At 58.3% G+C, this 113,360-nt stretch carries 108 protein-coding genes and 2 tRNA genes (1 of these 110 running past the window's edge); 53 read left to right on the top strand and 57 right to left on the bottom strand.

The window, feature by feature from the left end:
• From ACWXTG_RS00550 to ACWXTG_RS00500, 11 genes are all read right to left on the bottom strand, one after another.
• On the bottom strand, window positions 1–797 hold the 5' portion of the coding sequence (locus ACWXTG_RS00550) for a CgeB family protein (protein ID WP_480220355.1). 265 nt of this gene lie to the left of the window's left edge; the window shows 797 of its 1,062 coding nt (coding positions 1–797); its start codon is at window positions 795–797; its stop codon lies off the left edge, out of view.
• A 95-nt stretch (window positions 798–892) separates the two neighbouring features.
• Window positions 893–1,999, bottom strand: a complete 1,107-nt coding sequence (locus ACWXTG_RS00545; RefSeq protein WP_480220354.1) for a glycosyltransferase — start codon at window positions 1,997–1,999, stop codon at window positions 893–895.
• A 3-nt stretch (window positions 2,000–2,002) separates the two neighbouring features.
• Entirely contained in the window at window positions 2,003–2,692 is a 690-nt protein-coding gene (locus tag ACWXTG_RS00540; RefSeq protein ID WP_480220353.1) for a BUD32 family EKC/KEOPS complex subunit, read from the bottom strand.
• Entirely contained in the window at window positions 2,686–3,354 is a 669-nt protein-coding gene (locus ACWXTG_RS00535; RefSeq protein ID WP_407995836.1) for an HAD family hydrolase, read from the bottom strand. Before ACWXTG_RS00535 ends, ACWXTG_RS00540 begins: the two co-directional genes overlap by 7 nt.
• 89 nt (window positions 3,355–3,443) lie before the next feature.
• Window positions 3,444–4,073 carry a bifunctional 4-hydroxy-2-oxoglutarate aldolase/2-dehydro-3-deoxy-phosphogluconate aldolase gene (eda, locus tag ACWXTG_RS00530; RefSeq protein WP_309564706.1) on the bottom strand — a complete coding sequence of 210 codons (630 nt, stop codon included), beginning with the start codon at window positions 4,071–4,073 and terminating at the stop codon, window positions 3,444–3,446.
• A 157-nt stretch (window positions 4,074–4,230) separates the two neighbouring features.
• On the bottom strand, window positions 4,231–6,045 hold the full coding sequence (edd, locus tag ACWXTG_RS00525) for a phosphogluconate dehydratase (RefSeq protein ID WP_309564705.1): 1,815 nt from the start codon (window positions 6,043–6,045) through the stop codon (window positions 4,231–4,233).
• Window positions 6,046–6,188: 143 nt separating this feature from the next.
• On the bottom strand, window positions 6,189–7,907 hold the full coding sequence (locus ACWXTG_RS00520; protein ID WP_480220352.1) for a carbamoyltransferase family protein: 1,719 nt from the start codon (window positions 7,905–7,907) through the stop codon (window positions 6,189–6,191).
• Between the two features lie 14 nt (window positions 7,908–7,921).
• Window positions 7,922–9,406, bottom strand: a complete 1,485-nt coding sequence (locus tag ACWXTG_RS00515) for a lipopolysaccharide kinase InaA family protein (RefSeq protein WP_480220351.1) — start codon at window positions 9,404–9,406, stop codon at window positions 7,922–7,924.
• Entirely contained in the window at window positions 9,399–11,102 is a 1,704-nt protein-coding gene (gene cptA, locus ACWXTG_RS00510) for a phosphoethanolamine transferase CptA (protein ID WP_480220350.1), read from the bottom strand. Before cptA ends, ACWXTG_RS00515 begins: the two co-directional genes overlap by 8 nt.
• A gap of 34 nt (window positions 11,103–11,136) precedes the next feature.
• Window positions 11,137–11,973 (bottom strand): lipopolysaccharide core heptose(I) kinase RfaP, encoded by an 837-nt coding sequence (rfaP, locus tag ACWXTG_RS00505; protein ID WP_480220349.1) that lies wholly within the window; start codon window positions 11,971–11,973, stop codon window positions 11,137–11,139.
• Entirely contained in the window at window positions 11,970–13,145 is a 1,176-nt protein-coding gene (locus tag ACWXTG_RS00500; RefSeq protein WP_480220348.1) for a glycosyltransferase family 4 protein, read from the bottom strand. The genes rfaP and ACWXTG_RS00500 overlap by 4 nt, the downstream gene beginning before the upstream one ends.
• A gap of 70 nt (window positions 13,146–13,215) precedes the next feature.
• Between ACWXTG_RS00500 and waaC the strand changes: the two genes are divergently transcribed.
• The 4 genes from waaC to dnaJ all read left to right on the top strand — a co-directional run bounded on the left by waaC (window position 13,216) and on the right by dnaJ (window position 18,061).
• The gene (gene waaC, locus ACWXTG_RS00495; protein ID WP_480220347.1) at window positions 13,216–14,169 is read left to right on the top strand and encodes a lipopolysaccharide heptosyltransferase I; all 954 of its coding nucleotides are present in this window, start codon (window positions 13,216–13,218) and stop codon (window positions 14,167–14,169) included.
• Between the two features lie 113 nt (window positions 14,170–14,282).
• On the top strand, window positions 14,283–14,810 hold the full coding sequence (gene grpE, locus ACWXTG_RS00490; RefSeq protein WP_480220346.1) for a nucleotide exchange factor GrpE: 528 nt from the start codon (window positions 14,283–14,285) through the stop codon (window positions 14,808–14,810).
• Window positions 14,811–14,942: 132 nt separating this feature from the next.
• A complete protein-coding gene (gene dnaK / locus ACWXTG_RS00485; RefSeq protein ID WP_480220345.1) occupies window positions 14,943–16,862 on the top strand; it encodes a molecular chaperone DnaK in 1,920 nt (639 codons plus the stop codon).
• A 74-nt stretch (window positions 16,863–16,936) separates the two neighbouring features.
• A complete protein-coding gene (gene dnaJ / locus ACWXTG_RS00480; protein ID WP_480220344.1) occupies window positions 16,937–18,061 on the top strand; it encodes a molecular chaperone DnaJ in 1,125 nt (374 codons plus the stop codon).
• Window positions 18,062–18,164: 103 nt separating this feature from the next.
• Here dnaJ and ACWXTG_RS00475 read toward each other — a convergent pair whose 3' ends face one another.
• A complete protein-coding gene (locus ACWXTG_RS00475) occupies window positions 18,165–18,557 on the bottom strand; it encodes a RipA family octameric membrane protein (RefSeq protein ID WP_480220343.1) in 393 nt (130 codons plus the stop codon).
• A gap of 100 nt (window positions 18,558–18,657) precedes the next feature.
• Between ACWXTG_RS00475 and ACWXTG_RS00470 the strand changes: the two genes are divergently transcribed.
• Window positions 18,658–19,875 (top strand): Bcr/CflA family multidrug efflux MFS transporter, encoded by a 1,218-nt coding sequence (locus ACWXTG_RS00470; protein ID WP_480220342.1) that lies wholly within the window; start codon window positions 18,658–18,660, stop codon window positions 19,873–19,875.
• 62 nt (window positions 19,876–19,937) lie between these two features.
• Here ACWXTG_RS00470 and leuA read toward each other — a convergent pair whose 3' ends face one another.
• The 10 genes from leuA to gloA form a co-directional block, all read right to left on the bottom strand.
• Window positions 19,938–21,623 (bottom strand): 2-isopropylmalate synthase, encoded by a 1,686-nt coding sequence (gene leuA / locus ACWXTG_RS00465; protein ID WP_480221250.1) that lies wholly within the window; start codon window positions 21,621–21,623, stop codon window positions 19,938–19,940.
• Window positions 21,624–22,043: 420 nt separating this feature from the next.
• Entirely contained in the window at window positions 22,044–23,039 is a 996-nt protein-coding gene (locus ACWXTG_RS00460; RefSeq protein WP_480220341.1) for an alpha/beta hydrolase, read from the bottom strand.
• 96 nt (window positions 23,040–23,135) lie between these two features.
• Window positions 23,136–23,762 (bottom strand): uracil-DNA glycosylase family protein, encoded by a 627-nt coding sequence (locus tag ACWXTG_RS00455; protein ID WP_480220340.1) that lies wholly within the window; start codon window positions 23,760–23,762, stop codon window positions 23,136–23,138.
• Window positions 23,763–23,857: 95 nt separating this feature from the next.
• On the bottom strand, window positions 23,858–25,288 hold the full coding sequence (locus ACWXTG_RS00450) for an efflux transporter outer membrane subunit (protein ID WP_480220339.1): 1,431 nt from the start codon (window positions 25,286–25,288) through the stop codon (window positions 23,858–23,860).
• Entirely contained in the window at window positions 25,285–28,440 is a 3,156-nt protein-coding gene (locus tag ACWXTG_RS00445; protein WP_480220338.1) for a multidrug efflux RND transporter permease subunit, read from the bottom strand. Before ACWXTG_RS00445 ends, ACWXTG_RS00450 begins: the two co-directional genes overlap by 4 nt.
• Before the next feature lie 19 nt (window positions 28,441–28,459).
• A complete protein-coding gene (locus ACWXTG_RS00440; protein WP_480220337.1) occupies window positions 28,460–31,591 on the bottom strand; it encodes an MdtB/MuxB family multidrug efflux RND transporter permease subunit in 3,132 nt (1,043 codons plus the stop codon).
• The gene (locus ACWXTG_RS00435; protein WP_480220336.1) at window positions 31,588–32,910 is read right to left on the bottom strand and encodes an MdtA/MuxA family multidrug efflux RND transporter periplasmic adaptor subunit; all 1,323 of its coding nucleotides are present in this window, start codon (window positions 32,908–32,910) and stop codon (window positions 31,588–31,590) included. The genes ACWXTG_RS00440 and ACWXTG_RS00435 overlap by 4 nt, the downstream gene beginning before the upstream one ends.
• Before the next feature lie 211 nt (window positions 32,911–33,121).
• Window positions 33,122–34,309: an acetate/propionate family kinase gene (locus ACWXTG_RS00430; RefSeq protein WP_480220335.1), complete on the bottom strand. Its 1,188-nt coding sequence runs from the start codon at window positions 34,307–34,309 to the stop codon at window positions 33,122–33,124.
• The gene (locus ACWXTG_RS00425) at window positions 34,306–35,262 is read right to left on the bottom strand and encodes a bifunctional enoyl-CoA hydratase/phosphate acetyltransferase (RefSeq protein ID WP_480220334.1); all 957 of its coding nucleotides are present in this window, start codon (window positions 35,260–35,262) and stop codon (window positions 34,306–34,308) included. Before ACWXTG_RS00425 ends, ACWXTG_RS00430 begins: the two co-directional genes overlap by 4 nt.
• Window positions 35,263–35,403: 141 nt before the next feature.
• Window positions 35,404–35,802, bottom strand: a complete 399-nt coding sequence (gene gloA, locus ACWXTG_RS00420) for a lactoylglutathione lyase (RefSeq protein ID WP_309564679.1) — start codon at window positions 35,800–35,802, stop codon at window positions 35,404–35,406.
• Window positions 35,803–36,145: 343 nt separating this feature from the next.
• Here gloA and ACWXTG_RS00415 point away from each other — a divergent pair, with 343 nt between their 5' ends.
• Window positions 36,146–36,706, top strand: coding sequence for an N-acetyltransferase family protein (locus ACWXTG_RS00415; protein ID WP_480220333.1), 561 nt, complete (start codon window positions 36,146–36,148; stop codon window positions 36,704–36,706).
• A 101-nt stretch (window positions 36,707–36,807) separates the two neighbouring features.
• The gene (locus tag ACWXTG_RS00410; protein WP_480220332.1) at window positions 36,808–37,518 is read left to right on the top strand and encodes a class I SAM-dependent methyltransferase; all 711 of its coding nucleotides are present in this window, start codon (window positions 36,808–36,810) and stop codon (window positions 37,516–37,518) included.
• On the opposite strand, the gene ACWXTG_RS00405 is transcribed toward ACWXTG_RS00410, so the two are convergent.
• Window positions 37,476–39,281: a methyl-accepting chemotaxis protein gene (locus ACWXTG_RS00405; RefSeq protein ID WP_480220331.1), complete on the bottom strand. Its 1,806-nt coding sequence runs from the start codon at window positions 39,279–39,281 to the stop codon at window positions 37,476–37,478. The two genes, ACWXTG_RS00410 and ACWXTG_RS00405, sit on opposite strands and share 43 nt — an antisense overlap.
• On the opposite strand from ACWXTG_RS00405, the gene ACWXTG_RS00400 reads away from it, so the two are divergent.
• Window positions 39,280–39,429 carry a hypothetical protein gene (locus tag ACWXTG_RS00400; protein ID WP_480220330.1) on the top strand — a complete coding sequence of 50 codons (150 nt, stop codon included), beginning with the start codon at window positions 39,280–39,282 and terminating at the stop codon, window positions 39,427–39,429. The genes ACWXTG_RS00405 and ACWXTG_RS00400 overlap by 2 nt on opposite strands.
• On the opposite strand, the gene ACWXTG_RS00395 is transcribed toward ACWXTG_RS00400, so the two are convergent.
• Genes ACWXTG_RS00395 through ACWXTG_RS00375 form a run of 5 tightly spaced genes read right to left on the bottom strand, consistent with a single transcriptional unit; the run spans window position 39,407 to window position 43,402 of the window.
• Window positions 39,407–39,664, bottom strand: coding sequence for a YfhL family 4Fe-4S dicluster ferredoxin (locus tag ACWXTG_RS00395; RefSeq protein ID WP_309564675.1), 258 nt, complete (start codon window positions 39,662–39,664; stop codon window positions 39,407–39,409). The two genes, ACWXTG_RS00400 and ACWXTG_RS00395, sit on opposite strands and share 23 nt — an antisense overlap.
• A 19-nt stretch (window positions 39,665–39,683) precedes the next feature.
• Window positions 39,684–40,166, bottom strand: coding sequence for a pantetheine-phosphate adenylyltransferase (gene coaD, locus ACWXTG_RS00390; RefSeq protein WP_407995814.1), 483 nt, complete (start codon window positions 40,164–40,166; stop codon window positions 39,684–39,686).
• 39 nt (window positions 40,167–40,205) lie between these two features.
• Window positions 40,206–40,763 carry a 16S rRNA (guanine(966)-N(2))-methyltransferase RsmD gene (gene rsmD, locus ACWXTG_RS00385; RefSeq protein ID WP_480220329.1) on the bottom strand — a complete coding sequence of 186 codons (558 nt, stop codon included), beginning with the start codon at window positions 40,761–40,763 and terminating at the stop codon, window positions 40,206–40,208.
• Window positions 40,750–42,090 carry a M16 family metallopeptidase gene (locus tag ACWXTG_RS00380; RefSeq protein WP_480220328.1) on the bottom strand — a complete coding sequence of 447 codons (1,341 nt, stop codon included), beginning with the start codon at window positions 42,088–42,090 and terminating at the stop codon, window positions 40,750–40,752. Before ACWXTG_RS00380 ends, rsmD begins: the two co-directional genes overlap by 14 nt.
• On the bottom strand, window positions 42,080–43,402 hold the full coding sequence (locus ACWXTG_RS00375) for a M16 family metallopeptidase (protein ID WP_480221249.1): 1,323 nt from the start codon (window positions 43,400–43,402) through the stop codon (window positions 42,080–42,082). Before ACWXTG_RS00375 ends, ACWXTG_RS00380 begins: the two co-directional genes overlap by 11 nt.
• A 347-nt stretch (window positions 43,403–43,749) precedes the next feature.
• Between ACWXTG_RS00375 and ftsY the strand changes: the two genes are divergently transcribed.
• The 4 genes from ftsY to ACWXTG_RS00355 are packed head-to-tail and all read left to right on the top strand — an operon-like array spanning window position 43,750 to window position 47,451.
• The gene (gene ftsY, locus ACWXTG_RS00370) at window positions 43,750–44,760 is read left to right on the top strand and encodes a signal recognition particle-docking protein FtsY (RefSeq protein ID WP_407994370.1); all 1,011 of its coding nucleotides are present in this window, start codon (window positions 43,750–43,752) and stop codon (window positions 44,758–44,760) included.
• A gap of 49 nt (window positions 44,761–44,809) precedes the next feature.
• A complete protein-coding gene (ftsE, locus tag ACWXTG_RS00365; protein WP_407994371.1) occupies window positions 44,810–45,466 on the top strand; it encodes a cell division ATP-binding protein FtsE in 657 nt (218 codons plus the stop codon).
• Window positions 45,463–46,362 carry a permease-like cell division protein FtsX gene (ftsX, locus tag ACWXTG_RS00360; protein WP_480220327.1) on the top strand — a complete coding sequence of 300 codons (900 nt, stop codon included), beginning with the start codon at window positions 45,463–45,465 and terminating at the stop codon, window positions 46,360–46,362. Before ftsE ends, ftsX begins: the two co-directional genes overlap by 4 nt.
• A 30-nt stretch (window positions 46,363–46,392) precedes the next feature.
• Window positions 46,393–47,451: a hypothetical protein gene (locus ACWXTG_RS00355; RefSeq protein WP_457136360.1), complete on the top strand. Its 1,059-nt coding sequence runs from the start codon at window positions 46,393–46,395 to the stop codon at window positions 47,449–47,451.
• On the opposite strand, the gene ACWXTG_RS00350 is transcribed toward ACWXTG_RS00355, so the two are convergent.
• The 4 genes from ACWXTG_RS00350 to ACWXTG_RS00335 form a co-directional block, all read right to left on the bottom strand.
• Window positions 47,448–48,038, bottom strand: a complete 591-nt coding sequence (locus tag ACWXTG_RS00350; RefSeq protein ID WP_480220326.1) for a PEP-CTERM sorting domain-containing protein — start codon at window positions 48,036–48,038, stop codon at window positions 47,448–47,450. The two genes, ACWXTG_RS00355 and ACWXTG_RS00350, sit on opposite strands and share 4 nt — an antisense overlap.
• A 242-nt stretch (window positions 48,039–48,280) precedes the next feature.
• A complete protein-coding gene (locus ACWXTG_RS00345) occupies window positions 48,281–49,057 on the bottom strand; it encodes a ferredoxin--NADP reductase (RefSeq protein WP_309564666.1) in 777 nt (258 codons plus the stop codon).
• Between the two features lie 29 nt (window positions 49,058–49,086).
• On the bottom strand, window positions 49,087–50,016 hold the full coding sequence (locus ACWXTG_RS00340; protein ID WP_480220325.1) for an electron transfer flavoprotein subunit alpha/FixB family protein: 930 nt from the start codon (window positions 50,014–50,016) through the stop codon (window positions 49,087–49,089).
• On the bottom strand, window positions 50,016–50,762 hold the full coding sequence (locus ACWXTG_RS00335) for an electron transfer flavoprotein subunit beta/FixA family protein (protein ID WP_480220324.1): 747 nt from the start codon (window positions 50,760–50,762) through the stop codon (window positions 50,016–50,018). Before ACWXTG_RS00335 ends, ACWXTG_RS00340 begins: the two co-directional genes overlap by 1 nt.
• 113 nt (window positions 50,763–50,875) lie before the next feature.
• On the opposite strand from ACWXTG_RS00335, the gene ACWXTG_RS00330 reads away from it, so the two are divergent.
• Together ACWXTG_RS00330 and ACWXTG_RS00325 are read left to right on the top strand one after the other, a co-directional pair.
• Complete coding sequence (locus ACWXTG_RS00330; protein WP_309564663.1) at window positions 50,876–51,802, top strand: LysR family transcriptional regulator; 927 nt, start codon at window positions 50,876–50,878, stop codon at window positions 51,800–51,802.
• Between the two features lie 10 nt (window positions 51,803–51,812).
• Window positions 51,813–53,462, top strand: a complete 1,650-nt coding sequence (locus tag ACWXTG_RS00325; RefSeq protein WP_480220323.1) for an electron transfer flavoprotein-ubiquinone oxidoreductase — start codon at window positions 51,813–51,815, stop codon at window positions 53,460–53,462.
• A 752-nt stretch (window positions 53,463–54,214) separates the two neighbouring features.
• On the opposite strand, the gene serA is transcribed toward ACWXTG_RS00325, so the two are convergent.
• Window positions 54,215–55,447, bottom strand: a complete 1,233-nt coding sequence (gene serA, locus ACWXTG_RS00320) for a phosphoglycerate dehydrogenase (protein WP_309564661.1) — start codon at window positions 55,445–55,447, stop codon at window positions 54,215–54,217.
• A gap of 234 nt (window positions 55,448–55,681) precedes the next feature.
• On the opposite strand from serA, the gene ACWXTG_RS00315 reads away from it, so the two are divergent.
• On the top strand, window positions 55,682–57,091 hold the full coding sequence (locus ACWXTG_RS00315; protein WP_480220322.1) for an FAD-binding oxidoreductase: 1,410 nt from the start codon (window positions 55,682–55,684) through the stop codon (window positions 57,089–57,091).
• Here ACWXTG_RS00315 and ACWXTG_RS00310 read toward each other — a convergent pair.
• Window positions 57,060–58,343, bottom strand: a complete 1,284-nt coding sequence (locus ACWXTG_RS00310) for an MFS transporter (RefSeq protein WP_480220321.1) — start codon at window positions 58,341–58,343, stop codon at window positions 57,060–57,062. The genes ACWXTG_RS00315 and ACWXTG_RS00310 overlap by 32 nt on opposite strands.
• 97 nt (window positions 58,344–58,440) lie before the next feature.
• Between ACWXTG_RS00310 and ACWXTG_RS00305 the strand changes: the two genes are divergently transcribed.
• The 6 genes from ACWXTG_RS00305 to ACWXTG_RS00280 all read left to right on the top strand — a co-directional run bounded on the left by ACWXTG_RS00305 (window position 58,441) and on the right by ACWXTG_RS00280 (window position 65,445).
• Window positions 58,441–58,884: a winged helix-turn-helix transcriptional regulator gene (locus ACWXTG_RS00305; RefSeq protein WP_480220320.1), complete on the top strand. Its 444-nt coding sequence runs from the start codon at window positions 58,441–58,443 to the stop codon at window positions 58,882–58,884.
• A 555-nt stretch (window positions 58,885–59,439) separates the two neighbouring features.
• Complete coding sequence (locus ACWXTG_RS00300; protein ID WP_480220319.1) at window positions 59,440–59,910, top strand: formate dehydrogenase subunit gamma; 471 nt, start codon at window positions 59,440–59,442, stop codon at window positions 59,908–59,910.
• Window positions 59,907–61,457, top strand: a complete 1,551-nt coding sequence (locus ACWXTG_RS00295) for a formate dehydrogenase beta subunit (RefSeq protein WP_480220318.1) — start codon at window positions 59,907–59,909, stop codon at window positions 61,455–61,457. Before ACWXTG_RS00300 ends, ACWXTG_RS00295 begins: the two co-directional genes overlap by 4 nt.
• Window positions 61,458–61,538: 81 nt before the next feature.
• Window positions 61,539–64,388, top strand: a complete 2,850-nt coding sequence (fdhF, locus tag ACWXTG_RS00290; RefSeq protein WP_480220317.1) for a formate dehydrogenase subunit alpha — start codon at window positions 61,539–61,541, stop codon at window positions 64,386–64,388.
• A 2-nt stretch (window positions 64,389–64,390) separates the two neighbouring features.
• On the top strand, window positions 64,391–65,227 hold the full coding sequence (gene fdhD / locus ACWXTG_RS00285) for a formate dehydrogenase accessory sulfurtransferase FdhD (protein ID WP_480220316.1): 837 nt from the start codon (window positions 64,391–64,393) through the stop codon (window positions 65,225–65,227).
• Window positions 65,224–65,445, top strand: a complete 222-nt coding sequence (locus tag ACWXTG_RS00280; protein WP_405029480.1) for a formate dehydrogenase subunit delta — start codon at window positions 65,224–65,226, stop codon at window positions 65,443–65,445. Before fdhD ends, ACWXTG_RS00280 begins: the two co-directional genes overlap by 4 nt.
• Window positions 65,446–65,653: 208 nt before the next feature.
• On the opposite strand, the gene ACWXTG_RS00275 is transcribed toward ACWXTG_RS00280, so the two are convergent.
• Window positions 65,654–66,151 (bottom strand): Spy/CpxP family protein refolding chaperone, encoded by a 498-nt coding sequence (locus ACWXTG_RS00275; protein ID WP_287112032.1) that lies wholly within the window; start codon window positions 66,149–66,151, stop codon window positions 65,654–65,656.
• Window positions 66,152–66,346: 195 nt separating this feature from the next.
• On the opposite strand from ACWXTG_RS00275, the gene ACWXTG_RS00270 reads away from it, so the two are divergent.
• Window positions 66,347–67,045, top strand: coding sequence for a response regulator (locus tag ACWXTG_RS00270; RefSeq protein ID WP_480221248.1), 699 nt, complete (start codon window positions 66,347–66,349; stop codon window positions 67,043–67,045).
• An 18-nt stretch (window positions 67,046–67,063) separates the two neighbouring features.
• The gene (locus ACWXTG_RS00265; RefSeq protein ID WP_309564654.1) at window positions 67,064–68,404 is read left to right on the top strand and encodes a sensor histidine kinase; all 1,341 of its coding nucleotides are present in this window, start codon (window positions 67,064–67,066) and stop codon (window positions 68,402–68,404) included.
• Between the two features lies 1 nt (window position 68,405).
• Here the strand turns inward: ACWXTG_RS00265 and ACWXTG_RS00260 are convergent, their stop codons facing one another.
• Complete coding sequence (locus ACWXTG_RS00260) at window positions 68,406–68,717, bottom strand: hypothetical protein (RefSeq protein WP_309564653.1); 312 nt, start codon at window positions 68,715–68,717, stop codon at window positions 68,406–68,408.
• A 184-nt stretch (window positions 68,718–68,901) separates the two neighbouring features.
• Between ACWXTG_RS00260 and ACWXTG_RS00255 the strand changes: the two genes are divergently transcribed.
• Window positions 68,902–69,408 (top strand): MarR family winged helix-turn-helix transcriptional regulator, encoded by a 507-nt coding sequence (locus ACWXTG_RS00255; protein ID WP_309564652.1) that lies wholly within the window; start codon window positions 68,902–68,904, stop codon window positions 69,406–69,408.
• On the top strand, window positions 69,405–70,589 hold the full coding sequence (locus ACWXTG_RS00250; protein ID WP_309564651.1) for an MFS transporter: 1,185 nt from the start codon (window positions 69,405–69,407) through the stop codon (window positions 70,587–70,589). The genes ACWXTG_RS00255 and ACWXTG_RS00250 overlap by 4 nt, the downstream gene beginning before the upstream one ends.
• Before the next feature lie 36 nt (window positions 70,590–70,625).
• Here ACWXTG_RS00250 and ACWXTG_RS00245 read toward each other — a convergent pair whose 3' ends face one another.
• Window positions 70,626–70,955: a cupin domain-containing protein gene (locus ACWXTG_RS00245; RefSeq protein WP_407995192.1), complete on the bottom strand. Its 330-nt coding sequence runs from the start codon at window positions 70,953–70,955 to the stop codon at window positions 70,626–70,628.
• 119 nt (window positions 70,956–71,074) lie between these two features.
• On the opposite strand from ACWXTG_RS00245, the gene ACWXTG_RS00240 reads away from it, so the two are divergent.
• Together ACWXTG_RS00240 and ACWXTG_RS00235 are read left to right on the top strand one after the other, a co-directional pair.
• Window positions 71,075–71,461, top strand: coding sequence for a DUF4144 family protein (locus ACWXTG_RS00240; RefSeq protein WP_480220315.1), 387 nt, complete (start codon window positions 71,075–71,077; stop codon window positions 71,459–71,461).
• Between the two features lie 3 nt (window positions 71,462–71,464).
• On the top strand, window positions 71,465–71,677 hold the full coding sequence (locus tag ACWXTG_RS00235; protein WP_309564648.1) for a DUF3820 family protein: 213 nt from the start codon (window positions 71,465–71,467) through the stop codon (window positions 71,675–71,677).
• A 427-nt stretch (window positions 71,678–72,104) separates the two neighbouring features.
• Here the strand turns inward: ACWXTG_RS00235 and ACWXTG_RS00230 are convergent, their stop codons facing one another.
• From ACWXTG_RS00230 to ACWXTG_RS00220, 3 genes are all read right to left on the bottom strand, one after another.
• Entirely contained in the window at window positions 72,105–72,377 is a 273-nt protein-coding gene (locus tag ACWXTG_RS00230) for a hypothetical protein (RefSeq protein ID WP_407995792.1), read from the bottom strand.
• A 384-nt stretch (window positions 72,378–72,761) separates the two neighbouring features.
• Window positions 72,762–73,583 carry a PEP-CTERM sorting domain-containing protein gene (locus ACWXTG_RS00225; protein ID WP_480220314.1) on the bottom strand — a complete coding sequence of 274 codons (822 nt, stop codon included), beginning with the start codon at window positions 73,581–73,583 and terminating at the stop codon, window positions 72,762–72,764.
• Window positions 73,584–73,644: 61 nt separating this feature from the next.
• The gene (locus tag ACWXTG_RS00220) at window positions 73,645–74,406 is read right to left on the bottom strand and encodes a PEP-CTERM sorting domain-containing protein (RefSeq protein ID WP_407995790.1); all 762 of its coding nucleotides are present in this window, start codon (window positions 74,404–74,406) and stop codon (window positions 73,645–73,647) included.
• A gap of 156 nt (window positions 74,407–74,562) precedes the next feature.
• Between ACWXTG_RS00220 and ACWXTG_RS00215 the strand changes: the two genes are divergently transcribed.
• The 7 genes from ACWXTG_RS00215 to rpoH all read left to right on the top strand — a co-directional run bounded on the left by ACWXTG_RS00215 (window position 74,563) and on the right by rpoH (window position 81,793).
• Window positions 74,563–76,758, top strand: coding sequence for a TonB-dependent receptor (locus ACWXTG_RS00215; protein ID WP_480220313.1), 2,196 nt, complete (start codon window positions 74,563–74,565; stop codon window positions 76,756–76,758).
• Window positions 76,759–76,839: 81 nt separating this feature from the next.
• A complete protein-coding gene (locus tag ACWXTG_RS00210) occupies window positions 76,840–77,586 on the top strand; it encodes a ZIP family metal transporter (RefSeq protein ID WP_480220312.1) in 747 nt (248 codons plus the stop codon).
• A gap of 38 nt (window positions 77,587–77,624) precedes the next feature.
• Window positions 77,625–78,155, top strand: coding sequence for a DUF2796 domain-containing protein (locus ACWXTG_RS00205; protein WP_309564642.1), 531 nt, complete (start codon window positions 77,625–77,627; stop codon window positions 78,153–78,155).
• 2 nt (window positions 78,156–78,157) lie between these two features.
• Window positions 78,158–78,856, top strand: a complete 699-nt coding sequence (locus ACWXTG_RS00200; protein ID WP_309564641.1) for an ATP-binding cassette domain-containing protein — start codon at window positions 78,158–78,160, stop codon at window positions 78,854–78,856.
• Complete coding sequence (locus tag ACWXTG_RS00195) at window positions 78,853–80,127, top strand: ABC transporter permease (protein ID WP_480220311.1); 1,275 nt, start codon at window positions 78,853–78,855, stop codon at window positions 80,125–80,127. The genes ACWXTG_RS00200 and ACWXTG_RS00195 overlap by 4 nt, the downstream gene beginning before the upstream one ends.
• A 34-nt stretch (window positions 80,128–80,161) precedes the next feature.
• Window positions 80,162–80,776, top strand: a complete 615-nt coding sequence (locus tag ACWXTG_RS00190; protein ID WP_480220310.1) for a DUF3299 domain-containing protein — start codon at window positions 80,162–80,164, stop codon at window positions 80,774–80,776.
• A gap of 159 nt (window positions 80,777–80,935) precedes the next feature.
• Window positions 80,936–81,793, top strand: coding sequence for an RNA polymerase sigma factor RpoH (gene rpoH / locus ACWXTG_RS00185; protein WP_309565117.1), 858 nt, complete (start codon window positions 80,936–80,938; stop codon window positions 81,791–81,793).
• Window positions 81,794–81,854: 61 nt separating this feature from the next.
• Here the strand turns inward: rpoH and ACWXTG_RS00180 are convergent, their stop codons facing one another.
• From ACWXTG_RS00180 to ACWXTG_RS00170, 3 genes are read right to left on the bottom strand one after another with little or no spacing between them, the layout of a single operon-like run.
• On the bottom strand, window positions 81,855–81,989 hold the full coding sequence (locus ACWXTG_RS00180; protein ID WP_309564638.1) for a hypothetical protein: 135 nt from the start codon (window positions 81,987–81,989) through the stop codon (window positions 81,855–81,857).
• Between the two features lie 17 nt (window positions 81,990–82,006).
• The gene (ccoS, locus tag ACWXTG_RS00175; protein ID WP_309564637.1) at window positions 82,007–82,213 is read right to left on the bottom strand and encodes a cbb3-type cytochrome oxidase assembly protein CcoS; all 207 of its coding nucleotides are present in this window, start codon (window positions 82,211–82,213) and stop codon (window positions 82,007–82,009) included.
• On the bottom strand, window positions 82,210–84,171 hold the full coding sequence (locus tag ACWXTG_RS00170; RefSeq protein ID WP_309564636.1) for a dynamin family protein: 1,962 nt from the start codon (window positions 84,169–84,171) through the stop codon (window positions 82,210–82,212). The genes ccoS and ACWXTG_RS00170 overlap by 4 nt, the downstream gene beginning before the upstream one ends.
• A gap of 192 nt (window positions 84,172–84,363) precedes the next feature.
• Here ACWXTG_RS00170 and ACWXTG_RS00165 point away from each other — a divergent pair, with 192 nt between their 5' ends.
• From ACWXTG_RS00165 to ACWXTG_RS00145, 5 genes are all read left to right on the top strand, one after another.
• Window positions 84,364–84,738, top strand: a complete 375-nt coding sequence (locus ACWXTG_RS00165; RefSeq protein WP_480220309.1) for a gamma-butyrobetaine hydroxylase family protein — start codon at window positions 84,364–84,366, stop codon at window positions 84,736–84,738.
• A 15-nt stretch (window positions 84,739–84,753) separates the two neighbouring features.
• Window positions 84,754–85,494: a bifunctional demethylmenaquinone methyltransferase/2-methoxy-6-polyprenyl-1,4-benzoquinol methylase UbiE gene (ubiE, locus tag ACWXTG_RS00160; protein ID WP_480220308.1), complete on the top strand. Its 741-nt coding sequence runs from the start codon at window positions 84,754–84,756 to the stop codon at window positions 85,492–85,494.
• A 34-nt stretch (window positions 85,495–85,528) separates the two neighbouring features.
• Window positions 85,529–86,116 (top strand): ubiquinone biosynthesis accessory factor UbiJ, encoded by a 588-nt coding sequence (locus ACWXTG_RS00155; protein ID WP_480220307.1) that lies wholly within the window; start codon window positions 85,529–85,531, stop codon window positions 86,114–86,116.
• Between the two features lie 11 nt (window positions 86,117–86,127).
• A complete protein-coding gene (gene ubiB / locus ACWXTG_RS00150) occupies window positions 86,128–87,672 on the top strand; it encodes a ubiquinone biosynthesis regulatory protein kinase UbiB (protein ID WP_480220306.1) in 1,545 nt (514 codons plus the stop codon).
• 141 nt (window positions 87,673–87,813) lie between these two features.
• On the top strand, window positions 87,814–89,295 hold the full coding sequence (locus tag ACWXTG_RS00145) for a high affinity choline transporter 1 (protein WP_480220305.1): 1,482 nt from the start codon (window positions 87,814–87,816) through the stop codon (window positions 89,293–89,295).
• 71 nt (window positions 89,296–89,366) lie between these two features.
• On the opposite strand, the gene ACWXTG_RS00140 is transcribed toward ACWXTG_RS00145, so the two are convergent.
• The 12 genes from ACWXTG_RS00140 to ACWXTG_RS00085 form a co-directional block, all read right to left on the bottom strand.
• Window positions 89,367–90,347 (bottom strand): vWA domain-containing protein, encoded by a 981-nt coding sequence (locus ACWXTG_RS00140; protein ID WP_309564630.1) that lies wholly within the window; start codon window positions 90,345–90,347, stop codon window positions 89,367–89,369.
• Complete coding sequence (locus ACWXTG_RS00135; RefSeq protein ID WP_407995778.1) at window positions 90,344–90,880, bottom strand: hypothetical protein; 537 nt, start codon at window positions 90,878–90,880, stop codon at window positions 90,344–90,346. Before ACWXTG_RS00135 ends, ACWXTG_RS00140 begins: the two co-directional genes overlap by 4 nt.
• The gene (locus tag ACWXTG_RS00130) at window positions 90,865–91,845 is read right to left on the bottom strand and encodes a vWA domain-containing protein (RefSeq protein ID WP_407995777.1); all 981 of its coding nucleotides are present in this window, start codon (window positions 91,843–91,845) and stop codon (window positions 90,865–90,867) included. The genes ACWXTG_RS00135 and ACWXTG_RS00130 overlap by 16 nt, the downstream gene beginning before the upstream one ends.
• On the bottom strand, window positions 91,842–92,747 hold the full coding sequence (locus tag ACWXTG_RS00125) for a nonribosomal peptide synthetase MxaA (RefSeq protein ID WP_480220304.1): 906 nt from the start codon (window positions 92,745–92,747) through the stop codon (window positions 91,842–91,844). The genes ACWXTG_RS00130 and ACWXTG_RS00125 overlap by 4 nt, the downstream gene beginning before the upstream one ends.
• Window positions 92,744–93,607, bottom strand: a complete 864-nt coding sequence (locus ACWXTG_RS00120; protein WP_480220303.1) for a DUF58 domain-containing protein — start codon at window positions 93,605–93,607, stop codon at window positions 92,744–92,746. The genes ACWXTG_RS00125 and ACWXTG_RS00120 overlap by 4 nt, the downstream gene beginning before the upstream one ends.
• 16 nt (window positions 93,608–93,623) lie before the next feature.
• The gene (locus ACWXTG_RS00115; RefSeq protein WP_480220302.1) at window positions 93,624–94,655 is read right to left on the bottom strand and encodes an AAA family ATPase; all 1,032 of its coding nucleotides are present in this window, start codon (window positions 94,653–94,655) and stop codon (window positions 93,624–93,626) included.
• Between the two features lie 263 nt (window positions 94,656–94,918).
• Window positions 94,919–95,509, bottom strand: a complete 591-nt coding sequence (locus ACWXTG_RS00110) for a PEP-CTERM sorting domain-containing protein (protein ID WP_407995773.1) — start codon at window positions 95,507–95,509, stop codon at window positions 94,919–94,921.
• A 108-nt stretch (window positions 95,510–95,617) separates the two neighbouring features.
• Window positions 95,618–96,430, bottom strand: coding sequence for a bifunctional DNA-formamidopyrimidine glycosylase/DNA-(apurinic or apyrimidinic site) lyase (gene mutM, locus ACWXTG_RS00105; protein WP_480220301.1), 813 nt, complete (start codon window positions 96,428–96,430; stop codon window positions 95,618–95,620).
• 11 nt (window positions 96,431–96,441) lie between these two features.
• Window positions 96,442–97,323 carry a DUF4340 domain-containing protein gene (locus ACWXTG_RS00100; RefSeq protein WP_480220300.1) on the bottom strand — a complete coding sequence of 294 codons (882 nt, stop codon included), beginning with the start codon at window positions 97,321–97,323 and terminating at the stop codon, window positions 96,442–96,444.
• Window positions 97,320–98,693 (bottom strand): GldG family protein, encoded by a 1,374-nt coding sequence (locus ACWXTG_RS00095; RefSeq protein ID WP_480220299.1) that lies wholly within the window; start codon window positions 98,691–98,693, stop codon window positions 97,320–97,322. Before ACWXTG_RS00095 ends, ACWXTG_RS00100 begins: the two co-directional genes overlap by 4 nt.
• A gap of 12 nt (window positions 98,694–98,705) precedes the next feature.
• Window positions 98,706–99,452 carry an ABC transporter permease subunit gene (locus ACWXTG_RS00090; RefSeq protein ID WP_480220298.1) on the bottom strand — a complete coding sequence of 249 codons (747 nt, stop codon included), beginning with the start codon at window positions 99,450–99,452 and terminating at the stop codon, window positions 98,706–98,708.
• A gap of 31 nt (window positions 99,453–99,483) precedes the next feature.
• Window positions 99,484–100,419, bottom strand: coding sequence for an ABC transporter ATP-binding protein (locus tag ACWXTG_RS00085; protein ID WP_480220297.1), 936 nt, complete (start codon window positions 100,417–100,419; stop codon window positions 99,484–99,486).
• A 355-nt stretch (window positions 100,420–100,774) separates the two neighbouring features.
• Between ACWXTG_RS00085 and ACWXTG_RS00080 the strand changes: the two genes are divergently transcribed.
• From ACWXTG_RS00080 to ychF, 8 genes are all read left to right on the top strand, one after another.
• Entirely contained in the window at window positions 100,775–102,463 is a 1,689-nt protein-coding gene (locus tag ACWXTG_RS00080) for a tetratricopeptide repeat protein (RefSeq protein WP_480220296.1), read from the top strand.
• 1 nt (window position 102,464) lies between these two features.
• Complete coding sequence (gene lolB, locus ACWXTG_RS00075; protein ID WP_407995768.1) at window positions 102,465–103,073, top strand: lipoprotein insertase outer membrane protein LolB; 609 nt, start codon at window positions 102,465–102,467, stop codon at window positions 103,071–103,073.
• 20 nt (window positions 103,074–103,093) lie between these two features.
• Window positions 103,094–103,963 (top strand): 4-(cytidine 5'-diphospho)-2-C-methyl-D-erythritol kinase, encoded by an 870-nt coding sequence (gene ispE, locus ACWXTG_RS00070; RefSeq protein WP_407996028.1) that lies wholly within the window; start codon window positions 103,094–103,096, stop codon window positions 103,961–103,963.
• Window positions 103,964–103,980: 17 nt separating this feature from the next.
• Window positions 103,981–104,057, top strand: a tRNA-Gln gene (locus tag ACWXTG_RS00065).
• Between the two features lie 141 nt (window positions 104,058–104,198).
• Window positions 104,199–105,134 (top strand): ribose-phosphate pyrophosphokinase, encoded by a 936-nt coding sequence (locus ACWXTG_RS00060; RefSeq protein WP_309565115.1) that lies wholly within the window; start codon window positions 104,199–104,201, stop codon window positions 105,132–105,134.
• A gap of 108 nt (window positions 105,135–105,242) precedes the next feature.
• On the top strand, window positions 105,243–105,866 hold the full coding sequence (locus ACWXTG_RS00055) for a 50S ribosomal protein L25/general stress protein Ctc (RefSeq protein WP_407995222.1): 624 nt from the start codon (window positions 105,243–105,245) through the stop codon (window positions 105,864–105,866).
• A 77-nt stretch (window positions 105,867–105,943) separates the two neighbouring features.
• Entirely contained in the window at window positions 105,944–106,528 is a 585-nt protein-coding gene (pth, locus tag ACWXTG_RS00050) for an aminoacyl-tRNA hydrolase (RefSeq protein WP_480220295.1), read from the top strand.
• 27 nt (window positions 106,529–106,555) lie between these two features.
• Entirely contained in the window at window positions 106,556–107,641 is a 1,086-nt protein-coding gene (gene ychF, locus ACWXTG_RS00045) for a redox-regulated ATPase YchF (RefSeq protein WP_287111988.1), read from the top strand.
• A 68-nt stretch (window positions 107,642–107,709) separates the two neighbouring features.
• Here the strand turns inward: ychF and ACWXTG_RS00040 are convergent, their stop codons facing one another.
• Window positions 107,710–108,183 (bottom strand): DUF421 domain-containing protein, encoded by a 474-nt coding sequence (locus tag ACWXTG_RS00040; protein WP_309564614.1) that lies wholly within the window; start codon window positions 108,181–108,183, stop codon window positions 107,710–107,712.
• A 223-nt stretch (window positions 108,184–108,406) separates the two neighbouring features.
• Between ACWXTG_RS00040 and ACWXTG_RS00035 the strand changes: the two genes are divergently transcribed.
• The gene (locus tag ACWXTG_RS00035; RefSeq protein ID WP_480220294.1) at window positions 108,407–108,964 is read left to right on the top strand and encodes a DUF4142 domain-containing protein; all 558 of its coding nucleotides are present in this window, start codon (window positions 108,407–108,409) and stop codon (window positions 108,962–108,964) included.
• Window positions 108,965–109,124: 160 nt separating this feature from the next.
• Window positions 109,125–109,367, top strand: coding sequence for a KGG domain-containing protein (locus ACWXTG_RS00030; protein WP_309564612.1), 243 nt, complete (start codon window positions 109,125–109,127; stop codon window positions 109,365–109,367).
• Window positions 109,368–109,458: 91 nt separating this feature from the next.
• Here ACWXTG_RS00030 and ACWXTG_RS00025 read toward each other — a convergent pair whose 3' ends face one another.
• Complete coding sequence (locus ACWXTG_RS00025; RefSeq protein ID WP_480220293.1) at window positions 109,459–110,949, bottom strand: iron-containing redox enzyme family protein; 1,491 nt, start codon at window positions 110,947–110,949, stop codon at window positions 109,459–109,461.
• 304 nt (window positions 110,950–111,253) lie between these two features.
• Here ACWXTG_RS00025 and ACWXTG_RS00020 point away from each other — a divergent pair.
• From ACWXTG_RS00020 to ACWXTG_RS00005, 4 genes are all read left to right on the top strand, one after another.
• Window positions 111,254–111,330, top strand: a tRNA-Met gene (locus ACWXTG_RS00020).
• A gap of 304 nt (window positions 111,331–111,634) precedes the next feature.
• Entirely contained in the window at window positions 111,635–112,702 is a 1,068-nt protein-coding gene (locus ACWXTG_RS00015; protein ID WP_480220292.1) for a tyrosine-type recombinase/integrase, read from the top strand.
• A 67-nt stretch (window positions 112,703–112,769) separates the two neighbouring features.
• On the top strand, window positions 112,770–113,024 hold the full coding sequence (locus ACWXTG_RS00010) for a type II toxin-antitoxin system Phd/YefM family antitoxin (RefSeq protein ID WP_480220291.1): 255 nt from the start codon (window positions 112,770–112,772) through the stop codon (window positions 113,022–113,024).
• Window positions 113,024–113,293, top strand: coding sequence for a Txe/YoeB family addiction module toxin (locus ACWXTG_RS00005; RefSeq protein ID WP_480220290.1), 270 nt, complete (start codon window positions 113,024–113,026; stop codon window positions 113,291–113,293). Before ACWXTG_RS00010 ends, ACWXTG_RS00005 begins: the two co-directional genes overlap by 1 nt.
• Window positions 113,294–113,360: the final 67 nt, after the last annotated feature.

The following is a 113,360-nucleotide window of genomic DNA, read 5'->3' as shown; positions in this document are numbered from 1 at the left end:
ACGCCAGTACCCGCCGCATAATAGGGGCCCCGTGTGACATTCAGGACAATTTTTGCGCCAGCTAGTAGTTGATGCAGATCAGCCCCCCAAACCGCATGGTCATCCACGCGCTTGATCAACTCTGGCGACATCAAGGGAAAATTGCGCTTCCATCGATTACCAAAAATGGAAAGATGGTCACGTAGGCTTTCCAGGACAAGAATCCTGCGCAAATCGCCACTTCCGACGAATAGCACCTCGTGTTTTTTTTCATGATCGGATGCACTGGGCGCCGCAATAAAGTTCGCCCCAAAGGGCACAAAACTGGCATCCAGTTGCCTGGTATCCTTGAAGAAATCGGCCGTCACCTTGGAGCATGAAAATATTTTCTTGTAGATGGGCAGCTCCTGCTCCAGAAAGAAAATAAATTCACGACGCTTGGTATAAAGGTTACAGCTATCCGTATCATACAAATAGATATCAAGCTGATATTGCTGAGCCAGCGCCTTTAGCGCAGCTGGGGTAATAAATTTATAGATAAACCCCACCACCAGGATGGCATCAGGCCGTGTTTGCTGGATCAATGCCGAGATAGCCGCAAGTTTACCTTTTGGTAGGTGAAAAAACGCATCGCCGCTGCTGTCCTTGGCTCGATTCACTAACTTAGTTACCGCCGATTTCAAGCCATACAATGGGATCTTCGGTATAGTCAACAGATTGTAATATGTGGTTTCAATGTCCAGATGGCGAAAAGCCTGCGCCAACTCCTCACCAAGTGGCACCCCTGCAATACCATCTAATATCAATAATTTTTTCATGATGAAGCTTTTCCACTCTTGAGTAGTGCCTTAGATGGGCTGGTAATGATGATATGTAATAAATCTGCATCGCCCAAGGAGTTAAAAGACTAGCGCTATACGCGCGATGGTAGTGTCCTGTTGTGTATCCCTGCGCGATCAATGAGCTCAAAGAATCTTATTCTCGCAGCTTCGTCTGAGAAGCTACGTCTCAAAATATCAGAGGCCAATGGTATTTCAGAGTCGACAGCGTTGATTAATTCCCGGGATAACTCTTCTGCGTTCCCAAGAGTAAATAAAGGTGCAAAAGCCCTGACCACCTCAACACCCCCTCCGCTATCACTACAAATAATCGGCAATTCTGCTGCCATGGCCTCGAGCAACACCATACCAAATGGTTCATGATCCGAGCTCAGAACAAAGAGATCAAACGCACGGAAATAGCGCCGTGCATCTGGGACCTGCCCAGCGAATCTAACTTGGTTAGCCAGTCCCAGCGTATTCGCCAAGGCCTTGAGATTCTGCTCCAGTGGGCCTTTGCCTAAGATCAGCAACAAGGTGTTGGCTGGCAACTGCGGCAAGGCCTGGGCAAAGCCGCGCAACAGGGTAGCCTGATCTTTATCGCGGTGCAGGCGACCAACATTGGCGATGACATAGGTATCGTCATCAAGGCCGAGAAAGCGGCGGGCATCGGGCCTAGGCAACAGGGATTGCTTGACGGCGTCGACATCAATACGGTTGTAAAGTGTTTGTATCTGCTCGGTAGGCCAGTGCTTGAGGTGCTGGCGCATTTCGTCCCGTACGGAATTCGACACGCATAGCATCAATATGCGCTTGCGGTAAAAGTTGACGAGGATGCGGCGCGTGAACCGCCCGTAGTCGTTGTAGTTATGGTGCACGCTCACCACTGGCAGATCAGTAGCGAGCAATGCCACATAGGTCGGCTTGGCACGGTGGGCAATACAAAATGCGAAGTTCCGGCTTTTCACCAATTGTCGGATTTTGGCAATCGCCCCCAGTTTGAGCCCTTTTACTTGCTTGCTGCTATAACCAAGGAAAATCACTTCATCGGAAGCGCTACCTCGCTCCACTTCGGGATCGGGTTTCCCGGTCAGATAGACCGTCACCACCTTGTAGGGACTATCCTTGAACAAGGCAGCATATTGGCGTGCGCAGTCGAGGAAGGGAGGATAATAGCTATGACAGATATGCAGTACGTACATGGTTCAAGCACCAGATAAAAACTTCAACTTCTGCCTAAGCACAGACACGGCTTTGGGTGACAATTGCGCCGTTGTGAAATAGCCATCCGCAAAAGCCTTGCGTTCAGCCATAGACAGCGACATCCAATCATCCCGATAACGCTGCAGATGGCGGAAGTTGCGTGCGCGATGCCAGTTGGTCAGGCTATGGTGATATACCTTGAGGTCGGCGATATCGATCAAGCCAAGCCTTCCTTCCGGCGTCTTGACAACATTGCCGAAATGCAGCGAGCGGAAATAAATGCCATCCTCATGCAATTGCGCGACAAAGCGCCCCAAATTTTCCATGATGGCATGATCCGCCAAGCCCGAGATATGCAATTGTCGCAATGTATGACCTAACAATGGCTGGTAAAGTACGGCGGTATCGGTGCTTTCCTCGAAATGGAACAATTGCACAATCTCGACCGTAGGAACACCAAGCCGCTTTAGCCTATCTGCATTGCGGCAAAACTTGCGCGCGTAGGAGTAAATGCGGGCCAGGGTAAAGGTGTGGCGCACGCGAAATACCTTGAGGATATTGCCATTCACCATCTGCAGCACTTTGATGCCACGCTCATCTTGCTCGAGCACCTTGGCGTTCCGGCTTAATTGCGCGAAGTGTTCCGGGGTAAGCAGGTGGCTGTTGCGAATATTCAGGCGGGGAATCAGCATGTATGCGTTAACAAGGCGTTTATATCGGGCAATGTAGCAATATCCTGACTGGCGCAATAAGCCTGCCAACCGGGGAAATCGGTCCATTTGTGCAGAAAGACGAAATCCAGGCCGGCTCGGCTCGACGACTCATGATCGTAGCGGCTATCGCCGATAAAAATCGCGGGCCGGCGGATATTATCGCGGCCGGTTTCGCGCGCCATGATCTCGTCCTTGTTATCCGGGCTGCCGAAAATGCCGCCATCAAACAATGAGGATAGCTTACGCTCGGCAAAAATGGCACGCAACTCTTCCTGGTCCCCACCTGAAATCACTAGCCAATTGCTGGCTGCGGTTTTTTCACGCAGTGCCTGCAGCCCAGGCGCAATTTCACAATTTGCCAGGCGCTCGCGCACCTCTCGGCCGAAATCCTGCAACAGGAATTCCACATCATCCTGAGCAAACGGCTTTTTCAGGATTTGCTTGAGGAAATACTCGAATTTGACGAAGCGGGAAATACCGCCCAGCTTGATATGGTAATCCACCAGTGCCTGCGCCTGCTGGTCGTCCGCGCCGAAGTTCTTGGCAGTGGCGTAATACGCCTCGATCTTGAGATGGTTGGAGTTGAGGATGACGCCATCGCAATCAAACACCCATGTGTGGTATTGCTCGAGATTCAGCATAGCGCGACCTGAAGGTTGATGCCACTGGCAAGGCAAAACATACCGGAAGTATGAAGAACACAGGCCCCGAGGGGCCTGTGATGAGCTAGTTAGGCTGCAGCCTTGATTGCACTGGCTTCGCGCGCCAGCTTGGTGATATGCGCCCAATCCTTGCGCGCCACGGCATCGCCAGGCGTAAGCCAAGTGCCGCCGCAAACCACGACGTTAGGCAGTGCAAGGAACTGCGGTGCGGATTCCACCGTCACGCCGCCAGTGGGGCAGAACTTGACATCGCCGAACGGGCCGGCAAAGCCCTTGAGCAGGTTGATGCCGCCCACGGCAACGGCGGGGAACAGCTTGAGGAAATAGTAGTCATCGGCATTCGCCTGCATGATCTCGCTGCCGGTGGAAACGCCCGGCAGCAACGGCAGACCGATTTCACGCGCCGCACGGCCGATCTCGCTGGTATAGCCGGGGCTGACGGCGAACTTGCAGCCGACATCCTTCACAGCCTGCGCATCCTTGATGCTACGCACCGTGCCAGCGCCGACAATCGCATCAGGCACGGCCTTGGCGATGGCTTCCATCGCTTGCAACGCCACTGGCGTACGCAAGGTCACTTCCAGCACCTTGATGCCGCCTTCGAGCAATGCTTCCGCCATAGGCACGGCATCTTCCACCTTGTTGATGACAATGACCGGGATTACCGGGCCATGGTTGGCTAAATCGAGTGTGCTCATGTTCTATATACCTATGGTTGATTATTAAAAATCTACAAGTGGGAAGGCAAACTATATTGCCATTTCAAAATCGCGGCGGACAAGGCGTTTGAGCGCAGACAGTACGCTAGTACGGCAAGCGAAAAACAACGCAGTCCCCCGCGCATTTTCAAATGAGCTAGAGCCAGGTGACGGCGCCTTCTTCGGCGCTGTGCACATTCTTGCGCATCCCGCCGAACAATTCGCGGCCAATGCCATGGCCATTGTTGTTACGCTGGGCTTCGGTCATCACCGCCACGGTACGTGCCTGCCACTCCTCATCGTCTACCAGCGCGTTCAGCGTGCCGACAATCGCATTGAGGCGGATCATGTCGCCCGTGCGGATCTTGCCGATCGCGCCGCCGGCAACGGCTTCCGGGCTCAAGTGGATCGCAGCCGGCACTTTGCCGGAGGCGCCGCTCATTCGGCCGTCGGTCACGATCGCGACGCGGAAACCCTTGCCCTGCAATACGGACAACGGCGGGGTTAGCTTATGCAGCTCAGGCATGCCGTTGGCGCGCGGTCCCTGGAAGCGCACGACGGCGATGAAATCCTTTTCCAGCTCGCCGCGCTCAAACGCGGCCAGCAATTCCTCCTGGCCGTTGAACACAATGGCAGGGGCTTCAATGATCTGGCGGTCTTCCGGCACGGCAGAACTCTTGATCACGGAACGGCCCAAATTGCCAGTCAACAGGCGCAGGCCGCCAGAGGAACTAAACGGCTTGGAAGCGTTACGCACGATCGTTTCATCAGGGCTTTCCTTCGGCAAGTCGACCCAGATCAGGCTGTCGTCGGACTTGACCGGCTTCTTGCCGAAATCACGCAAACCGCCAATCACGACGGAACTCACGTCGCCATGCATATAGCCGGCATCCACCAGCTCGCGGATCACGAAACTTGGGCCGCCAGCCGCCTGGAACTGGTTCACGTCGGCTGTGCCGTTAGGATAAACACGTGCCAGCAACGGGGTGTTCTGCGACAGCTTGGAGAAATCGGACCAGTCGATGATGATGCCAGCCGCCCGGGCCACGGCCACCCAGTGAATCAGGTGGTTGGTACTGCCGCCGGTGGCCAGCAACGCCACGATCGCATTGACGATGACGCGCTCATCCACCAGTTTGCCGATTGGCGTGAAGCGCTGCCCTTTGGTGATGGACAGCACGGTCTTGACCGCCTCACGGGTCAACAGCTCGCGCATATCGTCGTGCGGATGCACGAAGGCGGCGCCCGGCACATGCAGCCCCATCGCCTCGATCAGCATCTGGTTGCTGTTGGCGGTGCCGAAGAAGGTACAGGTACCAGCGCCATGGTAGGCGGCGGACTCGGAAGCCAGCAGCTCGTCACGGCCAACCAGGCCCTGTGCGTATTTCTCGCGCACCTTGGACTTGGTGGTATTGTCTATGCCGGTCGCCATCGGGCCCGCAGGCACGAAAACGGTCGGCAAGTGGCCGAAATGCAAGGCGCCGATCAGCAGCCCCGGCACGATCTTGTCGCACACGCCAAGCATCAAGGCCGCATCGAACACATCGTGGGACAGGGAGACCGCCGTACTCATCGCGATGGTATCGCGCGAGAACAAGCTCAGCTCCATGCCGGGTTCGCCCTGGGTAATGCCGTCGCACATCGCGGGCACGCCGCCCGCCACCTGCACGGTTGCGCCATGCTTGCGCGCTTCGTCCCGGATGATATTGGGATAGGTCTCGTATGGCTGATGTGCCGACAGCATATCGTTGTAAGCCGTCACGATACCGATATGCGGCGCCTTTTCCGCCACGACGCGGAACTTGTCGTTGTTAGGCAGGGCGGCAAAGGCATGCGCCACGTTCGCACAGCCCAGGCGGTCAGCGCCGCGCGTGCGGTTGATGATCTGGTCGATGCGTTGCAGGTATGCCTTGCGGGTCGGCGCACTACGTTCCCGAATGCGCTCGGTGACTTCTATCAGGGTTTGTGTCATTAATGGTGTGCTGCTGAAAAGTTGAATTTAGCCGGGAATTATCGCTGAAAGCGCCGGGCATCGTCAAATTAACCACGACTGGGATAAGGTAAAAAAACCATGGGCTTGCAACATCTGTTCTCTCGCTGCAAGCCCTGCCCGGCCTAGTTTTTGGTCACGAGGACATCTTCCATCAGAAGATATTCGAGATCGCACCCGTAGAACATATTGAGTGCATCCGTCGGGCTGCAAATCATCGGTTCGCCCCGCCGGTTCAATGAAGTATTGAGCACCACAGGCACATTGCGCAGGCGTTCGAGTTCCTCGATCAAGGCGTAATACCGCGGATTGGTTTCCCTGGTCACGATCTGCGCGCGTGCAGTGCCGTCCTCATGGACGACCTCGGGAATGCGCGGCTTCCAGTGCTCGGCCACATCGAAAGTAAACGTCATGTAAGGCGCAGGATGGTCGGTCTGCAGGATGTCCGCCGCAACGCGGTCCAGCATGCTGGGACAGAACGGCCGCCAGCGCTCGCGGTACTTGATCTGCGCATTGATGCGGTCGGCCACGCCGGGATGGCTGGGATCGCCGAGGATGCTGCGGCAGCCCAGCGCGCGCGGGCCGAACTCCATGCGGCCCTGGAACCAGGCCAGCGGGTTGCCGGCTGCCAGGATTTCAGCGCCTTTCTGCGGCGCGTTTTCAATGCGCTGGAACTTGGGCTTGGCAGGATGCGCCTCGCAGGCCGCCAGGCACTCCTCTGTGGTGAAAGATGGGCCGAGGTAGGCATGACGCATCGGCTCCAGCGGCTCGCCCATCTCCGCAGCCACATAGCTGGCGGCACCCAGCGAGGTGCCGTTGTCGCCGGATGCAGGCTGCACGAACAACTGTTTCACGTGCGGCAAGGCAATGATGCGCTGGTTGAGCTTGACGTTGAGCGCCACGCCGCCTGCCATCGCAATGCGGCCGGTCTCGCGAATGATGTCGCCGAGATAGTACTCGATCATTTCCAGCGCAATGTCTTCCAGCAACTGCTGCACGGAGGCGGCGTAATGGATATAGGGGTCGTCGATCTCGTCGCCCTGGCGCTTGGGGCCCAGCCACTCGATCAGCTTGGGCGTGAAGTAGAAGCCCTTGCCTTTTTCCTTGTAGCGGCGCAGTCCGACCACGTTGACGTAATCGGTATTGATCTTGAGTTCGCCATTCTCGAACTTGGCCAGGCGCGACAAATCGTAGCGCTTGGGATCGCCATAGGGCGCCATGCCCATGACCTTGAATTCGCCGTCCAGCATCTCGAAGCCGAGGTACTCGGTGATCGCGCCGTACATGCCGCCCAGGGAGTCCGGGTCGTAGAATTCCTTGATCTTGTGGATCTTGCCGTTCTCGCCGTAGCCGAAGAAGGTCGTGGCGTATTCGCCCTTGCCGTCGATGCCGACAATCGCGGTCTTTTCCTTGAATCCGCTCAGGTGATAGGCGCTGCTGGCATGCGCCAGGTGGTGCTCGACCGGCACGAAGCGCGCCTTGGTCAGGCCAAGCTCGCGCATCAGGTCCAGGGATTTGTCGCGGTTGCGACGGAAACGGCGGTTGCCGTTGAAAATGGCATCGAGTGCACGGTCAGGCGCATACCAGTAGCGCTTGGCGTAATGCCAGCGCGCACTGCTGCTCAATGGAATCTCGCCATAGGGAAATGCGACGATATCGACCTGCTCGGGCCGCACCCCGGCCTCGCGCAGACAGTATTTTGCCGCTTCCAGCGGAAACTTGTTCTTGGCATGCTTGTCGCGGATGAAACGCTCTTCTTCCGCGGCCGCTACAATTTTTCCATCCACAATAATGGCAGCCGAGGCGTCATGCCCCAACGCACCTGATAAACCTAGAATGATCATTCGTCTTTTTCGCTTTATTTAACTACGATGCCCGCCTGGTCCAGCACGCGGCCATCCGTATAAACCGCCCTGAAGGCCGTCATCAGCAACCGGCAAGTCGCAACATCGGCCCGCCAGTTCTTGAAGAACCGCTGCAGGTCGCGCACGTGCCTGCGCTCAAACCGCTTTCTGCACCTATGTTGCCGCATGCTGTCCAAATCGATCAGCAACGGATGCTGGTCATGTATCAAGACATTGGTCGCCTTGAAATCGCCGTGCTCCAGCTGCAGGCAAAATAACTGGAAAAACAGCCTGGCGATGCGCCGCGCTACCTGCTCGCGCGCTTCCTGATCGATTGACGCGTCGGCATAGAACTCCGCCGCATCACAGGCATGCACGAACTCGGTCAGCAAATAAGCCTCGCGCCGCAAACCCAGCCACCGGCGCTCCAGCACGGCCACGGCCGTCGGAGTGGCAATGCCCTTCACCTGCAAGCGGAAGGCGTTTGCCCATGATACAAGCGCCCTGGAAGGCCGCCACGCACGGCCCAGGCCATGCCAGAAATTCTTGATATTGTACCTTTTGATCACCATCTTGCGCTGATCAATTTCAATCGCAGCCACGGTGCAGGTGTTCCCGCTCTTGAGCCGCAATGCGCCTGCTGCATCGAGTAAACCGTCGGGCGCGGCCAATGCCTGCCGCAATATCTGGCTGTCCTTGGCGCGATTGACCGCCAGGTAATGCCGGGATGTTTGCTCCACATGTACATCGGTACACGGGCGCTGCACTTTCCTCGCGTACTGGCGCATCTCGTATTGCCAGTGCCGCGCGATAAGCCGCTGCATACTGGCGATATCGGGCAGTTGCTCGCCTGCCGTGGCCGCATATTGTTGCAACAGGCCGGGCAACCAGACAGGCACTGCATCGACATCGAACTTCGAGATCAGCCGAGCCAGATTGTCCCATTGCTGCCGCTGCCTGCCAAAGGCGCGCAGCTGCCGTATGCCGTCACCATCCAGGGTATAGATAGCCTGCGCATCCACTAGGAAGTTTTTCAGGTACAAATCCGTCTGCAGCAAGCCTGCACGGTGATGCCTGGCAATCTCCGCGACCAGGCGCCGGGCCAACGCAAGCCGCTCCCCGGCATCCATATCTTGCCAAACCTGCTCGGCATTGCGGGCTGGAACGGCTGCATAGAGCAGGACTTCGCACACCTGATCCGCCACACGGGACTCAAGCAGCAAGGCCGGTGTTGCAAGCCCCTTCTGCGCCAGCCAGAGGGCGCCGCGCTTGTCGCGCGCCGCATACTTGGCCGCCTGGCCGCCGATGAAAAACTTGGCGTAAATGGCCTGCCCCTTCAGCAAACCACAGCAAACCAGGCGCTTGCCCGGGACACGACGCACGACCTCCAGCGACTGCAATTCGCTGCCATCATCCAGCACCAGGCCGAATGTTGCAGCAGCAGCCCCTTTTGCATATTGCTGCAAATCAGGGATGGAGGGCGCAGCGGGCTCAGTCATGGGCATGAATGTCCAGCGGACGGATGGTGTCAGGCTGGTAAGGGTCGCCAATCAGCAATGGGTGCTCCTTGAATTGCGCATTCACAATGCTGAGCGACGGCTCGAAGCCGTCGAAGCTCAAGCCAGCCAGATCCGCCCAGGTATGGATGAAATGCGCGTTGCTATAGGGACGTTCCAACATGCCGTCGAAGCGCATGTCATGTCCCTCCCTCCACTCCTCGGACGCCCATATGATGAAAGGCACCGTATACATAGGCAGGGTGGGCTTGGCCTCGTTGCGCCCCAGCATGCCATGGCCTGGTGCATCGTAGACATCTTCGCCGTGGTCGGAGAAATAGACCAGCAGGCTGTTCGGGGCGCGCTTGCGCAGGCTTTCAATCAGGGTGGACATCACGTAATCATTGTAGAGCACGGCATTATCATACTGGTTATAGACCTTGGCCTGCCCCTCGTTCAGTATCGCGGGCACGCCCTCGCGTCCCTTGAAGACGTCAAATTCCGCAGGGTAACGGTACTCATATTTCATATGCGTACCAAGCAAGTGCACGATGATGAATTTCCTGGGCGCAGGATCACGCAGCACTTCCTCGAACGGGGCAAACACATTGGCATCATACTCGCGGGAGTTCTGTGCGCGGCTGTTATTCATGTAGAACTGCTCGTCCGTCTGCTTGGAGAAGTTGGCCAGCATGGTATTGCGTTTGGTAATCGTCTGGTGGTTGGTGATCCAGTACGACTTGTAACCCGCCTGGCGCATCATGTTCATGAGCGAAGGCTTGGTGAGATATAGCTCGGGATGCTCCTGGTCCGCAAAAGTCAGCGCCTGGGTCAATGCCTCTATCGTGTAGGGCCGTGGCGTCACCACATTGCCGAACACGCTCAACTCTTGCCGTAGGGCGTCCAGCTTGGGCGTCGTCTTGCGATGGTAGCCGTACAGGCTCATGCGCTGGCGGTTGGTCGATTCGCCCAGCACCAGCACCAAAGTCGCAGGCTGGCCTGCGTTGGCGTCCAGCAGGTTCGATAGCGGCGGAATCCTGCTGTTCTGCTCGAGCAAGGTTTCCATATTGGCAAGCTGTTTGCGGTAGTGGATGTAGCCTATCACCATCTGCCAGGGCACGGCAGGCTCCATGCGTATTTGCAATTTCTCCACGGCATCGTCGAGGCTTGCCTTGTTGAGTACCAACTGCTTGAACATCGGCTGCACGAACAGCAAGACCAGGATGCCCGTGGTCACTGCCCAAGCCGCGCGTGCGCTGATCTGGAGCGGCCCCAGCCTGCGCCAGAGCCAGTACGCCACCCCACTATGCAATAGCAATACCGGGATCATCCACCAGACGAAGTAGTGGGCAATGAACTCGCTGGACTCGGCCGCGTTAGACTCGAAAATCGTGAACATCACGCTTTGCGAGAACTCCTGCCCATAAATACAGAAATACCCCAGGCTGACCAGCGAGAACACCCATAGCACCAGCCCGATCACGGCGGCTATCTTGCGTGCTTGGCGCGGCACCAGCATGACTGGTATCAGCCACAGCAGGCTCATCACAACCGCTTGACGCATGCCGACAAAGATGGTCGCCCCGCTGATTTGCAGCAGGATGTGCGTGATGCCGGAGAAATAGAAGAAAAACAGGTAGTAGTTGAACCAAGCGCTCCAGTCGGAACGCTTCCAGGCGAACTTGAATGACATTTGCATAGATTTTCCGGCTATACGCCAGAGCTGCCATGCATTAGCCGATCATACCGCCAATCTGGTGCAGCCCAGGCTCAACCTTGTGTAATTTGATATAAAGTTTGATGGCGCGGGCCTGCACCTGCTGCCAAAAATCACGCTCCTCGCGCATGACCTGCCTAATAGGCTTGCCACGGTAACGGCGCAGGAAACGCAGATAATCCCTAGGAGCCAGTCCCGCATTCATCGCAGAGAAATATAATGCTGCTATATCCTTCATGCGATCCTGTGGGCGGATTGTCTCACGAATTCCGACCCGGTGCAGGTCTATGAGATACAAATGGATATCTCCGTGCCTGAGCCGCGGCAGGTCAAGGCAGATATGGCAGATATAGAAATCGCGGTGATTGAGGCCGCTGTCATGCAGACGGGCTGCCAAGGCGGCGACTTCCAGCAGCAAGCGGCGCTTGAAGCGTGGCTCGGGCGGCGCCTGCATCCACTGGTCCGCCAGGGTCTCCAGCGACAGTATCTCGCCTAGGTCGCGGGTGATAAGGAACGATTGCCGGCTTGCCGGGCTGCATCCGCGGCTGCCGAAACCTGCCAGCGGCGTGGTGGCGATGCCGATCTCGCCCAGCTTTTCTATCGCTTGCTTCTCAGTATTTGCACTGACCACTGGCACCTTGAGCGCCAGCAGGTTCTTGAAAATCTCCCTCCAGCCCACGCCGAAGTGCTGCTTGATGAAATAGGGCTGGCCGGCAATCTCCACGCGTATGGTCTTGCGTCCCGGCACATCGCGGAACACCTCCCCCTCCAGCGCCATCACGCGCGCGAATACGTCCCCCTCCCCCAGCGCCTGCGTCAGTTCCGGCGACAACTGCAACGCTTCGCAAGTCATATCGCAGCCTCCTGCTTTTGCCCGGCAATACGCAGCATGATCGCAGCCTCGGCGCTGCCGTCGTTTTCCGCCATCAATCTGCGCGCATATTGCAAACCGTTGTCGCGCCACCTCTCCAACCGGGTGTCCCTTGCATGCACAAGCGACACCATCTCCAACAGCATCCGATTTAATGTCGCCTGCTCGAACGGCACCGACACCACTTGCCCGGCATCGGCCTCCTGGACATGCACCGCATAGCCGCAGCTGGCTGTCGCCAGCACCGGTAAGCCGCTCGCCAGCGCTTCCAGGATAACCAACCCGGTATTTTCCCGGTAGGCCGGATGCAGGTAGAAATCCGCGCCTTGCATCAATTGCGGAATGTCGGGCCTGCCGCGTGAAATGATCAGGTTGTCCGCCACCTTGAGCTTGTTTGCCATCCTGATGAACGACGCAGGCTTGTCCTGCCCGATCGCGATCAGCTTGAAATCCTTGCGCATGTCGGGAGGCAAGCTCGCCAAGGCCTGCACGGCGCGATCCAGCCCTTTCATGTAGAACCCTGAGCCCACCAGCAGGGCAATCTTCGTCTCCGGCGGCAGGTTGAATGCATTGCGCAGATAGGCGCGCATTTCCGCACGGTCATGCAATTGCAGGCGTTCGCCGGAAAGATAGGGCGGAATGTAGTGGAAACGGTCGTCCTGGGTCTGGTACCAGCGCTGGAATACGGCTTTTTCCGCCATGTCCACCATCAGCATCTGCGTCTTCGCCTGCGGCGAGAAAATGGCCTGCTCTATCTTCTGGAACCAGCGGTAGCGCGGCGTCAGCCGATACAGCCAGTTGCGCTGCCTATGGGCGCGCTCGATAAAACAGGGATCGGCGGCAAAATACACGTCCAGGCCGCCCATGCGGTTGTACCCCACCATAAGGTCGAAACTGGGTTCACACGCAATGCGGGCTTGCGCCTGGCGGATGAAATCCTGATATTTCTGGAAATTGAACCAGCCATTGCCCGGCATGATGTGCGCACGGATATTACGTTCCGGCAGGCTCTCCCCTGGCATCTGGCCGTCCCAAGACATGGTGAAAATGTCCACGGAATGCCCGGCCTTGGCAAGCCGGGTGGCAGTGCGCAACATGTCGCGCTGCATGCCGCCATAAGGGAAATATTTGAAGATCAGGAAAGCAAACTTCAATGGCTCTAGCCTTCAATTGGGAAAAGAAGCTGAATTGTATGCGAAAATGCCGCCCATGCCTCGTTTGCTCATGATCAAAACCACTTCCTTGGGTGATGTCATCCACAATCTGCCCGCCATTACGGACATCAAGGCCATGTTTCCCGGCATGGAGATAGACTGGGTGGTGGAAGAAAGTTTTGCCGATATTCCGAGGCTGCATCCGAGCGTAAGCGAAGTCATTACTGTCGCAGTCCGGCGCTGGCGCAAGCACTTGTTCCAGGCCAACACTTGGCAGGAAATCCGCCACATGCGGCGCCAGTTACGCGCGCACGATTACGACTATGTCATCGACACCCAAGGCCTGCTGAAAAGCGCCTTGATCGGCTGGCAAGCCCGCGGCGCCTATCATGGACAGGACAGCGCATCCGCGCGGGAATCCTGGGCGGCCCTGCTCTACCAGCAACGCCATCCCGTGGCACGCGGCCAGCACGCAGTCGCACGCAACCGAGAACTGGCGGCACGCGCGCTGGGCTATGCCATTCCATCCAGCCCGCCGGACTACAGGATTCATGCCGTAGCTCCCGACGCCGCGCTGGGATTGCCCAGCCGTTATATTGCCGGGCTGCACGCCACCAGCCGGGACTCCAAGCTCTGGCCGGAAAACCACTGGGCCCAGCTGGGCAACGCTTTGCTCGGTCAAGGCCTGGCACTGGTGCTGCCCTGGGGGAACGCAATCGAGGAGGCCCGCGCGCAGCGCATTGCCAGCGCCGTCCCCGGCTGCGTGGTGTTGCCGCGGCTGTCCCTCACCCGGCTCGCTGCCGTGATCGGCAGCAGCCATGCCGCGATCGGCGTCGATACCGGCCTGGTGCATCTCGCCGCTGCGCTCAACCGACCCACCGTGGCGATCTATACCGACACCGACCCGCGGCTGACGGGGGTGCTTGCGCAAGACAAGCACAAGATCAGCAACCTGGGCGGACAAGGCCAGGTTCCGACAGTCGATGCCGTGCTGGAGGCCTTGGCGCAGATCACGGCACAATAGCACGCTAGCCGGTTAACCCAATCCCGCTCGAATAAAATTACTCCGCCCCTCTTGTAATCCGGGCATATACCCCCATTTGCTTCGTTGTTACATCATCACCAACAGGGACTATCATGCAACACGAAGACAAGACGCCAGAAACCGACCTGCAGGAAAATGCCGCCACTCCAGCACAAGAAGCTGGCGCAGCAGGTTCGATTGATGACAGGATTGCCGAACTGGAAGCCCAGCTGGCCGAGCAGCAAGCCGCCGTGCTGTATGCCAAGGCGGAAGGCGAAAACATCCGCCGCCGTGCAGCGGATGATATCGACAAGGCGCGCAAGTTCGCGCTGGAAAAGTTCTCGAACGAGCTGCTCGCCGTCAAGGACAGCCTGGATGCCGCACTGAACGTGGGTTCCGCCACACTGGAAAGCTATCGCGACGGCGTTGAGCTCACTGCCAAGCAACTGACTTCCGTATTCGAGAAATTCAGCATTGTCGAGATCAACCCGGTCGGCGAGAAATTCGACCCCAACAAGCATCAGGCGATCGGCGCGGTTGAAAGCGATGAGGAAGCCAACACCGTGGTCAACGTGCTGCAGAAGGGCTACACCCTCAACGAACGCGTGCTGCGTCCGGCGCTGGTCATGGTTGCAAAATAAAACCATCCAGCTTTGCCATCGGGATTTTGCAGATGATTTTTGCAAACCAGGCTTGAAATCGCATCGCCTATCCCCACTTTGGCAACATAGTTATCCACTTTTAGAGTCAAAAGAACACAAGGAATCAAGACAATGGGAAAAATTATTGGTATTGACTTAGGCACCACCAACTCCTGCGTAGCCGTGATGGAAGGTGGCAAGCCACGCGTGATCGAGAACGCCGAAGGCGCCCGCACCACGCCATCCATCATTGCATATCAGGAAGACGGTGAAATCCTGGTTGGTGCGCCAGCCAAGCGCCAAGCGGTGACCAACCCCAAGAACACCCTGTTCGCCGTCAAGCGCCTGATCGGCCGCCGCTTCGATGAGAAGGAAGTGCAAAAGGACATCGGCCTGATGCCCTACACCATCACCAAGGCAGACAATGGCGACGCCTGGGTGGAAGTGCGCGATAGCAAGCTGGCGCCTCCGCAAATCTCCGCGGAAGTGCTGCGCAAGATGAAGAAGACTGCGGAAGACTACCTGGGCGAGGAAGTCACCGAGGCCGTCATCACCGTGCCAGCCTACTTTAACGACGCACAGCGCCAGGCCACCAAGGACGCCGGCCGTATCGCCGGCCTGGAAGTCAAACGCATCATCAATGAGCCGACTGCGGCTGCGCTGGCCTTCGGCCTCGACAAGCAGGAAGGCGACCGCAAGATTGCAGTCTACGACTTGGGCGGCGGTACTTTCGACATCTCCATCATCGAAATCTCCGAGATCGACGGCGAGCACCAGTTTGAAGTATTGTCCACCAATGGCGACACCTTCCTCGGCGGCGAAGACTTCGACAACCGCCTGATCGACTTCCTGGCCGACGAGTTCAAGAAGGAAAACGGCCTCGACCTTCGCAACGACCTGCTGGCAAAACAACGCCTGAAGGAAGCTGCCGAAAAGGCCAAGATCGAGCTTTCCTCCAGCACACAGACCGAAGTCAACCTGCCTTACATCACGGCTGACGCTTCGGGGCCCAAGCACTTGGTGGTGAAGATCACCCGCGCCAAGTTCGAGAGCCTGGTGGAAGACCTGATCGAGCGCTCCATCAAGCCTTGCGAAGTGGCATTGAAGGATGCTGGCGTTAAGGTTTCCGACATCCAGGACGTGATCCTGGTCGGCGGCCAGACCCGCATGCCAAAAGTACAGGAAAAAGTGAAGGAATTCTTCGGCAAGGAGCCACGCAAGGACGTGAACCCTGACGAGGCCGTAGCGGTCGGCGCCTCCATCCAGGGCGGCGTGCTGCAAGGCGACGTGAAGGACGTGTTGCTGCTCGACGTCACTCCGCTCTCCCTGGGCATCGAAACCCTGGGCGGCGTGATGACCAAGCTGATCCAGAAGAACACCACGATCCCGACCAAGGCATCGCAAGTGTTCTCCACTGCCGACGACAACCAGTCTGCCGTGACCATCCACGTGTTGCAGGGCGAGCGCGAAGTCGCTTCCGGCAACAAGAGCCTGGGCCAGTTCAACCTCAGCGACATTCCGCCTGCACCGCGCGGCATGCCGCAGATCGAAGTCACTTTCGACATCGACGCCAACGGCATCCTGCACGTATCGGCCAAGGACAAGGCGACCGGCAAGGAAAACAAAATCACCATCAAGGCCAACTCCGGTTTGTCTGATGAAGAGATCAAGCGCATGGAAGAAGACGCCGCCAAGTACGCAGATGAAGACAAGAAGCTGCGTGAACTGGTCGACGCGCGCAACAGCGCCGACGGCGCGATCCACAGCGTGAAGAAGTCCCTGGCCGAACACGGCGACAAGCTCGACGCCGCCGAGAAGGAAGCCATCGAGAAGGCCGTGCAGGAGCTCGAAGATGTCGTCAAGGGCGACGACAAGGACGCCATCGAGAGCAAGACCACCGCCTTGATCGAGGCTTCGCAGAAGCTAGGCGAGAAGGTCTACGCCGCGAGCCAGGCCGAAGCCGGTACCGAGCAAGCCGAGCCGCAGGAAAAGACCGTGGACGCCGACGTGGTGGATGCCGAGTTCGAGGAAGTCAAGGATGACAAGAAGTAAATCCTTTACCATGTAACCTCATGAGGCACACAGGGTTTTCCCTGCTGTGCCTCATTTATTGTTAGTAGAGAAATATGGCAAAAAGAGATTATTACGAGGTACTGGGCGTCAACCGCGATGCCTCGGACGATGACATCAAGAAGGCTTACCGCAAGCTGGCGATGAAATTCCATCCGGACCGCAACCCGGACAACCCCAAGGCCGAAGAAAGCTTCAAGGAAGCCAAGGAAGCCTACGAAATCCTGTCCGACGACCAGAAGCGCGCGGCATACGACCAATACGGCCATGCCGGCGTGGATCCGAGCGCGGGAGCTGGAGCAGGTGCCGGCGGCTTCGGCAATTTTGCCGATGCGTTCGGCGACATCTTTGGCGATATTTTCGGCGGCGGAGGCGGCGGCAACCGACGCTCCAACGTCTACCGTGGCGCAGACCTGCGCTACAACATGGAAATCTCGCTCGAAGACGCCGCGCGCGGCACCGAGACCAAGATCCGCATCCCCGTCATGGCGGAATGCGAGACCTGTCACGGCTCGGGTGCACGCCCCGGCACGCAGCCCGTCACCTGCACCACCTGCGGCGGCCACGGCCAGGTGCGCATGCAGCAGGGCTTCTTTTCCGTGCAGCAGACCTGCCCCAAGTGCCACGGCTCAGGCAAGATGGTCAAGGAACCCTGCCCGACCTGCCATGGCGGCGGCCGCGTCAAGCAACACAAGACGCTGTCGGTCAAGATTCCGGCAGGCGTGGACGAAGGCGACCGCATCCGCCTTTCCGGCGAGGGCGAAGCTGGCGTCAACGGCGGCCCTCCGGGCGACCTGTATGTCGTGGTGCATTTGAAGAAACACGAAATCTTCGAGCGCGACGGCGCCAACCTGCATTGCGAAATGCCGATCAGCTTCACCACTGCGGCGCTAGGCGGCGAGATCGAAATCCCGACCTTGGACGGCCACGCCAAGATGAAAGTGCCGCCGGAAACCCAGACCGGCGCCGTATTCCGCCTGCGCGGCAAAGGCATCAAGCCATTGCGCAGCAGCGACATAGGCGACCTCATGTGCCATGTCGTGGTGGAAACGCCTGTCAAATTGACCGAGCGTCAGAAGGAGCTGTTGCGCGAACTGGAAGACATCAACCAGCAGGATTCCGGGAAACACAGCCCACGGGCCAAATCCTGGATGACGAAGGTGAAGGATTTCTTTCAGTAGGCCTTGATTGCCAGGGCATTGTAAGCAAAGGCACGGTTTTGACCGTGCCTTTCTTTTTGCTTATGCAAATTCCTTGTTTGCATCTCAAAAAACCTAGCCTCTACTACGCTACATAAAAGAAAATTATTATGAGCCAACATACCAGCATGACCACTGGAAAAACAAACGCAACGATGAAGGAAACGCTACCCTTGGATAATAGGAAATTGCTCTCTCTGGCTTTTAGCAATTCCACCATACGCGGATCGATATCTAATAACTTATTCATCGCCCCGACCTCAATCACTTGAGTAAGCCAGTTCAAATACAGCCATATAATAGAAAGTACCAAACCGAGCCCCATAGGGACCCATATCGAAAAAAACACTGATTGCTGTGCTATTAAGGCAGTTGCTGCAAACAACATTGACTGAAACACCAGTAGAAAATTATTCCTTTGATAGATAGCCTGTACTTCAAACTTGGCAATGTCATAAAAAAACTCTTTGTCATTCATAACCCCTCCCGAATTATGTCCTCTAGTAATTATGGCCCTTAGTGAAACTGACTGCTTGGATAATACTCACATAATAAGCCTAAACAAATATCCCGCCCTCATGCAAAAAAACAATACTTCTTCACTTTCCTTACTAAGCGGCTGGCTGCTCCTACTAGGCGTCCTCACCGGCCTCGCACCGCTATCCATCGACATGTACCTGCCAGGCTTTCCCGCGATCGAGAAAAGCCTGCTCGCCCAGGCAGGCAGCGCACAGCTGACGCTGGCGAGTTATTTTGTCGGGCTGGCAATCGGCCAGTTGTTCTACGGCCCGCTCAGCGACCGCTTCGGGCGGCGTCCTCCCCTGCTCGTCGGGCTGGTGATTTATATCCTGGCTTCGTTCGGTTGCGCCTTCACAAGCAGTATCCCCGAACTGATTTTCTGGCGCTTTCTGCAGGCGCTGGGCGGCTGTGCGGGGATGGTGGTGGCGATGGCGGTCATCCGCGACCGCTGTAGCGCGAATGATGCGGCGCGCGCATTTTCCATGCTGATATTGGTGATGGGGCTGGCGCCCATTCTCGCGCCGCTCGTCGGCGGCTGGATTGTGACAGTGTTCGATTGGCGTGCCCTGTTCATCACATTGGGCGTAGCTGGCATCCTGGGCTTGATTGCGGTGTATTTCCAGCTCGAGGAAACCCATGACACGCGTCACGAACCGCCGCTGGCGCTGGGCCGCATCATACGGAACTACGGCAAACTGCTGGTAGACCGCAGATTCATCGGCTATACGCTGAGCGGCGGCCTGGCGCGTGCCGGGATGTTTGCCTATATTGCCGGCTCGCCTTTTGTCTTCATCGAGTATTACCACATCCCAGCACAGCATTACGGCTGGATATTCGGACTGAACGCCGCGGGGCTGATCCTGGTCAGCCAGATCAACGCCTGGCGCCTGAAAAAGCATAGGGCCACCGTGCTGCTCTCACGCGCCCTGTGGCTGCCTGGCGGCATTGGCGTGTTGCTGCTGGGCCTGTCGCTCACCGGGCACATCACCCTGCCTCTGCTGCTGATCGGCATTTTCCTCTTTGTCGCCAGCATCGGCTATATCGGACCCGATGCGGGCGCAGCCACGCTGGCTACCCACGGCCAGCAGGCAGGCACGGCGTCCGCCTTGATGGGATCGCTGCAGTTCGGCCTGGCTACAATTGCAGGCGGCCTCGTCAATCTATTGCACGACGGTACGACCTTCCCGATGGTGACGGTCATGGCGGGATGCGGCATAGGAGCATGGCTGGCGCACCGCCTGATCATCGTGCGCTATATCCGGCGACATAGCAGATAACAAAAAGCCCGCGACTATTCGCGGGCTTTTTGTTTCGATCGTCAGCGTTAACTACTAACTACTCATTGCGGCAGGAATGCCTGCTGCGCAGCCGCATCAAGGCGCTGGTACAAACGGTTGATGCCGCTGATGACGGCAAGGATGGAGGCCGTGACCAGGTTGTCGTGTATCCCCGCACCATACACGGTGCCGGGCTGGCCGTCCTTCTCCAGCTCGGCAAACGCAACCGCCTTGGCGGCAGCGCCCGCGCCGAGGGCGCGCTCCTCGTAGTCATGGATGCGGAACTTGCTGCCGAAAGCCTGCGCCAGGGCGTCGATCGGGCCGTTGCCCCGGCCTTCGAGCACGGTTTCCACGCCGTGGATACGTGCGGTGAGCTTGATATGCTGGATATCGTCCTGCTCGTCGAGCACATGGTCGATATAGCGCACCGGCTCATCCGCCGCGATATATTCCTCGTTGAACAATTGCCAGATGCCCTCGGCGTTCACTTCCTGCCCGCTGCTGTCGGTGAGGCGCTGCACGGCGCCGCTGAACTCGACCTGCATGCGGCGCGGCATGGCGAGGCCATAGCCTGACTCCAGCAAATAGGCGATGCCGCCCTTGCCCGACTGGCTGTTGACGCGGATGATGGAATCGTAGGTGCGGCCCACGTCATGCGGGTCTATCGGCAAATAAGGCACTTGCCAAAGATCGTTTGGCTGCTGCACGGCAAAGCCTTTCTTGATCGCGTCCTGATGCGAGCCGGAGAATGCCGTGAACACGAGGTCGCCTGCATAGGGATGTCGGGCATGCACCGGCAACTGGGTACAGTCCTCTACGGTGCGGGCAATGCTGTTGATCTGGGAGAAGTCCAGACCGGGATCGACGCCTTGCGTATAGAGATTGAGCGCCAGGGTCACCAAATCGACATTACCGGTGCGCTCGCCGTGACCGAAGAGACAGCCCTCGATACGGTCCGCGCCCGCCATCACGGCCAATTCCGCCGCCGCCACCGCGGTACCGCGGTCATTGTGCGGGTGCACGCTGATGATGACGCTGTCGCGGCGCGCCAGGTTGGTGTGCATCCATTCGATCTGGTCGGCGTAATAATTAGGCGTGCCTATCTCCACCGTCGCGGGCAGGTTGAGGATGACCTTGCGCTCGGGGGTCGCCTGCCAGATGTCGGTGACGGCATCGCAGACTTCCTTGGCGAAATCCAGCTCGGTCGCGGTGAAGGTTTCCGGGCTGTACTGGAACACCCATTCGGTTTCCGGGCGCTCGTCCGCAAGCTGCTTGATGAGGCGGGCAGCATCGGTGGCAATCTTCTTGGCCCCGGCCTTGTCGGTGCGGAACACCGTCTCGCGGAACACAGGGGAAGTCGCGTTATAGACATGGACGATCGCCCGCCTTGCGCCGCGCAAGGATTCGAACGTGCGGCGGATCAAGTCCTCGCGAGCCTGGGTCAATACCTCGATGGTCACGTCATCGGGAATATGGCCGTTCTCGATCAAGGTACGCACGAAATCGAAATCGGTCTGCGAGGCGGAAGGGAATGCCACCTCGATTTCCTTGAAGCCGATTTCGACCAGCATCTTGAACATGCGCATCTTGCGCTCAGCATTCATGGGCTCGAACAAGGCCTGGTTGCCGTCGCGCAGATCGGTACTCATCCAGATCGGCGCCTGGGTGATGGTGCGGGCCGGCCATTGCCGGTTGGGCAAGTCAATCGGGGTAAACGGGCGGTATTTGCTGCTTGGATTCTTTAACATCATTATTCTCTCAAGGTCTCAGTTCGATATATCACTTTGGTCAGCGGCATGACAATACCACGGCTGGCAGGCTACCGCTCACGCAAGGCCTGACAACCGCGGGGCAGTCGGAACTGCCGGAAATGATATGGCGTGTGACGCATGATGCAAATACTTTCTGGAATAAACCGGAATTCAAACAATATCGCTCCGCCCTCCAACGACGAGGACAAAACAAACTAACTGGCAGGAAGAGGTAGGATTAGATGCGCGCGAAGCGCAGCAGCAGGCCCAGGCTAAGGAAAGCCAGGGAAGAAAACACAAATGATGTGGACTGCTGGATTTGCATAATGCACTCAATCATAAACAGAAGGCACCGTCCCTGTCAAACCTGTGGCTAAAACCAGCCGACAGCCGATGCCCTCCGTCCACGATGATACGCTAGATATGTTTCCTGATTTCACCCGCAGCCTGCATGATGGAGGCGTATGCCTGCGGAGTCTTGGCAAGCGGGTTGAGCAGGCCGAAATCGTGAATCGCCCCCAGGTAGCGGGTACAGGTCACGCTCACGCCGGCATCCATCAACAAGTGGGCATAAGCTTCGCCCTCGTCACGCAAGACATCGAATTCTGCAGTCTGGATCAAGGCAGGCGGCAGGTCTGCCAGGTGTTCCAGGCTGGCATTGAGCGGCGACGCATAAACCTCCTCGCGTGCGTCCTTGTTCTCGAGATAATTGTCCCAGAACCATCTCATCATGTTGCGGGTAAGGAAATAGCCATCGTCGAATTGCTGGTAGGAATCTGTATTGAACCTGGCGTCGGTCACGGGCCAGAACAGGGTCTGGTGCTTGATGAATGGCTCGCGTTTTTCCTTGGCCATCATGCAGACGACAGTCGCCATGTTGGCTCCGGCACTATTGCCGGCAACCGCGAGGCGGGCTGGGTCAACACCGATTTCCGCGCCGTTTTGCGCAACCCATTTGGTGGCAAGGTAGCATTCGATAATCGCAGTAGGGTACTTCACCTCCGGCGAACGGGAATAGTCGACGAAGACCACCGCACAGTTTGAGGCTACGCACAGGTCATGCACCAAGCGCTGATGGGTAGGAAAGTCGCCCAGCACCCAGCCGCCGCCGTGGAAGAACATGACCACGGGCGGGTCAATCGCGATATCCGCCGGCTTGACGATGAACAGGTGGATGGAGTGGCCCTCGATCGCGATTTCCCGTTCCTCGACGGTCACGCCGCCCAGCTCGACATCCACGCCGGCCTGCAGGTCGCTAAGCACCTTCCTCGCCTCTTCCGGGTTCAACTCTTCCACCGGCTTGCTATCGGATGCCGCCAGCTCCTCGAGAAATGCCCGGGTTTTCGGCTCCACGCCACTGTATTGGTCCGTTTCGGGCATCAGGGTATGCATAATCGGGTCAAGGATATTCACGATATATCTCCGGCTCAGATTGTAGTGAATCCCGACTCTAGCAACCCTGTCGGCTCCAGTCTGTCAGCCAATCGCTGACAACTCTGTCAGAAGCGTCTAACCCTGTTGCAGAATGGCGCCGACGCGCTGCTGCAGCTGCGGAATCAACTCCGTTTCAAACCACGGATTGCGCTGCAGCCATAGATTGTTGCGCGGGCTGGGATGCGGCAAGCTCACGGTGTCGAGCCAATATTGCCGCCAGTTGCCTACGATGTCGGTGACGGTTCTCCCGGCATGGGGCAAGTGGTACGCCATGGCATATTGCCCAATGACCAGCGTCAGTTGCAGATGCGGCAGATATTGCAGCAGCCTTGCCCGCCATGCTGCCGCGCACTCCGGCCTGGGCGGGAGGTCACCGGCCCGGCCGGTGCCGGGATAACAGAATGCCATGGGGACAATCGCCACTTGGCTGCGGTCATAAAATACATCGCGCGGCATGCCCAGCCATGCCCGTAGCCTTTCGCCGCTCGCATCGGTGAAAGGACGCCCGGATGCATGCGCCTTGCGGCCAGGCGCTTGTGAGGCGATCAGGATGCGTGCCGTAGCGCCGACCTGCAGCACGGGGCGCGGCCCAAGCGGGAGATAGGGCGAGCATAGCCTGCACTGGCGTATCTCAGCCGCCAGCTCATCCAGGATCGGCCCATCCGTGAATGAATGGCCGGGGTTCATATCTATTGTGACCATCTGCCTCCTTTTCAGAGTCAGACAGGCAAGCCGGCATATGATTCAGCTCGCAAGATCAGCATGGCTGGGGCAAGTCCAAAGCCAGGAAACGCCGATCAGTCCTGTACCGGCAAGCCTTCCCAGCTCCCGCCCAGCGCGGCAATCAACTGCACGCTGCTGATCAGGCGGCTTTGCTGCAAGGTCAGCAAGGTGCGCTCACTGTTGAGCGCGGTGGTTTGCGCAGTCACCACGTCCAGGAAGCCGATCAGGCCCACGCGGTATTGGTTGGTATATTGCTTGAGCGCCTTGCGCGCCGCCGTTACCGATTCCTCGCGCAATGCGGATTCTTCGCCCAGAGTATGCAAAGCCACCAGGTAATCTTCCACCTCCTTGAATGCGGTCAATACCGTCTGGCGGTAAGTTGCCACCGCAGCATCGTAGCTGGCTTCGGATTGCACGACGTTGTACTTGTTCTGCAAGCCGTTGAACAAGGTCATGGCAAGCTGTGGCCCGACCGACCAATAGCGGTTCGGCATGCTCATCCAGTCGTTGAACGTGCTGCTGCGGTAGCCGCCCGTCGCGGACAAGGTCAGGCTAGGATAATAGGCGGACTTGGCAACGCCGATATTGGCATTGGCGGCCATGACCGAGCGCTCCGCTGCCGCCACATCCGGCCTGCGCTCGAGCAGCTGGCTGGGCACCGATGCCGGCACGATAGGCAATTGCGGCATCTGGTCGCTTTCAGCCACGCTGAAATTCGCAGGAGCCTCCCCGATCAGCACGGCAATGGCGTTTTCCAGCTGCGCGCGCTGCCAGACCAGGTCGACCAGGTCGGCTTCGGCGTTCTTGAGCTGGGTGGTGGCCGCGGCCACGTCGGCGCTCGCCACCACGCCGCGCTTGTACTGGCTCTCGGTCAGCTGCACCACGCGGCGATAGGTATCCACAGTTTCCGTCAACAGGCGCTTTTGCTGGTCCATCACCCTGATCTGCAGGTAATTCTGCACCAGTTCGGACTGCATGCTGAGCCGCATCGCCGCCAGGGTGGCGATGCTGGCATCGGCGCTTGCCTTGTTTGCCTCCAGAGTACGCCGCAGGCGGCCCCAGATATCGATTTCCCAGCTAGCATTGAGGGCTGCGTTATAGGTCGTGCGTATGCCGCTGGTCTGCACCGCCTGGCTGGAGGTCGAACTGCCTGTGCCCTGCCCCGCCCTGGTCTTGCCCACGGTTGCATCCAGTTGCGGCCACAAGGCGCCGCGGGCGCTTTGCGCAAGGGCGAAAGCCTGGCGGTACTGCGCCTCGTATTGGGCCACGGTCTGGTTGCTGCCGTTGAGCCGCGCCACAAGCTGGTTGAGTTCGCTATCGCCGTACCGCTCCCACCACTCGCCCTTCGGCGCCTCGTCCGCTGGAGCGGCGATGCTCCAGCCTTCCTGGTGCTTGAATGCCGCAGGCACCACAGTCTGCGGCCTATGGTAATCCGGGCCGACCATGCAGGCGGACAACAGTACGGACAAGCTGATGATGCCGAGCTTGGCAGAAGAGGGACTCATTCCATTTTCTCCAACATTGCAGCCTGGGGCTTGCGACGCAACACCCACAAGCGTAGACGATCCAAATAAAGGTAGACCACGGGCGTGGTGTATAGCGTGAGCAGTTGGCTCAAGAGCAGGCCGCCGACGATCGCGATACCGAGCGGCCGGCGCAATGGCGCATCGCCATCAGTGCCCATGATGAGCGGCAAGGCACCCAGCAATGCCGCCATGGTAGTCATGAGGATGGGGCGCAGGCGCTGCTGACAGGCCTCCATGATGGCGTCCTTGGACGACAGGCCGCGCTCGCGCTCCGCCACCAGCGCGAAATCGATCATGAGGATGGCGTTTTTCTTCACGATGCCGATGAGCAGAATAATGCCGATCAAGGCGATCAGGGTCAGCGGCGTATCGAACAGGATCAGGGCCAGCAAGGCGCCCACGCCGGCAGAAGGCAAGGTCGAGAGGATGGTGAGCGGGTGCACGTAACTCTCGTACAGCATGCCAAGGACGATGTAGACCGAGACCAACGCAGCCAAAATCAGCCACGGCATCTGTTTGAGCACCTTGCCCTGGGCGCTGGCCGTGCCGGAAAAGGTCGCCTGCACGTTGAGCGGCATCTTGAGGTCGGCCAGTGCGTTCCTGATCTGCTGCTTGGCATTTTCCAGATTGCCGCCTTCAGGCAGGTTGAAGGAATAGGTAATGGAGGCAAACTGGCCTTCGTGCTGCACCGATGCAGGAGAAGTGTTGTATCCCAGCGTCACGAAATTGGAGAGCGGCACGCGCGCTCCGCTGGTGGTCAGCACATAGAGGCTGGACAGGATATCGGGGCTCTGCATGTATTTGTCGTCCACGCCCATGACGACGCGGTACTGGTTCTGGTCCTCGTAGATGGTGGAAATCTGGCGCTGTGCATAAGAGTTGTTCAACAGCGCGATCACCATTTCCACGTCGATGCCCAGGCGCTTGGCCGCCTCGCGGTCTATATTGAGGTACACCTGCACCGCACGGCTGCGGCCACCTCCGCCGACATCGGTGATCTCGGGCACGGACTGCAGGGTTTCCAGCACCTTGTTTTCCCACTTGCGCAGGTCCTTGATGTCGTCGCTCTTGAGCGTCATCTGGTAACTGGAGTCGGTAGAGCGGCCGCCAATGCGCAGATCCTGCATGTTGACCAAGAACATGGAGGCCCCGGGCACTTGCGCCAGCTTGGGCCTCAAGCGTGCAATGATGGTTTCCGCAGGCTCGCGCTCATGGATGTCCTTGAGGATGATGATGAAGTTGCCGGAATTACTGGAGGCGCCCGGGCCGCGCCCGCTGCCCGACATCCCCATCACCTGGTCCACCGCGGGATCGGTCAGCAGGATGCTGCGGAACGCTTCCAGCTTTCTCTGCAATTCATTGAACGATACGCCCTGGTCAGCGCGGGCATTGCCGAACAGGCGGCCGGTATCCTGGTCCGGGAACATCCCCTTGGGGATTGCGATATACAGATAGACGTTGACCGCAATGGTGAATAACAGAATCACCATCATCCACAATGAATGATCCAGCGCCCAGGCCAAACTCCGGCGATAGCGACGCTGTACGCGCTGGAACAAGCCCGCCCTGGGCTGGCCTGCAGCGTTCTCGCCTTCCATCGCCATGGCGTCCTTGCGCCGCAGCAGGTAGGCGCACAGCATCGGCGTCAGCGTCAGCGAGACGAACAGCGAAAGCAGGATTGCGACCGAGAGCGTCACCGCGAACTCGCGGAACAGGCGGCCGGTGATATCGCCCATGAACAATAGCGGGATGAACACCGCCACCAGCGACAGGCTCATGGAAATCACGGTGAAGCCGACCTCGCGCGCGCCGCGCAGCGACGCCCTGAACGGGGCTTCGCCCTGCTCGATGCGCTTGCTGATATGCTCGACCACCACGATGGCGTCATCCACGACAAAGCCGGTGGAGATGATCAAGGCCATCAAGGTGAGGTTGTTGAGCGAATACCCGCAAAGATACATGGCCGCAAACGTCGAAATCAACGATACCGGCACGGCCAGCGCAGGGATCAATGTCGCTCGGCCGTTCCGTAGAAAGAGAAACACCACCAGGATCACCAGCGCCACAGCGATCACCAACGTCAATTCAGCCTCATGCAGGGAGGCGCGGATATTCGGGCTGCGGTCCTCGACCACGGTGAGCTTGATGTCCTCGCCCAGGCTGCTCTGGATGCTCGGCAGCTCCGTACGGATACGGTCTATCATTTCGATGATGTTGGCGCCCGGCTCGCGGCTCACCATCAGCAGGATGGCGCGCTGGTTGTTGTGGAAACCCACGTTGCGGATGTCCTCCACCGAGTCGTACACCTTGGCGACGTCGCTCAGGCGCGTGATCGCGCCATTGTTGGTGGCAATGATGAGCGAGCGGTAATCCTTGGCCCGCAGCAAACGGTCGTCCGCATCCAGCTGCCAACTATATTCGTCGTTCTGCAGATAGCCCTTGGGGCCGTTGCCGTTGGCGGCGCTGATGACGTTGCGCACCGAATCCAGTGAAAGCCCTTGCTGCACCAGGGCGTCGGGGTTGATATCCACGCGCACCGCAGGCAGCGAGCTCCCGGCGACATTGACCTGGCTCACGCCCTGCACCTGTGAAATCTTGCGTGACACCATATTGGACGCCAGGTCGTACAGCTCGCCCATGCTCTTGGTCTTCGAGGTCATGGTGAGCACCATGCTCGGCATATCCGCTGGGTTCATCTTGCGGTAGCTGGGCCGGTTCGGCATGCCGCTGGGCAGCATGCTCGCAGCGGCATTGATCGCGGCCTGTATTTCACGCGCGGCCACGTCGATATCCTTGTCGAGGTCGAACTGCAGGGTAATCGACGTGCTGCCCTGCGAGCTGGACGAGGTCATTTCGCTGATGCCGGAGATCCGTCCCAGGCTGCGCTCCAACGGCGTCGCCACCGAGGAAGCCATGGTTTCCGGGCTGGCGCCTGCGAGCGACGCTGTGACGTTGATGGTGGGGAAATCCACCTGCGGCAGCGGCGCGATCGGCAGCAGGCCGAAAGCCAGCCAGCCTGCGAGCATCATGCCCAGCGACACCAATAAGGTCATCACCGGCCGCAGAATGAACAGGGTGGCAGGCCCGCGCTCGTCGCTCCTGAGCTTGGACCAGGAAATGATGCGCTTCATATGCGACCTTCCGCCAGCATCACGCCAGTTCCTCGTCCGCATCGCTGATGCGGGTTTCCACCCTGGTACGGCGGCGCACCAGGCGGTCGAACAACAGGTAGATCACCGGCGTGGTGAAGATGGTCAGCAACTGCGACAGCAGCAGGCCGCCCACCATGGTGATACCAAGGGGCTGGCGCAATTCCGCCCCGGCGCCCGTCGCGAACATCAATGGCAAGGCGCCGAACAATGCAGCCATCGTCGTCATCAGGATCGGGCGGAAACGCAGCAGGCTGGCCTGGTAGATCGCGTCCACCGGCTTGAGCCCCTGCTCGCGCTCCGCAGCGAGGGCAAAGTCGATCATCATGATGGCGTTTTTCTTGACGATGCCGATCAGCAGGATGATGCCGATGATCGCCACCATGCCGATCTCCTGCCCGTGCACCCACAAGGCCAGCAAGGCCCCGACCGTTGCGGAAGGCAAGGTGGACAGGATGGTGACAGGGTGGATGAAGCTCTCGTAGAGTATCCCCAGCACGATATACATGCACACCAGCGCTGCCAGGATCAGGAACAGGGTATTGGACAGAGATGCCTCGAACGCCAATGCGGCGCCCTGGAAACGGGTCTGTACGCTGCCCGGCAATTGCAGCTCGGCAACCGCCTCGCGGATGGCACTCACCGCATCCCCGAGCGCGACGCGGTCCGCCAGGTTGAAAGACACGGTAGCTGCCGGGAACTGGCTGATATGGTTGATGGTAAGCAGGGTATTGCGTTCCTCCACCCGCACCAGCGCATTGAGCGGCACCTGGGTGGTCACGGTATTGCCCGCACTATCCGTGCTGCTGCCCGGCACATAGAGATTGGCCAATGCTTCCGGGCCGCTGCGGAAGTTAGGCGGCACTTCCATCACCACGCGGTATTGGCTGGCCTGGGTATAGATGGTGGAAATCAGGCGCTGGCCGAAGGCGTTGTACAGCACCGCATTGATATTGGAGACGGTCACGCCGAGCCGGGCGGCATTGTCGCGGTCTATCACCAGGTAGGCCTGCAGGCCCTTGTCCTGGAGGTCGCTCGCAACGTCGGTGATCTGCGGCAATTGGCGCAGCTTCTCCATCACGCGCGGCATCGCCGACTGCAATACGGCAATGTCAGGATCGGTAAGCAGGAAGCGGTACTGCGTGCGGCTGGTCTTGTCCTCTATGGTCAAGTCCTGCACCGGCTGCAGGTAGAGCTTGAAATCGGGGATGTCCGCCGTGGCCTGTTTGAGGCGGGCGATCACTTCGCTGGCATTGACGTCCCGATCCGCATGCGGCTTGAGGTTGATCAGCACACGCCCGGTATTGAGCGCCTCATTGGTGCCGTCCACCCCGATATAGGATGACACGCTTTCCACCGCAGGGTCGCGCTTGATCACGCGCGCAAGGTGCTCCTGCTTCTTCGCCATGGCGGCGAAGGACACCGACTGCGGCGCCTCGCTGATGCCCTGGATCAGCCCGGTATCCTGGGTTGGGAAGAACCCCTTGGGCAGATAGAGGTAGAGCAAGACGGTGATGAGCAGCGTCACCAATGCCGCCAGCAACGTTAGCAGCTGGTGCGCCAGCACCCATTTCAATGCGCGGCCATAGCGGTCGATCACGCCCTGCATCATGCGCGCGCCGGCCAGGGAGAACCGGCCTTTCTCTGTATCAGGCACATGCTTGAGCCACAATGAGCACAGCATGGGGGTCAACGTCAGGGAGATCAGCATCGACACCAGGATGGCGATCGCCAGGGTCAATGCAAACTCGCGGAACAAGCGCCCCGCGATGTCGCTCATGAACAGGAGCGGAATCAACACCGCGACCAGCGAAATCGTCAACGAAATAATGGTGAAGCTGATCTGCTTGGAACCCTTCAATGCCGCCTGCAGTGGATTGTCGCCCTGCTCGATGTAGCGCTCGATGTTCTCCAGCATCACGATGGCGTCATCGATGACGAAGCCGGTGGCGATCGTCAAGGCCATCAAGGTGAGGTTGTTGAGTGAGAAGCCGGAGAGGTACATGACGCCGAAGGTGCCGATCAGCGACAAGGGCACGGCGATGGACGGGATCAGGGTCGCGCGGCCATCCTGCAGGAACAGGAAAGTCACCAGCACCACCAGCGCGATCGCGAGCAGCAGCTCGAACTGCGTATCCTTGACCGAGGCCTGGATGGTATGGCTGCGGTCGCTCAGGATGGAAACCTTCACATTCTCGGGCAGGCTTTCCTCCAGCTCCGGCAACAGCTCGCGCACGCGCTCGACCACGTCAATCACATTGGCGCCCGGCTGGCGCTGGATATTGACGATCACGGCCGGCTTGTCGTCCGCCCAGGCGGCAAGGTATTCGTTCTCGGCGCCGTCGTAAGCCTGCGCTACGTCTTTGAGGCGTATCGGCGCACCGTTCTGGTAGCTCAGTATCAGGTTGCGGTACTCCTCCACGCTGCGCATCTGGTCATTGGCATCGATGGTGGTGGAACGGGTCGCCCCGTTGAAGCTGCCCTTGGAGCCATTGAGGTTGTTACTGGCAATCGCGGTACGGATGGATTCAAGACTGAGGCCGTACGAGGCCAATGCCGTGGAATTGGCGCTCACGCGCACGGCGGGGCGCTGCCCGCCGCTGATGCTCACCATGCCGACGCCGGAAATCTGCGCGATTTTCTGCGCCAGACGCGTATCGACCAGGTCCTGCACCTTGGGCATGGACAAGGCGTCCGACGTCACCGCCAGGGTCAGCACGGGAACATCCGCGGGGTTGACCTTGCTGTAGACCGGCTGGCTCGGCAAGTCGCTAGGCAACAGGTTGGAAGCGGTATTGATCGCCGCCTGCACGCCCTGCTCGGCAATGCCAAGGCTGGTGTTGAGATTGAAGCGCAGCGTGATCACCGAAGCGCCGCCCGCGCTGCTGGACGACATCTCGTCCAGGCCGGCTATCTTGCCGAGCTGGCTTTCCAACGGGGCCGTGATCATGGAGTTGATCACCTCCGGGCTCGCGCCCGGATACAGCGTCTTGACCTGTATCGTCGGATACTCCACCTCCGGCAGCGAGGCGACAGGCAGCAGCCGGTAGGCCAGGATGCCGGAGATCAGCAAGGCCAGCATCAGCAGCGTAGTCGCGACCGGCCTTTCGATGAAAATCCGGGAGGGATTCATGAACGCGGGCCCTGGGCACCTGCCCTGTTCTGGTTGTCTCCGCCGGCTTGCCCAGGCTGGCCACCCTGCCATTGGCCTCGCCTGCGCTCGCCAGGGGCGCCTGCCGCAGGCTGGGCGTCATCCTCGCCGGCAACGCGCACCACCATGCCGTCCGACAGCCGGTCCACGCCGTCGATGACGATCCGCTGCCCGGCATTCAGCCCTTGGCGTATTTCCACCTGCTCGGCCTGGCTGATGCCGACGGTGACACGCTGCTTGGCTACCTTTTTCTCGGCATCGATCGTATAAACGTAGGTCCCTTGGTCGTCGCGCTGCAAGGCACCGCTTGGGATCAGCAGCGCATTGGTCACTTCCGCGGCATGCAGGCGCACATTGACGAACTGGTTGGGGTACAGGCTGTCGTCGCCGTTATCGAACCGCGCACGCAACTTGAACGTACCTGTGGTGACGTCGATCTGGTTATCGATGCTCGCCACCTTGCCCTTGGCGATGCGCACCTGGCGCTGGCGATCCAGCGCCTCGACCACCAGCTTGTCGGGGTTCTGCTTCAACTGTCGCCTCACCGTGGAAAGCTGCTGTTCGGGCAGGCTGAACACCACGCTGATCGGGCGCGTCTGCGCCAGCACTGTGATCGGGGTGGTGGCGTTAACGGTGACTTGGTTGCCGACATCGACTTGGCGCAGGCCGATGCGTCCGCTGATGGGCGCCCGTACCTTGGTGAAGTCGAGGTTCAGCTTGGCTGCCTCTAACTGTCCCAGCGCATTGTCCAGGTTGCCTTGATACTGGCGCACGAGCGCCGCCTGCGTATCCAACGTCTGGATCGCGATCGAGTCCTCGTCCTTCAACTCCTGGTAACGAGCCAGGTCTATCTCGGCATTCTTGAGCTGGGCGCGATACTGACTGACGATGCCCTCGGCCTGCTTGAGCGCGGCCTCATACGGACGGGCGTCTATCTCGGCCAGCACGTCGCCCTGCTTGACCTCCTGGCCCTCGGTGAACAATATCCGGCTCAACTGCCCTTCCACGCGCGCAGTAACATTCACGGTATTGAGCGAAGTCACCGTGCCCACCGCATCCAGCTGCACGGAAAGCGGCGCTTGCGCCACCTCGCCGACGCTCACTAGCATGCTCTCCCCGAACATGCCGCGCCGACCACCGCCGGGAAAACCGCCACCTGGCCGCGGGCCGCCTGCCCCGGGGCCGCCAGGGCCGCCCGGCGGCATACCTTGCCCCATCCCTGGAGGTCCCTGGTTGCTGGAAGAGGACAAGGGCACATATTTCCACAGTGCATACGCAACAGTAGCCAATACGATAGACAAGATTAACCAGGGGCGCAGGGTTTTCAATAATGGGCTGGACATAGGAATTTAAGACATAAATTGAAAAATGGAAGCAGTCTGGCGATACTTTAACCGCCACGATCAAGCTGTATTCTTGCGCATAATATTATTTGCCCGTTTCGCTTGCCGCAAACTAATTTACACAACCCTACATACCGGTCGCTTTACTTTTGCGGCAGCTTACAAAGCCTTACAATCCCGATTGCAGGACTGCCTGTGCGTGGCGTGCCGCCAGCCACTCCTCATTGGTCAGGGCGACCAGCACCGGGATGGCGCTTGCGGCAGAGGAAATCACCGTGGCGTGCGACTGGTTGGCGGCGTCATCGAGCCGCATGCCCAGGAACGCCAGGTTCTGCGTCACGCGCTGACGGATTTCCGCATTGTGCTCGCCTATCCCGGCAGTGAACACCAGCATGTCCAGCCCGCCCAGCGCCGCCGTCATGGCGCCGATCTCGCGCACAATGCGCCACACGTACAACTCCAGCGCCAGCCGCGCGCGCGGCTCCGCTGCCTCGCATTGGAGGAGGATGCGAGGATCGGAAGCGATGCCGGACACGCCCAGCAACCCTGACTCGTGATACAGCATCTCCCCTACCCTCGCAGGCGTGAGATGTTCCACCTCCATCATATGCAGCAGCACGCCGGGGTCGAGCGCGCCGCAGCGCGTGCCCATCATCAGGCCGTCCAGCGCGGAAAAACTCATGGTGGTCGCCACGCTCTGCAGGTTCTGCATGCCGCACAGGCTGGCGCCGCTGCCCAGGTGCGCGACGATCACCCGCCCGCTGGCCCGGTCTCCAGCCAATTCGGGCAGGTGCACAGCCATGTATTCGTAGGACAGGCCATGGAAACCATAGCGCCTGATGCCGCGCTCGAACGCCGCATAGGGCAATGGCAGCACCTGTTCGACCTCGGGCAGCGTATGGTGGAAGGCGGTATCGAAACAGGCGACCTGCGGCAAGCCGGGGTCGATTTCCAGCAACCGCTCTATCGCCTCCAACGCAAAAGGCTGGTGCAGCGGGGCGAGGGGAATGTAGCTGCGCAGGTCGCGCAAGACTTCCTCATCCACACGCACCGGCTTGAAATAGCGGCTGCCGCCATGCACGACGCGGTGCGCTATCGCCGCCAGCTTGTCGCCGTGCAGTTGCGCCTGCATGCGGTCGATGATGTAGCGCAACGCCTCGGAATAGGGATGCTCGCTGCCGAGCTCAACCTGGTGGGGCTTGGTCAGGCTGTCCCCATAGCTGGGATTGGGGCCAAGAATACCGTCCACCTTACCGTTCCAGCGCGGCTTGCGCGGAATCTCGGCGTGGCCGATGTCGAACAGGCCGAACTTGATGCTGGAGGAACCACAGTTCAACACCAACACCAGCTTGCTCATGGTGGATTCCCCCGGTAATGCTGTGCGAGGATGGCGGCGACCGCGCAGGATGCCAGCCGGCTCAGCTTGGGGTCGGCCCGGCTGGTGAGGACGATCGGCACTTTCGCGCCGACGACGATGCCGGCGCTATGCGCATTGCCAAGATACTCGAGCTGCTTGGCAAGCATGTTGCCGCTTTCCAGGTCCGGCGCCACCAGGATGTCGGCCGCGCCTGCCACCTCGGAATGGATGCCCTTGATCTGCGCAGCTTCGGAAGAAATGGCGTTATCAAACGCCAGCGGCCCGTCGAGTACGCCGCCGCTGATCTGCCCGCGATCCGCCATCTTGCAGAGGATGGCCGCATCCATCGTCGCCTGCATGTGTGGGGAAACCGTCTCCACCGCCGCCAGCAAGGCGACCTTGGGAGACTCGACGCCGAGCACCCTGGCAAGGTCGATGGCATTCTGTACGATATCCGCCTTGGCCAAGAGATCGGGCGCAATATTGATCGCCGCATCCGTGATGATGAACGCGCGCGGATAGGTCGGCACCTGCATGAGGAAACAATGCGACACCCGGCGCTTGGTGCGCAACCCCGCGCTGGAAGGCAGGATGGCGGACATCAGTTCGTCGGTATGCAGGCTGCCCTTCATGAGCGCCTGCACCTCTCCCGCAGCCGCCAGCTCCGCCCCTTTTGCCGCAGCCGCATGGCTATGCGGCACATCCTCGATCTCGACATCGCCCAGCACCAGCCCCTCCTGCCGGGCCACCGACTCCAGCTTGCTGCGCGGAGCGATCAGCACAGGCGCTATCAGCCCCAGCGCTTTTGCTTCCAGTGCCGCTGCCAGGCTGACGGCATCGCAAGGATGCACCACGCCCGTACGCACAGCGGGCAAGCCTTGTGCGTAGCGGATGAGGTCCTGCAACAAATCCTGGGATTGGCCTGGACGGGCCAGGGGTAAGGCTGGTGACATCGGCTGCTCCTTTATTATCGATGCATGTGTCTGACTGCCTCCGGCAGTATCCCGCTGTTGCAGACAATCATTGGGCGTGCTGCCAACCTATCGAAGGAATCTCATTCCGTCAGTCACGGGATTCGTCCGCAAAGGCTTGGTTCAAGCCGGAGTCCAGGTGCCCTTCTGGATGAATTCCACCTTGTATCCATCCGGGTCCTCGATAAAGGCGATCACCGTCGTGCCGTGCATCATGGGGCCGGCCTCGCGCACCACCTTGCCGCCCGCCTGCTTGACCGCCTCGCAGGCGGCATAGGCGTCGTCAACCTCGATGGCGATATGGCCGTAGGCATTGCCCTTGTCATAACTGCTGGTATCCCAGTTATAGGTCAGCTCGATCACCGCCTGGTCGCTTTCACTGCCATAACCGACGAAGGCCAGCGTGAACTTGCCATCGGGATACTCGTGACGGCGCAATAATTTCATGCCGAGCACATTGGTATAGAACGCCAGCGACTTCTCCAGGTCGCCAACCCGTAACATGGTATGCAATATGCGCACGGCACTTTCTCCAATGATTGTTGTTGAAAGGTTCATTATAACCGCAATGAATTTTCACCTATTGCGGGTTAAAGAATTTGACTTGTCCCGCCATGCTCTCATACGATGCTGCGATCTCGATATAGTACGGTCTTGGAGACGGCATCATGATCGGTGACGTTCTTTTTTCAGCCGCAGGGGCCATTCCCTAGGAGTTATCCAGCGCCATTGCCTTTCAGGTAGCCGAGTCCTTACATCTGCGAAGCGCACATGGCCTTCATGTGCTGATTCATTGTCTGGTCTTTGCAATATTCCTGATCCCGCTATTCTTTCTCACGGCTTTGCTGGTCACCTGTGGTTTGTCATGGTTGATGCCCTAAGGGAGCTCAACCTTTCAAATTTCGTGGAGTTCGTGACCTGTACCGAAGAAATACACGCCTCAGCCATCCTTTCGATACTCAACGAGGCCATTGCAAACTCCACCGCGCTATACGATTATAAGCCGCGCAGCCTTGAAAATATGTCGGAGTGGTTCAAGGCCAAGCAAGCGTCCAGCTTCCCCGTTATTGGCGCAATTTCACCGGATGGCGAGCTTCTTGGGTTTGCAAGCTACGGTACCTTTCGCGCTTGGCCTGCATACAAATACTCTATTGAGCATTCGGTTTATATCCGCCGAGATCATCGCGGCAAGGGCCTGGGACGAATCCTCATGGAGCGACTCATCGCAAAAGCCATGGAGCAGCAAAACCACGTCATGATCGGAGGCATTGATGAAAGCAATGGCGCTAGCGTCATGCTCCATCGAAGGCTCGGGTTCAGCCACGCCGGCACCATTAAGCAAGCCGGCTTCAAATTCGGCCGCTGGCTTGATTTGGCGTTCTACCAGCTTGTGCTGCAAACTCCGCATGCGCCAGTTGACGGGTAGCGATTCATTCAATATCCAATGCGCTTGAGGTTGGCGGAACAGAAAAGAAATGGTCAGCCAGTTGAACCTGGATATTAGGCGGCAATGACATGGAGAGCGGGATGCGCAAAGACGAGATCAAGGCAATATTCGACCAGCAGGCTGCAGGCTATGACGCACAGTGGGCGAAGACCTTGCCTATCCGCAACTGCTTGCACTTGCTGCTGGACTCGATATTTGCCGGACTACCTGTGGATGCCCGCATTCTCTGTGTCGGCGTCGGGACGGGAGCGGAACTGGTTCATCTTGCCCAGAAGAACCCTCAGTGGCGGTTCACTGCGGTGGAGCCTTCCGGCCCCATGCTGGACGTGTGCAGGCAACGGGCGGAACAGGAGGGTGTCGCGTCCCGTTGCCATTTCCACGAAGGCTATCTGGATTCGCTTGCGGACACCGGGCTATATGACGCAGCCACTTGTTTCTTGGTCTCGCAATTCATTCTCGATCAAACCGCGCGCTCCGGGTTCTTTCGAGAGATATCACGCAAACTCAAGCCGGGAGGGATGCTGGCAAGCTCCGACCTGGCTTCGGACGTGGAGTCGCCCGAATATGAGGTCTTGCTGCGTGCGTGGATGAACATGATGGCGGCGGCAGACATTTCGCCTGAGGGAATGGAGCGCATGCGCCAAGCCTATGCCAATGATGTCGGAGTGCTTGCGCCGGGCAGGATTGCGTCAATGATCGAGTCAGGAGGCTTCGAGACTCCAGTGCAATTCTTCCAGGCAGGATTGATTCATGCATGGGCCTCGACGCGCGCCCCCGGCGATGCCGCCTGAGGGTTCATGCGTGCATGGTATAGTTCCTCCTCCCCTCTCAGCTTCCCCGGTTCGTCCCGGTAGCCCGCATGGCCTTCGACCACATGAAACTGCCAGCGTTTTTCGAGCGCTTGGCGTTCAGGGGTATTGCGGAATTCCCGGATGAACCGGTTGATCTCGCGCAACAAGGTATAGCTGGATGGGTCATCTGCCACCGCCGCCACGTAGTACCAGGGACTGGCCGCAAGATTGCCTTGCAACAGCTCGATACGGCCATGCCAAGGACTGTCTTGCCCGTTGCAGGCCCAGGCGAATATGGGTTGATCGACGGCAAAGGCATCGACCTTGCCGCTGGCCAGCGCATCGTGAATGATTGATTGGTCGGTATAGCCGATGAGGTTGGCCAGCCTGACGGCGCCACGCTCGGCCTTGCCGTGCTTGCTCCAGCGCAAGCCTGCCGCCTCCAGGGTGGCAAATGCCGCCGGGTCGTTGATGCAGCCCAGCACCTTTCCTTCCAGGCTGGACAACCCGCCGATGCGCTGGTCGCCCTTGCGCCTGGCGAGCATGTAATGCAGGTAGGTATAGGCCTCGGAATATGCCACCTGGTGGTAGCTGGCACTCGGCGGCAGCGCGCTCCAGACGACATCGGCCTCCGGTTCGCCACGCTCGCGCCCGATATGCAGCAACTCCACGCACTGGTCCCAGGGGTGCTCGATAAATTCGACCTCGACGCCTATCGCGCGGGCAAAGGCCGTGGCATATTCCACATCCAGCCCGCGCAAGGGTTCCCCAGGCCGCAGGCGGAACGACAATCCCTTGAAGGCAGGCTCTATCGCCACCCGCAACACGCCTCGCGACTGGATATCCGCCAGGCGGTCGTAGCCTGGCGGCTTGTAGCCGCCATCAGCGCGCAACAACGAGGACAGCGCATCGCCCAATTGCAGGTCAGGGCAGGTTTCCAGCCCTGCAAGGTCAGTGGCGAGCTGCTGCGCCCAGCCGACTTTCCGGCGTTGTGCCGCATAGCTGCCGCGATCCAGTTGATGCATGGTCTCGATGACATTGCCGTGCTCCAGCAAGGTCTGCATGGAAGCGCTGATCTCGCGGAAGGCTTGTTGCACGGTGCCAAAAGCCTGCGCCGTATCCCTGTCTACCCGCTCCACGTTGTCTCGGCTGGAATGGCCGAAGCCGATCAATTGCTGTTGGAAATCGCTGAAATCCAGCATCAGCGAAACTTCATTGGAATTGCTGACAGTATGCCGCGCCAGTTCACGCACATGTTCCGCCACCACGCTGAAACTGCGCCCGGCCTCGCCTGCATGCGCAGCCTGGATCGCGGCATTGATCGCGATCAGCTCCAGCTCGCGCCCGATACGCTCCAGCCCCTGCACCACCTCGTTGACGCGCGACAACTTGCTGGCCAGGGCCTGCTCCAGCCCCAGCAAGCCCTGGGAAATTTCGCTGCTGGCCAGGGAAAAATCCTCCTGCGACTTGCTGCGTAAGGCTTCGGCCTCTTCCAGGCTATGCCGCATGCGGGCAGTGGTTTGCCCGACTTCCGCCGTCATTGCACCAAGTCGGCTCTCCACCTCGGTAAAACGCGCCGACTGGGTGCTTTCGGTATTCAGCAATTGCCGCATCAAATGCCCGAGGCGCAAGGCCAATGCAGCCAAATGCCGGCTCGCCTGGCCCACCCCCACTGCTGGCGGCTGCGGTTGCAAACCCTCGCCCTGTGCGGGTTCTGACAAGGCCGGGCATATCCAGGCCAGCAAGGAGGTAATCAGCTTCATGGTAGAAGAACAGCCTGGCGAAGAGGCTGCATGGAAAACGATAGACATCCGAGACAGGCAAAAAATATGCCTGGAAGGAAACTATCTTTACCAGGATGAAAAGTACGGCTTGGTTACAGGCAAGCTCAAGCCTGCTTCACCAGCATGATCCGCAGGTATTTCTGGTGTAGTTGCTCTTGTGTCTCCACACGGTCGGGATCATGCGGGATGCAAGCCACCGGACAAACGTCCTGGCACTGCGGGTTGTTGAAATGGCCTACGCACTCGGTGCAGAGGCTGGGATTGATCTCGTAGATTTCCTCGCCTTGGTAGATCGCGCCGTTCGGGCATTCCGGCTCGCAAACGTCGCAATTGATGCATTCATCGGTGATCATCAGCGCCATGGCGGACTCCCTGCCTCGCTCACGCCAGCTTGAGCGCAATGCGCTCCTGCACCAGCGGCGAGACGAACTGGCTGACATCGCCCTTGAGCTGGGCAATCTCGCGCACCAGGCTGGCGGAGACGAACATGTACTGTTCGGCCGGGGTGAGGAAGATGGTTTCCATCTCGGGGAAGAGCTGGCGGTTCATGCCGGCGAGCTGGAACTCGTACTCGAAATCCGATACCGCCCTCAGCCCGCGCACCACGGCGCGCGCGCCCTGCTCGCGCACGAACTGCATCAACAGGCCGGAGAACCCCAGCACCTCCACATTGGGGCAATCGGACAAGACGCTGGAAGCCAGCTCCACGCGCTCGTCCAGCGTAAACATGGGATGCTTGCCCGGGCTCCTGGCGACCGCCACAATCACATGGTCAAACAACCCGGCGGCGCGGCGCACGATGTCCTCGTGGCCGCGGGTAATCGGGTCGAAGGTGCCTGGGTAGACGACTTTCAGTTGGCTCAAATGCACAATCCTTGCAAGGCGAAGCAGGCAAGCTGCCTGTCAATCGGTTGATCTGTCTGCCAATTTTAACAGGTGATAGAAAACATTGCCCGCCTTGCCATGCTTGACGACCTGCCACGGCGGCTCGTCATCGAGGGCGAACTCGGCCTCCACATAGACCAATCCGCCCTCAGCCAGGTGGCTTGGGAGATGGGGCAGAAGCTTGGGCAGCCAACCCTGCTGGTAGGGCGGGTCAAGGAAGATCACGTCGAAGCGTTCGCGGTTCTGCGCCAGGAACTGCACGGCATCCTGCTGCAATATGCGTGCGGCGCCTGCCTTGAGCAGGGACTGGTTCTGCTGCAAAGACTTCGCGGCAGGCGCGGATTTCTCCACCAGCACCACCGCGCTGGCGCCGCGCGACAATGCCTCGAACCCCATCGCGCCGGTGCCGGCAAACAGGTCGAGGCAGCGCCGCCCATGCATATCCTGGCCCAGCCAATTGAACACGGTCTGGCGCACGCGATCTGGCGTAGGCCGCAAGCCCGGCGCATCCGGGAAGCTCAATAGGCGGCTGCGCCATTCGCCGCCGCTGATGCGTACGCGGTTACTTGCCGCCACTCTCGGTACCGCCTACCACCACCGTCACCAGTTTGCCGGGGTCGATACGGCGGCTGAACGCATCCTTGACCTGGGCCGCCGTCACCGCTTCTACCTTGGCGTTGAATTCATCCAGGTAATTCAATGGCAGTTTGTAGAAACCGATCACGGCCAGGTAGTCGAGGATTTTGCTGTTGCTGTCGATACGCAACGGGAACCCGCCGATGATGTTCTGCTTGGCGGCCTTGAGCTCCGCCTCGGTCACGCCCTTGCTGATGAAGTTCGCCAGGGTTTCGCGCACCAGCTTGAGCGCATCCTCGGCCTGGTCGCGCTTGGTCTGCAGGCCGATCTGGAACTGCCCGAGCTGCTGCATCGGCATGAAATAGCTGTAGACGCTGTACACCAGCCCGCGCTTCTCGCGCACTTCCTCGGTCAAGCGCGAAACGAAACCGCCGCCGCCCAGAATGTAATTGCCGACATAGAGGGCGAAATAATCAGGGTCGCCGCGCTTGTTGCCAGGATAGCCCAGCATGATGTGGGATTGGCTTGCCGGGTGCGCGATACGGCGCTCCACCGCCGCCTGCGGATAAGCCACCTCGGGCAGGGCTGCAGCGGCAGGACTGTCCGGCAAGCCCGCGGAAATGCGCTCGGCGATCGCACGCGCCTGCTCCGGCGTCATGTCGCCCATCAAGGCGATCACGGCGTTTTTAGCGCCGTAATACTGGCGGTGGAACTGTTGCAGGTCCGCCTGAGTGAGCGCATTCACCGACTCGGGCTCGCCCTCTTCTTCCACGGCATAGGGATGGTTGCCGTACAAGGCCTTGAGGAAGGTGCGGTTGGCAATGCTCGCAGGCTGGGTCGCAGCTTCCTTGAGGCCGGCAATGATCCGGGCTTTTTCACGCTTGAGCGTTGCCTCGGGGAAATCCGGCTGATGCAGGATTTTCGTATAGATATCCAGCGCCGTCTTTTGCTCGCGCTCGCTGCTCAGGGTGCGCAGCTTGAGCGCCGCCCTGTCCGCATCGAGCTCTCCGCCGAGTATCGCGCCGACATCGGCCATGCCGTTGGAAATCTGCTGGTCGGTCAGGCCGCCAGCCCCCAAGGTCATGAGATAGCGGGTAATACCCGCCAGGCCCGGCTTGCCGCCGTCGCGGGCGCTGCCTGCGGCAAAATTGGTGCTGATGTCGATGATAGGCAGGTCATGGTTCTCGACGAAATAGACCGCGCTGCCGTTGCCGGTCTGCCAGTGCTGGATGTTGAGGGCGGCCTGTGCATGGAGGGCGGACAGCAGCCCGGCTGCAATGACGAGCGCCTGCTGCGCGCGCCGGACACAAGAAAGATTAATGCGCATGTGGCTTGCCTTTTGGTTTTGCATTGGGGTCAATCGGTTGTGGGTCCAGGGTCGCAACCGTCATGCTGTCCCTGACCAGGTACTTGCGGGCGACATCCTGCACCTGCTGCGGCGTCACCGCCTTCAGTTTGGCAGGGTAGCTTTTCAGCGTGCGCCATGAGAAACCGGTGGTTTCCAGGCGGCCGATCTGCATGGCCTGGTAGAACACGGAATCGCGCTGGTACACGTCCGCCGCAATCACCTGCGCCTTGACGCGTTGCAGCTCCTCATCGGTCACCCCTTCCTGCTTGATACGCTCCACTTCGTTCAGCAGGGCGGCCTCCAGTTCGGCCACGGTCTTGCCTTCGCTGGGCGTGCCTTCCAGTTCGAACAGCCCGACCTGCCCGCGCTGGATCAGGTCATAACCGGCGCCCACGTCCACTGCCAGCTGCTGTTGGCGCACCAGGTTCTGGTTGAGCCGTGCCGAGGCGTTGCCGTCCAGCACGCCGGCGAGGATTTCAAGCGCGTACGGCTCCCAGTCCTTGTCCGCATCCTGCAATACCGGCACATGGAAGCCCAGGCGCACGTAAGGCAGTTCGGCAGGCACCTTCACCACGGTACGGCGCTCGCCGATCTGCTGAGGCTCGAGCTGCGGCTTGCGCGCGGGCAATGCATGCGGCTTGATGGCGCCAAAATGCTGCTTGGCCAGCTTGAGCACGCCCTGCGGATCGACATCGCCCACCACGACCAGGATGGCATTGCTCGGCGTGTACCAAGTCTGGTACCACTCGCGGGCATCCTCCACGGTCATGTTCTCGAGGTCGTTCATCCAGCCGACGATGGGGCGGCCGTAAGGATGGGCCTGGTAGGCGACCGCATTGAACTGTTCGTTGAGCATGCCTTGCGGCTTGTCATCGGTACGCCAGCGGCGCTCCTCCATCACCACCTTGATTTCCTTGGAGAATTCCTCCTTGGTCAGCTGTAGGTTGGCCATGCGGTCGGCTTCCAGCTTGATCGCCAACGGCAATTGCGATTTTTCCAGCTGCTGGTAATAGGCTGTATAGTCGGTGCCGGTGAAGGCGTTCTCGCGCCCGCCTGCAGCGGCGATCAATCGCGAGAACTGTCCTGGCGGCACGGCCTTGGTGCCCTTGAACATCATGTGCTCCAGCACGTGCGCGACGCCGGTCTTGCCGTTGACTTCGTCCACGCTGCCGGCGCGGTACCAAACTTGCGACACCACCACCGGCGCCCGGTGGTCCTCCTGCACGATCACCCGCATGCCGTTGTCGAGCTTGAACTCGTGCGTATCTGCTGCCTGGGCTGCGATCGGCATCAACGCCAGCGCGAGCCACACTCCTCGAATAAACACCTTGCGATTCTCCTTTAGCCGCATTATTCATGCATTATAGCGGTAGTGCCCGATTGCCTGCACCAATGCGCTTGCCTGGCCGCACCTGTGGCGACATGCCATGCAACGATGCTCTGACACAGCCATTTCAACATTAGTTCTTAGAGCCTGTTCACGATCTTTTCATAGGGCAGGTATATGCATGCGATATATGGCAGTAATGTTGCCGATAGGTAAAAATACCTGAAGATATGGTCAGAATAACCAGTTTGAGCCGCTGCAAGCGCCTTGTTTTGCTTTAAAATATCCGCTTACCGCTAAAAACACATTTCATGTTCGATTTCTTCAAAAAAGACAAAAATCCGCCTGCCGCAACTCCCGAACCGGAGAACATAGCGCCGGCAACGCCCCAGGTCCCCACCCAGGAAAAGCCGACCCTGAGCTGGACGGAGCGTTTGAAGCGCGGCCTAGCCAAGACCCGCAGCCAATTGGGCCTGCAACTGGCCAGCCTGTTCGGCGGCGGCAAGATTGACGAGGACGTCTACGAGGAACTGGAAACCATCCTCCTGACCTCGGACGTCGGCATCGCCGCCACCCAGACCTTGCTTGAGCAGATACGCACCCGCGTCAAGCGCCAGAACCTCAACGACACCACCCAGCTGAAGGAAGCGCTCAAGCAATCCTTGCTGGAACTGCTCGCACCTTTGGAAAAGCCGCTGGATACCGCCACCGCGCAACCTTTCGTCATCATGCTGGCCGGCGTCAATGGCGCAGGCAAGACCACCACTATCGGCAAGCTTGCTAACCTATTCCAGGCGCAAGGCAAATCGGTGCTGATCGCGGCGGGCGATACCTTCCGCGCCGCGGCACGCGAGCAATTGCAGGCCTGGGGCGAGCGCAACAACGTGCATGTCATCGCGCAGGAAAGCGGCGATCCCGCTGCCGTGATCTTCGACGCCGTCAACTCGGCCAAGGCGCGCGGCATCGATATCGTGCTGGCAGACACCGCGGGGCGCCTGCCGACCCAGCTCAACCTCATGGAGGAGATCCGCAAAGTGCAGCGCGTCATCGACAAAGCGTTGCCCGGCGCGCCGCATGAAATCCTGCTAGTACTCGACTCCAACACCGGGCAGAACGCCGTCACCCAGGTCAAGGCGTTCGATGATGCTCTGGGCGTCACCGGCCTTGTGCTGAGCAAGCTGGACGGCACCGCCAAGGGCGGCGTGATCGCGGCGATCGCCCAATCGCGCCCCGTGCCCATCCGCTACATCGGCGTGGGCGAATCCATTGACGACCTGCGCCCGTTCAAGGCCAGCGAGTTCATAGAGGCATTATTCGAATAATGCGCTACTTGAATCACATGCATTGCTCGAATAAGGAAACCACTCGCGCATGATACGTTTCGACCAGGTCAACAAGCGTTACCGCGGCAGCGACGAGATCTTGCGCCATGTGACTTTCGAGATCGCGGCAGGCGAGCTGGTGTTCGTTACCGGGCATTCAGGCGCAGGCAAGAGCACCCTGCTCAAACTGATGGCCGGGATCGAGCGCCCGACCAGCGGCACCGTGCTCATCGGCAACCAGAACATCAGCAAGCTGCGCCCGCGCATGCTCCCCTACCTGCGCCGCAAGTTCGGCCTGGTGTTCCAGGACCACAAACTGCTCTACGACCGCAATTGCTTCGAGAACGTCGCCCTGCCGCTCTACATCAACGGCATTACCGGCCAGGAGGCCGCCAAGCGCATCCGCGCGGCGCTCGACAAGGTTGGCCTGCTTTCCAAGGAGAAGGCCATCCCCGTGACGCTGTCAGGCGGGGAACAACAGCGCCTCGCCATCGCCCGCGCCGTAGTCAGCCGCCCGGCCATCCTCATTGCCGACGAGCCCACAGGCAATCTCGACGAGGAATATGCCACCGATATCATGAAGCTGTTTAGCGCCTTTCAGCAGGTAGGCGCCACTGTCATCATCGCTACTCATGATGCGCACAGCATCCAGAACATCCCGGCGAAAGTCCTGCACCTCGACCACGGAAAGCTCTCGGTATCATGAAACACTGGATCAACCAGCACACCCAGGTCTGGCGCCTCGTCCTGTCGCGCATCATGCGCAACAAGCTTTCCACCCTCATGATCTGGAGCGTCATCGGCATCGCGCTGAGCCTGCCCGCCATCCTGTATGTCGTGATCGACAACCTCAACCAACTGGCAGGCGGGGTCAGGAACGAGCCGCAGATCAGCGTCTTCATGAGACTGGATGCCGAGGCGGCCGCGGTTCAGGAACTCAAGCAAAAACTGCAACAGCACCCGGGCGTTGCAAAACAGCAATTCGTCAGCAAGGAAGCGGCCTGGCAGGAAATGCAGCAAGAACAGGACGTCGCGAGCCAGCTGGCAAAGAACCCCTTGCCCGATGCCTTCTTTATCGAACCCAAGGACCACTCGCCCGACGGCATCGCCCGCTTGCAGCATGAAATCGAGGGCCTGCCTGGCGTAGAGCACGTGCTGGCGGACGCCGACTGGGCTAAACGCCTCTATGCGCTGCTGCAATTGGGCAAGAAAGCGGTATGGGTGCTCTCCGGCCTGCTCGGGTTTGCACTGGTGGCGATTATCGGCAATACCATACGCCTGCAGATTGCCACCCAGCGCGAAGAAATCGAAGTCAGCAAACTGATAGGCGCCACCGACGGCTTCATCCGCCGCCCCTTCCTCTACGCTGGCACGCTGTACGGCCTCGGCGGCAGCCTGCTTGCGCTGGGGTTCGTCAACGGCATTCTTACAATCTTTAACCTCTCGGTGGCAGATTTGGCAGAACTTTATGGCAGCAGCTTCATCTTAGTGTTACCTGGCTGGGAAATCAGCCTGGGAGTAATCGCATGCGCTGTGGTGCTGGGTTGGCTGGGTTCCTATATTGCCGTCAACCGCTCACTGGCGCGCCTCAACCCCAACTAACCAACCTAAGAACCCCGGACTGAATTTACCGTGGCTGCACCGCGCCTGTTTCGCCATCTCAATGCATTGATCGCGAGCCGTTTCGGCAAGGCGCCCACTCAGCCGGACCCTTCCGACCTCCCCTGGCAATCGCCGGCCGACCGGGAGCAATACATCGAATTCCGCATCAGCCGCCGCACGCTGTATGCGTTGATATTTTCCCTGATATTGCACTTGATCCTGTTCTTCGGCTTTATCATGCCGACGATGGACCAAGGGGAAGAGTCCGAGCAGGATGGCGGGCAAAAAGAGCTGGTCGTGAGCCTGGCACAGCCGGAGAAAAAACCGCAACCCGAAATGGCGCCGCCGCCAGCTGCTGCGCCCCCGCCTCCGCCGCCTGCCGCCAGCAAACCCACGCCCAGGCAGCCCAAGCAAAGCAAACCCACGCCTCCCGTCGTGACCGGCAAGAGCAAGCCCCTGCCCCAGCCCGAGCAAAAACCGGCTCCCCGACCTGAGCCGCAGCCTGCCCCGACGCCAGCGCCTCCGCGCCCGCAGGAGCCCGACCCCTCGCAATATTCTGACATGTCTTCCTATATGGCCGCCATGCGCGAATACCGCCGCGCCACGGACAACAACTATGCCGCGATGATGGAAAACCAGCGCGCCCAGCGCGAATCCGGCAGCCGCTCGCTGTCTGATGAAGAAAAGCGCGATGAAACTATCAAGAAAAACCTGTCCTCGGGTGCCAGCGGCGTCTTCCGCATCCTCAGCATGAGCAACTACACTTCAACCTTTGAATTCCGTGGCTGGATCAACGATTTCAGCACCGCCAAGCGCGAGGTATTCCAGATCGAGGCCAAGGCGGGCGAAGACATCCAGCGCGCCACCGTGCGCAAGATGATAGAACTGATCCGCCGCCACTACTCAGGGGACTTCAACTGGGAATCAAGGCAGATGGGCCGCGTGGTGGTATTGTCCGCGCGCATGGAAGACAGCGCCGGCCTGGAGGACTTCCTGATCAAGGAATTCTTCGGCGATGGCGACATGCGCTACCTGGACATGCAGCGCCGCAGGCCACCGCCTGGACCGCCTAGGTATCCGGTGCCTTAACGCTGCCAAGCAGCTTGGCGGCGGCGTGCGAAAAGCAATATCAAACCAAGAGATAGCAACGCGACACTAGACGGTTCAGGGACTGGTAAAGTGGCTGGTCCAAATCCAGCCAGCATTGCTTCCGGCGATAACGGAATCCATAATTCATCTTGAAATTGCTTGTCGTATGTCGTCAAGATAGTGAGACCAGCAAGCGCAGGTGCATATTGCGATACATAGCTTAGTAAAATTGCTCCGGTATCAGCCTTTTCATTTGTTCTGTTCCAATAGGCTACAGGCAACAACGCTTCGTCGTCGTAACCGATCGCCACAGACCAATTTTCTGGCATCACCGCCTGCTCAAGCGACCAATCACCAAAATAAGGCAGCTTCAAACTAGCGACAGCCTGTGTAGAAAGCGCGAACGCATAATTCCACCCGTCCTCATTTTTGAATGGGATAAGTTGGAATAGGCTGGGCCTGATATGTACAGGAAACTCAGCAATGGGACCTATCTCTATCACCTCTACAGGATAGATACCCTCTGTATTGCAGCCCCCATCAGCACATAAAGTCACACCTGCATGGGAAAAAGTAGAAGCCAACATAGCGCCGATCCAGATCAGAACGGCAATCAATGCTTTCTAGTGTTTCATTGAGAACTATTTTTCTAGTTTATGAGTTGCTCATTCAATCACCATCAAATGAAAGAATAATGACTCTGCTCATAGTCCAATCACTCAATCCCTCCGCTTCTTTTGCATATGTGGGCGCCAGATTGCGCTCAATAAAAAAGCTGGCATATTGCTATGCCAGCTTTTCATAAAACGACAACTGCTTACCTTGAGAATTACTTCTCGGCAAACGCCCGCTCGATCACGTAATCCCCGACATCACCAATGCGCTCCGACACCTTGAGCCCTGCAGCGTCGAGAATCTTGCAGGTATCGACCAGCATTTGCGGGCTGCCGCACAGCATGGCGCGGTCGGTCTCGGGGTTGAGCGGCGGCAAGCCGATGTCCTGGAACAGCTTGCCGTTTTCCATGAGATCGGTCAGGCGGCCCTGGTTGCGGAACTCTTCGCGGGTCACGGTGGGATAGTAGATCAGCTGGTTCTTGACCTGTTCGCCAAAGAATTCGTTTTCCGGCAATTCCTTGGTGATGAACTCTTCGTAAGCTAGGTCGTTGATGCGGCGTACGCCGTGCACCAGGATCACTTTCTCGAAACGTTCGTAGATTTCAGGGTCCTGGATCAGGCACATGAACGGTGCCAGGCCAGTGCCGGTGGAGAGCAGGTAAAGGTGCTTGCCGGGCTTCAGGTCGGACAGCAGCAACGTGCCGGTCGGCTTGCGGCTGACCAGCAATTCATCGCCCACCTTCAGGTGCTGCAGGCGGGAAGTCAGGGGGCCGTTCGGCACCTTGATACTGAAGAACTCGAGGTTTTCCGCGTAGTTGGGGCTGGCGATACTGTAAGCGCGCATCAGCGGCTTGCCGTCTACCTGCAGGCCGATCATCACGAACTGGCCGTTCTCGAAACGCAGGGATTCGTTGCGGGTGGTGGTAAAGCTGAACAGGCTGTCGTTCCAGTGCTTAACGCTCAATACTTTCTCGGAATTAAATGCGCTCATTGATATTCGATTCTCTTTAAAATTTTTGGTTACTTGCTCAAGGCGGCGGTCAGCTCGGGCACGGCGTCAAACAGGTTGGCGACCAGGCCGTAATCCGCATGCTGGAAGATAGGCGCATCGGGATCGTGGTTGATCGCGACAATGATCTTGCTGTCCTTCATGCCGGCTAAGTGCTGCATCGCGCCGGAAATGCCGATTGCGAAATACAGTTCGGGCGCCACGATGGTGCCGGTCTGCCCGACTTGGATGTCGTTGGGGGCGAAACCGGCATCGACTGCGGCACGGGTTGCGCCCAATGCGCCGCCGAAGCGGTGCGCCAGCGGCTCGAGCAGTTCGTTGAAGCGCTCGGCCAGGCTGCGGCCGCCGGAAACCACGACGCGCGCGGAAGACAGTTCAGGACGGTCGGACACGGTCTTGTCCTCCTTGATCCAGCGGCTGAGGCCGGCACTCGCTGGCACGTTCACTGCCGTCACTTCCGCATTGGCGCCGTTTGCAGCAGCGGCAAAGGAAGTTGCGCGGATGGTCACCACCTGGATGGCGTCGCTGCTTTCGACGGTGGAAAGCACGTTGCCTGCGTAGATCGGGCGCACATAAGTCGCCGGCGCGGTAATGCTCACCGCATCGGAAATCATCGCTACGTCGAGCAAAGCGGCAACGCGCGGCAATACGCTCTTGCTGAATGCGGTATGCGCGGAAAGGATGACCTTATAGTCAGCACCCAGTTGCACCAGCAAGGCGGCTACGTCTTCAGCCAGCGGATGCTCGAAATGCGCTGCCTCTGCATGCAGCACCTTGGCGACGCCGGCGATTTCGCTGGCTTCCTTGGCCAGGGCTGCGCTATTGGAGCCGGTGACCAGGACGTGGACCGGGAGTTGCCATGCGCCAGCGGCGCTGACTGCCTGGCGGGTGGATTGCTTGATATGTTTGCCGTCGTGTTCGGCCAGAATCAGGATGCTCATTACAGGACTTCCGCAAGACGTAGGTTTTCAACGAGTTCAGCCACATTCGCCACCTTGATGCCGGGCTTGCGCGGCTCAGGGTCGGCAACCTTGAGTTGCTTGAGGCGCGGGGCGATATCGATGCCGAGGTCGGCCGCCTTGATGTTGTCGATCGGCTTTTTCTTCGCCATCATCATCGCTGGCAGCTTGATGAAGCGCGGCTCGTTCAGGCGCAGGTCGGTGGTGACCACCGCAGGCAGCTTGAGCGCCACCACGTCGGTGCCGCCGTCGATTTCGCGCGTGACTTCGATTTCATCGCCCTTGACCTCGATCACGGAGGCAAAGGTGCCTTGGCCTGCGTTGATCAATGCGGCGAGCATCTGGCCGGTCTGGCCCAGGTCGTCGTCGATGGCCTGCTTGCCGAGGATGATGAGGCGAGGTTGCTCGCGCTCCACCACGGCCTTGAGCAGCTTGGCGACGCCCAATGGCTGCAGTTCGGCGTCAGTCTCGACCAGCACCACCCGGTCGGCGCCCATCGCCAATGCATGGCGCAGGGTATCCTGGCTATTGGCCTTGCCGATGGTCACGGCCACTACTTCGGTCGCAATGCCGCGCTCCTTCAGGCGCACCGCTTCTTCCACGGCGATTTCGTCGAACGGGTTAATGCCCATCTTGACGCCGGCGATATCGACATCGGAGCCATCCTGCTTCACGCGGGGCTTGATGTTGTAATCCACCACATGCTTTACAGCAACTAAGACTTTCATATTGTGATCCCACTCCATCATTTGCCGCACATTTTAATCAGCGGTAAAATATCTGTTAAATCAATTATCACTATATCACATATCTATCACATCGATATGAGAATCATTCTCAGGTGAAGCACACCTTACGACAACTCGAAGTATTCGTTGCCATTGCACGCCTGGAGAATGTGTCACGAGCGGCCGAGGATTTGTCATTGTCGCAATCCGCCGCCAGTACTGCACTTGCCGAACTGGAACGACAGTTTGACTGCAAACTGTTTGACCGCATGGGTAAAGTGCTGAAACTCAACGAACTAGGCCGTAGCCTGCTGCCAATGGCAGCCGCCGTGCTGGACCGCGCCGCTGAAATAGAGAGCATTTTACAGGGAAAATCCGCCTTTGGCTTGCTAAAAGTCGGCGCCACGCTGACGATAGGCAACTACCTCGCCACCCTGCTGATCGGCTCGTTCATGAAGCAGCACCGGGATTGCCAAGTGCAATTGCATGTGCAGAACACCAACTCCATCATGCAGCAGGTGGCGATGTACGATCTCGACCTCGGCCTGATCGAAGGCAATTGCCACCACCCCGACCTGCAGGTCGAACCGTGGATCGAAGACGAGCTGACCGTATTCTGCTCGCCGCAGCACCCTCTCGCCAAACAGAGCAGCGCCAGCCTGGAGGCCATTCTTGCCGAAAGCTGGGTGTTGCGCGAGCAAGGCTCGGGCACACGCGAGACGTTCGACTACGCCTTGCGCCACCATCACAGCCGCCTGCACGTGCGCATGGTGCTGGAGCATACCGAGGCCATCAAGCGCGCCGTGGAATCCGGCATCGGCCTGGGCTGCATTTCCCGCCTCGCGCTCAAGGACGATATCGCGCGCGGCAACCTGGTAGCGCTGGCGACGCCCGAGCTCGACCTGAAACGCCAGTTCATGTTCGTCTGGCACAAGAAGAAATACCAGACCGCCGCCGTGCGCGAATTCCTCAACCATTGTCGGCTGCTGACCCGCGACGTGCGGCGCAGCGACGAAATCAACATACCGTATATTCCATGAAAGTTTTAGCATGCAACGCGATGTAATGAATTATGACGTACTGATCGTCGGCGCAGGCCCGTCCGGGCTTTCCGCCGCGATCCGCATCAAGCAACTGGCGCTGGAGCAGGAACGCGAAATCAACGTCTGCGTGCTGGAAAAAGGTGCCGAGGTAGGCGCGCATATCCTCTCGGGCGCCGTGATCGACCCGATCGCCCTCAATGAATTGATTCCCGACTGGAAGGAAAAAGGCGCCCCGCTCCATACCCCCGTCACTGACGACCAGTTCCTGGTACTTGGCAAGGAAAAAAGCTTCAACATCCCAACCAAGCTTATGCCGCCGCTCATGAACAACCACGGCAACTACATCGTCAGCCTGGGCGACGTCTGCCGCTGGCTGGGCGAGCAGGCCGAAGCGCTGGGCGTGGAAATCTACCCCGGATTCAGCGCTGCCGAGGTGATCTACGACGAAGCCGGCGTGGTGCAGGGCGTCATCACCGGCGACATGGGCCGTGACAAGGAAGGCAACGAGAAGCCGGGCTTTGCGCTGGGCATGGAACTGCGCGCGCACTACACCCTGTTTGCCGAAGGCGCGCGCGGCTCGCTCACCAAGGACCTCACTGAGCATTTCCAGTTGCGCGCCCTGTCCGAGCCGCAGAAGTTCGGCATCGGCTTCAAGGAAATCTGGCAGATCGAGCCGGAAAAATCCAAGCCCGGCCTGGTGATGCACTCGCAAGGCTGGCCGCTGGACAACAGCACGGGCGGCGGCTCCTTCATCTACCACCTCAAGGAAAACACCGTAGCCATCGGATTCGTGGTGCACCTCAACTACAGCAACCCGCACCTGAGCCCGTTCGACGAATTCCAGCGCTTCAAGACCCACCCCGCCATCCGCCCGCTGCTGGAAGGCGGCAAGCGCCTGAGCTACGGCGCCCGCGCGCTGACCGAAGGCGGCCTGCAATCCATCCCTCGCCTGGCCTTCCCCGGCGGCTTGCTGATCGGCTGCACCGCCGGTTTCATGAACGTGCCGCGCATCAAGGGTTCGCACAATGCCATGAAGTCGGGCATGCTCGCGGCAGAAGCCGTGGTGGACGCCTTGGCGCAGGAAACATTCGGCGCCACGCTGGAAAACTACCCGGAAAAAGTCCGCAACTCGTGGATATGGAAAGACCTGCAGGCTGTGCGCAACGTCAAGCCCGCCCTCTCGCGCTTAGGCAACATCCTGGGCAGCATCTACGGCGGAATGGAAATGTGGCTGGCCTCGTTCGGGATCACCACGCCATGGACGCTCAAACACGGCAAGGCCGACCATGAAACCCTGAAGCCCGCAGCCACCAGCCCAAAAATCGCCTATCCCAAGCCTGACGGCGTGGTGAGCTTCGACAAACTCTCCTCGGTCTATCTCACCAACGTCATGCATGAAGAAGACCAGCCCTGCCACCTGGTGCTGCGCGACCAGAGCATCCCGGTCGACATCAACCTGCCGCAGTACGACGCGCCAGAACAGCGCTATTGCCCGGCCGGGGTCTATGAAATCGTCACCAACGAGGGCAATCCGAGATTGCAAATCAATGCGTCCAATTGCATCCACTGCAAGACCTGCGATATCAAGGACCCGTTGCAAAACATCAACTGGCGTACGCCGGAAGGTGGCGGCGGGCCAAACTACGTCAGCATGTAAAAAATCCAACAAAACCAAGGGCGAGCGCAGCGATGCCAAGTGTGGGTTTGACGTTGCTCCCCGTCTGACTGCGCCGAGTAGCGCAGCTTTTAATGGATTAAGGACTGGCGTCTGTCTGAGCGAAGCGAGTTCAGCCAGCCCCCATTAAAAGCGAGCAACGCAGGTTGCCCGGAACGAAGTTCCGGGTCGCAGACAATCGGGTCGCCTTTTCTTTGGTCCTGTTTCTTTTGGCGAGACAAAAGAAATGGACTCGCCCGGCGGGGCGAAACCCATCCTCTCGCTAATCGCAGTATTGATGTAGCCCGGCGCTCGTGAAGTTGAATTGGATTTGGATCCTTGGATCAGCGATGGTCTTAACCCTTATTGCAAGCCATTGAGCGGTTGCTTTTCGCTTGCCAGCGAGTCCCTTTATTTTGCTTCGCCAAAATAAAGGAACCAAACAAAAGGCGACCCCGGAGTCAGCGCCGGGAGCAAGCTCCCGGTTCCCTGCGTTGCTCAATCTGTCTGGGCGCTTGCTGAACTCGCTGCGCTCAAACAGACGCAAGCGCTTTTTCCAGACAGATTTCCGCTACTCGGCGCAGCCAAACGGGGAACCAACGTCAAACCCACACTTGGCATCGCTGCGCTCGCCCTTGGTTTTAAGAGGTGCGCACTCCACTGAACAACAAGCTAAAACCCCATAAACAACAAACCCCTGGCAAAAGCCAAGGATTCGCAAAATACTGCACGCTTGAAGCGCGCTGTTTCACAGCTTAATAGAGCACACGGGTGCGCAATGTTCCCTCAACCGTCTGCAACGCCTCGATCGCGGCATCTGAAGCCGAGGCTTCCACATCCATGATCATGTAGCCGATATCGCCCTTGGTCATCATGCTTTGCGCAGCGATGTTGATGTTGTTGCGCGCGAACAGGCTGTTCACGGCCGACAGCACGCCCGGCACGTTGCGGTGGATGTGCAACAGGCGGTGGGTGCCGGGCTGTTGCGGGATGGAGACTTCTGGGAAGTTCACGGCCGTAATCGTGGAGCCTGCGTCGGAATAACGCACGAATTTCTCACCGACCTCGATGCCGATATTGGCTTGCGCTTCCTGGGTCGAGCCGCCGATATGCGGGGTGAGGATGACGTTCTCGAACGGACGCAGCGGGGAGAGGAACTCTTCGTCATTGCTCTTGGGCTCAACGGGAAACACGTCGATCGCCGCCCCTGCCAAGTGTTTGGATTCGATCACCGTTGCCAACGCGTCGATATCCACGCAGGTGCCGCGGGCCGCATTGATGAAGATGCCGCCCTTCTTCATCTGCGCGAATTGCTCGGCGCGCATCATGTTCATGGTGGAAGGCAGTTCCGGCACGTGCAGGGAGACGACATCCGCCTGCGACAGCAGCTCTTCCATCGTGCCGACCTGGCGTGCGTTGCCCAACGGCAGCTTGGCGATCACGTCGAAGTAGATCACCTTCATACCCAGGCTTTCGGCCAGCACGGACAATTGCGAACCGATGGAACCGTAACCCACGATGCCCAATGTCTTGCCGCGCGCCTCGAACGAACCTTCTGCCGACTTGGTCCAGCCGCCCTTGTGTACCAGCGCATTCTTCTCGGGAATGCCGCGCAGCAGCAGGATGGTCTGCGCCAGCACCAGTTCCGCCACCGAGCGGGTATTGGAATAAGGCGCGTTGAATACCGGGATGCCGCGCTCCAGCGCGCCATCCAGGTCCACTTGGTTGGTGCCGATGCAGAAGCAGCCGATGGCGGTAAGCTTGTTGGCGGCATCAAGCACGCGGCTGGTGACCTGGGTGCGGGAACGAATGCCAAGGAAATGCACATCCTTGATCGCCTCGATCAGCGCGTCTTCGTCCAGCGCGGTCTTACGGTAATCGATGTTGCGGTAACCCGCGGCGTTCAACACGTCCACGGCGTTCTGGTGCACGCCTTCAAGCAGCAAAAAGCGGATCTTGTCTTTTGGCAGGGAAAGTTGTTGGGTCATTACGGCTCCGGTAAAAGGCCAAAAATCAGTGATCGTAGCATACCGGCAAACTTATTAAACCCCTATCAAATCAGGGATACGGCCCCCGTCGAGCGCAAATGCAGGCAGCACGGATAAAACTGAGATCGGGAATCAATATCAATTATAAAACTGCTAGAATAGCTGATTAGGTCGCTTGACCGTTGACTATTTTACATTGACGTTTTTAATGCCATTTTCACAGGTAAATGTTTGATGAATGCACCCGCCAGCCTTCCCTCCTCCCTTCTGGAACAATTGCAGACCATCGTAGGCGAACAACGCGTCAAGACCGATGAAGACAGCCTGAAAAGCTGGGGAGTGGATTGGACCAAGCATTTCGATCCCCGTCCATCCGCCATCGTCTTTCCCGGCAGCACCGAGGAAGTGCAGGCCATCGTCAAGCTGGCCAACCAATACAATATTCCCGTCACCCCGAGCGGCGGCCGTACCGGGCTTTCTGCCGGGGCAGTCGCCGCCAATGGCGAGATCGTCATCAGCCTGGACCGCATGAACAAGGTCTTGTCCTTCCTGCATGCCGACCGTTTGGTGCGCATACAGGCGGGCGTGGTCACCGAGCAATTGCAGCAATATGCCGAGCAACAGGGCCTTTACTATCCCGTGGACTTCGCCGCTGCCGGCTCAAGCCAGATGGGCGGCAACATCGGTACCAATGCCGGCGGCATCAAGGTGATCCACTACGGCATGACACGCGAATGGGTGCTGGGCCTGACCGTGGTCACCGGCAAGGGCGACATCCTGCGCCTCAACAAGGGCATGATCAAGAACGCCACCGGCTACGCGCTGCACCAATTGTTCATCGGCTCCGAGGGCACGCTGGGCATCGTCACCGAGGCCGAGATCAAGCTCACACGCGCGCCGCAGGACCTCAAGGTGCTGGTGCTGAGCGTGCCCGACTTTGCGGCGGTCATGCCCATCCTGCATGCGTTCCAGCAGCGCATCGACCTCACCGCATTCGAGTTCTTCAACCAGGTGGCGTTGGAAAAAGTCTTGGCCCACGGCCATGCGGCGCGCCCTTTCGAAACCGAATCCCCGCTATATGTGCTGCTCGAATTCGAGGGCCGCTTCGAGGCCGTGATCGACGACGCCATGCAGATATTCGAACATTGCATGGAACAAGGCTGGATACTCGACGGCGTCATGAGCCAGTCGCAAGCCCAGGCACAGGCGCTGTGGCATTTACGCGAAGGCATCTCCGAGACCATTGCGCCGTTCACGCCCTACAAGAACGACATCTCTGTGCTGATTACCCACGTGCCCGCGTTCATTGCCGACATCGACGCGATCGTGGCCGACAACTACCCGGACTTCGAAGTCTGCTGGTTCGGGCATATCGGCGACGGCAACCTGCACCTCAACATCCTCAAGCCGGCCGACCTGACCAAGGACGAGTTCTTCGAGAAATGCAAGGTGGTCAACCAGTTCGTCTTCGAGACCGTGCAGAAATACAACGGCTCGATTTCCGCCGAGCACGGCGTCGGCATGACCAAGAAAGACTACCTCGCATACACCCGCGACCCGGTCGAGATCGGCTATATGCGCGAACTGAAGAAGGTATTCGACCCAAATGGAATCATGAATCCGGGCAAGATCTTCGACCTGTAGCGCAACCCGGCTCAGCACGGGGCGCCTCCGGCATGTAGCGCCGCGCTGCGGCCCAGAACACCAACGCCAGCAAGCTGACCCCGGCTCCGAGGATGCACACGCCTTGCCAGCCTGCAGAAGCATATATGGCGGTCGTGCCGATCGCCCCCAGCCCGCTGCCGACCGCGTAGAACAGCATATAAAGCCCGACCAGCCGGCCATGCGCCTCCGGGCGGGTGCGCAGGATCATGCCCTGATTGGTGACATGCAGCGCCTGCCCGCCGATATCCAGCAGCACAATGCCGGTTACCAGCGCCCACAAAGACCACTCCATCAACGACAGCGGCCACCATGCCAGCAGCAATACCGCCAGCGCGGCGGCAGTGGTACGCTGGCCGAATCCACGGTCTGCCCATTGGCCGGCACGGGCAGCAGCCAGGGCGCCCGCTGCGCCTACCAGCCCGAAAGCGCCGATCACGGTATGGGAAAAACCATAAGGCGGCGCGCTCAACGGCAGCACCAGCGCAACCCAGAAGATATTGAAGGCAGCGAACATCAGCATCGCAAGCATGCCGCGAATCTGCAATACCCGCTCATCCCGCAGCAAAACCAGCATTGAAGCAATCAGGCGAGGGTAGCTCAAAGTACTAGATATACCAGGCAGCGCTGGCAGCCGCCGCCATAACGGCCACGCGAGTGCCAGCATCAACGCCGCGGAGCAGGCATACACCCCTCGCCAGCCGGCCAGGTCGCTGATGCCACCGGCAAATACGCGGGCCAGCAACAGGCCGATGAATACGCCGCTTTGCGCCGCGCCGACCACTCGCCCTTGCTCATGTGAAGCGGAGGCAGAAGCCGCGTAAGCAATCAGCCCTTGCGTCATTGCCGTGCCCAGCAAGCCGACGCCAAGCATGCCCGCAAACAGGACGATGACGGATTGCGCCAACGCCACCATGCCCAGCATCCCCACCAGCAATAGCAACTGCACGATCATGAGACGTCGGCGATCCACCCAGTCGCCCAACGGCACGAGGAACAGCAAAGCCAGGGCGCAGCCGACTTGCGTTGCGGTGACCACGCCGCCGACCGCCGCATGGATGATGCCGAATTCCAGGGCCAGCGCATCCAGCAGCGGCTGGGCATAATACACATTGGCTACGCTCAGCCCGCTGGCGATAGCGAATAGCAAGACCATGCTCGACGACATGCGCGCTGGCGGTTCCATCGTATTGCCATGGCGCATCGATGCGGGAATTAAGACAGGATGCTTCATTACCATCAATCTAGTTTCAAAATAAAACTCATTGAATGGTAGATAATCTAGTTTTAAAATGCAACCTTAATTCAGATATCCCGACGAAGGGAACACCATGCCTCGCCGCAACCCGAAAAAACCTGAAACCTGCCCCGTAGCACGCTCCGTCGATGTGGTTGGCGACCGCTGGTCGCTGCTCATCGTGCGTGACGTTTTCGACGGCATGCACCGCTTCGGCGATTTCCAGCGCAGCCTGGGCGTGGCCCGCAACATCCTGTCCGACCGTCTGCGCCGGCTGGTCGATGCAGGCATCCTGCAAACCCGGCCGGCTTCAGATGGCACTGCCTATCAGGAATATGCACTGACGCCCAAGGGGGAAAGCCTGTTTCCGGTGGTGGTGGCCTTGCGGCAATGGGGGGAACGCCATTTGTTTACCCAGGAAGAACATCACTCCCTGCTGATCGACCGAAAAACCAAGCAGCCTATCGCTTATATGGCCCCGCAAGCCAGCGACGGTAGCGCCCTGATGCCGAGCGAAACGGAAGTGCAGAGGCTGTGACAGCATCAGCATACTGACGCAGGCCGATTTCAAACCATTGCCGAATATTGCTGTCTTATTTTTACACGGTCGGGTATAGCGGGCTCAGCGGATGGATTTCACGAGATAACGCTGGAATCACCGCAATAATTGACCTGAAAGCCGTTATTTACGGCTGAAAATAGCCCTACTTCGCATGGTAGTTTTTATTGTCCGACCGTGTACAATTCGGTATATAGTTCGTACTATAAGCAAAGCAAGCATAACAATAACGTAGTCGTAGTTAGAACCTGTTCAAGGTCTTTTTATGGGATACGTTGATCCGGTAAGGCAGCCGAAGCAAGGCGCAAACCACAGGCGTGCTGATAGCACGGCGAGGATTTGCAACGCAGCAGCGGCTGCCTTACCGGATCAACCCGCAGGGCATGGCTTGAAAACGCGCCCGCTCTGCGTTGCAGTCCTTGACGAGGGCAGTAAGCATCCCCTGCGGACTGCGTCTTGATCGGACGCGTTTTGAAGTCATGCGTACCGATAAAAAGACCTTGAACAGGTTCTGGTGGATTCGAGGAGAAAGTAATGCATGACCAGATGGCACGCATTAAATCGCACATCGAATCACATCAACACATGGCCGGTGCGTTAATGCCCTTGTTGCATGCGATTCAGGACGATTTAAGCTATATCCCGGAAGAGTGCTACGGCTTGATCGCCAAGGCGCTTAATCTCTCTGTCGCGGAAGTCCATGGCGTGGTGACGTTTTATCACCATTTCCGCACTAAGCCGCCAGGCAGGCATGTCCTGCAGGTATGTCGCGCCGAGTCGTGCCAGGCCATGGGTTGCGGCGCGCTGGAGACCCATGTGAAGTCCTCGCTGGGCATCGACTACCATGAAACCACCAGCGACGGCAGCATCACGTTGGAACCCGTCTATTGCCTAGGCAACTGCGCCTGCTCTCCCGCCATCATGCTCGATGACGAAATCTACGGCCGCGTCAGCCCCCAGCAAGTCGAATCCCTTCTCGCCGACGCACGGAGGGACAATCCATGAATACCGTTTACATTCCCCGCGATTCCAGCGCCCTTTCACTGGGCGCCAACCTGGTGGCCGCAGCCATCGCCAAGGAAGCCGAATCGCGCAATATTCCACTGAATATCATCCGTAATGGCTCCCGCGGCATGTTCTGGCTAGAGCCGTTGGTCGAATTAGCAACGAGTGCGGGGCGCATCGCCTACGGCCCCGTCACGCCTGACCAGGTGGCATCCCTGTTTGACGCAGGCTTTCTTGATGGCGGACAGCACGCGCTGAGCCTGGGCCCGACGGAGGAGCTGCCCTGGATGAAGCGCCAGGAGCGCCTGACCTTTGCGCGCGTCGGCATCACCGACCCGGTGTCGCTGCAGGACTATATTGCCCATGACGGCTACAAAGGCCTGCGCAACGCGATTGACATGGCACCACAAGATATTGTGCAGCAGGTCACCGATTCCGGCCTGCGTGGGCGTGGCGGCGCCGCTTTCCCGACCGGCATCAAGTGGAAGACGGTGCTGGAAGCGCCAGCCGAGCAAAAATACATTGTGTGCAATGCAGACGAAGGCGACTCAGGGACATTCTCCGACCGCATGATCATGGAAGGCGACCCGTTCGTCCTGATCGAGGGCATGACGATCGCAGGCATTGCCGTCGGCGCCACGCAAGGCTATATCTATGTACGCTCAGAATACCCGCACTCGATCGCCGCGCTCAACCTGGCGATCAAGAGCGCCTATGAATCAGGTTATCTCGGGCGGGGCATTCTCGGCAGCCAGCATGACTTCTACCTGGAAGTGCGCCGTGCCGCGGGCGCTTATGTCTGCGGCGAGGAAACCGCCTTGCTGGAAAGCCTGGAAGGCAAGCGCGGGCTGGTGCGTTTCAAGCCGCCGCTACCCGCCATTTCCGGCCTGTTCGGCAAGCCGACCGTCATCAACAACGTCATCTCCCTCGCCAGCGTGCCCATCATCCTCGACAAGGGCAGCGTCTATTACCGTGACTACGGCATGGGCCGTTCCCGCGGCACCTTGCCAATCCAGCTCGCAGGCAATATCAAGCATGGCGGCCTGGTAGAAAAAGCCTTTGGCGTCACCCTGCGCGAATTGCTGTACGACTACGGCGGCGGCTCCGCCAGTGGCAGGCCGATCAAGGCTGTCCAGGTCGGCGGCCCGCTAGGGGCTTACCTGCCGGAATCGCAATTCGACACACCGCTGGATTACGAGGAATTCGGCAAATTGTGGGCCGTGCTAGGCCACGGCGGCATCGTTGCCTTCGACGATACGGTGGATATGGCGCACATGGCGCGTTATGCCTTTGAATTCTGCGCCGTGGAATCCTGCGGCAAGTGCACCCCATGCCGCATCGGCTCCACCCGCGGCGTGGAAGTCATGGACAAGATCATGGCAGGCACCGATCACGCCAAGCACATCGCATTGGTGCGCGACCTCAGCGATACCATGCTGAACGGGTCGCTCTGCGCGCTTGGCGGCATGACGCCCTACCCCGTTCTGAGCGCGCTCAACCATTTTCCCGAGGATTTTGGCGTGAGCAAGAAGGAACGCGCGGCATGAGTTAACGCAGCAAACATCCGGCAAACCACCCTGCCCCACATAAAAAGCGGGGTTTGCCAAAGTGGTCAAGAGGAGAAAGTGATGGACAAGCAAGCGGATTACGGCACCCCAGCGAGCCGGACAACTGAGCAGCAAGTCACGCTGGAAATTGACGGCATGCAAGTGACGGTCGCCAAAGGCACATCGATCATGCGCGCCGCGATGGAGGCGGGGGTCAGTATTCCCAAGCTCTGCGCCACGGACAGCCTGGAGCCGTTCGGCTCCTGCAGGCTCTGCTTGGTGGAAATCGAAGGCAGGCGCGGCTATCCCGCCTCCTGCACCACCCCGGTCGATGAAGGGCTGAAGGTGCATACGCAAACGCCCAAGTTGGCCGACATCCGCCGCGGCGTGATGGAACTCTATATATCCGACCACCCATTGGACTGCCTCACCTGCTCCGCCAACGGCGATTGCGAACTGCAGGACATGGCCGGCGCCGTGGGCTTGCGCGAAGTGCGCTACGGCTATGACGGCGAAAACCACCTGGCCTCCGGCAAGGATATCAGCAACCCCTATTTCCAGTTCGACGCCTCCAAGTGCATCGTCTGCTCGCGTTGCGTGCGCGCCTGCGAGGAAACGCAAGGCACCTTCGCGCTCACCATCCAGGGCCGCGGGTTCGACTCCAAGGTTGCCGCAGGCAATTTCGACAATTTCCTCGATTCGGAATGCGTCTCCTGCGGCGCCTGCGTCGCCGCCTGCCCCACCGCGACATTGATGGAAAAAACCGTGGTCGAGCACGGCCAGCCCGAGCACAGCGTCATCACGACCTGCGCCTACTGCGGCGTCGGCTGCTCGTTCCGCGCCGAGATGAAGGGCGAGCAGGTGGTGCGCATGGTGCCGGACAAGAACGGCGGCGCCAACCACGGCCACTCCTGTGTCAAGGGCCGCTTCGCCTGGGGCTATGCCACCCATCGCGACCGCATCACCACGCCGATGATACGCAAGAGCATCCACGACCCATGGCAGGAAGTGAGCTGGGAGGAAGCGATCGGCTACGCCGCCAGCGAGCTCAAGCGCATCCAGGCCAAGCATGGACGCAATTCCATAGGCGCCATCACCTCCTCGCGCTGCACCAACGAGGAAACCTACCTGGTGCAGAAGCTGGTGCGCGCCGCTTTCGGCAACAACAACGTCGATACTTGCGCCCGCGTCTGCCACTCGCCTACCGGCTACGGCCTCAAGCAGACCCTGGGCGAATCCGCCGGCACGCAGACTTTCGACTCCATCATGAAATCCGACGTGATCATGGTCATCGGCGCCAACCCGACCGACGGCCACCCGGTATTCGGTTCGCAGATGAAGCGCAGGCTGCGCGAAGGCGCGAAACTCATCATCGCCGATCCGCGCGCGATCGACCTGGTATCCGGCCCGCACGTCAAGGCGGATTACCACCTGAAACTACGCCCAGGCACAAATGTCGCGCTGATCACCGCCATGGCGCATGTGGTCGTCACCGAAGGCCTGGCCGACGAAGCCTTCGTCAGGGAGCGTTGCGAGTGGGATTCCTACCAGTACTGGAGCGAATTCGTCGCGCAGCCCGAACATTCGCCGGAATCCATGCAGGAAGCCATCGGCGTACCCGCCGCCGACATCCGCGCCGCCGCGCGCCTGTTCGCGACGGGTGGCAATGCCGCGATCTACTACGGCCTGGGCGTCACCGAGCACAGCCAGGGCTCGACGATGGTGATGGGCATCGCCAACCTCGCGATGGCTACAGGCAACATCGGGCGCGAAGGCGTGGGCGTCAATCCGCTGCGCGGCCAGAACAACGTGCAGGGCTCCTGCGACATGGGCTCGTTCCCGCACGAGTTCCCGGGCTACCGCCACGTGTCGGACGACGCTACCCGCGCCTTGTTCGAGGCCGCCTGGGGCAGGCCGCTCGACAACGAACCCGGCCTGCGCATCCCCAACATGCTCGATTTCGCGATCGACGGCAGCTTCAAGGCGCTGTATTGCGAAGGCGAGGACATCGCCCAGTCCGACCCCAACACCCAGCACGTCACCCATGCGCTTGCCTCCATGGAATGCGTGATCGTGCAGGACCTGTTCCTCAACGAGACCGCGATGTACGCCCACGTGTTCCTACCCGGCTGCTCCTTCCTGGAAAAGAGCGGCACATTCACCAACGCCGAGCGCCGCATCTCGCCCGTGCGCCGCGTGATGACGCCGAAGAACGGCTACGAGGACTGGCAGATCACCGCCCTGCTTTCCGAAGCGCTGGGCTACCCGATGCCTTACCAGCATGCCTCGGAAATCCTGGACGAAATCGCGCGCCTCACGCCGACCTTCCATGGCGTCAGCTTCAAGAAGCTGGATGAAATGGGCAGCGTTCAATGGCCATGCAACGAAGAGCATCCCGACGGCACGCCCATCATGCACGTGGATGAATTCGTGCGCGGCAAGGGCCGCTTCATGATCACGGAATACGTGCCGACTTCGGAAAAGGTCAACGGCAAGTACCCCCTCATCCTCACCACCGGGCGTATACTGTCGCAATATAACGTGGGCGCCCAGACACGCCGCACCGACAATGTCGCCTGGCATCCCGAGGACGTGGTGGAAATCCATCCCCAGGATGCGGAAGACCGCGGCATCAAGGATGGCGACTGGGTGGGAATCACCAGCCGTGCGGGCAACACCGTGCTGCATGCCAAGATTACCGAGCGCGTTCAGCCCGGCGTGATCTACACCACCTTCCACCATCCGGAATCTGGCGCCAACGTCATTACCACCGATAACTCGGACTGGGCAACCAATTGCCCTGAATTTAAGGTCACTGCGGTGCAGGTCACCCGCGTGTCGCAGCTGTCAGACTGGCAGCGCCACTACCAGGAATTCAGCGACGAGCAGATTGCCCTGGTCAAACAACGGGATACAGCCCGTGTGGAATAAGGATGAATGCATCAGAGTTCTTGATTGAAGCGGAAGCGACCGACAGCCGTGTGACGGTGCTCAAGTACGAGCATGGCGAACTGCATGAGTTGCAGGACCAAGTCGCCGAGGAAGTGCCGGTCGCCATGATCTACAACGGCATATCGCACGCCGTCATGCTGGCCACGCCGGACGACCTGACCGATTTCGCGCTCGGCTTCTCGCTGTGCGAGGGCATATTGTCCGACCCGAAAGAGCTGTACGGCATCGACATCGTCGAGCGCGTCAATGGCATCGAGCTGCAGATGGAAATCGCCAGCGAGAATTTCGTCCACCTGAAGGAACGCAGGCGCAGCATGGCAGGACGCACAGGCTGCGGCCTTTGCGGTTCGGAAAGCCTGGACCAGGCCATCAGGGTGCCCCGCAGGATACAGGCTGCGGATATCACTTTCGATGCCGAAGCCATATACCGTGCCCAGCGCGAATTGCAGGCCCAGCAGGTATTGCAGGGCAGGACAGGTGCGACCCACGCGTCGGCCTGGGCGGACCGGGAAGGCAAGGTGCTGCTGGTGCGGGAAGACGTCGGGCGGCACAATGCCCTCGATAAATTGATTGGCGCTCTCGCCGAGCGGCAGCTGTCCCGCGAGGGGTTTGTGCTGACTTCCAGCCGGGCGAGCTACGAAATGGTGCAGAAAGCCGCCAGCGCGGATATTCCCATGCTGGTGGCAATCTCCGCGCCCACCGGGCTGGCGATCCGCATGGCCCAGGGCTGCGGCCTGACCCTGGTCGGATTCGCCCGCAAGGAGCAGCATGTCGTTTATAGCGTCGCGGAACGCTTGTTACACAAGGAGCTGGCATGAGCATGAACATCGAGCAGTTGGTGAAGATGGCCAACCAAATCGGGGATTTCTTCCGTTCCTATCCTGACCATGAACAGGCGAAGAAGGATATTGCGAGCCATTTGCAGCGTTTCTGGGCGCCCCAGATGCGCCAGCAGATCCTGCAGCATATCGGCGAGCATCCGGATAGCGGCCTCAATCCCCTGGTATCAAGCGCCATCAGGGAACATCTTCATTAAGAGCGGTCAACAAAACTCTCCTCGTGTCGTTGCCCTGCCTTACCGTACTGCTTGTACTGCCTGCGGCAGAGCGCCTAGCCAGGATCGCTTCGCTGAGTTCTGTTAGCCGCTCCAAGGTTGCCCTGCTCAATAAAAATGCCCGGCGCAGACCGGGCATTTTTATTACATAGTGAATTGATGCTTAAGAGTGTTATCTTGCCACCTCTTCTTAAGCCTTTTCATCATGCTTGGGGCGTACCTTGGATTGGAATTCGGCCCATTTCTGCTTTTGCTCGGGCGTCAGCACTTGGTAAACCTCATGCAGCGTATTGCTGCGCAACACCAATAAATCCGCTTGCAGCTTGGCTTGTTCGCTGGCGATCTCCTGCACTTTCTTTTGATCGTATTGATCATTCGCGGAAGCTGAAGCCAGGGCCTTGAATGAAGCGTGCAAAGCTTGGCGCTTTTCAGCCAGCACCGGCTTCTGCTTATCGACGATCTGCTTCACCTGGGTTTGCTGCTCGCCGCTCAGGTCCAGCTTGCTGAGCTTGCGTTCCAGGAAACGCCCTTCGGAAAAACCGCGATGCTCGCCAAACGCGGCATGCTTTTTATCCTTGTCGCATTTCTTGTCGCCATGCCCCGACTCGGCATGCACTGCAATATTCATTGCCAGCAAGGAGGAAGCGAGGATAAGGGATGGAACCAGGAATTTGCGTGGCTTGATCATGATGAATGCTCCTTTGGTTGTGAAGAACGACAAATAACCTTGTCTGCATACTATGATCCAGACCTCGGCTAAATGTTTGTTGCCTTTGGTCAAATCGGTGTAATTGTGCGTAAAACTTTGTAAGATGCTGATTCCTGCTATAAAGCCTGCGGCAGAATGCCGTTTGCAATGTTAAAGAAGTGAAAGGTGAACACAGTGCTACGTATCCTGCTCATCGATGATGACGTCGAACTCTGCCAGATGATGGAAGAATACCTGGGGGCCGAGGACTTCACATTGACGATCGCCCATGACGGGGAAGAAGGTGCACGCCTTGCCCTTTCCGGTGAATACGATCTCGTGGTGCTGGATGTGATGATGCCCCGATTCAACGGCTTCGACACCTTGCGCCTGATTCGCGTCAGCAGCCAGATCCCGGTGATCATGCTCACGGCCAAAGGCGACGAGATAGACCGTATCGTAGGCCTGGAGCTGGGAGCCGACGACTATCTGTCCAAGCCGTTCAACCCGCGCGAGCTCGTGGCGCGCCTTCGCGCCATACAGCGACGCGTCGTTGTGCGTGACGAAGCCCTGCACAGCCAGAGCACGCCCAACATCACTCGCGTCGGCAAAATCGCCATCTACCCTTCCGAGTGCATTATCGAGTGGAAAGGCGAACCGCTGGACATCACCACCAGCGAATACGCCCTGCTGGAAGTCCTGGCCCGCCATGCCGGGCGCGTCGTCAGCAAGGCCGACCTTTTCACCCAGGCATTGGGGCGGCCGGAAAGCCGCTATGACCGCAGCGTGGACGTGCATGTGAGCAACTTGCGCCAGAAACTGGGCCTGCTGGAAGACGGGCGCTCGCCGATCCAGACCGTGCGCGGCGTCGGCTACCAGTTCATCGCGGGTTAACCTGACCGGACAATATCCATGGGCAAGCTATTCTGGAAAATATTTCTTGGATTCTCACTGACGTTGCTGGTAACTGTCGCAGGCGTTGGCGGTGCAATCTACCTGAATGAAAGAAACCCTTCCGGCGAAGAAGGCTTCCTGCGCGACCGCAGGGCGGATTTCGTTGTCGGCATCACCGCCAATGCCCTGCAATACGGCGGGGAAGCGGGCGCCAAGGCCTTGTTCGATAACTGGCCCGGGCACAAGGTGCCGACCGTACTGGTAATAGGCCAGGACCATGAGGATATCCTCAACCGCACGGTCCGGCCCGAAACCCTGCAGCAAGCCATCCATGCGCTGGACCAAACGCCGCCCATCCCCAGCGTGCGGCGCGTGCAGGCCAGCGACGGCAAGCAATACATCCTCTTCATCCCGGCCGATAGCGCAGACTCTGCAGGCCCGCCCCGCTACAACCTGCAGCTGCAGATTTTCATCGCCCTGCTTGCAAGCCTGCTGTTCAGCGCGGGGTTTGCGCTCTACCTGAGCCGCCCGATCAAGCTCCTGCGCCAGGCCAGCCGCAGGCTTGCCGAGGGCGACCTGAGCACGCGCGTGAGCCCGGATCTTGGCAATCGCAACGATGAACTGATAGAGCTGGGCGAAGATTTCGACTATATGGCAACGCGGCTGCAAACCTTGCTCGATGCCCAACGCCTGCTGTTGCACGATGTCTCGCATGAGCTGCGCTCGCCGGTCGCCCGCATGCGGCTGGCGGTGGGCCTGGCCCAGCAGCAGCCGGACAAGCTGGCCTCGGCGCTCAGCCGCATCGAGCGTGAAACCGAGCGGCTGGACGAGCTGCTCGGCCAGATGCTGACGCTTTCGCGCCTGGAATCTGGCATCAGCAGCGAAAGCAGCGAGAAACTCAACCTCAATGACCTGCTCGCCACCATTGTCCAGGACGCCAATTTCGAGGCGCAAGCCGTCGGCAGCAATATCGCGTTCCATGCGTCGAACGAAGTGATATTGCACGGCCATTACGAATTGCTGCGCCGCGCGTTCGAGAACATCATCCGCAATGCGCTCAAGTACAACCAGGCCGGCGAACCGATCGAGGTATCCATCAGGCAGGAGCATCATTCCGTGACGGTGGAAGTGCGCGACCATGGCCCAGGCTTGCCGGAAACGGAAGTGGAGTCGGTATTCCAGCCTTTCTACCGCGTGCGCGGCACGGACAAGGCAGGACATATCGGTTATGGCCTGGGCTTGGCGATTGCCAAGCGGGCCATCGAACACCATCAGGGGAGCATTTCGCTCAGCAATTGCGATGATGGCGGTCTATGCGTACGCTGCACCTTCCCATTAGCCATCACCGCGTCTTCGTGAGTTATTGCAGGGTAAAAATGTAATTGGGGCTGAATTCCACCGCGTAGCCAGCGGGCACTTCTGCCGCATGCCTCGCGGTTCGCAGTTGCGCTGGCAGCGACCTAGGCAGCAGGTATTCATAATGCAGTGAATCGGTAGTGGCCTTGAGTTGCTCCTTGGGCAGGCGCACTACGCGCTCGGGATGATTCCTGTCCCGCGCAGGCCCCATATGCCAGTCGAGCGCCAGGCAAATATCATCCTGGTGCTCGAAAGCATCACTCAGGTAGATATCCCCGCCGTCGTCAAACGCAACACATACCTTGAACAGTTCCATACAAGCTTCCCGATTTATTCTTGATGTGATTGAGGAGGCGCCATCATGCTTGAGCGGCACCTGATGCGCAGTAGGAAGCACCTGAAGTTGACGTAGGAGAATACTGATAGGCCAAACCTGCAGATTTGCTGGCCAGGAGATTTTATCTTAATATCAAGATAAATTAACTTAACATCGAGATATTATGGGAAGCCAATCCTCCGCCCAAGACCATATCGACCAGCTGATCGCGAATTGGGAAAACATCAGCCCCGGGCGCGACTATCGCGATATGGAGCTGGCGACGCGGCTGTTGCGCACCGTCACCCTGCTCATGAAGGACATCATGCCGGTCATCAATGATGCAGGGTTGAACCAAGGGGAGTTCGATGTCATCGCCACGCTCTACCGCAACGGCGGGACGCTGTCCCCGACCGCGCTTTACCAGCGTCTGCTGATTACCTCGGGCGCCATGACCAACCGGCTGGACACCCTGGAATCCAAAGGATTGGTGGAGCGTACGCCAGACGCTCAAGACAAGCGCGGCACCGTGGTCAAACTAACGGCGGATGGCAGGATGCTATTCGAGCCATTGCTCGAACGCTATCTTGCCAAGCTATCTTCCGCCCTGAGTCCGGTTCAGGAACATGAAAGGGAGGCTATCAATCAAGGCCTGCGCCAATTACTACTGCATTTGGAGCAATCGCAATGAGGCGCAATGTGCTCATCGTCGTGATGTTGGTAGTGCTGGGGATCAACCTGCGCCCCATCATGGCCACCATAGGGCCGCTGACCGATTACCTGCTCCACCAGTGGCAGCTATCCTATGGCTGGATCTCGTTACTGAACGGTGTGCCGATCATCATGATGGGGCTGGGAGCGCTCACGAGCTATCGGCTTTTGCGACTTGCAGACTTACGGCGGCTGATCTCATTCGCACTGCTCATTCTGGGCATCAGCACCCTATGCAGGCTGATAGACCACAGCCCGGCAACCATGATTGCCTCTGCCGTCATGGCGGGCCTAGGCATCGCGCTGGCGCAGGCTTTCCTGCCGATTGTCATCAAACGGCAGTGGCCTGGGCATACCGCCTCATTCATGGGCATCTACGTCTCCGCCATCATGGCGGGGGCGGCCATCTCGGCCGCAGGCGCTCCCATATTGCTCGAGCATGCCGGTGCCGCGTTGGCGCTGGGCAGCTGGGGATGGTTGGCCGCCCCCGCCCTATTGATGTTCCTTCGGCTGGTTCCCGTCATCCCGCCGCAAGGCGCCGTTGCCGATACATCATCGCTAACGCCCGGGCGTTTCTGGCGCCTGGCGGTTTTCTTCGGCCTGGGCACCTCCGGCTTTACCTGCATGCTGGCGTGGCTGCCGCCGCATTTCCTCGACCTCGGCTATCCTCCCACCCAAGCCGGGCTGGCGCTCGCCCTGCTGAGCGCCACTGAAGTCGTCTCGGGGTTGGTGCTGTCGCAACTGGCGGCAAGGTCGGCAGATAGGCGTCCCTGGGTCATCCTGGCATTGCTGCTGGCGATCGCGGGAATGCTCTGCCTGAACGCAGGGCCAAATGCCGCATGGCTCGGCGTTGTCCTAGCGGGTGTTGGCGTCGGCGCGTTGTTCCCGCTCAGCCTGATCATCTGCATGGATCACCTGGAGGACGCACAAGCAGCCGGCATCGTCACCGCTCGCGTGCAAGGGGTTGGCTACCTGATCGCCGGGATATTGCCCATGCTGGCAGGCGTCATGAGGGACACCATGCATCATTTCGGGCTAGTCTGGATAGGCTTGGCAGCCGTCTTTGCCGTGGCAATCTGGCTGGCCGTGGGATTCGATCCCAAGCACTATGCACGATACCGCGTGCATTGGCAGGGAATGAAAAATGAGTGCCAGGGGTAGGCCGGCCTGCATGGAATCCACAGGCCGGCGTGACACTTAACGTGTGAAGAACAGCTTGATGCGGCGGTAAATGCGACCGATGAGGGTGCCGTCCAGCTGGTAATGCTTGCGCAGGGGCTGCTTGACTTCCCATGTGCAGCGCAGGCCTGCAGGGAAAGTGACCAGGTCACCCTTGCGGAAAGTCACGGGTGCGCCACCATCGTTAGGCGTAATCACCACTTCTCCATCAAGCACATAGGCAATTTCCTGTTCGGGGAACACCCATGGGAATGTCGAGACTTCCTTGGACCAGGTCGGCCACTTGCTGACTCCCAGTTGCTCCAGGCGGGCGGCGGACGGCTTGCTTTCAATCACGATCTTGCTCATTGATATACTTTCAGTATTGCCTCTTTCAATATTGTTCCAATATTGAAAGAGGCGTTTTAAAATCATGTTCCTGGATAACAGGAGCAAAAAGCCGTTATGGTAACGCCCATGCCTTCACAATGCCAGCAAGTCCCCAATTTCCTGCCCGCGGCGGGCCGATCAATACTGAAGAACGCCTGATGACGCTTGCGACTGCACAACCGCCCGTATGGCCGGCATTGGTCCAGCATCATGGCGATGCCGAGCTTGAGTTCATTCCTGATGCGGGTACGTTCGGGGCATGGCAAGCAGGTTCTACATCGGCAAAGCTCATCGATGCGGAAGGGAAGATTTTTGATCTAGATAGGAACAAGCGCCTAACTGCGGCAGGCTCCGCCTCGTTGGCGGAAGTCCTGATGTTGATCCGCGCTCACGCCTCGCTGGAAGGTATTTGCTGCACGCCAAAACTCGGCGCGCCTGACATCCCCTCGGCCATCGCCCTCCTCTCCAGCCTGGTGAAAGGGTAATCGATGGACACTCGCGACTTAGAGTTGCTGGTCACCCGCACCATGCCTTTCGGCAAATACAAAGGGCGGCTGATCGCCGACCTGCCCGGGAACTACCTCAACTGGTTTGCCCGCGAAGGCTTCCCCCCTGGTGAAATTGGACGTCTATTGGCGTTGATGCAGGAGCTGGACCACAACGGCCTCTCCGGCCTACTCACGCCTTTGCGCTCGCAATAATCCGCTTGCCAGGCTTTCCAAACCGCTTATCCCAAGCATGCAACCGGAATGATGTCGAGCATATGAAATGAAAACGCCGGGCAAAAAGCCCGGCGTCGGATTTTGAGTCTTCCGCCAGGGGGGGGGATGGCATGGACTCTAGGTAGCCTAAAAACAGGCTGGTACTTCACTTCACTAGTAAGCACCTTTTATGCCAAATTAAATAAGTTATTGATTAAAATAATAATAAATATTATTTATCTAACATTGCCCGCTCGAAGATGTCTCCAAAAAGAGACGCAATCCATTGAACCTGCTTTACGAAACAAAATTAACTATATGTTTTTAAATAACAATATCATGTCTCCCAAAAGAGACATAGATCTGACGTCAAAATGAAACGCAACATCATATGATAACTATCCAACATTTAGGATAGAAATAAAACTCAGTTGAGAGAGGCTCTATTAGCCAAATGCGCATTTTGCTCTAGCCATAACTGATCTTGCCGACGCACTTGTGCCACACGTTCCCGCCAATCTCGCAATTGCTCGTCCTCGATCTGCAGTTGGATCGCCATGATCTCCTGGCGCGAATAGCCTTCCTGCACCAACTGGGAATGCAAATGCACGCTCATCCGGGACAACAGGCGTTCGGCCTTCTTGTCGCTCAGCTCCGATGCCTTGGTGAAATACTCTGCCTGGTATATATAAGCTCTCATGATCAATCTCCCTTTGAACGACACGAAGCTCATCCTTGAACTTCAAACAAGGTAACCTAGCTTGATGTCATTTACATGACAATAATATGTCATAAGAACTAGTCTATTATTTTGCCCCGTTTATAAACGGCGAACAAAACAGACCGGATGATGAACATAGCCCCACCCTACAAATTTATTGTGGCAGATGCTGAAGACGATGCGGCCTATACTATGTCTGAAGATGGGGTAAAGGAGCGGCCTGGAAAGCTAGGCAAGTGAACGAACGTAAGGAGAGATTTTGCTCGATCTGGCGCAGCAAAATACCAGATAAAATAGGACGAAGCATTCAGCACGAACACCCACACCTTTGAAATCAGGCGTGGGTTTTAATACACAAACCAGCTATCGCTTTGCTTTCAACCGCCAGCCGATCATCAGCATTAAGCCAACCAATAGCATCGCCCAAGTATCGGCCTCAGGCACTGCCGCCGCAATGCGCAGGTTGAAGGCTTCATCATATTGCGCCTGGGTAATGCCGGCAGACTTGAACAATACATGGAAAGGGTCCGAGTCTATGTATTTCTGCTCGCCGTTTTCCATGGCCGGCGACCATATCTGCAGCGTCAGAAGGTAAGCCCCTGCCGGTGCGGAACTGGATAGCGCCCAATCCAGATGAGAATGGAAAGTCCCATCGCGACTAGCTGCATCGATCGCAGCCGTTTGCGGCCCACTGATGCCGTCGGCACTGTAAACAGTGCCTCCTGCATAGTAGTTGTACTGTGCCGCATAAGTGGGATTACGTGGGTTCAACATGTAATTGACAAAAACATCTGCTGGAATGGCACCATAAAGCGTCACCGTTGCGCCGCTGGCAGCATCGCCCCAGAGCCCGATGCTCGGATCCCAGTATGAAAGGGTTCCGAGCGCCCTGAAATGCACCTCTTCACCATACTTAAAAGTATTGGCAAAGGATTGGAACCCCGGATCGTCAGTCAGTCGTGGCCCGCCTTCCAGATCGTCAAAATATCCCGGGAAAATCTTGTAACCGGTTTGGGTATCGACAGGTAATTTGCCCGCTAGGTCGAAATCACCATAAAAATCGATGTCGATTTTGCTGCCGGCAACCGGACCGTTGCTGGTATCGACCCGCACATCATAATGCACAGCCTGGGCAAAGGTGGCATAGCCCAACATGGCGAGTGCCAATATAGAAGATTTGATCATTGCTTACTCCCCAATCATGACTTAAAGAAAAGCACCCCTGGGGGTGCTTTTCTCAAAGGATTCAAGCCTGTTGACGACGACGCAATTGCCAACCCATCAAGCCCAGACCGGCGAGGAACATGGCATAAGTGCTTGGCTCCGGCACCGCTACAACCAGATTGTCTTGCAGGTCGTGGAGCGCATGGTGGGCATCGCTGGCGCTCAAGCCGTTGTTAAGCACGAGATAGAAGGGATTGGAAGATAGATAGCCGTTATCGGAAAGCACCAACTGGTTGCCTTGCAACTCGAGCTCAACCAATTGCAGGGTAATGAAGTAAATGCCATCAGTTGGAGAACCTGAAGCTGAACTGATACTAAAGTCGAGATGAGAGTGAATCTTGCCTGAGGAACCGGCTTGGCCAATCAGGCCAAAAGTATCACCATTGATACCATTCACATCCCATGTGGTGGTTTCGCCATAGGCACCTGCAACGCTGATGCTTTCACCATTGTTGACCACATTGGTCCAAACATCGCCAGTCCAAGACCACAAGTTGCCAATGGCCTGATAACCGATGATGGTATCAGGGGCAAAGCTATTGGTTGGACTATCGAAGCCAGGATTGCTTGTCGCGTAAGGACCGCGGGCAAAATCGCGGAAATCGCCCTCGAAAATGGCATAGCCGGTGCCTTCCTGATAGTGCAGCCCTGAGTCAGCGCTACCCACCTCGAACTGGCCATTGTTCAGTGTCACGATGATATCACCTGCATGCAGGTCCTCTGCAAATACAGCCCCGCTGAACAAGCTCGCGCTTACAAACATAGTTGCGATCAAATGACGCATGGCATTACTCCCTTTATAAACAAGAAGATATAAATTCCCATCCAGATACACTATCTGAACCGTAATCCATGATATACAACACTGTTGCATAATGCAACTTAGTAGCATTACAATGATTGCAATCATGAAAACTTCAGATAATTTATTGGTTTAGATGTGCGTCCCCCTGTCGACCCCTCACGCTCCTGCCGCCTTGCCGCACTGATTTCCCTGGCTTTTCCCGGCGCTTTTCTATCGGTACTGGCATTCGCGGCAGAAAAGGCAAGCGAAGAAGGCCCTTCCATTGTGCTGGACGCCATTGAAGTACAGGCTGCGCCGGAAGAACTGACCAACTCGCTGGATCCGTCTAGCACGCTTTCCGGCAAGGAGCTGATGCTGAAAAGCGCGGCGACGCTGGGGGCCACCCTGCAGGACGAACTGGGCGTGGCCAACGCCACATTCGGCCCGAACGTGGGCCTGCCGCTGATCCGCGGGCAGCATGGCTCGCGCACCCGGGTCATGGTCAACGGCGTAGGCACGCATGACGCCTCCGCCATGAGCCCGGACCACGGCACCACGGTGGAATCCCTGTTGGCAAAGGAGATCAAGGTATTGCGCGGCCCGGCCACAATACGCAATGGCGGCGGCGCCATCGGCGGCGCGGTGGAAATCACGGATGGCCGCATTCCCGAGCGCTTGCCGGCCAAGACCAAGGTCACTACGCAGTTGCGCTTCAATACCAACCATGACGAGCGCATCATGGCGACCGAACTGCTCACCAAGGCAGGCCAGGTGGCTTTCCATGCCGATGTGCACGGGCGGGAGAGCAACGATATTCACGTGCCAGGCATGGCCATTGATGAAGCTGCACTCGCCTATATGTGGATGGAACCTCCAGGCGACAAAAATACTCATGGATACACAGGCAATACCAATGCCCGCAGCAAGGGGGGCAGTGTCGGCGCCAGTATCTTTGGCGAGATGGGCTACATGGGCGTTTCGCTCAGCCACTATGCCAACAACTATGGCATCCCCATGGGCCTCCCTCATAGCCACCCCGGCGCTCCGGTTGTCGATGCGGAACGCGTACGCATCGACATGGAGCAGGAGCGCATCGATCTCAAAGGCGAGTTATTTTTGCCATATGAGTGGCTGGAAAGCATTGCGTTGCGCATTGGCAAATCCAATTACCATCACGACGAACTCAGCAATGGCATTGCACAGACCCGCTTCAGCAACGATGTGGTTGAACACCGGCTGGAATTCAACCACCGGCTGTTTCCCAACCTTTCCGGCACCTTGGGCTTCCATGGCATCAATCGCGATTTTGCTGCCTTGGGCATAGAGGCATTCGTACCCGAATCCAAAATAGATACAAAAGGCTTTTACTTAATTGAAACGCTCGATTTCAATCCCTGGCAATTGGAGTTTGGTTTTCGCAAAGAGAAAAGTAAGGTTAATGCCAATGCGCAGCCTATTCATATTGGTATCTTTCCAGGGGTTATTCCTGCAGCAAAGAAAGATTTTAGCCCTGAAAACTATACACTGGCATTGAAGCGTACTTACAAAACCGGCAGCATCACTATCAACCGGTGGATCGCCAGACGGGCGCCTGATATTCAGGAGCTTGCGGCATTTGGGCCGCATCTGGCGACTAAAACATATGATGTGGGTAACAGAGATTTAGAAACAGAAACCCTGAATGGCTGGGATATCCGCCTGCAGCAAAAACTCGGTAAGTTGGATGCCAACCTCAACCTGTTCAAATACTCTGCTGAAAATTATATTTATCAACAGAATGTTGGGTTTATGATTCTGAGTGAGAGTAGTGGATTCTACTATCCGAAACCAGGGTCAGCAAATTGTGGTGGCTCTTGCATGTTTAATATGCGATACGAACAGCAGGATGCGCGCTTTTACGGTTACGAGGCTGAAGTTGGCTTACCCCTGCAGATCCCCGGCATGCGCAAATTCCGCGCCAGCGTGTTTGCCGATGAGGTGCGCGGCATGCTGGACGACAACACCCACGTGCCGCGCCTCACGCCAGCCCGCCATGGCTTGCTGATACAGGCAGGCATAGGGAAATGGGATGGCGATATCCGCCTGACCCATGTTCGCGCACAAACGCGCACTGGCACGATGCCAACAGGCGAAGGCGACGAAATGATGCCGGAACCCGGTACCGACAGTTACAACAAGGTCGATATCGCGCTACGCCGTAGTATTGAAGTATCCAACTGGTTCACCGGCGACCTGTTCATCAACATGCGCAACATCACCAATGCGGAAATCCGCAACAGCACCTCGTTCCTGCGCTATTACACGCCGGAACTGGGCCGCAATATCGAGATCGGCATGCGGATCGACCTTTGACGGCCTGCCCAAAACATCGCACGAACCAAGGCAACGAACTCTCAATCTCATTCTCTACACTTTAATCAGCTCCGTCACTCAATGCTTCTGCTCTCCATCTTCATTGCCACGCTATTGGGTGGCGTCGTTTCAGTCCTGATTTCATCTATCGTCTCGCTCACCGTCCTGGCTCGGGTCGCGGACAAGATGGTGGCATTCGCCGTCGGGATATTGCTGGCCTTTGCCTTGACCGACATCTTGCCCGAGGCGATCGAATCGGGCTTATCGCCCGATGATGCCGGCTGGATATTGATGGCTGGCATCTTGGCGTTCTTCTTGCTGGAAAAAATGGCATTATGGCGACACGACCATCAGCATGCGCATGGCGCGGTCATCCTTGATCAAACGGTGTCCATGATCGTGATCGGGGACGGATTGCACAACTTTGTCGATGGCATGCTGATCGCCGCCGCGTTTTTGACAGATCCCGCGTTGGGCTGGACGATGGCGGTGACGGTCATGATGCATGAGATACCGCAGGAAGTATCGGATTTCATGGTATTGCTGAATGCCGGCCTGTCAAAAAGCCGTGCCCTATTGCTCAATGCCTTTTCGGGTGCGGCCATGGTGCTGGGCGGCTTTCTCGGCTGGCTGTCATTGGGTACCATGCAAACCGCAATTCCTGTGATGTTAGTCATCGCGGCATCGAGCTTTGTTTATATCGCCGTCGCGGACCTGGTGCCGGAATTGCAGCGTAAACGCTCATTGAAGGATGGCGCAGTCCAGGTTGCATTGATACTCGGCGGGGTTGCCGTGTCGTTGGCAGCCCAGCATCTTCACCACCACTAACCACGGCATTGGCGTGGACAGGATCAAGAAGGAGCCCTATGCATTCATACTCCAGATTATTCATATATGGCGTCGGCAGCCTGTTGCTCATCACAACGCCTGCGCACGCGCACGAGCAGCATGCACATGTACACGGCGCCGCCAAATTGAACATCGCCATTGAGGGCAAGTCATTGATTCTTGCACTGGAAAGCCCTATGGAAAGCTTGCTGGGCTTTGAACATGCCCCCCGCAACCCTCAAGAGCAGGCAGCGGTGGATGCGTTAAAAAAACAGCTTTCCAAGCCTGCCCAGTTGTTCGAGTTGCCGGCCAAGGCAGAATGCGAAAGCACTGCAATCGACCTGGAGTCCCCGTTGTTCGAACATGATATCCACCAGCATGACAGCCATCATGCCGACCTGGATGCCGAGTTTGCCTATGAATGCAAACAGCCAGGCCAATTGAAAAGGCTGAGCGTGCAGTTGTTCGAGCGGTTTCCCCACCTGCACAAGATCGACGTCCAGATCGTGGCCGGGCAAATCCAGAAAATTACCAGACTCACCCCAGGGCAAAACCAGGTCGCATGGTAGGCATGATTTCTCCGGTCATCGAGATCGAGAACCTGCAATTTGAATGGTCGCCAGGGCAACCTTGCCTGGATATCCCGTCCCTGATCATCGCGCCGGGGGAGCATATTTTCCTGCACGGGCCAAGCGGCGGCGGTAAAAGCACGCTCTTGGGTTTGCTCGGCGGGGTGCATCTCCCTCAAGCTGGCACCGTCACCATCCTCGGCCAACGGCTGGACGCGCTGAACGGCGCTGGACGGGACCGTTTCCGCGCCGACCATATCGGCTTCCTGTTCCAGCAATTCAACCTGATTCCCTATCTCTCGGTGCTGGACAACGTCTTGCTGCCCTGCCGCTTTTCGCCATACCGGCGCAACAACATTGCTGGCGACGTGGTTCAGGAAGCGCAGCGCCTGCTTGCGGCGCTCCGTATCGATGCCGCGCTCTGGTCCCGCAAGGTCACGGCCTTGAGCATAGGGCAGCAGCAGCGCGTCGCCGCAGCCAGGGCATTGATCGGCAGGCCGGAAATCATCATCGCCGACGAACCCACTTCCGCGCTCGACGCGGAGCATCAAGTGGCATTCATTGACCTGCTGATGCAGGAATGCCTTGCCTCTGCCACCGCCCTCATATTCGTCAGCCACGACCACCGGCTGGCCGCCAGCTTCAACCGCAGCATTGCGCTCGCCGAACTCAATCGCGTTGCCACGCAGGTGACGGCATGAATATGCGATACCTGCTGAAACTGGCGCTGCACAGCGCCTGGAACCGCAAGCTGACGCTGGGCATGACCGTGATGGCAATTGCCCTGAGCGTTACTCTGCTGCTCGGGGTCGAGCGCCTGTGCGATCAGGCGCACCAGGGGTTTGGCCTGTCCGTGTCCGGCACCGACCTGGTAGTGGGCGCGCGTACCAGCCCGGTACAGCTCATGCTGTATTCGGTGTTTCGCATCGGCGAGGCCACCAACAACATCAGCTGGGCCAGCTACGAGAAACTGAAACAGCATCCCATGGTGGCCTGGAGCATACCCATTTCGCTGGGTGATTCGCATCTCGGCTTCGCCGTGCTGGGCACCAATCAGGATTATTTCAGGCATTACCGTTACGGCGACCACCTGGCCCTGAAGTTTGCCTCGGGCAAGCCTTTCAATGCCACCTTTGACGCCGTGCTGGGCGCCGATGTCGCCAAGCAACTCGGTTACGAGGTGGGCAGCCGCATCACCCTGAGCCACGGCATGGGCAACAGCACAAACAGCCTGGCGGAGCACGGCGACAAGCCATTTGTCGTCGTCGGCATCCTCAAGCCCACAGGCACGCCGGTCGACCGTACCGTCCATGTCAGCCTGGAAGCCATCAGTGCGATCCATCTGGATTGGGTGGGGGGAGCGCGAGCCCCAGGCTTCCAGATTCCGCCGCAATACGTACAGAAATTCGACCTGCAGCCCAAGGACGTCACCGCCGTGCTGATCGGCCTGAAAAGCCGGGCCGCCGTGTTCCGCGTGCAACGGATGGTGAATGAAAGCAAGGACGAGCCTTTGCTCGCCGTCATGCCCGGCCTGGCGCTGGAACAATTGTGGCAAGTGGTCGGGGTGGCGGAGAAAAGCCTGATGGCGGTATCCGCCATCGTGGTCGTGGTGAGCCTGAGCGGTTTGGTTGCCGTCATCATGGCCGGCTTGAACGAGCGCCGCCGGGAGCTCGCCATCTTGCGGGCGGTGGGAGCCCAGCCGAGGGAAATCCTGCTGCTGTTGATGTATGAAGGGATATTCGTCATCCTGGTCAGCATCGTGACCGGCCTGCTCGCCTTGACTGCTGCCACTCTATGCGCAGCCCCAGCCATGCAAACCCATTTCGGCATCAGCATGACAACCAGCTGGCCCAGCCTGGAAGAATTTCGCCTGCTTGCCGCCGTGGCCTTGGTCGGCGTGCTGACGAGCCTGTTCCCGGCCTGGATGGCCTACAGGCTCTCGCTGGCCGACGGCCTCACGCCCAAGCTGTAACCGTACGGTAGGATCAATCAATCGGAGTAAGAGGATGAAAGCAACTTTTTGGATGCTGGGCATGATCGCCGCCATCGCCAGCCACACCCCGGCGCTGGCTGCCGACTACAAGGTGGGCGAGCGTATCGGCGAGGCCAAGGCGGTATCGAAAGCGAACCCGGCCTATAAGACCCTGGACTGGGACGACATGATGCCCGGGGACTGGGACCCGATGAAATCGCTCAAGGGCCTGGATCTGGACAAGTTGGATGACGCCGACCCGCGCGCGATCGAAGCGCTGGAACAGATGCGCAGCGCCTGGAACGACGCCCCTATCGTGCAAAAGCTGGACAAGCAGCGCGTACAGATCCCGGGATTTGTCGTCCCGCTCGACATGAACGGGACGCAGGTGCGCGAATTCCTGCTGGTGCCTTACTTCGGCGCATGCATCCATGTGCCCCCGCCGCCCAGCAACCAGGTGATCCATATCGTCCTGCCCAAGAGCCTACCCAAGGACCAACAAAAAACATTGAACCAGGCGGCGCAACAATATGGCCCAGTCTCCGTCAGCGGCTTGATGGAGACCGTCTCCAGCAATACCGCGATGGGCTTCGCTGGGTACCGCATCAAGGCCGAGCGCCTCATGCCGTATAAACTAAAAACAAACTAAGACGTCATAGGAAAGAAGGTCACTGCTGGGGAGAAGAATTGTCATCAAGCCGAAGAAATGTGGCGATGGAATATTCTTCCCTCTCAACGCGAAACTTTTCACCACTAGCACTCTCAAACAGTGAGTGCTAGAATCGTTTCCATGACGGAGGTTTCAAATATGACCAACAGCATGACATTACCTGCAATTTCATCTTTCGACAGCCTTGATCAGTACATGCGTGCCATCAAGAGCTTTCCCGTGCTCAGCGCCGAAGAGGAATTGAAGCTGGCAACCCGCCTTCAAAAGGAAAACGACCTTGAGGCTGCCAAAACCCTGGTAGTGTCCCACTTGCGCCTGGTGGCAAGCATTGCCCGCAACTATTCGGGCTACGGCCTGCCGCAGTCCGACCTGATCCAGGAAGGCAACATCGGCCTGATGAAGGCGGTGCGCCGCTTCGACCCGGAGCGCGGCGTGCGCCTGGTGTCGTTTGCCATGCATTGGATCAAGGCAGAGATCCATGAATACATCGTGCGCAACTGGCGCCTGGTGAAAGTAGCCACGACCAAGGCCCAGCGCAAGCTGTTCTTCAACCTGCGCAGCATGAAAAAAGGACAATCCGCCAGCCTGCATTCGGATGAAGTGGCGCATATTGCGCGCGAGCTGAACGTGAAGCCTGAAGAGGTGCTGGAGATGGAGGCCCGGATGTCCGGGCACGAGATTGCGCTTGAAGGCAATGCGGACGATGAGAACGAGGATGTATTCAGCCCCATCTCCTACCTGCAGGCGACCCATGCCGAGCCTTCCGAAATCCTGGAAGAGCAGGAAGTCGAGCAACTGCATACGACGGGGCTTTCAACCGCCCTGGCCAAGCTGGACGATCGTAGCCGCCGCATTGTGGAAGCCCGCTGGCTACAGGAAGGCAATAGCGCCACCCTGCATGACTTGGCCGAAGAGTTTGGCGTATCTGCCGAGCGTATCCGCCAGATCGAGCAAAAAGCCATGAAGCAAATGAAGGGCTTCCTGGCTTCTGCCTAACCTCAATGCGACACCCAAATAAAAAAGGCTGCAATTGCAGCCTTTTTTATTGACTCCGTTCTTAACCGAACAGTATCACCGACAACGCGCTCAGCCACGAAACGGCGATGAGGGCAATCGTGATAGTGAGCGGCAGATTCTCGAAAGTGAAATAGGACCTGAAACCTTCGTCCGCTTTATTGGTGGTAGTAGCCATTCAAATTCCCCAGCAAGTTATTTCTTGATTTTATTCTGATTAGCCCCAGTCTTCAAGTGGTTAAATGGAATCAGGGGGTCGTCGTCGTCCATCAGGATACGCTGCGCAGGGCCTTCCAAGTCATCATACTGACCGCTCTTGATCGCCCATAGAATCCCCACTGCGGCAAAGCCGATGAACACGAATGTCAGGCCAAGTTGCAGCAGCAGGCTGGTAAGATTCATGCCGCTTCTTCCTCTACTATCCTGTTGTCAAATATCAGCGCATTGTGCATGTGCTGGCGCAATATCTTGAGATCGGCCATCTGTGCCAGGATGTTTTTTTCGATGGCCTCCAGTTCGCCGATGCGGTCTTCCAACGTATCAGTCGCCTTGTAGATGCGCTTGATGCTCTCCAGGCGCCGGCGCAGTTGCAGCTGGTGCTCGCGCACCTGGGACTCCATCGGGGCGATCACCGCCTTCAGCCAGTTCTCGACATCATGGTTGGCGACTTCGTATACATGGATCACGCGGCTGGCCAGTGTCTCAAAAAACTTAGACGTCAATGTCATCTTTTCGTTCGTCAGCATGTTCAATGTCGTATTGAACTGCTCGCGGTACGCGCGCTCCAGCTTGCCGAGCTCCTTCTGGTAGCGCAGGGTGGAGAACGCTGGCGGCTCAGCCTTGCGCAAACCGTGGTCCTGCGCGAATTTCTCATACATGGCGTCCATCATGCGCTTGATTTCGTCGATCTGCGCTTCGGATTTCAGCAGGCGGTCGCGCAGGTCGGCAAAGAAGCCGTCCATCGCGCTGCGTATGCTCTTGGTGAAGCTGGCATTGACCATGGTGCTGCGGGTATTCGTCACCTGCACGCGCAGGGCCTCCATGCCGAGCAAGGTGAACAGCTTGTTGGTTTGCTGCGAGAACACGCTGCGCAGGGCCTGGAAGCGTTGCAGCCCCTTCTCGAAGATTTCCTTGTCCACCTTGACCTTGTTCATCATGTGCTCGATGACGTCTTCATTCTTGCCGCGCAAGCCGCGCAGCTCGTCCAATTGCTCATTGAGGCTGGACAAGCGGGCATCGAGCAGGATGTTGGAGTTCTTCACCAAGTCGTCGATTTCGCTGATGGTATTGTCGCGCACGATCTCGCGCTTGGAGGGGATCAACTCCTCGGACAACGCCCTTTCCAGGGTGGATAGCCCGCTGCGCTCCAACAGGGCATCATCCCCTGCAATCTTCGCCAGCAAACCCTTCTGGGCCGAAATCGGGAAGATCTGGCCTTGCTCCAGCCCCAGCAGCTCCGCGCTGGACGCGATCTGCTTGGCAATTTCGCGGCTGATTTCGGTCTCGTTGCGCAACTCGTCCCATAGGCCATCGATCTTGTTCAGCACCGCCAGCCTGCCCTTCTGCTTCCAGCGCGTGCCGCTGATGTACTGGCGCCAGACATCGATCTCGGACTTGGTCACGCCGGTGTCTGCGGACAGGATAAACAATACGGCATGCGCATTCGGCAGCATGTTGAGGGTCAGTTCCGGCTCGGTGCCGATGGCGTTGAGCCCCGGCGTATCGAGGATCACCAATCCCTGCTCCAGCAGGGGATGCGGGAAGTTGATGACGGCATAGCGCCAGCAGGGAATGTCCACGGTGCCGTCCGCGTTGACCGCCAAGGCATCGTCGGCGCTATTGGGGTCGAACAGGCCGTAACGCTCGGCCTCTTCCACGGATACTCGCTTGGTGCGGCTGACTTCCTTGAACACCTCCACCATGTTATCGCTGTCGCTCACGTCGAACGGCAGGACGGTCCACTCCTCGGGATAGCGCTTGTATTCGGTAGTGGTGGCGTCCGAGGTGCGGGTTTCCACCGCGAGGAGCTGCAGGGAGGTGGGCTTGGAAGGGTCGTACAGCAGTTCGGTAGGGCACATGGTGGTGCGGCCCGCGCTCGAGGGCAGCAATCGCTGGCCGTAAGCCGAGAAGAAGATGGCGTTGATCAGCTCGGACTTGCCGCGGGAAAATTCCGCCACGAACGCCACGTTGAGCTTGTCCTCGCGCAGGCGCTCCAGCAACTGCTGCAGCCGTAGGTCTATCTGTGCATCGTTGAGCTCTTGCTCGTTCAACCAGTTGCGGTAATCGCAGATTGTTTCCACCAAGGCTTTACGCCACTCGGAATATGCCTGAAAGTGACGTTCAAGCTTGTTGTCGGCCATAGCACCCCCCGATGCTTATTATTTAAGCGCTACTCTAGCATGCTTATGTAAATTCACAAATGAATCAGCCGCCTAAATCCCTTTTCTGAACCTTGCCGCCACCTATCATGCATCATCAGCGTGACGGTATTTTGAAGCGCGCGAATACATTCTGCTATCATCGCCTTTTGAGTAAATTCCGGCATTTGGCAGATGAGCGGCTTGAGCCCAGAGATTCCACGTCCCACCGATATCCGCTTGCACCAGGTTTCGCGCGCATTGGAAATCACCTTCGACAACGGCGTCAGCGGCATGCTGCCGTGCGAGTTCCTGCGAGTGTATTCCCCTTCGGCGGAAGTGCAAGGGCATGGCAACCCGGTACTGCAAACCGGCAAGCGGGAGGTGAACATCGCCGGTATAGAGCCGGTCGGCCATTACGCGGTGAAGCTGGTGTTCAGCGATGGCCACGACACCGGCCTTTACTCCTGGGATTATCTTTATGAATTGCTGCAGCGGCATGACGCGCTGTGGCAACAATACCTCGACCGGCTTGCACAAGCGGGCGCCAGCCGCGATGCAGACAATTGATTTAAGGCAAACACCATGAGCGACAACGCCAAGACGCACTTCGGCTTCCAGACTGTGGATGAACGCGAGAAAGCCCGCAAGGTCGGTGAAGTATTCCACTCCGTGGCACGCAAGTACGACCTCATGAACGACGTCATGTCCGCGGGCCTGCACCGCGCATGGAAACGCTTCACCGTCGAGGTCAGCGGCGTCAGGCCCGGCGACCGCGTGTTGGATGTGGCCGGCGGCAGCGGCGACCTGTCCCGCCTGTTCTCCAACAAGGTCGGCCCGGCAGGCCAGGTCATTCTGACCGACATCAACGCCTCGATGCTGGCCGTGGGACGCGACCGCCTGATCGACGACGGCAAGGCTGTTTCCGCGCTGCAATGCGACGCTGAGCAGCTGCCGTTCCCCGAGGAGTATTTCGACTGCGTCATCGTCGCGTTCGGCCTGCGCAACATGACGCACAAGGACAAGGCGCTGGCCGAGATGCAGCGCGTGCTCAAGCCAGGCGGCCGCCTGCTGGTGCTGGAATTCTCCCAGGTATGGAAACCGTTGGCGCCGATCTACGATGCCTACTCCTTCAAGCTGCTGCCCATCATGGGCAAGCTGTTCGCCAACGACGCGGCCAGCTATCGCTACCTGGCCGAATCCATCCGCATGCATCCCGACCAGGAAACCCTGAAGCAAATGATGCTGGATGCCGGCCTCGGCAAGGTCGACTATTACAACCTGGCAGCCGGCGTGGTCGCCCTGCACAAAGGTTGGAAAACCTGACCGCCCTTGCCTAACGCGCTGGAATCGAACCACCATGCTGAAGCCGCTCCTCACCCGCCTGCTCAACCACCTATTGGCCCAGAACAGCTGGGCTGCCGGACAGTTGCAACCCTTCGGCGGCAAGCACGCCCGCCTGATCCTGCCCCCGTTCAGCGCCACGCTGGCCGTGCTTGAGGATGGCGGCCTGGCGATCGCGGGCGAAACCGCCAATACCGACGCCACCATCACAGTGCCCCCTTCCGTGGCACTGCGTATCCTGGCTGGCGACGAATCGGCCGGCGCTGCCGCGTCCGTCTCGGGCGATACCGAGTTCGCCGCGGCTTTGGCAAGGGTATTGCAAGGCATCTCATGGGAATATGAAGAAGACTTGTGCCGGGTGATCGGCGACATTCCGGCGCATGAAGCCGTCAAGCTCGGCCGCGCCGCCGTTTCGCAGGCAAAACGCCAGACTGCGAATGTGGCCGGCATGCTGGCGGAATATTGGCAGGAGGAGCAACCGCTGATTGCCAAGAAACGCCATATTGAACAATTCGTGCGCGACGTGGATACGCTGCGCGAGGACACCGAGCGTTTGCAAAAGCGCATCGACAAGCTGAAATCCCGCCTGCAGGCGGACCACTAGAAAGAATTCCCATGCGTTGGCTGCGCCTGCTCAACATCATCTTCGTCACGCTGCGCTTCGGCTTGGACGAGTTTGTCCTCGGACACACCAGCCTGCGCCCATTGCAGCGTCCGGTGCGCATCCTCCTGTTCTGGCGCGACACGTCCCGCCCGCGCGGCGAACGGCTGCGCCTGGCGCTCGAGTCGCTGGGTCCCATCTTCGTCAAGTTCGGCCAGATGCTCTCCACGCGGCGCGACCTGATTCCGCTGGACCTCGCCGACGAGCTGGCGAAGCTGCAGGACCGGGTGCCGGCCTTTGGCTACGATGACGTTGAAGCCATCCTCAGGCAGGCCTACGGCAAGCCGGTGCTGGACGTGTTCCAGAGCTTCGACGTCGAGCCGATCGCCAGCGCCTCGGTCGCCCAGGTGCATTTCGCCCAGCTGCCCGACGGCAGGCCGGTGGCGGTCAAGATTCTGCGGCCCGGCATCAGCAAGGTCATAGAGAAGGACCTCAAGCTGCTGGATGGCGCGGCATGGCTGCTGCAGACGCTCTCCTCGGACGGCAAGCGCCTGAAGCCGCGGGAAGTGGTGGCCGAATTCGCGCGCCATATCCACAGCGAGCTCGACCTCATGCTGGAAGCAGCCAACTGCAGCCTGCTAGGCCGCAACTTTGCCGACAAGCGCCTGCTGCTGGTTCCCGAAGTTTATTGGGACTGGTGCCACGAGCAGGTGATGGTGATGGAGCGCATGAACGGCACGCCAGTCAGCCAGGTCGCCTACCTGCGCGAAATCGGCGTCGACATTCCCAAGCTTGCGCGCGACGGCGTGGAAATCTTCTTCACCCAGGTGTTCCGCGACGGCTTCTTCCATGCCGACATGCACCCGGGCAATGTGCAGGTAGCGGACGACGGCCGTTATGTCGCATTGGATTTCGGCATCATGGGCACCCTCAACGACGAGGACAAGCAATACCTGGCACGCAACTTCCTCGCATTCTTCCGCCGCGACTACCGCGAAGTGGCGCGCGCACATATCGAATCCGGCTGGGCACCCAAGGATACGCCGCTCGACGAATTCGAGACCGCGATCCGTGCCGTGTGCGAACCCATTTTCGACAAGCCGCTCAAGGAAATCTCGTTCGGCAAGGTGTTGCTGCGCCTATTCCAGACCTCGCGCCGCTTCGGCGTCGAAATCCAGCCCCAGCTCGCCATGCTGCAGAAGACTCTGCTCAACGTCGAGGGCCTGGGACGCGACCTCGACCCCAATCTCGACCTCTGGAAGACCGCGCGCCCCTACTTGGAGCGCTGGATGTCGGAACAGATAGGCTGGCGCAGCGCGCTGGACAACCTGAAAGCCGAGCTGCCCTACTGGGGCAAAATTCTTCCCCAAATGCCGCGCCTGATCCACCAGCAGCTGGAGCGCGGCCTGCAACTTCCTCCCACCAATGCCGAGCTGCAACGCATGCTTGAGGAACACCAGCGCCAGACCCGCTGGCTGCGCCTCATCACCATGGCATTGATCTTGCTCGTGCTGCTGCAAAGCACGGCTATCCTGTTCTGGTGGTTCGGCCAACACTGATACGCAGCCGGATTATTTCTGCAAACCCATTGATTTTCAGAGATAAAGCCTACTTTCAGGATAAGTTTTTGCTAAAATCTGCCTTCCTTTGAAAAGGCATCGCTTTTATCCACATCAACCTCATAGCAAAGGGCTGGTTTAGTGCTGATCTGGTTTGTCATTCTCTACGTCATGGTGTCCATCAGCATCGGCCTGTTTGCCGCCACCCGGGTCAAGACCACCAAGGATTACGCTGTAGCCGGACGCCACCTGCCCTTGCCGGTAGTGATGGCGACCGTATTCGCCACCTGGTTCGGCGCGGAAGCCGTGTTCGGCGTCTCCGCCACCTTCGTCAAGGATGGCCTCAACGGCATCGTCGCCGACCCGTTCGGCTCCAGCATGTGCCTGGTCATCGCAGGCTTCTTCTTCGCGACCAAGCTCTACAAGCTCAATATCATCACCCTGGGCGACTTCTACCGCATGCGCTACAACCGCACCGTGGAAGTGCTCACCACGATTGCCATCGTCATTTCCTACTTGGGCTGGGTTGCCGCGCAGATCAAGGCGCTAGGCCTGATCTTCCACATCATCACCGACGGCGCGGTGAGCGAGGAAGCCGGCATGATCCTCGGCACGGCCATCGTGCTCACCTACACCACGCTGGGCGGCATGCTCTCGGTCGCCATCCTGGATTTCGTGCAGATGAGCGTGATCATCGGTGGCATGCTCTATATCGCCTATATGGTCTCCGGCATGACCGGCGGCGTTGCGCCCGTCATCGAGCATGCGCGTCTGGCCGGCAAGCTGGACTTCTTTCCGCCAGCCGACCCCTGGCTCTGGGTCACCTTCATCGGCGCCTGGATGACCATGATGCTGGGCTCCATCCCTCAGCAGGACGTGTTCCAGCGCATCACCTCGGCCAAGAGCGCCAAGGTCGCCATCTGGGGCTCCGTCCTGGGCGCATCGGTCTACTTCTGCTTCACCTTCGTGCCCATGTTCATCGCCTATTCGGCCACCTTGATCGACCCAGGCTTCTTCAACACCCTGATCGACCAGGACTCGCAGCGCGTATTGCCTACGCTAGTGTTGCAACATATGCCGATCGCGGCCCAAGTGATTTTCTTCGGCGCCGTGCTGTCGGCGATCATGAGCTGCTCGTCCGCCACATTGCTCGCACCTTCCATCTCGTTCGCCGAGAACATCGTGCGCGGCTATTTCCCGCACTTGAACGACCGCGGTTTCCTCAAGATCATGCGCATCTGCCTGGTGGGCTTCGCCAGCTGCGTACTGGTCTATGCATTGAACACCGAGCTCTCCATCTTCCGCATGGTGGAATCCGCATATAAGATCACGCTCGCAGGCGCTTTCGTGCCGCTGTTCTTCGGCGTGTTCTGGAAACGCGCGACCAACCAGGGCGCATTGGCCGCCATCATCGGCGGCATCAGCACCTGGATATTGGTGGAAGTGTTGGCGGGCGAGGAAGGGCTGATCCCGCCGCAATTGCTGGGGCTGGGCGTCAGCATCATCGGCATGGTGGCGGGGTCGCTATTGCCGCAGAAGATCGCCCCCCAGCGCCGCCATGAGCAACCAAGCTACCTGCATGGCCATGCGGCGCATCCTCACGTGCCGCATAAAGGCAGTTAACAATCCTGTAGGCGTTGAGCCTTATTACTTTGTAACGCCTAGCCGGGGATGAACAACCTTCCTGATAAGACTCAGGAAGCTGCTGTATTCAACCGCTGGCGGACATACGGCCAATAGCTGGCGAGAATCAATGCCAACGCCAGCAAGAGATAGATCCAGCGCAATGAATAGGCGGTAACAAAGCTGGCGACCGGCTTCTGCTTCTGCACGAAGGTATAGAAATCGGGCTTGTCCTGGGCCAGCACGTACTGGGCATTGATCTCCTCGGCCAGTTCCTTCAGATATGCCTCTTCCAGCTTGGAAAGATAGCGGTCGTAGTCGGCAGAAGCTACCACCGGATCCGGATCGTCGCGGCTGGTATCGTTGTAGGTGACGCCGACCGCACCGGCGGAGTTCTCCTTGGCATCGGAGGACCAATAGCCCACCCATTTGTTGCTGGAGTTGTAACGCGGAATCGGCACGTCCTCGTTGCCGCCGACGCCGACGAAGACGATATTCTCGCCGATCTGCACGTCATCGAGCTTGAGCTTGTTGATCGCGTTCACCTTGGGCGCCTCGTCGCCGTCGGTGAAGAACAGCAGGCGCGCAGGCGCATTGAGCGAGTCGAAGGCCTTGGCCGCTCCCTTGACGCCAAAACTGATGCGGCTGTTGCCGCGCCAGGACATGCGCCACTCCAGGTGCTCGATCGCATCGACGATGATGTCGTAGTTGGCGCAGGTTTCCAGCGGCGTGAACAACAGCGCGACATCTTCCGCGGCAAACACGCCCAGGCTGAAGTAAGTGCCGCAGGGCGAATTCTCCACCAGCTTGCGCATGAGGTGGCGCGTGTAGGCCATGCGGCTTACCGGCTTGCCGTTGAGGCTGACGTCCTCGGCATTCATGCTTTGCGAGACATCGGCGAGCAATAGGTAGTTATGCACGCGCTGCTTGAGCTGTATTTCCGGCTTAAAGATCGCCAGCAGCAGCAACACGACCACCAACAGGTACAACCCGGACTCGTAATGATCCCTGGCCCAGCGCCAGCCATGGCGCAGCCTCAACTGCCACTTCATGGCAGGCCCACCGGAATGTTGCTGAGCTCCATGCCTTCCTGTTCCTTTTTCAACCCCTCGATGCCATTGGGCTGCACCAGCAGCATTAGGCTGAGGTTGAACTTTGCCTGCCTGAATGCGGGGTCTAGCCGCAAGGCTTGCTCATAGGCGATCTGTGCCTGAGACAAGTCGTATTTCGCCTCGTCCTTGAGGCTGCCGTCGTCATTGAGGCGGCGCTTCAAACCGGACTGCAGGAGGTTGTTGCCGATGTTGTACTGCACCAGCGCCTGCTGCGGCTGGCTCAAGCCGGTTTCGAGCAGCTGGCTGTAGCTTTGCACCGCGTGCTTGTAATCCCCGGACTCTCCCAGCTTGTAAGCCGCCATGAACTTCTGTTCGAAACCATAGCCGTCGTGAGTGACCAATGCTCCGGCCTGGATCTGCCGGTTGGCATCATGGCGCTGCATCAGCGTATTGCCTTCGTAGACGCTGCCCGCCAACCCGGCAACCGCCAGCAGTCCAAACAGCAGGTTGAGGCCTTTTATGCGGATTCCCATGCTTTTACCCTGAAATTTTTAATGACGAACATGCCCAGGCTCAACACCAGGGCCACTACAATCAAGTCGCGCGCGTAATCGCGCCCTGGCACGGTGATGGCATACTGGATCGTATTCTTCTCGCGGCTGTCGATATCCTGGATCGCCATCTGCAGCGCGACGGGATTATCCGCCTCGTAAGCCTTGTAGGTGATCTTGAGCGACTTGAAGAAACGGTCGAGCTGGATCGCCGCAGGCCCCCTGTCCTCTTCGAACACGCGGTCGCCGAATATGCTCACGTCGTCCGGTTCGCGCAACACGATCCAATAGAGCTTGACATCCTTGTCCTTGAGCTCTTCCCTGATGCGCGCCTTGACGCGGGGGCTCAACTTGCCCGCGCCGTCGGACAACAGGATGATGGCGCGCGAGCCCGAACTCTGGATGCTGTCGAACAAGCTGGCCGCCTGGGTGATGCCCGCACCGATATTGGTCTGGTTGATGCCGGCGCTGGTCGCGGCATTGATCGCGGCATGGATGGCATCGCGGTTGGCCGTGATCTTGACGCCATACAAGGCGGAATTGGTAAACGCCACCACGCCCATCATGTCGTCCGGCCTGGAGTCGATGAATTGCGTGATCAGCCGGCGTGCGGCGCCGGACTTGATTTCCCCGGCACGGCCGCTGGTGGCGTCGCCAGCGAAGGGATGATCCATGCTCACGCTGCGATCGATCACCATCACAGTCTGCGCGCCCTTGCCGACGCGGTTCACGACCTTGTCGCTGCCTTGCGGTGCTGCCAGGGCCAGCACGAGACTAGCGATGATGACGGCCGTCACCACCTTGAGCAGCAAGACGATATTGTCCGAGAATGGGTCTTCCGGCACCATCTCCAGCCAGGAGTAACGCTGCCCCTGCAGGCTCCTGAGCCAGAAAGGCGCCAGTGCGAGCGGCAACAGCAGCAAGGCCCAGGGATTGAGCAAACTCATGCGATTCCCCGTTCACAATCCCTCAGGCGGCGGCAAAGCTGCTGCAGCTCCTTGAGCAGGGCTGGGCTACCTGCGTTTTCGCCGGTGAACAGCAAAGTCTCGGAGCGCTGGAAAAAGCTGTCGATATCTTTTGCGAGCGGCTGGTACTGCGGATGCTGCGCGAAGAACTCGCCCAATTGCGGCCGGAACAAGGTGCTTCCATGCACTTGGTTGAATGCATGGTGCACGTAGCCAAGCGCCTGCGCCTGGTGCCCGGCTTGCGCAGGCGCCTTGCGCAGCTTGCGATAAGCCTGGGCGAAGCTGCCGCCCATCCACGGCAGCCAGCGACGGTCGGCATTGATATAGACCAGCCCGACTGCGCCTACCAGGAACACGGCCAACGCAAGCGCCAGCCGCTCCGGCCCGGTATCCAGCAAGGCCGGCTTGCGTTGCGGCTGCGCATTGCTGCGCGCGGTATGAATGTTGCCCGCCGTCAGCGGCGAGCTCCAGAAATGCCAGGCAGGCACATTCACCTCCGCTGGCGTATCGCCGCCGCCTAGCGCCAACGTCACGGCGGGCAAGCGCATGACGCTGGGCTTGCTTGCCGCGGCGAACACCTGGTAGCTGAGCTTGACTTCATAGCGCTGGATGCCTGCCGTCTTTTCGCCCTGCAGCGCGACGCCCACCAGCTCTATGCCGTCGACGCGCTCGCCCTTGAGAGGCAGGGATGACTTGGGCAACTCATAGGGAGGGCTGGCCTCGATCACCAGCCTGCGCTCGAGTACGTCGCCTATCATGATACCCGTCGCGATGCGCGGATTGTCCAGGCTGACCAGGACGGCTTCCGCTGCATATGTCATAGCTCCCGCGCAAAGGCCGATAGGAAGCAGGCAGATGGAAAACAAGGTCGTCAGTTTTTTCATGCTGTCAGGTATTTCTCAAAATAATGCGTCATTGCCTCGGCCTCGAACACCCCGCTGACGAAATGCGGCGGGCTCTCGAAAGCCAGGAACAGGTCTTCCAGCGCCACCCGGCGCTGTTCGAATGCGGTAATGAATTTGGCGCGGACCGACTCGCGGAAGAAAATCGTGCGGTCGCGCCCGGTCTCGGGGTCCAGCATCGTGCCCAGGCCGAAGTGCGGCAAGCGCCGGTACTCCTCTTCTTCCCACAGCACGACCGGCACCACCTGGTGACGGGAAAGCATGTTCATGGCCTGGATGATGGTGTCGAACGGCATGTGGAAATCCGATATCCAGAACACCAGCCCTTTGTTTTGGCTCAACAGGGGACCTACCTCCAGGATGCCGGTCGAGCCCCGCCCGAGCGCGTCTATGCCGGTAAAGGCATCGATGCGTTCCAGCGCTTCATGCACTTGGTAGCCAAGCGGCAGCACGTAGTCATCGAGCACATGCTGGTCGTAGCCGATCAGGCTGAATACGTCGTTCTCGGCCGATACCGAATACGCGATCGACGCGGCCACCTCCTGCACCAGTTCGATTTTGCGGCGACCGCCCTTGTATTGCATGGAGCTGGACAGGTCGCATACGGCATACACCGGCGTGATCGAGTCATGGTAGAACAGGCGCACCTGCACCTGCTCGTAGGGATCGCGCAGGCTCTGGCGCAAATCCATGCGGCGCAGGTCGGGGTAATCGATCAGCGAAGTATTGCCTTTGTACTCGAATCCCAGCCCGCGTTGCACGCCAAGGTGGTCTCCAGCGTGCACGCTGGAGGATTTCCACGGAATCTGGTAAGAGAACGGCTTGATATAGGACGGCAGCATGGTTTAAAGCATGCTCCTAAGCCGGCACAGCCACCGTTTGCAGGATTTTTGCCGTCAGCTCGCGTGCGAGCACGGTGCGGCGGCTTTCATACATGGAGTTGAACACCAGGCGGTGTGCAATCACTTCATGGAACACGGCATGGATATCCTCAGGGTAGACATACTCCCGGTCCATAAGCCAGGCATGCACGCGGGCGGCCTTGAGCAGCATGCCCATGCCGCGCGGGCTCGCACCGGCCTGGATCAGGCGCTGCATATCCACGCCTTCGAGCGTGATGCCGAAATCCTGCGGCTTTTGCGTGGCATCCCAGAGGTCGATCACGTAATCTTCCAGCGCCTGGGAAGACTGCACATGGTTCTGCACCACGTCGGAGAAGTCATTGAGCATATTGAACGGCAGCAAACCCGACTCCACGCGGCGCGTCAGCTGCTCCGCATGCTGGAAGCGCGTGTCGAACACCAGCGATTTACGCAGGGCCTTGTCTTCCGGCACATGGATCGGGATCTCCATCATGAAACGGTCACGTGCGGCGGCAGGAATCTCGAAGGTTTCGTTCTTCTCCACCTGGTTGCGGTCGGCAAACACCACCATGTGCGGCAGGCGGTATTCGCGCTTGAAGGCATGCAGATGGCGCTCCGCCATCACGCGCAGCATCAGCGCATGCACCTGCGGACGAGCGCGGTTGATCTCGTTGAAGAAGAACACCGATAGGTTCTCCCCTGCACGCAGCAAGGGCCCCTCGTCTATCTGCGGGCGGCCTTCAGGCCCGAGGAACGTATGGTAGACCAGGTCGTTGGGCATCAGGTCCACCGTGCCCTCTATCCGTTCATATGCGCCGCCAATGCCGCGCGCCACCGATTGCAGCAATGTGGTCTTGCCGACGCCGACACCGCCTTCCAGCATGACATGCCCGCGCGCGAAAATCGCGATGTTGATCAAGCGTATGGCCGCATCCTGGCCTACAATCACGCTCTTGACCTCTTCCTCGAGCCTCAAGGCGCGCATTCTCCAGTCCGCTAACTGGCCATCCGTTGCTGTACTTGCCATATCCATCCTCAACCCGCGTCAATAAATATACAGATCTGTATATTCTGAGGATTAAATTAACTTTTGGCAATGGTTTTTAGAAAAACTCCCGGCGTCCATGCCCAAAACATCTCAGCGTTTCCGTCCAGAAAATACCGTTAAGGAACTGAAGTAAAAAGGCATATAACCGGCCAAGACACTATTAAAACGCCAAACTGCAAACGCAGCGACATCCAATAAAAAAGGCTCTTTCGAGCCTTTTTATTCACGCAGATTGATCCAGGTTAATTGCGTTTGCGCCTTGCGGCAACCCCCAGCAATCCCAGCCCTGCCAATAGCATTGCAAGGTTTTCTGGTTCAGGCACCGCGGAGACAGTCACGACAAAATCGTTATAGTCAGCCCCATCGTAAATCCAATCTTCATAGGCCAATGCATAAGTGCCGCTAGCACTCAACCAAACCTGCAAATCGCCAGCAGCTCCTCCCGGAGCCAATTGATCAGCATTGATGCTGGAATTGAACAGAATTCGGCTGGCTACGCTTTCCAGCGTCACGGTCAACGTGGCGCCAGGAACATCCGCGCCACTGAAAATCACCGAGGAATATCCATAAGGATCTGGCGTAAAGGTTGCGTCCAGCCAGAATTCCTGGGTTGCCGCATGGGCAGTATGCTCTGCCACAAAGGTGAAAGTCAGCTTCTGGTCGATCTGGTTCCAGCTGCCACCGATAAAATCAGCGTAATCTATCTGGGTCCAACCGGTCGCCTCAACTCCCTGCAATATCTCGGCCAATGCCGGCTCTGCCGCTTGCGCCGAAGGCGCTGCCATCCCCGCTACGACAAGAAGAGGTACCAATGTCGCGATCATTGCTCTCATGATGACTCCCTATTGATAAATAGATTTCCATCATAAGCAATAAAGATATATTCAAATATAGTCCAAATAGACTAATTTTATTGAAATATTAAATTAATTATATCAATATTATTTTTGGCAAGAAGCGCAGTAAAAGGTGGAACGCTGCCCCAGGCGCAACGTTTCAACTGGCTTCTCGCATACCCGGCAAGGTTCGCCGGTACGGGCATAGACGAAATAGGTTTGCTGGAAATAGCCAGGGTTGCCATCTGCCCCGAAAAAGTCGCGCAAACTGCTGCCCCCGGCCTGCAGGGCATCGTGCAAGGTAGCCTTGATTTCCTGCACCAGCCGTTCGCACTGCGCCAGGCTAAGCACCCGGGCCGGTGTCTGCGGATGAATGCTGGCACGGAACAAGGACTCGCTTGCGTAAATATTGCCCACGCCCACCACCAGGTGACTGTCCATAATCACGATCTTGATCGGAGATGATCGAGTGCGTATGGCCCGGTGAAGAAACTCACCATTGAAAGACTCATCAAGCGGCTCGGGCCCCAGCACACTGAGCAGGCTATGCGCTTCCGGGTGCTCACCCGCCCACAAAACCGCGCCAAAGCGGCGCGGATCACGCAAGCGCATCACGCGGCCATCGGCAAAATGCAGATCGAAGTGGTCATGCTTCTCAGGCGAGGTATCCCGCTCCAGCAGGCAAAGCCGCCCGGACATACCCAGGTGCAGGATCAGGCAGCCGCTTTCAAAACGGGCAATAATGTATTTGCCGCGGCGCGTCAGTTCCAGCAGCCTGGAGCCATGCAAAGTCTGCGGCAAATGGGCAGGAATGGGCCAGCGCATGGCAGGCTGGCGAATCACGGCTTGCGTCACAGTGGCGCCGACCAAGGGTTCCAAGCCGCGACGCGTGACCTCGACTTCTGGTAATTCCGGCATCAGCTCATGAGCTACTTGCCCAGGCCCACGGGCGGGTTAAGCATGGTAAAACCGATATCAGGCGGGAAATAGTAGCGCATCCCTTCATCAGGCCGTCCCAGGATCAGCTGTGGAGATTCCTGCAGCCTCTCAAAATGCACTTGCTTACCATCCTTGAGTTTGACCGAGAACGAGGGATAGCGATTCTTGCGGTCGGGAGTGTATGGCTCGACAGAAGATGCGCGGATTTTTGTCCAGAACTCGTCGAACCATTCGTTAAGCTCTTCCTGCTTGGGCTTGGCATTAGGCACGGACACCTGCCATTTGCCATCGGCATCGCGGTCGAGCTGCAGGCGAACCTCTTCCCATTGCTCCAGGCGCGAGAAGTCGAACCCTGCAATCTCCTCCTTGGGTTTGAGCGGGCTCTTGTCCAGCATTTCCAGCAACTGGGTCGCCGCCGTTTCCGAATACAAGCCGGACAATAGGTACACGGAATCCTTGTAGGCCACATATTGCTCGGCAGTCACCGGGTTATAGAGGCCGAAAATGAATTCCTCGTCATTGAGCCTGATTCTCAGCCTGGGGTTGTCCAGGCCGAAGCGCGCAGGGTCAGCGGCGGAAAACTTCTCGCGGCTGGTGCCGGCCACGATCGAAACGATCCGCTGCACAGTCACCTGGTCGGCCCGGGCGGCATATGGCTGGGCCAGGTACCAGAAGCCGTCGGTCTTTTCGAACACCACCGGCGCCTTGGCGGGAAACTCGATGCTCAGCTTGTCGAAATCCGACAATTTGAGGCTGGACACCTCATAGGTGGTCGCCTGCTCTTCCTGGTCCTGCGGCTTGAGGTAGAGGAACGCCACGATTCCCGCCACCAGCAACAACAGCACCAGGTTTACGATCCATCTCGACCTCATGCCTTGCGACGCCTCCACCAGATCACCACGCCGATCACGATCAAGCCCAGCGGCAGGATGCGGCTGAAGCCGATGAAGACAAACTGCGCCAGCAGGTTGGCCCAGCCCTCGGAAGGAATCACGATATTCACGTCCTTGCGCGGCTTGGGCTGGATGGTGATCAGCCTGTCGTCGCCCGCCAGCCAGTTGACGATGTTCAGGCCCAGGTCGAGGTTGCCGCCATTGGAGAGGAAAGTGTTGGCAAGGAAGTTGCCGTTACCCACCACCACCACGCGCTGGCCTTTTTCGCCGTACTTGCGCTCTAGCGCCACCGCGATGTTGATGGGGCCGGGCAAGTCCTTCTTGCTGTCGAAACTGACGTTGTCGTCCACCTTGCCGGTCTCGAGCCAGCCATTGGGCGCCACTTCCACCAGGTTGGACGAACGCCAGCCGTTCTCGAAGGAATCCTCGGCATGGATCATGCGCGCTTCGGGGAACAAGGTGCGCAGCATGAAGTTCTTGGTGATCGCATGCACCCCGTACTGGTTGGCGAACGCCACCTTGGCATCCGCGCCGTAGCGGGTCGCGGAAAGGTCCACCACCATACCCGGCGTCAGTTGCAACCCCAGATACTCGGCAATCGGCTGCAAGCCGTGCAGGTTGACCTCGTCGTCGATCAGCCACAGCAGGTTGCCGCCCTTTTCCAAGTATTGCTTGATCTTCTGCACCTCGACCTCGGTCACGTCCACTTCCGGGCTCGCGATCACCAGCATGGCGCCGTTGCTCGGCACTTCCTGCGCGATCAGCAGGTCGGGATTGGACAGCTTGAAGCCCTTCTTTTCCAGGTGCCGGCCAAAGTCGCCCAGGTCGTGGTTCTTGACGCCGATCAGGCTGCGCTCGCCGTGCCCGTCCAGGAACATCACGGCATTCTGGTTGGTGCGGGACAGGCGCACCAGCAGGTTGGTCATGTCCTGCTCGATGAATGCTTGCGGCGGCACGATGTGCTCGGTGCGCTGGTTGTACTCCACCACCAGCTCGATCTCTGCCTTGACCCCGGCTTCCTGCGTCGCCTTGGGCTCCTCGGTCGGGCTGACGAAGCTCAGGGTAATATCCGGCTTGACGCGCTGGTAGCGCTCGACGAACTTGTTGATGTACTTGCGCGTGTCGTTGTCCTTGACGACGTAGGCCGTGATATTGATCGGCCCTTCCATCTCCTTGAGGACATTGACGCTGCCCTCGGTCAGGGTATTGCGGCCGCCCTGCGTCACGTCGCGGCTGACGTGGTATTGATACGTCAGGAAGCCGAGCAGGAACACCAGCATCAGGAACAGCACCACGAAGAAGCTGTTCTGCACGAATAATTGAAAGCGTAGTTTGCGATTGGTTTTCATAAAGTCTCTCGATCAGCCACGCAAGCGATCTGCATCCAGCCTACGAACAGTCAGGGTCAGAAAGGTGATGATAAACAACAGGAAATAGGCAATGTCGCGGGTATCCAGCATGCCGCGCGAGAAAGGCTCGAAGTGGCGCATCAGGGACAGGTTGGCGATCGTATTGCTCGGATCACCCGCGAGGAAATACTCGATCAACTGCAAGGCCAGCAATGCGACAAAGGTAATGATCGCGGCGACCACCGGCTGCTGCGTGGTGCTGGATACATAAGTCCCCAACGCGCAGTAGCTTGCCACCAGCAGGAACAGGCCCAGCAGATTGGCGAGCAAATAGCCAAAATCAATATCCGCCCACAAGTTGAGCGAGCACACCATGGCGCCGATCAGCAATACGCTCAGGGACAGGAACGACAGCAAGCCGACGAACTTGCCGAGGACGATCTCGGTCAGCGACAAGGGCGCGCTGAACAGAAAAGGCAATGTTTGCTGGCGGCGCTCCTCGCTGATCAGGCGCATCGAGAGCAATGGTACGGCGAACAGCATGATGAAAGGCGCAATGCCGAACACGCTGCCGCCGACGAACTCGGTCACGCCCATGCGCTGGTCGGGCCGCATGGCACCCGACATGGTGAGGAAGTACTGGTCGACCCCCATCAAGTAGAAGGTAGCAAAGACGAATTGCAGCAGGGCGAGGATCACCCAGCCCATGGGCGAGGAAAACAGGCCCTTCAATTCTTTTCTGGCGATATTGACGATCATAAGAAGTCCTTAAAACTCAGGCTGCCTGCCATCAGGCAGCGGCAGCTTCCTGGAATGTAAGCTGGACGAAGACCTCTTCCAGAGAGGTTTGGTCAGGATTGATCTGGAACAGGCCCCAGTTCTGGCTGACGGCAGCCTGCACCAGCGCCTCGGACGGCGCCTCGCCCGGCGTATGCCGGATGCGCAGCAGGTTGCCTTCCAGCGCCTCGACCGACTCCACGCCGGGAATGCCCAGCAATGCCTCATGGGCGGGCGGCTGCCTGAGCCCCAGCAGCAGGCGGTTGCCGTGGCGCTGCTGCTTGAGAACGTCGATGCCGCCATTGAACACCAGGCTGCCCTTGTGGATGATCTGCACGCGGTCGCAGACCATTTCGACTTCCGGCAGGATATGGGTGGAAAGAATCACGCTGTGCTCGCCGCCCAGCTCCTTGATCAAGGCGCGGATGTCGCGGATCTGGATCGGGTCCAGCCCCACGGTCGGCTCGTCCAGGATCACCACCATCGGGTTGTGGATGATGGCCTGGGCGATACCCACGCGCTGCTGGTAACCCTTGGAGAGATTCTCGATCAGGCGCTTGCCCATTTCGGTCAGGCCGCAGCGCTGCTTGGCAATGTCGACCGCCTTCCTGATATGCTGGCGGCTGACGCGATGCAAGCGGGCCGCAATCGTAAGGAACTCGTCCACGGTCAACTCGCGGTACAAGGGAGGCTGCTCGGGCAGGTAGCCGATCAATGCCTTGGCATCCTTGGGACGCTCCATCATGTCGATACCGCAAATCTTCACCGAACCGTTGCTAGGCGCCAGGTTGCCTGTCAGCATCTTCATGGTGGTGGACTTGCCTGCGCCATTCGGCCCGAGGAAACCCAGCACTTCGCCCTTGTTCAGGGTAAAGCTGACGTCGTTGACCGCTGCACGGCTGCCATATTTACGGGTTAACTCTGAAGCCTCTACGGTAATAGTCGTCATATGTGAGTGAATTATCCGGTTTTAAGGGGTGCTAAGTTAGAAAAACATCACTCGCCTGTCAAGTTTGTCTCGCCTTTTCGGCATCGCGAAAACGCAAGAACAAGCCCGACGCTGTTGAATTATCATGTTTAAAACCGCTATAGCCGGACATGAGGCCGCGCCCTAAAGCATACAGGTACGTAAACCATACGGCATCCGGTTGATAGCATCGCGCATTATGGGTGAACTTGTGCACACTGTCACGGACTAAGAAAGACGGTGCAAAATCGTGCAAAACTTGCGCCTACCCCATTGAAAACAAGCTCAGCAGGCCTCAATATGCTAATTATCAACCCGCTACGAGATTTCCTTGAAAATGCTTATTAGCAAAAAGATCGCAATTGCAGTTGCCTGCGCAGCAATGACGCTGGGCATGGGGAATGCCGCCACTGCGGCAAACAAGGCAGAAAGCCCCTCGCCTGCGCTCACGGGCGAATTCGTCTATAAATACCTGATCGGGGAAATTGCCGGGCAACGCGGCCAATTCGACCTGGCAAGCGCCTTGTTCCTCGACCTGGCCCAGATCAACCAGGACTCGCGCCTTGCGGAGCGTGCAGCCAAGACCGCCGTGATGGGCAACGACGGACGTACAGCGATCGATGCGGCCAACCTCTGGTCGCAGCTTGACCCCGGTTCCACGGAGGCACACCAGGCCCTGACCCAGATGCTGATCAACACCGGCAAGCTGAACGAGGCCAAGCCGCACCTCAAAGCCTTGCTTGCCAATGAAGAAGGCCGCGCCAGCGGCTTCATGTTCCTCAACAACCTGCTTTCCCGCCAACAGAACAAGGCCGCGGTGCTGAGCCTGGTACAGGAACTCGCGCGCGATTACCCCGACCTCCCCGAAGCGCATTTCGCAATCGCGCATGCCGCCTGGAACGCAGGCAATACCGAGCTTTCGCTCAACGAACTCAACCAGGCGAACAAGCTGCGCCCGGGCTGGGAAATGGCCGCGCTGATGCAAGGCCAGGTGCTGCTGGGCAAGTCTCCCGAACAGGCCGTGGATTTTTACCGCGGCTTCCTTTCCACGCACGCGGATGCCAATGAAGTGCGCCTAGCCCTGGCCCGGATATTGGCCGGACAAAAGAAATTCGACGAAGCCAAGAACGAGTTCATCAAGCTGATCGAGGCCTCCAACGGCAACCCGGAAATCCTGGTGGTGGTGGGCCTGCTCTCGCTGCAGGCGAACGAACTGCCCGATGCCGAAAAATATTTCAAGGACGCCCTGGGCAAGGGATTCAAGGACAAGGACCAGATTTACATCTATCTCGGCCAGATTGCCGAGAAGAAGCGCAACGACGACGAAGCGTTGCAATGGTATAGCAAGGTCGCCCCTGGAAAAGTGCGCTATGTCGACGCGCAGCTTGGCGTTGCCAACGTCATTTCGCGCCGGGAAGGCATCGACGCCGCCATCCAGTCGCTGGAGAACTTGCCGGACCTGACCGATGCGCAGCGCGCGGCGGTCGTGCACGCGCAAGCCAACGTCCTGACCCAGGCCAAGCGCCACCAGGAAGCCTACTCGCGCCTGGAAAACGCCATCAACACCCTGCCCAACTCGCCCGAACTGGTCTACGACTTTGCCATGGCGGCGGAACGCGTCAACAAGGTGGACGTGATGGAGCGCGAGCTGCGCAAGCTGATCAAGATACAGCCTGAGTTTGCGCAGGCGTATAACGCGCTGGGCTATTCGCTGGCGGACCGCAATGTCCGCCTCGAGGAAGCCAGGGTGATGATTGAAAAAGCGCACGAGCTAAGCCCCGAGGACCACTACATACTCGACAGCCTAGGCTGGGTACACTACCGCCTGGGCAACCTGGACAAGGCCCTGGAGTATTTGCGCCGCGCCTATTCGCAGCAACCGGATCCGGAAATCGCCGCCCACCTCGGCGAGGTGTTGTGGAAGCAAGGCAAGCGCGACGAGGCAGTCAAGACCTGGGAGGCAGCGCTTTCAGCCTTTCCTGAAAACGAAGTCTTGATCAGCACCAACAGGAAATTCAATCGTTAAGATGCAAGCTGCACAGCGCTGGCTGCTGCTGGGCACCATATTGGCGGCTCCGGGCTGCGCCAGCATTCCCACCACCACCGTCCCAAGCGCGCCCGAGGTTCATCAGCAACACTTGGCTAACGTTGCCGGAATCGACCAGTTCAGCCTGAACGGGCGTATCGGCGTACAGACCGAAGCCAAGGGCTTCTCAGGCTCGACGCAATGGCAGCATACTCCCCGGCATGACACTATCTCGCTGTTTTCTCCGCTGGGAAGCCAGGTCGCCGCCATTGAGCGCACCAGCGGGAATGTCAGCCTGGTGACCAATGACAACAAACGCTACGAAGCCGTGGACGCCGAAACCCTGACTGAGCAGAACCTGGGCTGGCGCCTGCCCATGAACGGGCTGTCGGACTGGGTGCTGGGGCGCCCAGGCAAAGAGCCGGTAGAAGCCGCCCAATGGGACGATGCCGGGCGCCTGGTCAAGCTCAGGCAGGACGGCTGGGATATCGAGTACGGCCAATACGCCACCGTCAACCATTACCAGCTCCCTATGCGCATCACCCTGCGCAATGCCAGCAGGCTCACGCTCAAGCTGATCGTGCAGCAATGGCAGTTGCCATCGCGTTAAGCAACAGCCTCCTCAAGACCATGCAAGATTTCCACGCTTACCCCGCACCGGCAAAAATCAACCTGTTCCTGCATATCACAGGCCGCCGGCCCGACGGCTACCACCTGCTGCAAAGCGTGTTCCGCCTGCTGGATTTTGGCGATACCGTGCATATCAGGCCGCGAACCGACCATATCATCCGGCGCACGGAAAATACGCCCGGCGTGCCTGAAGAAAGCGATTTGTGCATCCGCGCGGCGAAACTGCTGCAACAGCATTCGGGTTGCAAGCTGGGAGCCGATATCTACGTCACCAAGCGCACTCCCATGGGAGGCGGGCTGGGCGGAGGCAGCTCCGACGCTGCCAGCGTTTTGCTGGCCCTCAACCGATCGTGGAGTCTCGGGTTGCGCCGCGAAGAGCTTATCTCCCTGGGCCTGAAACTGGGAGCGGACGTCCCCTTCTTCATTTTCGGAGAAAACGCCTGGGTGGAGGGAGTTGGCGAAAAACTGCAATCAATTCAATTGCCTCAAACCCATTACCTGGTCATCACCCCGCGCGTCCATATTTCGACCGCAGAAATTTTTGCATCGAAGCAATTGACAAGGGACACGAATCCCACGACAATAGCGGCCTTTCTGAGGGACTTGGTTCACAACGATCTCGAAACCGTAGTTAGACGGCAGTACCCGGAAGTTGAAAAATGCCTGCAATGGCTGTCTCAATTCTCCAAGGCTCGCATGAGCGGTTCTGGCGCTTCGGTATTCGCAGCATTCGACGACCAGGAAGCTGCGGAAGCTGTGCTGGCAAGAATGAATGAAACGCGCGAATTGCAAGAATATGCGGGTTGCGAGGTTTCAGGATTCTATGCAAAAGGGCTGGATCAACATCCCCTGCGCAGTTTTGCAGCCTGATGGAAACAACGATCAAATGGGGAGTCGCCAAGCTGGTTAAGGCACCGGATTTTGATTCCGGCATGCGAAGGTTCGAATCCTTCCTCCCCAGCCAGAATAAAAGCGTGTAACTTAAAAATTACACGCTTTTGTTTTTTGCACGCGATTTATACAAGCGATATCTCGCGGTTTTTATAGAAGCGACTTCTCGCGGTTTATGTTAGAGATAAGGATTCCAACTGTGGCCAAGGGCGACATGATGGTATTTACCGGCAACGCCAACCGTGCGCTTGCCGAAGAGGTGGTTAGCCACCTGGGCATAGAGCTGGGCAGGGCCACCGTTGACCGCTTCAGCGACGGCGAAGTGATGATCGAGCTGCTGGACAATGTCCGCGGCAAGGACGTGTTCATCCTGCAATCCACCTGCATGCCGACCAACGACCACCTCATGGAAGTGATGGTCATGGTCGACGCCCTGCGCCGCTCCTCCGCCGCGCGTATCACCGCAGCGATTCCTTATTTCGGCTATGCACGCCAGGACAGGCGCCCGCGTTCCGCACGGGTCGCAATCACCGCCAAGGTAATCGCCAACATGCTCACGACGGTAGGCGTCAACCGCCTGCTGACCATGGATTTGCACTCCGACCAGATCCAGGGCTTTTTCGATATTCCAGTGGATAACATCTACGCCACCCCTATCCTGCTTCATGACTTGACCCAGCAGAAGCATGACGACCTGGTGGTGGTATCGCCCGACGTCGGCGGCGTGGTACGCGCCCGCGCTGCGGCCAAGCACCTCAACGTCGACCTGGCGATTATCGACAAGCGCCGCCCAAAGCCCAACGTGGCCAAGGTGATGAATATCATCGGCGATGTTTCCGGCCGCACCTGCGTATTGATGGATGACATGGTGGATACCGCCAATACCTTGTGCGAGGCCGCGATTGCGTTGAAGCAGCAAGGCGCTAAGAAAGTCGTGGCCTACTGTACCCACCCTGTGCTTTCCGGCGAGGCTGTATCGCGCATCACCAATTCCGAACTGGACGAACTGGTGGTCACCAACACGATTCCATTGCGCCCGAATGCGCAGCAATCGCCGAAGATACGCGTGGTCAGCGCGGGCGAGCTGTTTGCGGAAACCATACGCCGCATCAGCAATGAAGATTCAGTGAGCTCCCTGTTCGTAGATTAGGCGGGAGCACGGTTCCGGCGGATGGGCATGCCCATCCGCCCTTTCTGTTATCTGGTCGCGGATAACAGGCAAACCCAAGGCCGACAGGCCTTTTTTAGGAGTAGTAAAATGGCAATTACAATCAAAGCAGCCAAACGCGAAGGCAAAGGTACGGGTGCGAGCCGCCGTCTCCGTCGCGCTGGCAACGTTCCAGGCGTTGTTTACGGTGGCGACAAGGAGGCTGTCAGCCTTGAGTTCAACCACAAGGAACTGTTCCTCGAATTCCGTCATGAAACATTCCACGCTTCCATCCTGAACCTGGAAGTGGACGGCAAGAAGGAACAAGTCGTTCTGCGTGACTACCAACTGCACCCGGTCCGCAACACCATTCAGCACATCGACTTCCAGCGCGTCAGCGCGAGCGAGAAGGTGCACGTGAAGGTGCCTCTGCACTTCATCAACGCCGACGTTGCACCTGGCGTGAAGCTGGGCGGCGGCATTGTGACCCACATCCTGACAGAAGCGGACGTGAGCTGCCTGCCTAAGGACCTGCCGGAGTTCATCGAAGTGGACCTGGGCAAGCTGGAAGCCGGCCACTCTATCCACCTGTCCGAAATCAAGCTGCCCAAGGGCGTTGAGTTCGTCCAGCTGGCACATGACAACGACTCGGCTGTCGCATCGATCGCCAAGCCACGCGGCGGCGCTGCTGCTGAAGGCGAAGCGGATGCTGAAGGCGAAGCTGCAGCCGAGTAATACCGGCGTCAATGCTTGAACGCGCGCTCCGGGCGACCGGGGCGCGCGTATTCATTTTAAAGAGTCACATCATCATAATGAACGGTATCCGCCTTTTTGTTGGCCTCGGCAATCCCGGCGCCCAATATGAAGACACCCGCCACAATGCAGGCTTCTGGTGGATAGACCAGGTCTGCGCGCAGACTTCCAGCAAAACCGCTTTGGAAGCCAAATTCTTCGGCCTCAGCGGCCGGCTCAACGGCCATGCCGACACCTGGCTGCTCAAGCCGACTACCTTCATGAATGCCAGCGGCCGCGCCGTGGCGGCACTGGCGCGTTTTTACAAGATTCCGCCCGAGCAAATCCTGGTCATCCATGACGAATTGGATTTGTCCCCCGGCGCTGCCCGCCTGAAGAAAGGGGGCGGCCACGGCGGCCATAACGGCCTCAAGGACATCGCCGCGCAACTGGGCACCAATGACTTCTGGCGCCTGCGCCTGGGCATCGGCCATCCAGGCGACCGCAGCGCGGTGGTCAATTATGTGCTGCACGCGCCGCTGCGCGACGAATTGCAGCAGATAGAATATGCCATGGACGACAGTACGCTCGTATTGCCGCAACTGCTCGAAGGCAAGTTCGAGGAAGCCATGCTCAAGCTGCACACCAAAACCAAGCAGAATTAACCTTTAACCAAGAACAGGCAGATCACCATGAAATGCGGAATTGTTGGCCTACCCAACGTAGGAAAATCCACCCTCTTCAATGCGATTACCCGCGCAGGCATCGAAGCCGCCAATTACCCGTTCTGCACCATAGAACCCAATGTCGGCATCGTTGAAGTGCCCGACCCGCGCCTCAAGCCGCTCATCGAGATCGTCAACCCGCAGAAAATCCAGCCCGCGATCGTCGAGTTCGTCGATATCGCCGGCCTGGTGGCTGGCGCCTCCAAGGGCGAAGGCCTAGGCAACAAGTTCCTCGCCAACATCCGCGAGACCGATGCGATTGCCCACGTGGTGCGCTGCTTCGACGACGGCAACATCGTGCACGTCGCAGGCAAGGTGGACCCGCTGGCCGACGTCGAGACCATCAACACCGAGCTCGCGCTCGCCGACATGGAAACAGTGGAGAAAACCCTGCAGCGCGAAAGCAAGAAGGCCAAGTCCGGCGACAAGGAAGCGATCGCATTGTGCGCAGTGCTGGAGAGGGTGCAGAAGCATCTCGACCAGGGCCATCCGGTTCGCACCCTGGGCCTGGACGAAGACCAGCTCAAATTGATCAAGCCGCTGTGCCTGATCACGGTCAAGCCCGTGATGTATCTCGCCAATGTCGACGAAGGCGGTTTCGAGAACAACCCCTTGCTGGAAAAAGTGCTGGAACTCGGCAAGAAGGAAGGCGCGCCCGTGGTCGCCATCTGCGCCAAGATCGAGAGCGAGATCGCCGACCTGGAAGATGAGGACAAGGCCATGTTCCTCTCTGAACTGGGACTGGAAGAACCGGGCCTGGACCGCGTCATCCGCGCCGCCTACGACCTGCTCGGCCTGCAGACCTACTTCACCGCCGGCGTGAAGGAAGTGCGCGCGTGGACCGTGCGCAAAGGCGCCACCGCCCCGCAGGCTGCCGGCGTGATCCATACCGACTTTGAGCGCGGCTTCATCCGCGCGGAGGTCATCGCCTATGACGAATACGTCAAGCACAAGGGAGAGAAAGGCGCGCAGGAAGCCGGCAAGATGCGCCTGGAGGGCAAGGATTACATCGTGCAGGATGGAGATGTGATGCACTTCCGCTTCAACGTATAACATTCATCCACTCCGTAACTCAAAAAAAATCCGTGTCGCAAGCACGGATTTTTTTATGTCTCCCATCATTAGGAAGGTAAGTGGATGACGCTGATCCTGCCGTCCGGCTCCAGCCGCATTTCCTTGACTTGGTCTAGGGTTTCCAGCCCCTCCTCACGGATTTTGGACATCAGCTCTTCCTTGGTGATCCATTCCCGCCGCAGGTTTTTCCACTGGATTTCGCCATTGCGCACCAACATCATGCTGGACGATTCGGTAAACCGCCGGATCAATGGAAAGCGGTATCCCAGATAATCGAACAGCAGGTTCCAGCTTAACAAGGTCGCCACCAGCAACGCTCCATCCACGAACGTCTTGGAATCACCGCTCATGGCATTTTGGGACGCATCGGCCACAATCACCACGAACAGGAAATCGCCTATTCCCAGGCTGCCCACGTCCCGCCGCAATACAAAACGGAAGATGAAGAACAAAAACCAGAACACCAACGATCCCCGGATGATGATTTCCAAAGGTGGAACGCTGAAGGTGAATAATTCCATTACCGCCTCGCGCACAAGTCTATTGCCGCAATATTAAGCATGTCTTACGGGAAGCATGTGTAGTCCGATTGCGCAAAAGAGTGTAGGAAAAGTAGGAAAATACCGAATATCCCGCTTCTTCCAACCTGTCCCCGCTACTCCTACAAAAGAATCAGCACTGTCCGATTCCCATTGACGACGATCTGGCACCATTATGCAAGTTCACAAACCAATGGAGCCCGACATGATGTCTGGATTATGGTTACGCAAGCAATGCCTTAACCTGCTCGCAATATCACTGCTCGCCTCCCCCATGTTCATCCTGAATGACGCCTCGGCGGCAGAGGTGCTGTCTGCAAAAGATCAAGGTTACCTGAAAGACATTACGCGCCTGGAGATATTACAGACCGAAGCCAGCGAACTGGCCGTGATCAAGTCCAGCAATGAAAATGTGCGGAACTTCGCGCGGGAAATTCTCAAGGCACAGACCCAGTTGGGCGAAGCGCTCAAGCAGCTGGCCAGCCAGAAACGCGCCGACCTCCCGACGGAGCCATCGCTTTGGCAAAAAGCCAAGTTCAAGAGCCTGTCCTCCAAGGACGGTGCCGAATTCGACCTGGGCTATGCCAAGACTATCGGCGTCAAGTCCCAGGAGGAAATCGTGAAATTGCTGGGCAAAGTAGCCAACCGTACCGAAGACCCCGATATCAAGACATTTGCCCTGCAGCAGTTATCGCCAGCGACATCGAATCTGGAAACAGCAAAAGCCTTGCTCGCCGTAATCAAGGCCACGGAAGACGACTGAGCTCAGGCAAGGCGAATGTCGAGTTTTCTGACACGGATATAAGACGCTGGCTTATAACGAGGCGCTCTAGGCCGACCAATAATGAACACACTTTCTTTTCATTTGAGAGAGTTGCAAGACTAACTGCCTCACTCTATCAACTTCGTTATGGAGGTTTATCATGGTACAGACTGCAAGTCCGCGCGGCTTTGCCGCAATGAGTCCTGAGAAACAACGACAGATCGCCAGCATGGGCGGTAAAGCCGCCCACGCCAAAGGCACAGCCCACGAATTCGACTCCGCCTCCGCCCGGCTGGCAGGCCGCAAAGGCGGACAAGCCGCCCACGCCAAAGGCACGGCGCACCAATTTACTTCCAAGGAGGCACGCGCTGCAGGCCGCAAAGGGGGCCGCCGCAGTTCATAGGCCTTCAAGGCAGCCATGACTATTCACTCATGGGTGCCTGATACAAAAAAGCCAGGAATTTCTTCCTGGCTTTTTATTTATCTTCGATTTTCTACACCTGGTCGCGCTCCAGGAAAAAAGCATAATGCTGGGAATAAAGCTCGCTGCCTTTTTCCAGTATGGATTTATACACCCGCGTCGCTTTTAACCCTTCCTGCGTGTGATGCACCAGCGGAGACATGAGACGGATCACGTAATCCATCACATCCATTTGGTTGCTCGACTCATTTACCCCTCCTGCCAAGCTTTCCTCTGGGGTCTCTAGCTTTATCAGGGTAAGTGCAGACGGGGCGGCGACCAGATCTGAGACATCAGCATACTGCAAATGCTTGCCATACTCCTGGCTGTATGCCAACCAATCCAGCAGCACCTGCTGCTGGTACCCTTGTGCGGGTAACAGGCTTTCGCGCTCCAGCACATGCCATAATCTGGTCCTGCCTTTGTCGTCTGGCTGCATCCAGCCTTCATTGCATAACTGCTGCAATAACAAAGGCAATGGCAGGCTATTCGTCCAATGGCCGCGAATACCCCGTTCCATGCAATCAATCCGGTAGGCCCGCTCAAGATAAGCAGCACAAGGCTGTATTGTTGCCAAGAAGGCCTTCTGCAGATCGAATGAAGCGACAATCTTGGGGATATCCAGTCCCAATTGATGCAATTTGTAGCCGTTATTGACCCGATGAAGCAAAGCTTGCCTTTCTTCATCATCATCCGCCGCATCAAGAAGTGATTTCAGCAACTTGATGGCGCTGGCAACGCAAGCGTCATCCTCTGTGGCATGCAGCGTAAAGTAATGCGGCTGAACCTCTTGCTCGCTCAACTCGTAAGCCGCAATCAGCATCGGCAGAGAGACTTGCTCGTATCCCAAGTTGAATCCAATGATTTCCGGCAAGTAATCGTCGACATGGCGCCCCAATGCCAACCTGATCGCTCCTTGCACGTAATACTGGTCATCCAAATCATACCAACCTGAACAACCGTTTTGGTCAAGCAGCTTCTGGTATAGCTTGACTTGGTTGCAACATTCGTCGCCATCACCCAGGTTTCGGAGATAAATCTTGCACAACGGCGCAAATTTGGCCTCGCGCCAATGCCTGAGAAACCCATATAGCCAGGCACCCTCTACCATACGGCTGGGAGCAACAGACTGCAGGAAGTGCAATGCATGCGCCTTGCAGGAGAAATATCGCGCTTTCTGCCCGGCATGCCTGTCGGCCAAATACGCCCGGTAACCAGCTTTTACCCGCGCACTACGCTGCTCCAGCCATTGAGGCAATGCTGCCATCTCGTCTGGCAAATCGCTCTCAAGCGACTCTGCTTCGGCCAATTTCCCATTAAGAAACGTTCGTGCGGATTTATATGCGCCATCAACATCAGCGCGGCGAACCAAGGCATGGAATAAATCACGGGCGGGAGCAGAGGCCGCTTGAGAAAGCGGCTGCGGAGGATTACGCTTGAATACTATCGAAGAAACATCGCGCCTGAATACCAAGCTTGGAATAGCGTCTGACACGACGCCCCGATCCAGCGTAACCTCTTTCATGATACACCCCCCGCATTACAATGCCAGTAAGATTAAGATATAGGGAATTATCTAGAAAAGTAGACCCGCATACCGTCAGACAATTCCGCCGGTTTTCGTAGGAAAATCAACACAATCCCGAGAAAAGCATACATTCCCTTTATCTTTCAATTAATTAAGGCGTTCAATGAAAAACTCCCGACCTTTTCAGGACCCGCTTTTCCCCAAGCTCTGCTCCTCTTACTCGTTATAAAACACATATTTGCTTTGACTTTAAGCAAACAAGAAAATAAAATAGCGGGCTTGGTTGAATCCTATGGGTTCTGGTGATGTAGCTCAGCTGGTTAGAGCACAGGATTCATAATCCTGGGGTCGAGGGTTCAAGTCCCCCCATCACCACCAACAAGCTATCTCATAGCGTTTCACCGAGTATCAAAAAAGCCGCATGATTACTGAATCTGCGGCTTTTTTTGTATCATTTCATCTCATACCATCTCTTGACATCTCCTGTTTTACAGGGGTAAGTTTAGAAGTAACATACTTACCCCACTAACTGGTTACCCCAAAATGGCACTTTCAGACGTATCCTTACGCAATGCCAAGCCACGTGATAAAGCCTGCTTTATGACTAAGCCGGGTTATTCATCCAAGTTACCCCAACGGTAAGTGGTGGCGACTCAAATACCGTTTCGACGGCAAGGAAAAGTTGCTATCGCTAGGCACCTACCCCGATGTCTCTCTTGCCAATGCCCGCGAACGTCGAGACGAGGCCAGGAAGTTGCTGGCCCAAGACCCTCCAGTCGATCCAAGTGAGAAGCGCAAGGCCCATAAATCAGCCCGGGCCGGCAGCGTGGCAAACAGCTTTGAGGTGGTCGCCAGGGAATGGCTCGCCTGCCACATGGCGAACAAAGCTCCGACTCATCGAGACAAAGTGATCCGGCGCTTTGAGCTCTATCTGTTCCCCTGGATAGGCAGCCGCCCAATTGCAGAAATCACGGCGCCGGAAGTATTGGAGGCGATCAAGCGAGTAGAAAAGCTGGGCATTCTGGAAACTGCCCACCGCACCTTGCAAACGGCTGGGCAGGTATTCCGTTATGCCGTGCAAACTGTCCGGGCAATCCGCGATGTGACGGCAGACCTCAAAGGCGCGCTGCCGCCAACAACCACCAAACACATGCCAGCCTTCACCGATCTCAAGGATGTAGCAGAACTGCTCAGAGCGATCGATGGCTTCAAGGGCAGCCTGACTGTACTGACCGCATTGAAGCTTGCGCCAATGGTATTTGTCCGGCCAAGCGAATTGCGCCAGGCGAGATGGAAAGATATTGACCTGGAGTCAGGCGAGTGGCGCTATTACGTCAGCAAGACAAAGACCAACCACCTGGTTCCCCTCCCCTCGCAAGCTGTCAGTATATTGCGGGAGCTTTATCCCCTATCCGGCCACGGGGAGTGGGTATTCATGGGAGGCCACTCTCCGCTTAAGCCTATGAGTGAGAGCGCAGTGAACGCCGCGCTGAAGCGTATGGGCTATGACACCAAGACACAGATCACCGGCCATGGCTTCCGTGCAATGGCTAGAACAATCCTGCATGAGCGTCTGAATATCGATCCTCATGTGATCGAGCATCAGCTAGCTCACAAGGTGCCCGACGCGCTGGGATCAGCCTACAACCGTACCAAGTTTATTGAGCAACGCAAAGAGATGATGCAGAAATGGGCTGATTACTTGGATGAGCTGAAAGCTGGAGCAAAGATTATCCAGCTGCAAGCCTAGACCCTATGCAACAGCATTGGACGGGAATATACTTGTACAAATAGATGAACAAGTATTGGAGGTTGTCATGAGAGTAGTGAGTTATTCAGAAGCGCGCAATTCGCTCAAGTCGGTATTGGATGACGTGACCAATGATGTGGATGTCACGGTGATCAACCGCCGTGATGCGGAAGATGCCGTAGTGATGTCACTGGCCCATTACAACAGCCTGATGGAAACCTTGCACCTGATGCAAAACCCATCCAATGCTGCCCACCTGGCTAAGTCCATTGCGGAACTACGAGCAGGTAAAGGCAAAGCTAGAGAGCTGATCAAGGAATAATGGCGCGCAAGTTTGTTTTTACCCCAAGCGCCTGGGCGGATTATCTGTACTGGCAGACCCAGGACAAGAAAACCCTCAAGCGTATTAACGCTTTGCTGGAAGCAGCGGCCAGGGAGCCGTTTGAAGGCATAGGCAAGCCAGAACCATTGCGAGGGGATTTGTCTGGCTTCTGGTCCAGACGCATTGATGATGTGAACAGGTTGGTTTACGAAGCCACGGAGAATGAATTGAATATTGTGGCCTGCCGCTATCACTATGGCGATAAGTAGCAGGTTCAGGAGCAACACCGACGCCTGACGGTATCAGGCATTAGCGGGAAGGCTGGTTAACTGTGAG

The sequence above is a fragment of the Methylobacillus sp. DLP286 genome (assembly GCF_056636515.1).
This window is presented reverse-complemented; position numbering and strand designations above follow the sequence as displayed.

What these genes read in the sequence shown, in the direction of transcription:
- ACWXTG_RS00545 (WP_480220354.1), bottom strand. Translation starts at nt 1,999, where the DNA reads ATGTACGTACTGCATATCTGTCATAGCTATTATCCTCCCTTCCTCGAC.
- ACWXTG_RS00540 (WP_480220353.1), bottom strand. Translation starts at nt 2,692, where the DNA reads ATGCTGATTCCCCGCCTGAATATTCGCAACAGCCACCTGCTTACCCCG.
- ACWXTG_RS00535 (WP_407995836.1), bottom strand. Translation starts at nt 3,354, where the DNA reads ATGCTGAATCTCGAGCAATACCACACATGGGTGTTTGATTGCGATGGC.
- eda (WP_309564706.1), bottom strand. Translation starts at nt 4,073, where the DNA reads ATGAGCACACTCGATTTAGCCAACCATGGCCCGGTAATCCCGGTCATT.
- edd (WP_309564705.1), bottom strand. Translation starts at nt 6,045, where the DNA reads ATGACACAAACCCTGATAGAAGTCACCGAGCGCATTCGGGAACGTAGT.
- ACWXTG_RS00520 (WP_480220352.1), bottom strand. Translation starts at nt 7,907, where the DNA reads ATGATCATTCTAGGTTTATCAGGTGCGTTGGGGCATGACGCCTCGGCT.
- ACWXTG_RS00515 (WP_480220351.1), bottom strand. Translation starts at nt 9,406, where the DNA reads ATGACTGAGCCCGCTGCGCCCTCCATCCCTGATTTGCAGCAATATGCA.
- cptA (WP_480220350.1), bottom strand. Translation starts at nt 11,102, where the DNA reads ATGCAAATGTCATTCAAGTTCGCCTGGAAGCGTTCCGACTGGAGCGCT.
- rfaP (WP_480220349.1), bottom strand. Translation starts at nt 11,973, where the DNA reads ATGACTTGCGAAGCGTTGCAGTTGTCGCCGGAACTGACGCAGGCGCTG.
- waaC (WP_480220347.1), top strand. Translation starts at nt 13,216, where the DNA reads ATGATCAAAACCACTTCCTTGGGTGATGTCATCCACAATCTGCCCGCC.
- grpE (WP_480220346.1), top strand. Translation starts at nt 14,283, where the DNA reads ATGCAACACGAAGACAAGACGCCAGAAACCGACCTGCAGGAAAATGCC.
- dnaK (WP_480220345.1), top strand. Translation starts at nt 14,943, where the DNA reads ATGGGAAAAATTATTGGTATTGACTTAGGCACCACCAACTCCTGCGTA.
- dnaJ (WP_480220344.1), top strand. Translation starts at nt 16,937, where the DNA reads ATGGCAAAAAGAGATTATTACGAGGTACTGGGCGTCAACCGCGATGCC.
- ACWXTG_RS00475 (WP_480220343.1), bottom strand. Translation starts at nt 18,557, where the DNA reads ATGAATGACAAAGAGTTTTTTTATGACATTGCCAAGTTTGAAGTACAG.
- ACWXTG_RS00470 (WP_480220342.1), top strand. Translation starts at nt 18,658, where the DNA reads ATGCAAAAAAACAATACTTCTTCACTTTCCTTACTAAGCGGCTGGCTG.
- leuA (WP_480221250.1), bottom strand. Translation starts at nt 21,623, where the DNA reads ATGTTAAAGAATCCAAGCAGCAAATACCGCCCGTTTACCCCGATTGAC.
- ACWXTG_RS00455 (WP_480220340.1), bottom strand. Translation starts at nt 23,762, where the DNA reads ATGGTCACAATAGATATGAACCCCGGCCATTCATTCACGGATGGGCCG.
- ACWXTG_RS00450 (WP_480220339.1), bottom strand. Translation starts at nt 25,288, where the DNA reads ATGAGTCCCTCTTCTGCCAAGCTCGGCATCATCAGCTTGTCCGTACTG.
- ACWXTG_RS00445 (WP_480220338.1), bottom strand. Translation starts at nt 28,440, where the DNA reads ATGAAGCGCATCATTTCCTGGTCCAAGCTCAGGAGCGACGAGCGCGGG.
- ACWXTG_RS00440 (WP_480220337.1), bottom strand. Translation starts at nt 31,591, where the DNA reads ATGAATCCCTCCCGGATTTTCATCGAAAGGCCGGTCGCGACTACGCTG.
- ACWXTG_RS00430 (WP_480220335.1), bottom strand. Translation starts at nt 34,309, where the DNA reads ATGAGCAAGCTGGTGTTGGTGTTGAACTGTGGTTCCTCCAGCATCAAG.
- ACWXTG_RS00425 (WP_480220334.1), bottom strand. Translation starts at nt 35,262, where the DNA reads ATGTCACCAGCCTTACCCCTGGCCCGTCCAGGCCAATCCCAGGATTTG.
- ACWXTG_RS00415 (WP_480220333.1), top strand. Translation starts at nt 36,146, where the DNA reads ATGGTTGATGCCCTAAGGGAGCTCAACCTTTCAAATTTCGTGGAGTTC.
- ACWXTG_RS00410 (WP_480220332.1), top strand. Translation starts at nt 36,808, where the DNA reads ATGCGCAAAGACGAGATCAAGGCAATATTCGACCAGCAGGCTGCAGGC.
- ACWXTG_RS00400 (WP_480220330.1), top strand. Translation starts at nt 39,280, where the DNA reads ATGGTAGAAGAACAGCCTGGCGAAGAGGCTGCATGGAAAACGATAGAC.
- ACWXTG_RS00405 (WP_480220331.1), bottom strand. Translation starts at nt 39,281, where the DNA reads ATGAAGCTGATTACCTCCTTGCTGGCCTGGATATGCCCGGCCTTGTCA.
- ACWXTG_RS00395 (WP_309564675.1), bottom strand. Translation starts at nt 39,664, where the DNA reads ATGGCGCTGATGATCACCGATGAATGCATCAATTGCGACGTTTGCGAG.
- ACWXTG_RS00380 (WP_480220328.1), bottom strand. Translation starts at nt 42,090, where the DNA reads ATGCGCATTAATCTTTCTTGTGTCCGGCGCGCGCAGCAGGCGCTCGTC.
- ACWXTG_RS00375 (WP_480221249.1), bottom strand. Translation starts at nt 43,402, where the DNA reads ATGCCGATCGCAGCCCAGGCAGCAGATACGCACGAGTTCAAGCTCGAC.
- ftsY (WP_407994370.1), top strand. Translation starts at nt 43,750, where the DNA reads ATGTTCGATTTCTTCAAAAAAGACAAAAATCCGCCTGCCGCAACTCCC.
- ftsE (WP_407994371.1), top strand. Translation starts at nt 44,810, where the DNA reads ATGATACGTTTCGACCAGGTCAACAAGCGTTACCGCGGCAGCGACGAG.
- ftsX (WP_480220327.1), top strand. Translation starts at nt 45,463, where the DNA reads ATGAAACACTGGATCAACCAGCACACCCAGGTCTGGCGCCTCGTCCTG.
- ACWXTG_RS00350 (WP_480220326.1), bottom strand. Translation starts at nt 48,038, where the DNA reads ATGTTGGCTTCTACTTTTTCCCATGCAGGTGTGACTTTATGTGCTGAT.
- ACWXTG_RS00345 (WP_309564666.1), bottom strand. Translation starts at nt 49,057, where the DNA reads ATGAGCGCATTTAATTCCGAGAAAGTATTGAGCGTTAAGCACTGGAAC.
- ACWXTG_RS00340 (WP_480220325.1), bottom strand. Translation starts at nt 50,016, where the DNA reads ATGAGCATCCTGATTCTGGCCGAACACGACGGCAAACATATCAAGCAA.
- ACWXTG_RS00335 (WP_480220324.1), bottom strand. Translation starts at nt 50,762, where the DNA reads ATGAAAGTCTTAGTTGCTGTAAAGCATGTGGTGGATTACAACATCAAG.
- ACWXTG_RS00325 (WP_480220323.1), top strand. Translation starts at nt 51,813, where the DNA reads ATGCAACGCGATGTAATGAATTATGACGTACTGATCGTCGGCGCAGGC.
- serA (WP_309564661.1), bottom strand. Translation starts at nt 55,447, where the DNA reads ATGACCCAACAACTTTCCCTGCCAAAAGACAAGATCCGCTTTTTGCTG.
- ACWXTG_RS00315 (WP_480220322.1), top strand. Translation starts at nt 55,682, where the DNA reads ATGAATGCACCCGCCAGCCTTCCCTCCTCCCTTCTGGAACAATTGCAG.
- ACWXTG_RS00310 (WP_480220321.1), bottom strand. Translation starts at nt 58,343, where the DNA reads ATGAAGCATCCTGTCTTAATTCCCGCATCGATGCGCCATGGCAATACG.
- ACWXTG_RS00305 (WP_480220320.1), top strand. Translation starts at nt 58,441, where the DNA reads ATGCCTCGCCGCAACCCGAAAAAACCTGAAACCTGCCCCGTAGCACGC.
- ACWXTG_RS00300 (WP_480220319.1), top strand. Translation starts at nt 59,440, where the DNA reads ATGCATGACCAGATGGCACGCATTAAATCGCACATCGAATCACATCAA.
- ACWXTG_RS00295 (WP_480220318.1), top strand. Translation starts at nt 59,907, where the DNA reads ATGAATACCGTTTACATTCCCCGCGATTCCAGCGCCCTTTCACTGGGC.
- fdhF (WP_480220317.1), top strand. Translation starts at nt 61,539, where the DNA reads ATGGACAAGCAAGCGGATTACGGCACCCCAGCGAGCCGGACAACTGAG.
- fdhD (WP_480220316.1), top strand. Translation starts at nt 64,391, where the DNA reads ATGAATGCATCAGAGTTCTTGATTGAAGCGGAAGCGACCGACAGCCGT.
- ACWXTG_RS00280 (WP_405029480.1), top strand. Translation starts at nt 65,224, where the DNA reads ATGAGCATGAACATCGAGCAGTTGGTGAAGATGGCCAACCAAATCGGG.
- ACWXTG_RS00275 (WP_287112032.1), bottom strand. Translation starts at nt 66,151, where the DNA reads ATGATCAAGCCACGCAAATTCCTGGTTCCATCCCTTATCCTCGCTTCC.
- ACWXTG_RS00265 (WP_309564654.1), top strand. Translation starts at nt 67,064, where the DNA reads ATGGGCAAGCTATTCTGGAAAATATTTCTTGGATTCTCACTGACGTTG.
- ACWXTG_RS00260 (WP_309564653.1), bottom strand. Translation starts at nt 68,717, where the DNA reads ATGGAACTGTTCAAGGTATGTGTTGCGTTTGACGACGGCGGGGATATC.
- ACWXTG_RS00255 (WP_309564652.1), top strand. Translation starts at nt 68,902, where the DNA reads ATGGGAAGCCAATCCTCCGCCCAAGACCATATCGACCAGCTGATCGCG.
- ACWXTG_RS00250 (WP_309564651.1), top strand. Translation starts at nt 69,405, where the DNA reads ATGAGGCGCAATGTGCTCATCGTCGTGATGTTGGTAGTGCTGGGGATC.
- ACWXTG_RS00245 (WP_407995192.1), bottom strand. Translation starts at nt 70,955, where the DNA reads ATGAGCAAGATCGTGATTGAAAGCAAGCCGTCCGCCGCCCGCCTGGAG.
- ACWXTG_RS00240 (WP_480220315.1), top strand. Translation starts at nt 71,075, where the DNA reads ATGCCAGCAAGTCCCCAATTTCCTGCCCGCGGCGGGCCGATCAATACT.
- ACWXTG_RS00235 (WP_309564648.1), top strand. Translation starts at nt 71,465, where the DNA reads ATGGACACTCGCGACTTAGAGTTGCTGGTCACCCGCACCATGCCTTTC.
- ACWXTG_RS00230 (WP_407995792.1), bottom strand. Translation starts at nt 72,377, where the DNA reads ATGAGAGCTTATATATACCAGGCAGAGTATTTCACCAAGGCATCGGAG.
- ACWXTG_RS00225 (WP_480220314.1), bottom strand. Translation starts at nt 73,583, where the DNA reads ATGATCAAATCTTCTATATTGGCACTCGCCATGTTGGGCTATGCCACC.
- ACWXTG_RS00220 (WP_407995790.1), bottom strand. Translation starts at nt 74,406, where the DNA reads ATGCGTCATTTGATCGCAACTATGTTTGTAAGCGCGAGCTTGTTCAGC.
- ACWXTG_RS00210 (WP_480220312.1), top strand. Translation starts at nt 76,840, where the DNA reads ATGCTTCTGCTCTCCATCTTCATTGCCACGCTATTGGGTGGCGTCGTT.
- ACWXTG_RS00205 (WP_309564642.1), top strand. Translation starts at nt 77,625, where the DNA reads ATGCATTCATACTCCAGATTATTCATATATGGCGTCGGCAGCCTGTTG.
- ACWXTG_RS00200 (WP_309564641.1), top strand. Translation starts at nt 78,158, where the DNA reads ATGATTTCTCCGGTCATCGAGATCGAGAACCTGCAATTTGAATGGTCG.
- ACWXTG_RS00195 (WP_480220311.1), top strand. Translation starts at nt 78,853, where the DNA reads ATGAATATGCGATACCTGCTGAAACTGGCGCTGCACAGCGCCTGGAAC.
- ACWXTG_RS00190 (WP_480220310.1), top strand. Translation starts at nt 80,162, where the DNA reads ATGAAAGCAACTTTTTGGATGCTGGGCATGATCGCCGCCATCGCCAGC.
- rpoH (WP_309565117.1), top strand. Translation starts at nt 80,936, where the DNA reads ATGACCAACAGCATGACATTACCTGCAATTTCATCTTTCGACAGCCTT.
- ACWXTG_RS00180 (WP_309564638.1), bottom strand. Translation starts at nt 81,989, where the DNA reads ATGGCTACTACCACCAATAAAGCGGACGAAGGTTTCAGGTCCTATTTC.
- ccoS (WP_309564637.1), bottom strand. Translation starts at nt 82,213, where the DNA reads ATGAATCTTACCAGCCTGCTGCTGCAACTTGGCCTGACATTCGTGTTC.
- ACWXTG_RS00170 (WP_309564636.1), bottom strand. Translation starts at nt 84,171, where the DNA reads ATGGCCGACAACAAGCTTGAACGTCACTTTCAGGCATATTCCGAGTGG.
- ACWXTG_RS00165 (WP_480220309.1), top strand. Translation starts at nt 84,364, where the DNA reads ATGAGCGGCTTGAGCCCAGAGATTCCACGTCCCACCGATATCCGCTTG.
- ubiE (WP_480220308.1), top strand. Translation starts at nt 84,754, where the DNA reads ATGAGCGACAACGCCAAGACGCACTTCGGCTTCCAGACTGTGGATGAA.
- ACWXTG_RS00155 (WP_480220307.1), top strand. Translation starts at nt 85,529, where the DNA reads ATGCTGAAGCCGCTCCTCACCCGCCTGCTCAACCACCTATTGGCCCAG.
- ubiB (WP_480220306.1), top strand. Translation starts at nt 86,128, where the DNA reads ATGCGTTGGCTGCGCCTGCTCAACATCATCTTCGTCACGCTGCGCTTC.
- ACWXTG_RS00140 (WP_309564630.1), bottom strand. Translation starts at nt 90,347, where the DNA reads ATGAAGTGGCAGTTGAGGCTGCGCCATGGCTGGCGCTGGGCCAGGGAT.
- ACWXTG_RS00135 (WP_407995778.1), bottom strand. Translation starts at nt 90,880, where the DNA reads ATGGGAATCCGCATAAAAGGCCTCAACCTGCTGTTTGGACTGCTGGCG.
- ACWXTG_RS00130 (WP_407995777.1), bottom strand. Translation starts at nt 91,845, where the DNA reads ATGAGTTTGCTCAATCCCTGGGCCTTGCTGCTGTTGCCGCTCGCACTG.
- ACWXTG_RS00125 (WP_480220304.1), bottom strand. Translation starts at nt 92,747, where the DNA reads ATGAAAAAACTGACGACCTTGTTTTCCATCTGCCTGCTTCCTATCGGC.
- ACWXTG_RS00120 (WP_480220303.1), bottom strand. Translation starts at nt 93,607, where the DNA reads ATGCTGCCGTCCTATATCAAGCCGTTCTCTTACCAGATTCCGTGGAAA.
- ACWXTG_RS00115 (WP_480220302.1), bottom strand. Translation starts at nt 94,655, where the DNA reads ATGGCAAGTACAGCAACGGATGGCCAGTTAGCGGACTGGAGAATGCGC.
- ACWXTG_RS00110 (WP_407995773.1), bottom strand. Translation starts at nt 95,509, where the DNA reads ATGAGAGCAATGATCGCGACATTGGTACCTCTTCTTGTCGTAGCGGGG.
- mutM (WP_480220301.1), bottom strand. Translation starts at nt 96,430, where the DNA reads ATGCCGGAATTACCAGAAGTCGAGGTCACGCGTCGCGGCTTGGAACCC.
- ACWXTG_RS00100 (WP_480220300.1), bottom strand. Translation starts at nt 97,323, where the DNA reads ATGAGGTCGAGATGGATCGTAAACCTGGTGCTGTTGTTGCTGGTGGCG.
- ACWXTG_RS00095 (WP_480220299.1), bottom strand. Translation starts at nt 98,693, where the DNA reads ATGAAAACCAATCGCAAACTACGCTTTCAATTATTCGTGCAGAACAGC.
- ACWXTG_RS00090 (WP_480220298.1), bottom strand. Translation starts at nt 99,452, where the DNA reads ATGATCGTCAATATCGCCAGAAAAGAATTGAAGGGCCTGTTTTCCTCG.
- ACWXTG_RS00085 (WP_480220297.1), bottom strand. Translation starts at nt 100,419, where the DNA reads ATGACGACTATTACCGTAGAGGCTTCAGAGTTAACCCGTAAATATGGC.
- ACWXTG_RS00080 (WP_480220296.1), top strand. Translation starts at nt 100,775, where the DNA reads ATGCTTATTAGCAAAAAGATCGCAATTGCAGTTGCCTGCGCAGCAATG.
- lolB (WP_407995768.1), top strand. Translation starts at nt 102,465, where the DNA reads ATGCAAGCTGCACAGCGCTGGCTGCTGCTGGGCACCATATTGGCGGCT.
- ispE (WP_407996028.1), top strand. Translation starts at nt 103,094, where the DNA reads ATGCAAGATTTCCACGCTTACCCCGCACCGGCAAAAATCAACCTGTTC.
- ACWXTG_RS00060 (WP_309565115.1), top strand. Translation starts at nt 104,199, where the DNA reads ATGATGGTATTTACCGGCAACGCCAACCGTGCGCTTGCCGAAGAGGTG.
- ACWXTG_RS00055 (WP_407995222.1), top strand. Translation starts at nt 105,243, where the DNA reads ATGGCAATTACAATCAAAGCAGCCAAACGCGAAGGCAAAGGTACGGGT.
- pth (WP_480220295.1), top strand. Translation starts at nt 105,944, where the DNA reads ATGAACGGTATCCGCCTTTTTGTTGGCCTCGGCAATCCCGGCGCCCAA.
- ychF (WP_287111988.1), top strand. Translation starts at nt 106,556, where the DNA reads ATGAAATGCGGAATTGTTGGCCTACCCAACGTAGGAAAATCCACCCTC.
- ACWXTG_RS00040 (WP_309564614.1), bottom strand. Translation starts at nt 108,183, where the DNA reads ATGGAATTATTCACCTTCAGCGTTCCACCTTTGGAAATCATCATCCGG.
- ACWXTG_RS00035 (WP_480220294.1), top strand. Translation starts at nt 108,407, where the DNA reads ATGATGTCTGGATTATGGTTACGCAAGCAATGCCTTAACCTGCTCGCA.
- ACWXTG_RS00030 (WP_309564612.1), top strand. Translation starts at nt 109,125, where the DNA reads ATGGTACAGACTGCAAGTCCGCGCGGCTTTGCCGCAATGAGTCCTGAG.
- ACWXTG_RS00025 (WP_480220293.1), bottom strand. Translation starts at nt 110,949, where the DNA reads ATGAAAGAGGTTACGCTGGATCGGGGCGTCGTGTCAGACGCTATTCCA.
- ACWXTG_RS00010 (WP_480220291.1), top strand. Translation starts at nt 112,770, where the DNA reads ATGAGAGTAGTGAGTTATTCAGAAGCGCGCAATTCGCTCAAGTCGGTA.
- ACWXTG_RS00005 (WP_480220290.1), top strand. Translation starts at nt 113,024, where the DNA reads ATGGCGCGCAAGTTTGTTTTTACCCCAAGCGCCTGGGCGGATTATCTG.